This is a genomic window from Paraglaciecola psychrophila 170 (genome assembly GCF_000347635.1).
GTDB classification, from domain to species: Bacteria; Pseudomonadota; Gammaproteobacteria; order Enterobacterales; family Alteromonadaceae; genus Paraglaciecola; species Paraglaciecola psychrophila.
Map to the genome: position 1 here is coordinate 4,671,390 of NC_020514.1, position 115,343 is coordinate 4,786,732.

Here is a 115,343-nt window from a genome sequence, read left to right on the forward strand (position 1 = left end):
GTCTTTATTGGTGTTCAGATCAAACATTTAAATTGCTCATAGAGCCTGATGATTAAAAATTAGCCGCTTAGCATATCAGATATACCTAATCCTTTCTTTTAACAGAATGTTAATTATGAGAATAAAAGACACAAAAATGAATGAGGCTGGTCTATTTAAAAGTTAAGTTTGGGTGCCAACCATCACGGGTCAAGTCAGAACTCTCTGGAGCACTGTTCTAGCAGACTTAATGACCCTACAAGGATGTTGGGTTTAGGTGAAAATCATTACAGATGTGTATTTGACTGACTCAAAGATTTCACTTTTCTAGGATGCGTTTACATCGGGTAGTATCGGTGTTCTCACATTATGTCAAAAGCATGCGCTACGCTTATTTTCATCGGGTGCGCTGTCAGCTTTAACAACTAATTTTTGTTTTAAGTAGCTTTGTCACTTACCTTGATTTTATCCCTGCTTCGCAATTAATTAACAAGGGTGTCCTGCTAATTTCTCGGTGTGTCGAGGTCGAACTCACCATCTTCCGTTTTTATCCGTTTAGACGCTCTGCCGTTACGACTATTTTTGACGACTGACTCAGCATGTTTCTCGTAGCCTAAATGCTCTTCCATCTCGGCATTTAATGCAGCCTCAACGGTTATTTTCTTCAGCATTCGACTGAAATCATTTAGGTCTTCTGGGGTTTTAATGCCTTTGGCCGCTTCGTTAGCGAAAGCTTCAAGTTCTTTTCTGTTCATTTGCATCTGCCTATCCTTAACTCTCAACAGAGTAATTTATGATAGGCAGTTACACAAAATTTGTTACAGCCTCCTGTGCCACTTACTTTCGTTTTCTCCCAGCTTCGCTATTAATTAACAAGGGTGTCCTATAAATTCAAAGGCTTTGTCTTTTGACTTCCCCTTAATGTGCAGAATGAATTATGTCCTACCAAACCGCTGGATCTCAGGAGTGCCGCATAAAAGACATCACCACATGCACAAGGTATATGACTGCGAAGCGCCAACCAATTACTAGCACTGCCGTTTATGGCATTTCATCAATTGGTCGTATTGCCTTCCCCTTCACCCAACAAGGTCAGCACGCTTAAGTGTAGATTTCGCAGCTCAATACTCGGCCTATGGTTTAACCTGTCATCGCTTAGCACGACACCTTACAATGCAGGGTCTTGGCGGTGTGCTTACCTTACCAGTAGAAGACTTGCATCCGAGGCGGCTTCCACTCCAATCTTCTACCGATTAATATCGGCGCACTGAGTGTCTCTGTAATTAGATGTAATTAATATAATAGAACATGTCATAACTAATCATAAAATATATAAAAATAGGTATTTATACTAATTTCCTCGTCTTCATTTGAAACGCAGTATCTGGTATCTCTAAGCTATTATAGAAATAGCCACACGACTCCGAAAGTATGTAGATTCGTCTATACTAGAAAAAAGATTAAGCTACATTTTAAAAAGAAGTCGCAAGTGGAGATTCAACACATGAAGGACCCTTTGCTATATTAACTATACCAATAAAAGACTTTTATATGATCACCCGACCCCCTACTTTATCTATTTTTTAGAGCCACCGTTATGAGTTTGTTGGCTGTCTTTATACTTGGCTGTGGACAAAGTAATGATGCAAAAGCGCCAGTAATCGAAGAGCCTGTTGCGGTAGTGCCACCATCGGAGGCAAGTAAAGTCAGAACCGCAATTGAAGGTCTAGAATTGGTTGGGGACCCTTCTGTAGGTCGAACACTTCCAGATATAAGCGAATCCAAAGCGCAATTGGGGATGAAGTTATTCTTCACTAAGGGCTTAGGTGGGGACTTTGATTCCGCCTGCGTAACATGTCACCATCCAGTGTTAGGAGGCGGTGATGACTTATCATTGCCTATTGGGGTAGATGCCGACACCCCTGATCTACTTGGTCCTGGCCGATTTCACAGTGCAAGTGGTGATCATTTTGACGGTGGCCCTACGGTTCCAAGAAACGCCCCAACTACTTTCAACTTAGCAATGTGGGACAAGGTTTTGTTTCATGACGGCCGCGTTGAAAGCTTAGGCGGAACAGCCGAACGCTCAGGCGATGACGGTTTAGGTATAAGAACCCCTGATAGCCCGTTTGGTCAAACTGATCCGAGTGCCAGCTCAACATTGGCTAGTGCTCAAGCGAGATTCCCTGTTACATCTCCGGAAGAAATGAAGAGCTTTGGCAATTTTACGGAACTAAACAACACCGGGGTTAGAAAAAATTTAGAACAACGCATTGGCAATTATGGCACTCCACTAGGGGGCTTATTGCCAATTAATAGATGGCTAGTCGAATTTCAAAAAGGGTTTAGTGATTCAGAAGGCTCTGCAGAAGAACTCATTACCTTCTCAAACATTACCGAAGCCATAGCTGATTACGAAAACTCTCAAGTGTTTGTCGAAACGCCTTGGAAAGCATTTGTTGAGGGTGATGATGACGCACTGACACCCGAAGCCAAACGCGGTGCTCAGCTATTCTTTAATTCGGTTGATAACGGCGGGGCTAATTGTGCCTCTTGTCACTCTGGCGACTTTTTTACGGACGAAAAATTTCATGTAATTGCTATGCCACAAATTGGCAGAGGCAAGGGTAACGGTCCCTTAGGAAGTGATGATTTTGGTCGCTTTAGAGAGACAGGCTTAGGCATTGATAAATATGCCTTTAGAACACCTTCCCTGCTTAATACTGCGGCTACCGGACCTTGGAGTCACGCAGGGGCGTATACGTCTTTAATTGACGTGATTAAACATCACCTAAATCCAGAACGAGCATTAGATAACTACGACTTTTCACAAATATCTCCCAATATCCAAACTGTTAATATGCTGCAAAACACCCAACATGCTCTGGATCAATTGGCAGCTAACAGAACCGCTGAAATCTTTAGTCTGCAAGATGTGCTGTTAACGGACACACAAATTAATGATTTAGCAGAATTTTTGCAGGCATTAACCGACCCCTGTGTTGAAAATAGAGAATGCCTCAGTAAATGGATACCTGATGCAAGTGATGCTAACCCAGATGAACTGAGGATTAATGCCATAGATGAGAACGGCAAATTTTTATGAGCAAAACCTAGCTATCATTGCTCTCAATTAGCCGTATAAAACACCAATAATGAACATCATTACTGGTGTTTGGCTTATCATCTAGGATCTGTGGGGGGCACCCATAAATCAGCCGTTTTCAGAACCGTTGGAATTTGAAGGATGTATGGACGGATATATTCATCCATTAAGGTCTGCTTACGGCACAGGCTAATGGAATGGTAGCTAGTGGCACATAATTAGCCATAAATGTATTTACACCCAAGTGTTCATCTGTTCACTCCGCAAAACAAAATAACTTTTGATTAATACATGTTTTGCAGACATAAAAAAGGCCGGCATTGCCGACCTTGGAATATTATTATTACTAACTAAGCAATTATATCGAGTAATTCGACATCAAATATTAGTGTGCTGTGGGGGCCAATAGCACCGCCTGCGCCTTGTTCACCGTAAGCAAGCTCAGCTGGAACGTGAAGTTTCAACTTAGTACCCGCTTTCATAAACTGAAGTGCTTCAGTCCAGCCTTTGATCACGCCATTAACTGGGAATTCAGCTGGCTGACCACGGTCGTAAGAACTATCAAATACGCTGCCATCTAACAAAGTACCGTGATAATGAACACGTACAGTTGAATTCAAGTTCGGTACTTCTCCCTCGCCTTGACTGACTAATTCATATTGAAGGCCACTTTCTGTCACTGTAATTTCTGCACGTTTAGCATTTTCTGCTAAATATTCTTCGCCTTGAGTAATCACTTCTGCAAATTCAGCGGACTTAGCGGCTTGCATAATCTCATGAATTTCATTGAAAGCAGCACGTAAAGTATCATTGTCAACTTGAGCTGGCTGATTATTAAATGCATCGGCAAGTCCTTCTTGCACTGCTGCAATGTCTAAACCCTCGAAAGGATTAGCGCGCAATTGCTCGCCCATTTGTAGACCAATACCGTAACTTGCTTGTGTTTCTATGCTGGAAAATTTATCTGACACTTTGGCTCCTAACTTGCCAATCTCGTCTTTTAGTAAAAGAGATGTTGGCATTATTGCTTTAAAAGCGTGTAAGTATATAGAAAAACAACATCAATAAACACATTTAGGAATGATTAATAGCCCTATTTACTTAGACAAATAGTTTACATCTAAGTATCTTACGTTCAGCAAGTTATCAATTTTGGAGACGTATATGACACAGGCTTTAGATTCCCAGTTAGTAGGAACAGTGCGTAATTTAGGCGCTGTATTAGGCGACACCATACGTGATCAGTTGGGCGAGCAATGGTTAGAGAGAATTGAAGCGGTCAGAAAAGATGGGCGCAAGGCCCATCAAGGTGATGAAGAAAGCGCTAAACGTGTTAAGCAATTGTTTACTGAATTAAAAAATGATGAATTACTCACGGTAGGTCGCGCTTTCTCTCAATTTTTAAACTTAGCGAACATTGCAGAACAAGAATTTAACAGCAATAACGACCAAGTTGATCCTATGGACACTTTATTTAGTCATTTGGATCAAGCCGATATAAAGGCCGACACGTTCGAAAAAGCGCTACAGCATTTAAATATTGAACTGGTATTAACAGCGCACCCGACAGAAGTGACTCGCCGGACTTTGATCCATAAGCACAGCGAGCTTGCGAAATGCTTAAGTAAAGTACATGTCTCTGACATCAATGAAGTAGAGCGAGACAAAATTGAAACTCGTATTGCTGAACTTATCAGTCAGGCTTGGCATACCGAAGAAATTCGCACTATCCGCCCTACCCCAGTAGACGAAGCGCGTTGGGGGTTTTCGGTCATTGAAAACTCACTGTGGGAAGCGGTACCCGATTTTATTCGTGAATTGGATAAGCGTTTTGTCGACAAATTTGGCTTGTCGATCCCGTTAGATGTATCACCTGTGAAATTTGGTTCGTGGATGGGCGGCGATAGAGATGGCAACCCCTTCGTCACCTCGAAGGTAACAGAGCAAGTCTTGCTTTTAGCCCGTAAACGCGCTGCTAAATTGTTTGCAAAAGACATTGATATCTTACAAACCGAACTATCTATGAGCGATTGTGACGATGATCTAAGGGCTAAAGTAGGCGATGAACTAGAACCTTATCGTGCCATTCTAAGGCCCCTTTTAGAAAAATTAGTCAAAACACAAACAGGCATAGTTGAGAAGCTCAAAGGTATTCCTGTCGATATGACCGATTGGGTAGATAACAAAGAACAGTTGCTTGTTCCTTTGATGACTTGTTACCACTCATTACAGGCCTGTGGCATGTCTGTTATCGCCCAAGGGCACCTACAAAACACTATACGTCGGATCCACTGTTTTGGTGTGCATCTACTTAAGTTGGACGTACGTCAAGATTCAGAAAGACATGCAGATGTATTTTCTGAACTGACCCGTTACTTAGGTTTAGGTGATTACGGCCAGTGGAGTGAAGACGACAAACAAGCATTTTTACTTAAAGAACTGGGTTCAAAACGCCCATTGTTTCCGCCAGCATGGCAACCCAGTGAAGATGTTCAAGAAGTATTAGACACCTGTAAAGTGATTGCACAAAACGGCAAAGACGGCTTTGGTATTTATATCATTTCTATGGCTAGCTTGCCCTCAGACGTACTAAGTGTGAACTTATTGCTTAAAGAACTTGGTGTGACTTGGCCAATGCCAGTGGCACCTCTGTTTGAAACATTAGACGACCTAAATGCAGCTGCAAGTGTTACCAAAAAACTGTTTTCTATTGATTGGTATCGCGGTTATATCCAAGCTCATCAATATGTGATGATTGGGTATTCAGACTCGGCTAAAGATGCTGGTGCGATGGCAGCTGGTTGGGCGCAGTATGAATCTCAAGAAGCCTTGGTTGCACTCGCCGAAGAAAATGACATTGAATTAACCTTGTTCCATGGGCGAGGCGGCACCATTGGTCGTGGCGGTTTACCAGCTCACGCAGCGATACTGTCACAGCCTCCAGGTTCGTTAACTGGCGGGTTCAGAGTCACCGAACAAGGCGAAACCATTAGATATAAATTTGGGATGCCTATCCTAGCGCAGCGCAGTTTGGCACTTTATGCTAGCGCAATATTAGAAGCGCTGATTTTACCGCCACCGGCACCTAAACAAGCATGGCGCGAAGCCATGATAAAAATGGCAGCAGACGGGCGCGACAACTATCGCCAAATTGTCAGACATGACGAAAATTTTGTACCTTACTTTCGTGTGGCCACACCAGAACAAGAACTAGGAAAATTACCACTAGGCAGCCGCCCTGCCAAACGCAAACCTACAGGAGGCATTGAAAGTCTCCGTGCTATCCCGTGGATATTTGCATGGGCTCAAACCCGTATGGTATTACCTTCTTGGTTAGGGGTAATGAAATCAGTGCAAAGTTCTTTAGATGCTGGCAAAGAAGACACCATTCAAGATATGTTAGCTAACTGGCCGTTTTTCTATTCTCGTCTTTCGATGTTAGATATGGTTTTCGCTAAAGCCGACCCAAAAATCAGCCAAGAATACGATAAGAGTTTAGTGCCTAAAGAACTCAGACATTTCGGTGATGCATTGCGCACCGAGCTGCAACAAAGCATAGACTTATTACTTAAATTGCTTGATCAAAAAACGGTAATGGAAAGCGATCCAAAAGGTTCGGTTTCAATGAATATCCGAGCCAGTTATTTACAACCATTGCACTACTTACAGATCGAACTCCTTAAGAGAATAAGGCAACTAGATGATAAAGAGCATGATGCTACTTTAGAGCGCGCTATGATGGTTACAATAGCAGGTATCGCCGTGGGGATGAGAAACACCGGTTAAATATATTCTGACATTATAATACTCGCCAAGGATGGCAAGATTGAATCCATTTGAAGTGCTAATATCGTAGCCGATATTAGCACTTCAAATTATATTCACCAACGCAGCCTTGCGGCTAAAAAAGGCACATGACTTGTGCCTGATCACATCCAGTCGTTTAAATTATTTGACCTTGCTAAATGACCGGCAATCATCCGTGAAAAACTCAAGTCTTGGCTTTCTATTATCCGAGCGATTGGAAATAAATGTTATTTTTATAATATTAAAACAATATTCTTAATTGCTTGCCTTATTTAGGCTGGCTCTAAAAACACTCAAATGACAGAATGAGGCCGAATGTGAAATCCATTGAACAAAGTACCTGTGCATGTATCATTTTGATGATTTTAAGCGGAGGTGTCCGAGGCACTCCCGAAGCAGAACAACGCAGCCTAAATGATTTACCTACAGCTTATGCAGGCTATAAGGGTATTTATAAAGATTTCACTCTGGTTTTAGACGAGCGGTTTGATGTCTTTGATAAACAGACTTGGGAAATAGGCGATGGGGCTGTAGGCAGTGAGGCAGCTTGTCGATTTCAGCCTCAAGGAGTCCAAGTTAAGGATGGGTTACTCAATTTAATTATTCGTCAAGAGCCAATAGCCTCTGGGTGGTCTAATGATCATCAGATGGACAAATCAGCTTATCAATTCTCTTGTGGGGAATTAAGAACGGCTGAGCATAAAAAAATAAGATACGGCCGCTACGAAACCCGCATGAAAGCTCCAGATAGAGCGGGCGCATCAGGTTATATATCATCATTGTTCACTTACACAAATGAGGGGATACCTCGTGAATGGGAAGAAATAGATGTGGAGTTAGAAGGTGGAAGACCAGACAAATTTCAAGCAAATTTAATTTATGGAAAAAATACATGGCAATGGTGGGCAACAAGAGAATGGGGAGCTTGGGAACACAAAATTAATATTGCTCCTGCTGATGAATGGCGAGTTTACGCCATCGAATGGATGCCAACTGAGATCAACTGGTATGTCGATGGTGTATTAACAAAGTCTCTTAAACAAGACGATTTAGATTGTGTTCCTAGCTGCATAGCTCCACAAATCTACCCAACACCGATACCCGATAGCCTGAGTCAATTGATGATCAACTTTTGGATACCTGAAGATGAAATCCAAAATGATTTTGGTGGTAATAAAAAACGTAATATTTACCCTATGTATACACAATATGATTGGATCCGTTTTTATCAGTTAGACGCAGAACCCCTTACACAGTGGTAGAAATCATACTGTTGACATTAAAAGGATAGAGCAACATCTGACCGCTAAAACTGACAAATTCAGGACAGACATGTTTAACATTAAGGGCCTTTTAACTTATAATCACAGAAGGTTACTCTTCCTTCTGTGATATTTCCCAATGCCGACTTATTTCTCTTAACTCACTATTATCCGTTAAGGTTACAATAGCTTTGTTAATCTTGTTCAAAATTACAATATCTGAAGACTTTTTACTCAGCATGATAAAAATATTAGCGCTGTATATCTCCACAGATATGTTGCTCAAACTCATCATCCATCTGATATTTTTTTATAAAGGATTGCATCGTGTTAGGGTCAACAAGAAAGCCATCTAGATAACCTTCCATCAATAAAGTCACGTTTTTTTCAAGATCAATCACTTCATTTATATTCGCCTGAAAACCAGCAGACTTGAGTAATTCTTGGTAAGTTTGGCCATAATAATATCCACTTTCGACACCAACCATGTATTGACTACCAACTAAGTCTGACAAAGTTTTCAAATGCATATTATTGGCATTGCCCTTTTTAACAAATAATTTACTGTTTCTTGGCGGTAATGCTTTGAAAAGTAGGCAAACTCTTCCCGCTCTGTTGACCACGTTGCAGCCATGGCTAAATCCATTTTACCTGTTATTAGAAAGTGTAGTCTTGGTTAATGATGCGATCACATCTGCCACATCATGAATTTTTTGCTAACTGGCTAATATCATTTTGTGTCCCTCGGATAACATGGGCAATAGTCTCGCTACTTTTACTGATTTCATTAGAGACTGTGGCAGCGTCACTGGCATTTTTAGCCGCCACCAAAACATTCGAACTAACCTGATCTAAGGTGCGAGATATTTGTGTGGTGTTGTCAGTACTTTCTATTACGTTAATCTGCGTATCCTCAGCGTCTTTACGTAAAGTTTCGGCTACAGATCTGAGTTTATTACTACTCTGCGATATGTTGTTAAATAAGTCTTCAAGCTTTTTAATAAAATGATTATACCCATCAGCCACTTCGGCAATTTCTTTTTGTCCATCTGTTGGTAGTCGGTAAAACAAATCTGCATTTCCTTGTCCAAGATTACTGAATGCTTCTGCTAATTGATTAATTGGTTTGATAACTGTGCCAGCTACATACCATGCCGCAATGCAGGCAAGAGCAGCTATCAGAGAAGACTACTGTAGGATCTGCCAGATTGCACTATTCAAACATTTAAAATTTCATCATAAGGAATGTTTGCTACAACAAACCAATCCATACTCGGGATATGGCTAGAGGCCAAAAACACTGTTTGTCCTTCGAAATCCATTTCAATAAAATTAAAGTTAATTTATTCAACAACATAGAGACATCATTTGTGTTGTATACCGCTGACAGAGATCTGCCAATCTTCTTGTTTTCTTTGTGTATTTGTATTGTGCCCTTTGTATCAACTAGATATACAAAACCTGTCTCTTCGAGTTTGAATGTATTAAGTCGTTTAACCACGGTATCGAAAGATTTAGCCGTACCTGATAACCCTCTTCCATTAGGTTGCTGATAATCACAAACAGATCAGTTTTCCCATTGTTAGGATCACGATAAACGCTGACTACTTGGATTCAAATAATAAGTGCATAACTTGAACGGGTAGAAAAGACGGTCGGCTGAATATATGCTAATCGCTTTTTCTCCGGCAAGAGATGCAACATTGAAAACATATAAATAACTGACCTATGAACAACGATGCCAAATTTATGCTTTAAGTAAAACAGGAATGAGCCAAAATAAAATATCCAACAACTAAAGGTTAGTCAATCAAACATTAGCAGGGAGTTTTCCCGTAATACAGGCAAACGAGGCTATCGTTTTAAGCAAGCTCAAACATCGACAGACACACGCCGATTAGTCGCTTGTAAAGCCATTAAATTGACAACAGCACTCATTGCATTAATTGAGTCAAAACTTACTACGAAATGGAGTCCAGAGCAGGTGTCTGGGTGGCTTAGGGAGGACCAGAGCATCGACATTAGTTATGAAACTATTTATCAGCACATTTGGTCTGACAAAAAAAATGGTGGTTATTTATTCCAACATTTACGTAGGAAAGGTAAAGCTTATCAATCACGTAGTAAGGATAAACAAGCTGGCAGAGGGTTTATTAAGAACCGTATAAGTATCGATGAGCGTCCACACGTTGTTGATGATAAAAGTAGAATGGGTGATTGGGAAATTGACCTCGTTATTGGCAAAGGTCACAGTGGCGCACTGGTCACGATTGTAGAGCGCAAAACGAGTTTTACCGTTTCGAGACGTGTAGATGACAAGTCAGCAAAAACAGTCACAGCAGCCACCATCGCCTCGTTAGCGCCGTTTAAAAGCGCTGTACTCACGATTACAGCGGATAATGGTAAAGAGTTTGCGTACCATGAACAGATGACTGAAAGATTGAAATGTGATGTGTATCTTGCAGACCCTTATTGTTCGTGGCAACGAGGCTTGAATGAAAATACCAATGGTCTATTACGACAATATTGGCCGAAATCAACAGACTTTAAAAAGGTATCGCAATCAGCCGTTCAAGATGTAATAGTCAATCTCAATAACAGACCAAGAAAGAAACTAAATTATAAAAAGCCAGCCAAATTGATGGCTGAACACATGGTGGCTATAGCTGCTTAGAGGTTATGCACTTCAAACTTGAATCTGCCCAATATAATATTGCTTACTATGAAGCATAACAAGGTCTGTAAATAGAATTAAAATTTAAGTCATCAAGAAATTCAAGCCATGGAGGCTTTATTGCGGAACACTTTCTCATCAAAGAAAATATGCTTTTCCTGCGCTCACGGCACCCGGAGGACTCTATGGTTCAAATATTTATTTATATTTTTACTCGTTTCTAGCAACTGCTTTACTGCAGGCAATAAAAAAGGCCACCGAGGTGACCTTTCATGTATAAGTAAACGGGTTACTTATATAATTTTAGACACTACGCCAGCACCTACAGTACGGCCACCTTCACGGATTGCGAAGCGTAAACCTTCGTCCATCGCGATTGGATGAATCAAATCAACTACGAATTTCAAGTTGTCACCAGGCATTACCATTTCTACGCCTTCAGGAAGCTCTACAGCGCCTGTTACGTCAGTTGTACGGAAGTAAAACTGTGGACGATATCCTTTGAAGAATGGAGTATGACGACCACCTTCATCTTTGCTTAGTACGTATACTTCAGCTTCGAATTTAGTGTGTGGGTTGATTGAACCAGGCTTAGCCAATACTTGACCACGCTCTACGTCTTCTCGCTTAGTACCACGTAATAGGGCACCAACGTTCTCACCAGCACGACCTTCGTCAAGTAATTTACGGAACATTTCTACGCCCGTACAAACACTCTTAGTCGTATCTCTGATACCAACGATTTCTACTTCATCACCTGTCTTAACAATACCGCGCTCAACACGACCTGTCACTACCGTTCCACGCCCTGAAATTGAGAAAACATCTTCAATAGGAAGTAGGAAAGGCTTATCGATATCACGCTCTGGAAGTGGGATATAGGTGTCTAGGGCTTCAGCTAGCTCAAGGATTTTTGCTTCCCAAACTGGGTCGCCTTCGAGGGCTTTAAGGGCTGAACCTTGGATAACTGGTAAATCGTCACCTGGGAATTCGTATTCACTTAGAAGTTCACGTACTTCCATTTCTACCAATTCTAGTAATTCTTCATCGTCAACCATGTCACACTTGTTCATGAATACAACCATGAAAGGTACGCCAACCTGACGGCCTAACAAGATGTGCTCACGTGTTTGTGGCATAGGACCATCTGTTGCAGCTACCACCAAAATAGCACCATCCATTTGAGCAGCACCCGTTATCATGTTTTTAACATAATCGGCGTGACCAGGACAATCTACGTGGGCATAGTGGCGTGCAGGTGTGTCATATTCAACATGAGACGTTGATATAGTAATACCACGCTCGCGCTCTTCAGGAGCATTATCTATCATGTCGAATGCAGATGCGTTGCCACCGTAAGTTTTTGCTAATACAGTCGTTATTGCGGCTGTTAATGTTGTTTTACCATGGTCAACGTGACCGATAGTACCGACGTTTACATGCGGTTTAGTACGTTCAAACTTTGCTTTTGCCATTTTACTGGTTTCCTAAGTTAAAAATCCGACCTCAATGTTGAGTTCCGGATCAGACCTTCATTAAAATTTAAGTTCGCGCATTAGTAATGGCTTTTGTGACATTACTGGGCGCTTCTGAGTATTTAAAAAATTCCATTGAATATGATGCTCGCCCTTGAGTTGCACTGCGCAAGTCAGTAGCGTAGCCAAACATTTCTGATAACGGTACTTTGGCATGAATTATTTTAATACCTGCCACACCATCTTCCATGCCTTCAATCATACCCCTGCGCCTGTTTAGGTCGCCGACTACGTCACCCATCCAGTCTTCTGGGGTGGTAACTTCAACTTTCATTGTTGGTTCAAGTAATACAGGGTTTGCTTCAGCAGCCCCTTTCCTGAATCCCATCGAGCCTGCGATTTTAAACGCCATTTCTGAAGAGTCAACATCATGATACGAACCATCAAACAAGGTAACTTTTACATCAAGTACCGGGTATCCAGCTACTACACCATTTTGCATCTGTTCTTCGATACCTTTATCAACTGAAGGGATGAATTCTTTTGGAACTGTTCCCCCTACAATCTTATTGATAAATTCGTATCCAGCGCCCTCTTCATTAGGTTCGATAGTTAACCAAACGTGACCAAACTGGCCTCTGCCGCCTGATTGACGAACAAACTTTCCTTCAACATCAACTTTACTGCGGATAGTTTCGCGATAAGCAACTTGAGGTTTACCTACATTACACTCAACGTTGAACTCACGTTTCATTCGGTCAACAATAATATCAAGATGTAATTCACCCATTCCCGATATAATAGTTTGACCAGACTCTTCGTCAGTATGTACCTTAAAAGAAGGGTCTTCTGCAGCTAGTTTACCTAGAGCAACACCCATTTTTTCTTGGTCTGGTTGAGAGCGAGGTTCTACCGCTATTGAAATGACCGGTTCCGGAAATTCCATACGCTCTAGGGTTATAATGTGGTTAGGATCACACAATGTGTCGCCCGTAGTTACATCTTTAAGTCCTATTGCGGCAGCAATATCACCAGCACGTACTTGTTTAAGCTCTTCTCTATCCTTGGCATGCATTTGAACAATACGTCCAAATCGCTCGCGCTTAGCTTTCACTGGGTTGTAAAAAGCGTCGCCGGTATTAACTACACCAGAATAACAGCGGAAGAACGTTAACGTACCAACAAAGGGGTCAGTGGCAATTTTAAAAGCCAATGCAGCAAAGGGAGCAGCATCATCTGCTGGACGCTCTGCTTCTGTTTCATCTTTATCGTTTAGTACACCTTTTATCGCAGGTACGTCTATGGGTGCCGGTAAATACTCAACAACTGCATCGAGAACAGCCTGTACACCTTTATTTTTAAATGCGGAGCCACACGTAGCGAGTACTATTTCATTCGCTAATGTACGTTTACGTAAACCAAACTTAATTTCGTCTTCGGTAAGGTCAATGCCTTCCAAATATTTATCCATTAATTCATCGGTAGCTTCGGCAGCAGCTTCAATTAGGTCAGTGCGCAATTCTTGTGCTCTGTCCATCAAGTCAGCAGGGATATCTTCATAAGTGAAGGTCATGCCTAGATCAGAATCATTCCAATTAATGGCTTTCATCTTGATAAGGTCAATTACACCTTTAAACGTTTCTTCAGCACCGATATTTAAATGAATAGGCACACAAATGGTACCTAAACGAGTTTCTATTTGTTTAACAACGCGTTCAAAATCTGCTCCAGTTCGGTCCATCTTGTTGATAAATACAATGCGTGGAACGCGGTATTTATCAGCTTGACGCCACACTGTTTCAGATTGAGGCTCTACACCTGACGAACCACAAAACACAACGACTGCACCATCAAGCACACGCAAAGAACGCTCTACTTCAATAGTGAAGTCAACGTGCCCTGGGGTGTCGATGATATTAATTCGATGTTGGTCGAATTGTTTGTCCATACCCGACCAAAAACAGGTCGTCGCTGCCGAAGTAATGGTGATGCCGCGCTCTTGCTCTTGTTCCATCCAATCCATAGTAGCTGCGCCATCATGAACTTCACCGATCTTGTGTGACAAGCCAGTATAGAAAAGAACTCGCTCAGTGGTCGTGGTTTTACCCGCGTCCACATGGGCGACAATACCAATATTACGATAACGCTCAAGAGGCGTATTACGAGCCATAACTTTCTCTTATTACCAGCGGTAGTGAGCGAAAGCTTTGTTTGCTTCAGCCATGCGGTGAACGTCTTCACGTTTCTTAACCGCAGAACCTTTATTTTCAGCAGCATCGAGCATTTCAGCTGCAAGGCGTTGAGCCATTGATTTTTCACCACGTTTACGGGCAGCATCAACTAACCAACGCATACCTAGGGCATTTCGACGAACAGGACGAACTTCTACTGGAACCTGATAAGTAGAACCACCAACACGACGAGACTTAACCTCGACCGTAGGGCGAATGTTGTCGAGTGCGACTTCAAATATCTCTAAGTGCGTTTTGTCAGCTTTAGCAGCAACAATTTCTAGTGCACCGTAAACGATCTTTTCAGCAGTCGATTTTTTGCCGTCTAACATGACGACATTCATAAATTTAGCAAGTAACTCTGATCCGAACTTAGGATCTGGTAGGATTTTACGTTGACCTACGACTCTTCTTCTTGGCATTTCAAATTCTCCGTAGAATTTTCAGGGTATTCCCAAAACTCAATTATTACTTTAGTTTGGCCTTACTAACGGAGAACCGTTAAGACTTAGGCCTTTTTGTACCGTATTTAGAACGGCCAGCTCTTCGATCACTTACGCCTGCACAATCTAATGTACCGCGAACTGTGTGATAACGAACACCTGGTAAATCTTTAACACGGCCACCACGAATAAGAACAACACTGTGCTCCTGTAAGTTGTGACCTTCACCGCCGATGTATGAAGACACTTCAAAACCGTTGGTCAAACGAACACGACATACTTTACGTAATGCAGAGTTCGGCTTTTTTGGTGTGGTGGTATATACACGTGTACATACTCCACGGCGTTGTGGACAGGCTTGCAAAGCCGCGACGTTGCTCTTCGTCGCAGGTTGTTTGCGTGGCTTGCGCACTAACTGGTTAACTGTTGCCATTAACTAGCTCCTGATTAAGTTACGACTGATTGCCCTTTTTTGAGGGCGTAAAACGCGAAAAATCCGCGAGCCCTAATTCATTGACGATAAAGTCATCGAATTTCGGGTCGCGGAAGTCTAATGATCAATGTGTGCTCTGTCAAGTAAGACTGCTGCTAAACTGCATTTTATATGGGATCTACCACAATGGTTTAGTCAGCAATCTGTAATATTCAGATCACTTTGCGATCTTATTTTTTATTCGTCAGCAGGTGTATCACTTACTTCGGCATTAAGTGCCTCAGATAATGCCAATTCTGCTTCAGATGCAGAAACTGAAGGTTCTTCCAGTTGCTGAAGTTCTGCTAGTTTTCTAGCATTACGTTTCTGATGATGTGTAAAGCCGGTACCAGCTGGTATCAGACGTCCAACGATTACGTTTTCTTTCAATCCACGTAACTCATCTTCTTTACCTTGCACTGCTGCTTCAGTAAGAACACGGGTTGTTTCTTGGAAAGAGGCTGCTGAGATAAATGACTCAGTAGACAACGATGCTTTAGTGATACCTAGTAACTGTGGTGCGTATTGAGCAGGGATTTTTCCCTGTCTTTCCAATTCACGGTTAGCGATCTTCACATTAGACACTTCAACCTGCTCGCCTTCTAAGAACCTACTGTCACCTGAATAAGTGATCATACACTTACGCAGCATTTGACGAATAACCACTTCGATATGCTTATCATTAATTTTTACCCCTTGCAGGCGGTAAACTTCTTGTACTTCATTAACGATATAGTTAGAAACTGCACTGATCCCACGTAAACGTAGAATGTCATGTGGAGATTCAGCACCATCAGCAATAACTTCACCTTTTTCAACGTTTTCACCTTCGAACACGTTGAGGTTACGCCATTTAGGTATCATCTCTTCGTAATGATCTCCAGTTTTAGGCGTAATGGTTAAGCGTTTCTTACCTTTAGTCTCTTTACCAAAACCAATCATACCTGACACTTCAGCTAGGATGGCAGGCTCTTTAGGCTTACGAGCTTCAAACAAGTCAGCTACCCGTGGAAGACCACCGGTAATATCACGAGTTTTAGAACTTTCTTGAGGAATACGTGCCAATACATCACCAGGCTTAGCATCCATACCATCACTTGCTTCAATGGTAGTAAAACTTGGTAAACGAATTTCTTGTAAACCAAATTCTTCACTTTCAAGAATAAGCTTAGGCTCTTTAGCATTCGCTTTAGATAAATCATTAACCACGATACGCGTCAGACCAGTTAAGTCATCCTGCTGCATCTCAGTGTTACTGTCATCAACGTCAGAGAAACTGATCTTGGCAGCACGTTCCGTTACGATTGGGTGTGAATGCGGGTCCCAGTTAGCGACCACTTCACCAGAAGTAACCTTAGTATTATCATCGACTGTTAAGATTGCACCGTAAGGCACTTTATAACGCTCTTTCTCACGACCTTGATCATCAATAATAGTGATCTCAGTTGAACGAGAAACAATCACTACTTTGTCATCACTGTTGCGAACAGACTTAGCGTTATGCAATTTCAAGGTACCAGTCGTTTTTACTTGTACATTGTTTTCTGCAGACGCTCTTGATGCTGCACCACCGATGTGAAAAGTACGCATTGTAAGCTGTGTACCAGGTTCACCGATCGACTGAGCGGCAATAACACCGACAGCTTCACCATGACCAACCATGTGTCCACGAGCCAAATCACGGCCGTAACATCTAGCACATACACCAAAGTCGTTCTCACAGGTGATAACAGAACGTACTTGAATTTGGTCAATCGAATTGACCTCAAGTAGGTCTACTAAGGCTTCATCTAGAAGAACGTTACGCTCTACTAATACTTCATTAGTACCTGGTTTCATCACGTCTTCTGCAACAGTTCGACCTAGTACACGTTCACGAAGTGGTTCAACAACATCGCCACCTTCAATTAGAGGTGTCATTTTAACACCTTCAAACGTACCACAATCATCGTTGTTGATAATCAAATCTTGCGCAACATCAACCAAACGACGGGTTAGATAACCAGAGTTAGCAGTTTTCAATGCCGTATCGGCCAAACCTTTACGTGCTCCGTGAGTAGAGATGAAGTACTGAAGTACGTTCAAACCTTCGCGGAAGTTAGCAGTAATGGGTGTTTCAATGATTGAACCATCTGGCTTCGCCATTAGACCACGCATACCAGCTAGCTGACGGATTTGGGCGGGGCTACCACGAGCTCCAGATTCAGCCATCATAAATACTGAGTTGAAAGACTTCTGTACTTCCATTTCACCATCACGATTTTTAACTGTCTCTACTGACAAGTTATCCATCATGGCTTTAGCCACTTTTTCGTTAGCATTCGACCAGATATCGATAACTTTGTTGTAACGTTCACCCGCAGTCACAAGACCAGATTGAAATTGTTCCTGGATTTCACGTACTTCAGCTTCAGCATCTTCAATGATGTCTTTCTTGGCATCAGGAATAACCATGTCATCTATACCAACAGATGCACCCGCAATCATCGCGTAATGAAAACCGGTATACATGATTTGGTCAGCTGCAATAACCGTATCTTTCAGACCCAATGTACGGTAGCAAGCATTCAACAACTTAGATATTTGCTTTTTGCCCATAGCTTTATTGATGATTTCGAATGGTATACCTTTTGGCAATGCCAAAGAAAATATCGCACGACCAACAGTGGTATCAGTTAGCGTAACTTTTTCAATTTTATTACCTTCAGCATCCGTTTCGTATTCTGTCATACGTATCTTAACGCGAGCGTGTAACTCTGCAGCTTCGGTACGATAGGCTTTTTCAGCTTCATACGGACTAGCGAATACCATGCCTTCACCTTTACCATTAACACGGTCACGTGTCATATAGTACAAGCCCATTACCACATCCTGTGAAGGAACAATAATTGGCTCACCATTGGCGGGTGAAAGGATGTTATTGGTAGACATCATCAAAGCGCGAGATTCAAGCTGTGCTTCAATCGTCAACGGAATGTGAACAGCCATTTGGTCACCATCGAAATCGGCGTTGTATGCAGCACACACCAAAGGGTGCAACTGAATAGCTTTACCTTCGATTAGGATAGGTTCAAATGCTTGTATACCCAATCTGTGAAGTGTGGGTGCACGGTTAAGTAATACTGGGTGTTCACGGATTACTTCGTCTAATACATCCCATACTTCCGGATCTTCACGTTCTACTAATTTTTTAGCCGCTTTTATAGTCGTCGCTAAGCCGCGAGCTTCTAATTTTCCATAAATAAATGGCTTGAATAATTCAAGAGCCATTTTTTTAGGTAAACCACATTGGTGCAAACGCAAAGTAGGACCAACAACGATAACCGAACGACCTGAATAATCGACTCGTTTACCTAGTAAGTTCTGACGGAAACGACCCTGCTTACCTTTGATCATGTCTGCCAAAGATTTAAGAGGACGCTTATTAGAACCAGTTATAGCTCGACCACGACGTCCATTATCTAGCAGCGCATCAACAGCTTCTTGCAACATACGTTTTTCGTTACGTACGATAATATCTGGTGCGGCAAGGTCTAATAGGCGCTTTAAACGGTTGTTACGGTTAATAACACGACGATATAAATCGTTCAAATCCGACGTTGCAAAACGTCCACCGTCTAGTGGGACCAATGGACGTAAGTCTGGCGGTAACACAGGTAAAATTGTCAAAATCATCCACTCAGGTTTATTACCTGATAATTGGAAAGATTCTAATAATTTCAAACGTTTTGTGATTTTTTTACGCTTTGTTTCAGAGTTAATAGAGGGCAACTCTTCACGCATAGAGACAACATCAGCGTCAACATCTAAGGCTTTCAGCAATTCATAAACTGCTTCAGCACCCATTTTTGCTTCAAATTCGTCACCGTGCTCTTCAAGTGCATCCAAATATTCCTCTTCAGTGAGAAGTTGGCTGCGCTCAAGCGTAGTCATACCTGGTTCTGACACCACATATGATTCAAAATAAAGTACACGCTCAATATCACGTAAGGTCATGTCTAACATCAAACCGATACGAGACGGTAATGATTTTAAGAACCAAATATGCGCAACCGGGCTTGCTAAATCAATGTGGCCCATACGTTCTCGACGTACTTTAGTTAAGGTAACTTCTACCCCACATTTTTCACAAATTACACCACGGTGCTTAAGACGTTTGTACTTACCACACAAACATTCGTAATCTTTTACAGGACCAAAAATACGTGCGCAAAATAAACCGTCACGTTCTGGTTTAAAAGTACGGTAATTAATTGTTTCTGGCTTCTTAACTTCACCAAATGACCACGAACGGATCATGTCCGGTGATGCAAGACCAATCCGGATATTATCGAATTCTTCAGTCTTATGTTGTTGCTTAAGAAACTTTAATAAATCTTTCACATTTCTCTCCCAGCGGAGTCAATTGCAAAGGTGTAGCACAAGTGCTACACCATCATGTCTAATAGCTCAATGAGCAGCTTAACGCTCTTCTAGTTCGATGTTGATACCTAGCGAACGGATTTCTTTCAACAACACGTTGAAGGATTCCGGCATACCAGGTTCCATACGGTGATCACCATCCACAATGTTCTTATACATTTTGGTTCGGCCATTCACATCATCAGACTTAACAGTTAACATTTCTTGCAAGGTGTAAGCAGCACCGTAAGCTTCAAGTGCCCATACTTCCATCTCTCCGAAACGCTGACCACCGAACTGCGCTTTACCGCCCAACGGTTGCTGTGTAACCAAGCTGTATGAACCAGTAGAACGAGCATGCATTTTATCGTCTACTAAATGGTTCAGTTTCAACATGTACATATAACCTACAGTCACAGGACGCTCAAATGCGCGACCAGTACGACCATCGAACAAAGTAATTTGTCCGCTTTCAGGGATATCTGCCAAGGTCAGCATATGTTTGATTTCAGCTTCAGTTGCACCGTCGAAAACAGGCGTCCCCATAGGTACACCTTTACGAAGGTTACCGGCTAAACGTGTCACTTCATCATCAGTGAAGGTGCTTAAATCAACAGTTTGATGAGATTTACCTGCGCTATAAACTTCTTGTAAGAAGCTACGCAGCTTGGCCATCTCTTCATGCTCTTTAAGCATACGGTCAATTTTAACACCGATACCACTAGCAGCCATACCTAAGTGAGTTTCAAGTACCTGACCGATGTTCATACGAGAAGGTACGCCCAATGGGTTCAAAACGATATCAACTGGCGTGCCGTTTTCATCATAAGGCATGTCTTCAACAGGTTTGATAGTCGAGATAACACCTTTGTTACCATGACGACCCGCCATTTTATCACCAGGCTGAATATGACGTTTAACTGCAAGGTAAACCTTAACAATTTTAAGCACACCGGGTGCCAAGTCATCACCTTGAGTGATCTTACGACGTTTAACCTCAAACTTAGTATCAAAGTCTGCTTTGATCTCAACATGTTGATCAGCAATTTGGTCCAGCTCAGACTGCAAATCGTCATCGTTAAGTGTTAAGTCAAACCACTTATCACGTGGCATGTTGTCAAGCCTTGCCTGATCAACACCAGACTTAACTAACAAGTTACCTGCACGTGCAAAAATACCGTCAGCCAAAATATTAAATTCGTCAGATAAGTCTTTTTTCACTTCGCGTAATTGCATATCTTCAATTTCACGTGCGCGTTTGTCTTTCTCAACACCATCACGCGTAAAGACCTGAACGTCGATGACTGTTCCATGTACACTATTAGGTACACGTAATGAAGTATCTTTAACGTCAGATGCTTTCTCACCGAAAATAGCTCGTAGAAGTTTCTCTTCTGGGGTTAGCTGAGTTTCACCTTTAGGTGTCACCTTACCTACAAGAATATCGCCACCTTTAACTTCAGCACCGATATAAACAACACCAGACTCATCTAGTTTACCCAATGCAGATTCACCAACATTTGGAATATCGGCACTGATTTCTTCTGGACCAAGCTTAGTGTCGCGAGCAATACAGCTTAATTCTTGAATGTGGATAGAAGTAAATCTGTCTTCCATTGCTACACGCTCAGAGATCAAGATAGAATCTTCAAAGTTGTAACCGTTCCAAGGCATGAAAGCGATACGCATGTTTTGACCTAAAGCCAGTTCACCCATATCAGTAGACGGACCATCAGCCAATACATCTCCAGCTACAACCGGTTCGCCGACATTACAAGTTGGCCTTTGGTTAATACACGTGTTCTGATTAGAACGGGTATATTTAGTTAGGTTGTAAATATCAATGCCCGCCTCACCAGCAGTCATTTCAGATTCATTAACCTTAACAACAATACGACTTGCATCAACGAAGGAAACTGAACCACCACGTTTTGCGATGATAGTGACACCAGAATCCACAGCTACAATTTTTTCCATACCTGTTCCGACTAAAGGCTTCTCAGCTATTAGAGTAGGAACGGCCTGACGTTGCATGTTGGCACCCATTAGTGCTCGGTTAGCATCATCATGCTCAAGGAATGGGATAATGCTCGCAGCAACAGATACAATTTGTTGCGGTGACACATCCATGTAAGTGATATCAGAAACCGGCATTAACGTGGTTTCACCACGGAAACGACAAGGGATCAAGTCTTCTGTCAACTTACCTTTTTCATCTAGTACTACGTTTGCTTGTGCAATCGCATATTGACCTTCTTCTATCGCAGATAGATAGTCAATTTCGTCAGTCACAACACCGTCAGCTATTTTACGATACGGAGTTTCTAAGAAACCGTAGTCGTTAGTTCGGGCGTAACTTGCAAGCGAGTTTATCAAACCAATATTTGGTCCTTCAGGCGTCTCGATTGGGCAAACTCGACCATAGTGTGTCGGATGTACATCACGTACTTCAAAACCTGCACGTTCACGGGTTAAACCACCCGGACCTAAGGCTGAAATACGGCGCTTGTGTGTAACTTCAGATAAAGGATTATTCTGATCCATAAACTGAGACAATTGGCTTGAACCAAAGAACTCTTTAACTGCAGCAGATATAGGTTTGGCGTTGATTAAGTCCTGAGGCATGATTGCATCAAGGTCGCCCAAGCTCAAACGTTCTTTAACAGCACGTTCAACACGAACTAGACCAACACGGAATTGATTTTCAGCCATTTCGCCAACAGAACGTATACGTCTGTTACCCAAGTGATCGATATCATCAACTTCGTCTTTTCCGTCACGGATAGTGATAAGCTGTTTCATTACAGCAACAATATCAGCCTTGTCTAACACGCCTTTACCAGTCGATATATCTCGACCTAGACGACGATTGAACTTCATTCGTCCAACAGCAGATAAGTCATAACGGTCTTCTGAGAAGAACAAGTTATTGAACAAAGTCTCTGCTGCGTCTTTAGTCGGTGGCTCGCCAGGACGCATCATGCGATATATTTCAACTAATGCTTCAAGCTTATTGCTTGAGCCATCAATACGTAATGTATCTGAAATATAAGCACCGTGGTCAAGTTCATTGATGTAAAGCGTATCAAATGCTTTGATACCTGCTTCTGTAATCTCAACAATGTTTTCTAAAGTCAACAGGTCGTTTGCACTAACAATGACTTCACCTGTTTCTTTATTGATATAATCACGAGCAAATACACGACCTACTAAATACTCTGCCGGTACTTCAAGCTCTGTGATCTTAGCTTTTTCAAGTGCGCGTGTATGACGTGCCGAAATACGACGACCCGTTTCTACGACTACTTTGCCTTTATTATCTAAGATATCGAACTGCGCAGTTTCACCACGAAGACGATCTGGCACGATATCTGACAAATACTTTTCACCGTCGATACGTACTTGGTTTGTTTCAAAAAACAACTCAAGTATTTCTTCGGTAGGCATTTCTAATGCTCGTAGCATAATAGTTGCCGGTAATTTACGGCGTCTATCTATACGAACAAACAAATTATCTTTAGGGTCAAATTCAAAGTCTAACCACGAACCACGGTAAGGAATAACGCGCGCGTTATACAACACTTTACCTGATGAGTGAGTTTTCCCTTTGTCGTGATCGAAGAACACGCCTGGTGAACGGTGCAATTGCGACACTATGACACGCTCAGTACCATTGATAACAAATGTTCCGTTATCAGTCATGAGTGGAATTTCACCCATGTAGACTTCTTGCTCTTTAATGTCTTTTACTGTGCCCGGTGCTGCTTCTCTATCGAACAACACTAAACGCAATTTCACACGTAGTGGTGCAGAAAATGTAACACCACGAATTTGACATTCTTTCACATCAAATACTGGGGCACCTAAACGGTAACTTACATACTGCAACTCAGCGTTACCGGAGTAACTCTTTATTGGGAAAACTGATCGAAATGCTGCTTCCAGTCCATGTTGACCATCTACATCCAGGTCAATAAACTTTTTAAAAGAATCTAATTGGATTGAAAGTAGATACGGTATTTCCAATACCTGTGGACGTTTGCCAAAATCCTTACGGATACGTTTCTTTTCGCTATAAGAGTAAACCATGGGTTCCTCAGCCTGCCGATTTTTGACCCAACCTGCTTATCTAGATGTCTATACAGACATAAAGTTAAACAAACTTCCGCTATCCTTTAAGGTTGTAGAAAAACGTTTACCAAAGTCATTAAGAGGCTTACTTAACTTATTGGTTTTATTTAGTTTTACCTACAATTTGCACTTCTTTATTAGGACTAATATCAAAGGATGAAAATAGTAAATCCTACAGCGCAAAAAGGCTGGTGACTAAAAAGTCACCAGCCTATGCCATTTCAGGCTAACAATCTGTGTTTAAACAGATTATTATTTAAGCTCAACTTCAGCGCCAGCTTCTTCAAGCGTCTTCTTAAGTTCTTCAGCATCTGCTTTAGAAATACCTTCTTTCACAGGTGTTGGAGCAGCTTCAACTAATGTTTTAGCTTCTTTCAATCCAAGACCTGTAGCAGAACGTACAGCTTTGATTACTGAAACTTTATTTGGACCAAAAGATGTCATAACAACATCAAACTCAGTCTGCTCTTCTACAGCTTCAGCAGCTGCAGCAGGGCCAGCAACAGCAACAGCTGCTGCAGCAGAAACGTTGAATTTTTCTTCAGCCGCTTCAATAAGTTCCACAAGTTCCATTACTGGCATTTCAGCAATAGCGTTTAATATATCATCTTTAGTTAGAGCCATTTCTCTAAACTCCTGGGTTTAATGTTAAAAATTTATAATGCCAAAGTCGAAAATTATTTTTCGTCTTTGATCGCCGCTAATACACGCACAAATTTGCCTGGAACTTCGTTGATAGTACGAACGAATTTCTCGACAGGTGCTTTGAAGGTAGCAAGTAATCTTGACAACGCTTCGTCGCGGGTAGGAAGTGACGCTACTGCATCCAGTTTTTCTGGACCCAATAAACCACTACCAATAGAAAGTGCAGTTACGTTTAACTTACTGTTAGTTTTTGCATAGTCTTTGAAAAGACGTGCAGCACTACCAGGTGCATCTATGGAAAAACCATAGATTAACGGACCAGTTAAAGCACTGTTCATATCAGAAAACTTACTATCAGCTAAAGCGAGTTTTGCCAGTGTGTTACGAACTACTCGTAAGTAAACACCTTGTTCACGGGCTTTAACACGAAGGTCAGTTAATTCTGCTACTTCCATGCCACGGTATTCAGCGACGGCAACAGATAGAGCTCGAGACGCAACATCGTTTATCTCTGCTACGATCTCTTTTTTTGCTGCTAAGCCTAATGCCACTGAGTTCACCTCTTAAAGTCTGAAACATCATTTCTTTTTGAAATATCCGTTTCAGGATTCACAGATTGATATCATTACTCAAGCTTAAACCTGAACAAATCCACCGCTCTACGGTGTTCGTTAATCCCAGAGAGTCTGAGTCGAAACCACCGTCTGCGCAGGCTTGCATTTTAAGTAAGTTGTTTGCGACATGTGACTATAAAATCACTATCTAGGTGAATGCTCTCTTACTTCATTCACCAACTTACGCCTGCGGTCTTGGACGGGAGTCTGTCGTTTAGCTAATTTTGAAAAAAACTAAACTCAGACTCCAACCCACAACCGTTATAGAGAAACAAATAACCTATTGGCTACCTGCTAAAACCAAACTTACTTAGATTCTAAGCTAGTTTGGTCTAAAGAAACACCCGCACCCATTGTTGTACTAAGGCTAATTTTCTTAATGAAAGTGCCTTTAGCTGAAGAAGGCTTAGCTTTGTTAAGCGCTTCTAGCAATGCTGCTAAGTTTTCTTGAATATGGTTTGCTTCAAAAGCGATTTTACCAATACTTGCATGGATAATACCGTTTTTGTCGTTACGATAACGAACCTGACCTGCTTTAGCATTCTTAACTGCTGTAGCAACGTCTGGTGTAACCGTACCGGTCTTAGGGTTAGGCATTAGGCCACGTGGACCTAATATTTGACCTAACTGACCAACAACGCGCATTGCATCTGGTGATGCAACAACTACGTCAAAGTTCATTTCGCCTTTTTTAACTAGCTCAGCTAAATCTTCCATACCAACTATGTCAGCACCGGCAGCTTTAGCAGCTTCAACATTTGCACCTTGAGTAAACACTGCAACACGTACGTCTTTACCTGTACCATTTGGTAATACAGTTGCGCCACGGACGTTTTGATCAGATTTACGTGCATCTATGCCAAGGTTAACTGCAACATCAACACTTTCTGCAAATTTAGCAGTGGCTAATTCTTTTAATAAAGTCACTGCTTCATTAAATTCGTATTCTTTAGTCGCATCAACTTTTTCTAAAACTAAGCGAGCGCGTTTTGTTAATTTAGCCATGTCTTACCCCTCTACCACTAAGCCCATGCTGCGTGCAGAGCCAGCGATGGTGTTTACTGCTGCTTCTAAACTTGCTGCAGTCAGATCAGGTTCTTTAGTTTTAGCAATTTCTTCTAATTGCTCACGCGTCACTTTACCCACTTTTTCAGTGTTAGGACGACCAGAACCATTTTTTATACCAGCAGCTTTCTTAAGTAAGAAAGAAGCAGGAGGAGTTTTAGTTATGAAGGTAAAAGAACGATCTTCGTATACAGTGATTTCAACTGGTACTGGAGCGCCTTTCTCTAGAGCTTCTGTTTTTGCGTTAAACGCCTTACAGAACTCCATGATATTTACACCATGTTGACCTAGTGCAGGACCAACTGGTGGGCTAGGGTTCGCAGCACCTGCGGCAACCTGAAGCTTAATTAAGCCAGTGACTTTCTTCGCCATGATAATACTCTCTAATTTGGGTATAACGCCTTGTAAACACTGAGCATGCTCACTTTATTGGCTTCCCGTTCTAATAAAATTGGTCGCAAAGTATAGATGAACCATTGCAACAGCACAAGTATTATTGTCACAGATCTTTATTTTATGCTTCATATGGTGTGTTACAAAACCAATTTCATGTTTTATACGCGGCACTATTACAGAAATAAGATGCGCTACTTAGGACTTTCATCGTGGTTAGATGTTCTCGTTCAATTTGTTCATGGGTAACTTTATAACAGTATTATCATGGATCTGTATAGTGCCTTGACTAAGCATATTTTAAATTTAGTAGTTGTTTTCAAGGGCGAATATTAATTTGAGACATATCAAGTTTTTAAGTTAGCCAGAATATCTGGTGATAAATCCCAATCACCTTCTTACTAGTTAACCTGACTCGTGCTATGACCTGTTGCGTCCCTGGGAGTAATGACAATATCAACACCATAAATTAGTCGAATTTCACTTAAAGGACATGAGATCTGTTTAAAGAATTATACTAAGACTATCCCTGAAACAATCAGCATTAAGTTGCAGAATTACCAACCACGAACCTCGATTTTAAGTCAGCGTTATAACAATGACATAAATTAAGTGACGTTAATATTTCATTGTTTATTGCCAATAAAAAAGGATGCTAGATGCATCCTTTTTCGTCTGAATTAAATGTTAGAGCTAGCCTTTTTCTACTTGACCAAACTCTAGTTCTACTGGCGTTGAACGACCAAAAATAAGTACGGATACTTTCAAGCGACTTTTTTCGTAATCTACTTCTTCAACCACACCATTGAAATCCGCAAAAGGCCCATCGGTAACCCGTACCACTTCGCCCGGTTCGAACAATGTCTTTGGTTTTGGCTTATCAACGCCTTCTTCAAGACGATTCAATATAGCATCGGCTTCTTTCTTTGTAATAGGCGCTGGGCGGTCTGAAGTACCACCAATAAATCCTAAAACACGAGGTACACTTTTAACTAAATGCCATGAATCTTCATTCATGTCCATTTGAACCAATACGTATCCTGGAAAAAATTTACGTTCGCTTTTTCTTTGCTGTCCAGCTCGCATTTCAACAACTTCTTCTGTAGGAACTAAAATCTCACCGAAGAAGTCTTCCATTTCATTCATTTTGATGTGTTCTAATAACGTTTTTTGAACACGGCCTTCATAGCCAGAGAAAGCTTGAACCACGTACCATTTTTTATCAGACATGACTTAAATCCCTAATCCAGTTATAAATGAGACAACCTCAACGATAATCCCGTCTAGTCCCCACAGAAGAAGTGCCATTACAACTGTAGCGGCTAACACAATCATAGTAGTCGTAGTCGTTTCTTGACGAGTGGGCCATACGACTTTGCGTACTTCAATTCGAGATTCTTTTGCAAAAGTAATGAAAGTGCTACCTTTAAGTGTGGTTGAAGCTATAAAACCAGCGACACCCACAGCAGCCACAGCAATCAGGGCAATGTACAGAACTGAGAGTTCTGGGAAAAAATGGTTAACAGCTACTACGCCACCTAATAAACCAAATATTACCAACCACCTCAACATATCTAACGGATTGGAATTGTTTTCTGTATTTTCACTCATGCTAAACCCTAATTCTCACTAGTTACATCGTCACCTAAAAATGGGACATTTTTGCCAATAAAGTGGCAGGGGTGGAGGGATTCGAACCCCCAACCATCGGTTTTGGAGACCGCTGTTCTACCAATTGGAACTACACCCCTAAAACTCATAGCGACCATCGGATATCAGATTAACTATCCAACAACGCAAATTTTAGTTACATCAACCTTGAAGAAACATCGATTTTTCGGGAAAAATTCTGAATCACTATCAAGGAGGGAGCCGTATTATACTTATTGGCATCGGGGATTCAAGAAGAAAGATGAAAGAACACAATCATAGGTCGTTCGAACCTCCTGAATGTATATTTAATTTTTAACTTCGCAAGCGCTTAGATGCTAACGTTATAGTATCAAAATCAGACAATTTAGGCTGTTAATATTTTATGTATTCAGTAACCTTTGTTGATTGATTTTATCGCTATCTTTGAATCACTTAATCCCTTGTTTTGGCAAAATCTATCGGGTTAATAGCTGCCGTTAACGCTTTTTTGCACAGGAATAATCAAAAATTCAGATACTATCTGACTGCATTTACTTTTTCATGTTTGGGCTTTGGAAAACCTCTACTATGGCCCTACTCGGTAGTGCTCGTAATTATGTATCCAGCTTAACCACGAGTGTTTGGGTGATGTTGATACTTGTATTCACGGTTTGGCTAATGGCCATTCCCAATAGCACTGAATGGGTACATCTATTGCCGTTACTAGGTGCAACGCTTGGCACATGAGCGGTGTTTAAAGAACAAGTTATACGTATGCGGCTTTTCATGTCAATAGGAACACTAAGTTGGTTAAATCATAATCACTTAGTTGCTTCAATAGGCGGCGTGATCATTGAAGGTATGTTTTTAGTGGTAAATGGGCGAAAAATATTTAGGTTATTTAAAGAATAAGTAATATTAAGATAAACATTATGCCGTTCACTAGTTGACAGCAAATCATTTACTGATATAAAACCTTTTCATATTTAACACTCTTGGAGTTTTTTCTTTGAACAAAAGTATTATCACCAATGGATTAGCTATCGCCTTAGTTTTTGTGGGCTTTTTCTTAGATAACATAATCGTAAAAACCGTTGGTTTATTTGCTGTATCTGGTGCCATCACTAACTGGTTAGCGATACATATGCTGTTTGAAAAAGTTCCTGGATTATATGGATCGGGTGTCATTCCACAACGCTTTGAAGATTTTAAAAGCGGTATTCGTACGCTGGTGATGGAACAGTTTTTTAGTGAAGAAAACATTCAACGTTTTTTAGCCGACAGTAATCAACCTATGCAAGTGGATTTTGCCCCAATTATTAGAAAGGTGGATTTAGCACCGACATTTGACTCGTTGGTAGAGGTTATCAAGGCATCTTCATTTGGTCAGATGTTAGGCATGTTCGGCGGTGTTGAAGCTCTAGAGCCTATGCGACAACCCTTTGTGGAAAAAATGGGCTCCGCCTTGGCTGATATTACTCAAGATCCTAAGTTTGTATTGCTGCTACAAGAAGAGCTAACCCAGCCGGGCGTTCAGCAAGACTTACATGTCAAAATCAATCAAATTGTTGAACAGCGTTTAGATGAGCTCACACCTGACATGGTTAAAGACATTATCCAAAGCATGATCAGAGAACATTTAGGTTGGTTAGTGGTATGGGGCGGTGTGTTTGGCGGACTAATTGGACTGTTGGCTGCTTTATTCAACGTTTAAAAAAGACAAGGACTAGTGAGGGTCACGCGTTGTTGAGAATGCGGATGGTCGAAAGTAATATCAGAGGCATGCAACATTAGCCTAGAAGCCATTTTCTGGGTTACCTCCGTGCCATAAAGGTCGCAACCTAGAATTGGATGCCCAATCGCCTGACTATGAATACGCAACTGATGGGTTCTTCCAGTCAAAGGCGTAAACAACACTTTAGTAGCTACTGGCTTATCTAGCCTTGCAGTCACTTGAAAATGACTCTGGGCTGATTTTCCATCTTGATGACAAATTTTTAGCCGAGGGAAAAGTAATGTGTCTTTAGCTATGGGTAAGTCAATCAGTCCCTCACTATCCTGCACCTCTCCAGCTAAAATACTCACATAACGTTTTATGATGCTTCTAGCTTGAAACTGCTTAGTCAGGTTTGCATTAACCACTTTGTTTTTAGCTAATATCATTATTCCTGAGGTGCCTAGGTCTAAGCGGTGCGTCAACCTGATATCAGGATATTGCTGTACTAACCGGTAATGAACAGAATCTTTATTCAGTGGGTTTTTACCTGATAAACTCAATAAGCCACTGGGTTTATTGATGCCTAACAAATATTCATCTTCAAACAATATTTCTATTTGCTCGAGACAAAGTGGTGCCACAAAGTGGTCGATAATGATAGTTGTCAATTTAAGCTCATATCAATAAATTCTGATAAACAAATATAACTAAACCTGTGGCAATCCATACCATCACTAAGCCAATGACAGAATCTAAAATCATCCATGTTTACTCTTTTCAAAAAACGGAATGAGTTTTTTAGAAGCATATCCCAATCCAAAAAACCAAACGAATGAAGCAACGATTGAGCCTAGTAAAAACCAGTGTTTTTCTTCTCTACCCAATGTTCCACCTATGCCTCCATTTATCACTAATGTATCTAAATAAACATGTTGATTGAATAGCGTTATAGCTAATGTAGTTAACATTAATTTGGCAAGTGATTGCTGCTTACCCACTCCTTGTTCAATATGTAAGTGACTATTTCCTTTGCAAGCTCTTATAAAGGAATTGCATGCATACCAGTACAAAAATATAGCACCAAGTATCGATAAAAAATTAAGGAAAAATGGCGACGTTTGTAAAATGGAACATACACCTACTATACCTAGGGTAATTAATGCCGCATCACAAATAAAACATACCGCGCAAGCATAAAAGACTTTTGACCCAGTAAACCTTGTCTCAAAATATAGGCATTTTGTGCACCTATGGCGATAATCAAACCACCAGAAATCAATAGTCCTTGAATAAATATGCCTATCACAGACAAACTCTTATTTTCTAAAGAACTTTTTTAATTAGTTAAATTTTATTCTAAGCCAATAAAACCACCTGTTTGATGCTCCCACAATTTGGCATAGATCCCACCTTTGTGTATCAATTCTGTGTGGGTGCCTGATTCAACAATCTTGCCTTGGTCAAGCACCAGCAATCTATCCATCTGCGCAATAGTAGATAACCTGTGAGCGATAGCCAGTACAGTTTTGTTTTCCATAACTTTATTCAGACAATGTTGAATTGCCGCTTCTACTTCAGAATCAAGTGCAGACGTAGCTTCATCTAAAATCAAAATAGGCGCGTCTTTCAACATAACGCGAGCTATAGCGATACGCTGACGTTGACCTCCCGAGAGTTTCACTCCACGCTCACCTACGTGTGCATCGTAACCGGTGCGGCCCTGCAAATCAGACAAGGTTTGAATAAACTCATGGGACTCAGCTTGTTTGGCCGCTTTTAGCATATCCTCTTCACTGGCATCTAAACGCCCATACAGAATGTTATCGCGCACTGAGCGATGTAACAATGAAGTGTCTTGGGTCACCATGCTAATATTGGCACGCAAGGTTTCTTGTTGAACCTGACTAATATCTTGTCCATCGATAGTAATACTGCCGCTTTGGATATCATAAAAACGTAGCAGTAGATTAACCAAAGTAGACTTTCCAGCGCCTGAGCGGCCTACCAGTCCTACTTTTTCGCCTGGTTTAATTTTGATATCAAGATCTTTAAACACTGTAATAGGAATATCATTAGCGCCAGCATAACCAAAGTTCACTTTATTGAAATGAATCGCCCCTCCCTTCATTTCTAAGGCTTTTGCATTGGGTTTATCTTGCACATCAACAGGCAACGACAAACTGTTGATGCCGTCTTGCACAGTACCGATATTTTCAAACAGCGAAGATACCTCCCACATCACCCATTGCGACATACCATTAAGGCGTAGACACAAACTCACGGTAATCGCGATTTCACCAGGTGTGACCAACTCCAACATCCATAGATATATCGCCAGCGCAGTAATACTGAATACCAGTAGAGCATTGCTAAACCAAACACAACCATACAACACCGTTACCAAGCGCATCTGAGGATAGACTTTTTTCAAGAAACCCAACATGCCCTCTTTGGCGTATTCTGCTTCGCGATTGGTGTGAGCAAACAATTTGACTGTGGTGATATTGGTATAACTATCCACAATACGCCCTGTCATCATCGAACGTGCATCGGCTTGACGTTGCGACACCCTTTTCAATTTGGGAATAAGCGTACGCAAGATCACTAAATAAACTAAAAACCAGATAATAAGGGGAGCACTTAAGCGCCAATCGGCTGAGATAACCAAAAACAAGATACTGAAAAAATACACACTAACATACACTAAGATATCCAGTGTTTTCATCACGGTTTCACGCACTGACAACGCAGTTTGCATGACTTTAGTGGCTATACGTCCAGCAAACTCATTTTGAAAAAAGCCTAAGCTTTGACCAATCATATACCGGTGTGCTTGCCAACGGATTTGCATCGGGAAATTTCCCATCAGTCCCTGATGTGACAACAAAGATTGAGTCACCACTAATACTGGTAAAATAACCAATACCAGTATTGCCATCCATATAAGACTGCCTAACTCTTGCTGTAAAAATGTTTCTCTATCGCTTTCAGCCAACCAATCAACCAGTTGACCTAAAAAACCAAAGAGCGATACTTCTAGTGCAGCAATGGCGGCAGCTAAAATAGAAACACAAAAAATAACCGGCCACATACCTTGGGTATAGTAACGACAGAATGCGAAAATTGTATCAGGTGGTTGTGTTGGGTGAGCAGCAGGAAACGGATTAGTTAACCGTTCAAAAAATGAAAACATGGGGATTATTAACCTTGGAATTACGCAGCTTGCTAAAAGATAATTTTCAGCAAGCCATTTCTAAATTAGGCTAATCAGAATACCCTAATTCTTGCAGTTTCGATTCAACTTTTTTCGAATGTTGGACTTTCCAATCAGCCAAATTCATCGAAGCGTCTTTATCTGTTCGAGCTTTGGCAAGCTTATACACCTCTGTGAGTTTATCTTTTGGAATAACCGCAATGCCTTCTTCATCTGCCACAATATAATCACCGGCATTAACCGTGACACCGCCACACTTAATAGGTTGATTAAGAGGAAACATTTGTTCTTTAACACCTGGCTTGGGCATCACACCACGTGCATAAATTGGAAACTGCGCCTCACGAATTTCAGCAATATCTCGAATAAACCCATCAATAATCATAGCAACAACGCCTCTCTGCTTGGCAATAGCACAGACATTACCGCCAGTATTGGCATAATCAGGGCCTGCTTCAACGACAAGCACATCGCCTGCTTTAGCACGATAAATAGCTGCGTGCAGACTTAGGTGGTCACCTTTTCCACATTTAACAGTAAATGCAGGGCCAGCAATACGTGGCATCTGCGGCCACATTTGATGAATGACGGGATCAATAAACTGCTCTATGGGTAAACCTTCAGAATATTCGCATGGAGAGACGTCGAGTAACTGTTCAATTGTCGGTTTTGACATACTACTAAACTCCTATAAATTTTGAGGCGAATAAAACCACCCAATAAAAACAAATACCAACCTGCGCCAAGAAAAAGCGAAGCGAATCTGAACCGCCAACACACTCGTCGATATTAAGTGCGTAATAGACTGCCCTAAACGCGCTGCCAACAACAGCAAGGCTAAGTTATTGGTGATTGCTGCAGAATCAGTTGCCAAAGCCAACAACATCAAACCACCTATAAACGCAAAACTCTCAACACAGTTACTTTGTGCTCTCGTTATCCGTTCACCAAAGCCAGGTGAGTTAGAGCCGTCGGCTTTAAAATCATTTACCGCCTGCTGCTTTTTTGCCACCAATACAGTGCGATATACCGCTAGCCAAACCAATAACACTAAAATCCAAGTGATATAGCCCAAAAGTCCAATAATAGTGTCGTTCATCAAATTCTACCCCGATAAAAAGTGGGTATTACTGTATATCAAACAGGATGCGATACCAATTAGTGTTAGTTAATATCGACTATTCTTGTCTCAACGCTTTAATAGGATTGGTTCTAGCCACATTCGTCGCGTTTCCACCTGCAGTTGCCCGTGCAACCACAATTTGTTCGTCCGACAAGAAAAGACTTCAAACCAGATCAACATCCCGTAAATAAAAATCGCCCAGCAATAAGGTTGGCAATAATAACTGCCATTGAAAATGGCCATATCAATAGAACGGCAATATCTTTAAAAATTTATGTAAAAAACCATTTTAAGTTAATAGAAAATACGATTGCTGACTTTGTATCTAAAGCGTGGGAAGCACCCACTTACGTGATGCATTACAAACTAACCCACTAAGAAACATGGAGGTTTTCCATATGTTAATATGGCCGAAAGCCACAAGGTGATGTGATGTATAAAATAATCATAATAATGCACTTAGCCCTTTCTTATAATACATTTTCTAATCAATTAAATACTCATGATGAGCTAACTGATACTTTGGATGAAATCTGGATACAAAACGATATCCTAGCAATAGCAGTCGCTATATTCAGCAACGGCAAAGACGCCTATATTAAAGGTTTTGGGTATCTTGATGAAGTAAAATGAAAGCCTACTACGAAAGACTTATTATTTCTAATTGCTTCAATATCTAAGCTTTTTAGTACTCAAGCCGTTACGCAACTGGTTGAAGATAAGAAATTAAGACTCAATGATAATGTTAGCTAATATTTATCAATCTTTGAAAATACTCATATTACTATTAAATAGTTACCTACCCATTCGTATGGAGTAAGTGACTCTGTGAGACCAGTAAAATTTGATGAAAAAAGATCTGAATAGTCATACCTAGAGTTAGTCAAAAATGCAGCAGTTAATAACGTAGAAAATAAAATATTTGAGTATAGTGATACAAGTTTTAATATTTTAAGAAGTGTTGATAGCACTTGTTCTGAAGTCTAATTTGAAAATATTTTTGATGCCCGCAAGTATGTAAAGCAGTCAATATTTCGGTGGTATAAATGAAAATACTCCTGAGGCCCCACCAACTAACATTGGGAAATTAATTGATAAAAGTGAGCAACGTCCCTACGACTCATCATTTAACCTGAGTGAAGGGTTAGTTAGCAATGTTTATGATTTAAGCCTGCCCCTAAAACTAACACTCACTAATGAAATTGCTATTCTAAAACAACAAACCTACAAAAATATGTTGGAGCCGAAAATTAAAACGGTATGGGGAGAAATATACATGGGGTTGGGGTTGGCAAGAATACAAAAGCGATAATACTGAATGGCTGACTAAAAAAAATGATATCTGAAAATGTCGTTTTATTTAAAAAAATAATCCAAAAGCCGTTTCAATAATTAGCCTACTATGCTGTTATTTATTGTTGTAGATCACATACCTTCCTGCATACAATGGTCATATGCAATTTATATAAATGTTCAGGGATCACAAATGAAAATTGAAAATATTTTGGTCATTGCAGATCAACAAGACAAGCAACAAAGCGCTCTGGCACATGCTAAGTCATTGGTTAAGCATACAGGAGCCAAAATTCATATTGTGGCCTTTCATTATGAACATTTAACTACGCTAGTAACCAAATTAAACAAAGAACAGCAGCTTGATATTCAAAATAAGATTATCTCCTTAGGAGAAAAGTGGTTAAAAAGCGAAATAACTCATGTAAAACTACAAGAAAAATCAACAATGGAAGTGGTATGGGAAAAAGATATTGTTGAATGGATTAAAAAACATTGCACCTCGCAATCTTACGACTTGATCATTAAAACAGGGCACCGCAGCGAAGGGCCCTTTTACGTGCCTACAGACTGGCATCTAATACGCAATAACCTTGTGCCGACTTTACTTGTAGCAGAAAAAAAATGGCGGAAAAAACAATCCGTAATGGTATCACTTGATTTAGGTACCCACCTAACATCAAAACAAGCACTCAATCAGCAGTTGCTTGATGCAGGGATAACCTTTGCCACAAATACAAATATGCCTTTACATATTTGCTACAGTTTACCTATATCATCAGTATTAAAAGATTTGAGAATAATTGACAAGAAAGCCTTAGTGAATGACGCCAAATCGAGATACCTTCCAATCATCGAAAGCATGCTGGGAGAATATGAAATTCCATTGGCAAATATTCATTTTAAGGCCGGTCCAGCATCCAAAGTGATCCCAAGTGTCGCCTCAAAACACGCAGCTGGATTGGTCATTATGGGCAGCATCGGACGAAAAGGTTTAAAAGCGAAACTAATGGGTAATACTGCTGAAAGTGTCTTAGCATTATTAAAGACTGATATCTTAGTAATTCAGCCCTAAGTGATTCGGGTCAAAACAACGTTAATCAACCTTAACGTTGTTTTGACCTCAATAATTCTTTAATGTCCTAATACATTCTTTTCAGATTTTTTTGATTGTTTTGAGGCTTTCTTTTCCTTTGCAGTCAAAAGCGGTTTCTTTTTAGAATCTTTTTTGTTGTCTTGTCCTTTGCTCATTCTATTTACCTTTAATCATACATTTAACTACCTCAGGTCAGTTTAGGCCAACCGGTGCACATTTCTAAGAATTGATACCTATCAAAAAAGCGTTCTCAATCCATATCTATCTTAGTCTGTGTTCAATGATTTGCAACAAAATCTAGACTCGTTTATCTGTTATTTATCAAATTTACTGAGCCCAAAAGCACTAAAAGAATATGACATATTTATCATCATCGATCACGTTGCCGAGTCAGATTCTGGTTCTGGTTATGACATCGCCAATACACTGCACCGCATCGACCCCAACATTGTTAAATTTCAATGAGAGGAAGCAGGATTTACCTTGATTGAAGAAGCCTTATACCTTCGTAATACCAAAGGTGATCTAGATAAAAGCGTATTTGCAACTGATACGCGAGGAAGAACTGATAGGTTTATTTACAAATTTGCTAAGCAATAAATAAAATATTATTAATATTGTAAGCGCTTACTGCTAACAAATAGCGTTAATTAAAAGAAACAATTCATCAATAGACTGTTGAATTGTTTTCCCAGCAGTATCAAGTCTTACGATCTCTTTTTCCCAAAGTAAATACTCACGCGCTTGAACTTGTTTCCATGTGGGTAGTGTTAAGTTTTGAATACAGGATGGACGACCTTCGACTCTTCGTTGATGTTCGTTAATACTCGGCTTTATCTGAACAAATTGCTTCTATATTAACAAAATAAATGCCTAAATCAGTGGCTACTTAGTGCCATGCAGTTCTTGATTCTGAAACTGAATTACATGAGTCAGTAACCACTGACAGACCACATTTTAAGTTGTCTGTCGCTATTCTAAATGCCAGTTGATAACCTTCATCAGCTGCATCAACACGATAAATATCTCTTAGTCCTTGTTCGATGGCATCAACTCGTTGATAAGTGACTCCAATATGTTTTGCCAGAGCAGATGCCAAAGTACTTTTACCTATGCCTAGAAGGCCTGAGAAAATATATAGAACCGATGAGGCCTTATCCATAAGATTCTAACCAATAACTAAATGCTGGAAATACAATGATTAGAGCAGTCATGACGGTGCCGAACTGACTCGGTAAAATAAGCCAGCTTTTGACAAGGATTGGAAGATTTGCAGAAAACCTGGACCTCATTATCAGGATAGGTTTCAACTTTGGATAACTGATGTCTAAGTATAAACTGAATATTATGGCTAGCGATGATAATCTTAGGCGAAACACGTTTTCCACGATAGATATTGCGTTCGATTTGATAGGTGTAAAGTACCTCTGCGTGGTAGTCCTGAGCAGATATAATAATTGCAGATCCAAACTTATCTAGACCCAGATGGTTCAATTGCCCTCGAGTACTTGGCCAACTGCGGGTAATCGGCTGAAACAAAACCAAATACCCTCAGATTAAGAAAGCATAAACAGCACCCCAAAACCAGACTCCTTGCCTGTCACCACCTAAGGCTAGATTCCACACATGATGGACATAATCTAACATTCAGCTTAACCCTGAGTTAACGTTACAAAAAATAGCAACTGTTGGTAACTATTCCAAAATCGCTAGATAGTTATCTGCGTTTTAACTAGCAACTCGTCTTTTGGGGTGACCGACTCGATGCTGCTTTTAGCTTAACTTTCTAGCCTTGAATTTACGCCCTTTCAATTTACCTTCATTAAATTGTTTTAGTGCACGTTTAATGCTGCGCGTTTTAACGGCTACATATGTATGAGTTGCTGTGACATTTATCTTACCTATATCATCACCGGCTATATCTGCGTCTTTCGTTAAAGCGCCCAAAATATCCCCAGGGCGAATTTTACTTTTTTTGCCGCCATCAATACATATAGTGGAGTATTCGGGTTCAATGAGACGATTTGCATGAAAACGCAACGCTTGGATACCGGTCCATTTTATTTTAGCTTTTTGATAATCTTCAATCGCATTGGCACGAGGCATTTCTTTTTTGGTACACAAGGTTAGCGCTAAACCTTTGGCATCCGCACGACCTGTTCGGCCAATACGATGTATATGTACTTCAGGGTCTGGAGTGATTTGGTAACTAATAACTGCATTCACAGCTTTAATATCTAAACCGCGCGAAGCCACATCAGTAGCGACCAACACAGATACACTTCGATTAGAAAAGCGGGTTAACACTTCAGTTCTGTCACGCTGCTCTAAATCACCGTGCAAAGCTAATACAGACACACCTAACTTAGTCAATTCGTCTGCCACTTCTTGGCAAGCGATTTTAGTATTACAAAATACAATAGCCGATTCTGTTTGATAGTGACTTAACATTGCCGCCACTGCTTTAATACGATGCGGCTCTTCCACTTCAAAAAACAACTGTTCAATACTGGTGGCCTCATGAGTGGCCTCAACACTGACTTCAAGAGGGTCACGCTGCACGTCTCGACTTATCTGCGCAATAGAATCAGGAAAAGTGGCAGAAAATAGCAAGGTTTGCCTGTCTAGAGGCACTGCATCAATGACTTTAGCCATTTCTACTTCAAAGCCCATATCCAACATACGGTCGGCTTCGTCGAGCACTAGGGTATTTACTTCACTTAAGTCTAGTCGACCGCGAAATAAATGGTCCATGAGTCGCCCTGGGGTACCTACAATAATATGTGCGCCATGTTCGAGTGAGCCAATCTGAGGACCCAAAGGCGTGCCGCCACATAACGTTAAAACTTTAATATTATGAATACCACGGCCTAACTTACGGATTTCTAACGCCACTTGTTCAGCAAGTTCGCGGGTAGGACACATAACTAATGCTTGAACTCGAAATCGCTTCACCTTGAGGTTGTGCAATAAACCTAAACCAAAGGCAGCCGTTTTACCGCTACCGGTTTTGGCTTTGCCGACTACATCTTTGCCTGCAATAATGGCTGGTAAGCTCATGGCTTGGATGTCGGTCATTTCTTTGAAACCCATGGATTCCAAGTTATCGAGCAAGGCGTTGTTTAAACCTAGTGAAGCAAATTCTTTATTCAAAATATTCTCTTTGGTTGGTAGACCACTTAACGCCTAAAGGCTGCCATGGCGGTCTTTTTCAATACATTCGTCAAGCACTTGCAATAATTCCGCTCGTACTTTTAATTTAGTATGGTGATGGGCCTTCATATCTAGTTTTGTCATAGCCAGAGCAATCGCTTGCACCCTAGGTACAAATTCTACTTCGCTGACGACCTTATCTAAAAAATCCAGCGATGACTGCTTCTTTCGGTGAGAACATTTCAGCTAAAATCACTGAACGATTAAAAAATACTGGCGCCAATCTACCTCTGGCTAATTCTACACCACCATGGGGCATAGTCATACCTATTGCGACTTCGTTTAAACCAATCTTAAATGCCCCATCAACACCGATTCGATAATCGGCGGCTAGCAATAATGATGCGCCTTGGCAACCGCATGACCACTGCAAGCTGCTATCACAGGATAAGGAAACGACAGCATCCTCACTGCCAATGTTAAACCTTTTGGCTAAGGCCATAGCCGTATTCATGCTGCCACGCATTACTTGCAAATCAAAACCACCAGAAAACATTCCAGCTCGCCCGGTTAAAACCACGATTGCCTAAGTTTTTTCTGCTTGATCGAATGCTTGATTATGTTCGTCGACCACTTGATGTGAAATAGCGTTTACTTTGCCATTTTGGATGGTAATAGTGGCTACTTGGTTCTCAATTTGACAGCTAACAAGTTCACTCATGTTAATTCTCTTGATAGAGTAATGAAGGGGTATTTATCTTTAGTAAACAGGGTTAAAAGCAAATTATAAATTTACATCGCAGACTATCAATCAAACTTAGTCGATTTAGGATTAGGCAACAGACTAAGATGGATGTTGGTTTTAATGATTGCGGACAATTCACCTGAACGCTTTATTTCAGACAACTCTTGATTAACCTGTGCCATTTTAGTTTGCCATTTTTTATTAAAAACAAAAGTTAATTCTGTTTCTTCAAGTGGCTTAGATGAGCGCCAAACTTTACGCTCTATTCCCAAGCTATTTATCTCCCAAATTGCTCTGTGTTCATTCATATTAAGTAAATCACAGCGTTTTTTTAATAACAACGTAACCAGAGCGACTTGACTAGACACTTTCACTGCTCTTGCTACATTGTCAACAAAAAAACGATCAAGGCTAGGGTATTGGTAATCTTCTCGAAGACAGATGGTTTTATCCCTCAGCCAATCTAAAGGTTTGCCACTTTCGTTAAAAGGATTGAGGCTATATAGAAACTCTCGGTACATGAAAACGGGATCAGAAAATATTAGTTGTTCTTTATTCGTCACCCACTCTGGTGAAAGCCAAGTGACATCGGCTTTTCCATTTAAAAGCGACTGTTCTAATCCCTTTCTCGGCATGGGTAAATACTCTAGTTCAAGATTTAGCTCGCGACTTAACGCTTGTGCCAATTCTGGTATAATGCCGCGATATTCTGAATTTGATGTTGTATAGACAAAGGGCGGCTCTTCAATATAAATAACCGCCAATCGGAGCGTTTTGGCAGCTTGTCCACCTTCATCAGCCAAAAGTGAAGTAGTTACCACAACCATCCAAAATATAAATATTTTTAGGCCAGGTACAGGTATGTAGACTTGAAATAAGTTCATCCGATTATAATAGAGAGAGTTTGAAGAAAGTACATTGATTAATTATTAAACTAGTTTCCAATCAACTGTTTTTCCTGCAAAAAATGGCACCATCGCATCACCGTTTGGCAAAGTGACAAATTCAGGCACAGTCCAACTCTGTTTACGCAACGTTAGCGTGGTAGTATTACGTGGCAGACCATAAAAATCAGCACCGTGGAAACTGGTAAAACCTTCCAATTTATCTAAGGCTCCTAACTCATCGAATACTTGAGCATAAAGTTCCAGAGCGCTCCATGCACTATAACAACCTGCACAACCACAAGCATTTTCTTTGGCATGTTTGGCATGTGGTGCTGAGTCAGTGCCTAAGAAAAATTTGTTCGAACCACCAGCTACTACCTTGCGCAGAGCTTGCTGATGCGAGCTACGCTTTAATACAGGTAAACAGTAGTTGTGAGGTTGAATGCCGCCTACCAATAAATCATTACGATTTAACAATAAATGTTGTGGAGTAATAGTGGCACCTACATTACTAGCACTATTAAGAACAAAATCAGCCGCGTCACTGGTAGTTATATGCTCAAAAACTACTTTCAATTCAGGGAAGGCCTGCACAATTTTAGCCATATATTGATCGATAAATATTTTTTCACGATCAAAAATATCCACATGGCTTTCAGTGACTTCACCGTGAACTAATAGTAATAAACCTTGTATTTGCATCTCTTCAAACACCGGGTATAACGCTTCAATACCGCTTACGGCTTGTGCTGAATTGGTAGTCGCTCCAGCAGGATATAACTTGGCCGCTATGACACCTGAATTTTTGGCATCGATAATATCTTGTTTAGTCGTTTGATTCGTCAGATACAGGGTCATCAGAGGTTCAAAATGACTACCCTGTGGGCGTGCTTTTAAGATACGAGTTTTATATTCCATCGCTAATTTAGCATTTATGACTGGCGGAACTAAGTTAGGCATAACAATCGCACGGGCAAAACATCTAGCGGTAGCGGGCACTGTTTCTCCAAGTAAATCGCCATCTCTGAAATGTAAATGCCAATCGTCTGGTGTGATAATGGTAATCTGTTGCATCTTTAACCTGCTTGAATTTTCTATAAAACTGATAGTAGTTATACCGGTAGTATGCCTTAAAACTAGCTGCACACACCAAACTCTCACAACATTTGTTACCCCAACCGCATAATACGTTGTCATCAATCAATAAATTGCTGAATTCACAAGAAAATTAAAGCACTATTAGTGTCATAAATTATTCATCTTTCTCCTGGAACTGTTTTATGCCTGCAGCCATCAGCCTGCTTAATGTTGTACCTGATAATAAGAAGAACGTTTTTAGCAAACCTCTCTTCAAATTATTAGATCGTGTCCTGGCTATCAATAAGTTAGATGACTTGTATCGTGAAAATAATCTTCACGGTTTAGACAAAACAATCTTTGCAAAAAGCCTATTAGATGGGCTGAATATTCAATTACTGGGCTTGCAAGAGTTACAAGCTAAGATCCCTAAAACGGGGCCACTGGTTATCGCTAGCAACCATCCTTTCGGGGGTATAGAGGGAGTGTTTTTGGCTTGGGCAATTGAACAAGTGCGCCCCGACATAAAAGTGATGGCTAACCAAGGGCTGAAAATATTTCCAGAGCTTGAAGACTATTTCATTTTTACCAATCCGTTATCGGAAAATGACCCGAAAAACGCGCCCTCTATTCGTTATTGCCTAAAACATGTAAAAGCTGGCGGAGCATTACTTATTTTCCCCGCGGGACGCGTGAGTTATTTTCAAAAAGACACAAAACGCATCGCCGACCACCGCTGGAACAGATTGATTGCCAGCATCGCCAATCGCACGAATGCAAGTTACCTACCTATATTCGTCAGTGGCCTCAACAGCCCGTTGTTTTATCGTTTAGGGCGAATTTATTTTCGACTGAGAATGTTGATGTTACCCCGTGAGTTAGTCAACAAACGTGATGCCAAAATAACGATGACGGCTGGCGAACCTATTGCGATTAAGCATTATGCAGAAAATATCGACACTGGCACACAAACCGAATTGTTTAGAGCACAAAGTTATTTGCTTGATCCTGATTGGCAAAAATCATGGCCAGCGGATCCTGTCACCCAATTACAACCACTTGCCCCTGAAGTTAAAGGTGAGAAAATTTTGCAAGAAGTGCAGCAGCTCCCTAGTGAACAACACCTGCTCGATCACAAATATATGTCGGTGTATTTTGGTTATCAACATCAAATGCCAAACACAGTAAACGAAATTGCCCGTTTAAGAGAATTGGTTTTTCGTGAACATAACGAAGGCAGTGGTGAACCGCTTGATACCGACCACTTTGATGCCACATACACTCATCTGTTTGTCATGCAAAAGGAAACAGGACAAATAATCGGTGCATACCGAATGGGGCAAACTGACAAGTTGTTAGCCGATGGCAACTTAGAAAATCTATATTTGCATCGTATGTTTGATTTTGGTCCTGACTTTGTGAATCGGCAACAGCCTTGTCTAGAATTGGGACGATCATTTTTAATACCTGAATACCAACGCAGTTTCCTAGGCTTATTTTTGTTGTGGCGCGGTATTGGTACTTTTGTCTGTCGTCATCCACAGTACCGAACGCTTTATGGCACTGTCTCGATCAGTAAGTTATACGACATACGCAGCGCTGCTATTATTCAGCAAGCTATGGTCACGCCTACAAACAATGTTGTACCCAGAGCGCCGTTCGAACATGAGTTACACCCAGAAGTAAACGCTTTTGCTCTGCAACATGGATTAGAAGACCATGTCAGCGCTTTGCTAAAGGGCATCGAACCCGATGGCAAAGACGTACCCATCTTACTCAAACACTACAACAAACTCGGCGCGGTATTCCATTGTTTAGGCATAGATAAAAGCTTTAACGATACCCCCGGATTATTGCTCAGTGTGGACTTGCCGAACGCGCCTGAGAAATTACTCAAGCTGTATATGGGTGATAGTTGGGAGGAATATAAAAATGGGGCAAGTGCAGTAAAAATAAAAAGTGCAGTAGATAGAAATTAGTGAATAGATGCTAGTTAAAAGCAAAAGACTAAAGTTTATCACCACAGAGGGCCACAGAGCACAGAGAAAAGAAAGTTGCTGCTTGGCTGAAAGGATAGATATCTATTATTGCTGGCTAATAGACTCTAATTAAATCTGATTGACGGCAATGAGCGAAAAGCAGACAAACAAGTTAATCATCTTAAGGACAGCAATTCCGACAAAGCGGTCATTAGCACTTAGAGTTATATTGGTGCATTTTGCTGCTAAAACCCTTCAACATCAACTTCTCTATCCGTCAGCAATGCACCAATAGCGGTTATAGCGCATTATATAGAATAATCACGGTTATCGACCAACCATAAGTCATTCAACCTTAATTAACTGCACTTAGATTGATTAGGTTATGCGCTCGTTGCATGATGATATTGAGCGACATCCATTTGATTATTTCAGCTTTTCTTTCGATGCAACGAGTTACTTTATTCTTAACGAATACTCAGGGCTTACCATAAAACGCTGTCTATATTTCTTTCAAAGAGTAAAGAGTACTTAACAAACTTTAGCTGTTTTTTGAAAGGACTACCCCTTAGCTCACGGAATAATCGACTATAAAGACAGAAGAAATAACAGAAACCATCATAGGCTATACCAGCATTATTTTTAAAAACATCAATATCGGGTTGATGGGCAGTGGCCTCAACACCTTCTAAATGGTTTAAACTGCAACGACATCAAGTTCGAACACAAATACCACTAGGTATCTAAAACTTAGACCTCTGATTGATCTAGTCTAGGTGCTGTAGAGAATAAAATTCTGTAGCCGTTTGTGACCAAATTTGCATCTGTTCAATTTGGCTGGTATTGCTCAAAAATGCCTCAGTTACGTCCACCCACTGGGCGTAGTCTGTGGCTAGATTCAGCACTGGCCAATCACTGCCCCACATAAGTCGAGATGCACTGAAAACGTTCATTAGTTGGCGCATGTAAGGTACTAAACCTTCGTAATTTGGATTAAAGCCAGCTTCAGTCACCAATCCTGATAACTTGCAATATACATTTGGTTTTTCTGCCAATGCCTTAATATCTTTTACCCATTGAACAAACTCTCGTCCAACGACATCAGGTTTGGCTGCGTGGTCTATCACAATATTGAGGTCTGGGTAACGATTAACTAGCTTCAATAATTGATTCAAATGCCTAGGTTTGACTAATGCATCAAAACACAATCCCAACTGTATTAAAGATAAAAACGCTGCATCCAAAGCAGGATTAAGCATCCAATCGTCGTCCTGAATATCCTGAATCATTGGTCTGATTCCTTTGAAATACGGGTTTTTTGACAGCCTCGCAAGATGATAAGGAGCCTCCGCGTCTTGCATATCAACCCAACCAACCACACCAACAATAAAATCGATGCTTGCAGCTATTGACAACATATATTTAGTTTCAGATATATCAGGCGCAGCTTGTATCAAAACAGTTTTATCTATACTTAATTTTTTTTGCCGACTACGTAAACCTTCCAATGAAAAATCTGAGGTTATTGCCCCCATATCTTCGGTCAACCAATTGTAATAGCCTAGTTTGCGATTACAAAAATGATGATGACTATCGATGCGCATGAGGGTTTGTGTTGTCTGTATATTCATTTTTTCCGCTGCCCTTTATTGCTCCACTGGTTCAGATGATTATTCATACAAAAACCACTGTTTTTTAACATGTAGCTTAATACACGAGAATATAAAATATTTGAGCATTAAAATACTCGTTAATTATTTTGTTCAAGAGTAAAGTGATAATTTACTTGCGGTTGCCATGTTTTTATCTGCCCAATCTGATCCAACAAGCGCTGTAAATTCATCTGTCAAAGTAGTCATCACATCGCTCCTAAGTCAACGTGAGTTATATATTCCAGTGCTCTTCGAAGGAAACATGGATGTCTATGCAGATAGGACGCCCTTAGCATTCATTTGTGAGCAAAGGTACTCTTCATAACTTAAGCAAAGCGGAAATCATTGAAATGATGATGGCACGATAGTCGCGTATGACGAGCACATAACCGGAACAATCTAAGGATAAATATTCAAGATTGAATGGCTATATCAGGCACAGGCTGACTAGCGAAGTTGAGCCAATAGTGGGCATTCGAATAAAATAAATATGATGTCCTTTTTACCCTTTCTAGACACTATTTCTATGAATCACACACATAATGTATTTTTTAGTTATTCTTGAGATACTGCTTATATTTCAACCATAGTAGGAACTCTTGATAATCTGCAGTAAATTCAGTCTTCGAATGACTCCATAACTTAAATAATTCAAACTCATTTTCAACTCCTGAAACATCTGTTTCTTGAGGTTTCTCTTCGCCATTGATGCTCGATTTAGGCGATTCTGTTTTTTTTGACGCCGTTAATTGACTAAGGGAAAACTCTCCTTTTTTACCAGTAAATACGCCAGGACCATCTGACAATTCGTCGTTCGCGTAGGTTTTACTGCACACTAACATTAGACTCAATGTGAAGATCAATAACGCTCGTTGCCTTAAAATTAAATAACACATTATCAGTTGTTCTCAATAAGATTCATGAATACCAAATAGACTGGGTGTAAATTTGCACCCAGTCAACATAGATTAGAATTTCACCATTCCACCAAGGGCAAAGGCATTAAAAGAATTTTGTCCTTCTGTATCCCCTTCCGTAGCCTGTACCCAGACTCTTACCCCACCTACAGGAACAAAGTGATAAGCGAGCGTTGTCCTGTTGTGTTCTGGCCCAGAAACGCCTGATGCGTCTTCAGAATTATAGTTACCCATGCTGACGCTTACAGCATGTTTACCTTGTGTGTAGCCTAATTTCCAATTTAAAAAATCTCGTTCACTGCCATTTAGTTGGTCAGCTTGTCCGTATGTGCCAGTGAAATTTACGCCAGAAGAATGTTTATAACCAGCAAGTACTCCGCGGCCGCTCTCAGCTCCAAAAAAACCCAAACTACCGTTACCATCGATATTGGCTTGAGGATCTGCATCATTGTCGGCATCTCCATAGTCTACCGTCCAGGCGTTGACTCGCCAGCCATTGGCCAAATATTTGATAGCAAATTCGTAGCCGCTGTCTTCATTGAGCTGAGCGTAGAATTTTGCGCCGTCTAAAAAGCTTGGTGATTCGTAACTAATTCGTTCATTAAAAATAGATTGCGTCTGCACAAAAGGCGTTTGGCTTTGAGCACCCGGTCCTCGTCTTGTTGAACCAAAACGTTGGCTCATTCCCAAAGGATCTGACCACCATGTGCCTGATTGATCCACATCAGATACTACCCAGGTAATCGCTGCGCCAGTACCCACTTTAAGCTTACCAAATTTGCCTGCCACCCATATTTCCTGAATACGGTTGCGAGCATTACTATCATTTTGCAGTAAGTTGGACACGCCCTCGTCCAGGCCAATTTCAACTTGGGCACCAATGGTTAGCCCTTCATAGTCGTAAGAGCCTTTGATACCAATCGTTGATTCAGCAAATTCGTGCCGGCCAAAATAGAGATCGTCAGAGGTATCGTCGCTGACAATGTTATATATGACACGACCATATGCGGTCACCTCAGCAGAGGCTGTTGGCACAACTAACAAAGACGATAATGTAGCGATGGCTATAAGTGTTTTTTTCATGTGTTTCTCCGTTTTTTTATATTATTAAGTTAGAATTAAATGATTTGGAAACAGAATAACCAGTATCAATACGGCCAACTGCATAAATATGAAAGGCACAACCCCTTTATAGATAGTTGTTGTTTTCATGGATTTTGGTGCCACGCCTTTGAGGTAAAACAAACTAAATCCAAAGGGAGGGGTTAAAAATGAGGTTTGTAGATTCATGGATATGAGCACTGCAAACCAGATGAGGTCAATGTCTAGAGCAATCGCCACAGGCGTCAGAATTGGCACCACAAGAAAAGCAATTTCAATAAAATCGATAAAAAATCCGAGTATTAAAATGGTTAACATAGCAATCAATATGAAAGTCCATTTTTCGCCCGGTAATTCCATAAATATCTCTTCAACAAGATACTCACTACCTGAATAACTAAACACCATCGAAAAAGCTGTGGCGCCAATTAATACAGCAAATATCATAGAGGTTACTTTGACTGTCTCTTTGGAAACTTCATTAAGTTTGGGTAGCGAAAAACCGCCATATATAATGGATAAAATAACCGCACCCACAGCACCAATGGCCGAAGATTCAGTCGGTGTTGCTACACCTGTAAAAATGGAACCAAGCACAGTCACAATAAGGATAATCGGTGGGAAAATATCTTTTGCAGCTTGGATCAACAACTCACGTTTACCCTCAGTTACAACCATAGGGGGGCAAAATTCTGGCTTTATTTTTCCTAACACCAAGATGTAAATTGTATAAACTATGATCAGTAACATCCCTGGGATCACTGCCGCTCTAAACAGATCCCCTACTGGTACGCCCATTACATCACCCAAAATAATCAAAATGATGGAAGGCGGTATAATTTGCCCCAACGTACCGGCTGCGCAAATCACCCCAGCAGCAGTAGGTTGGTGATAGTTGTTTTTAAGCATAACCGGCAATGATATAACCCCCATTGCCACCACACTTGCTCCTACTACACCGGTAGATGCCGCTAACAGTGATCCCACAATAATAGTCGAAACAGCAACACCTCCCGCAATACTGCCAAACAACTTAGCAGACGATTCCAACAAACGTTCAGCCAAACCTGTTTTCTGCAGCACTATGCCCATATACACAAACATCGGGATAGCCATCAGTGTGGTATTTTCCATGATGCTCATAATGCGATAAGGCATAAAAGCAAAGAGTTCAGGACCTAAAACAATCACCCCGACTAAAACAGATACTCCAGCAAAAGTAAAAGCCACCGAGTAGCCCATAAATAAGCATAAAAATGCGATAGCAAACAGTATAATACCAGTCATTGCTGTGCCTCCTTACGTTCAGGGGACAGCAGATTTTCGACTTCATTTAACACGATATATATGATGCTAAGCGTTAAAAACACTGAAGAAATAGGGATAACTGAGCGGATAATCCAACGATATGGAAGACCACCAGGGTCGGCACTACCTTCACCCATTTCATAGGCTTGGTAGGTATAGTCAATGCTGAAATAAAGTATTAATAAAGTAATCGGTAACGCAAAAACAATGGATCCAAAAATGTTGACGAATGCCTGGGAGCGTATCGACATTTGATCGTAAAAAACGTCTACTCTTACGTGGCCGTCTTCTTTAAATGTATAACCAATCCCAAACATAAACATAGCGCCAAACAAGTGCCATTCAAGCTCTTGCATCCCAATACTCACGTCATTGAAAAAGTAGCGCATAATCACGTCATAGAAAACGTTAAGTACCATTAACAACATCAGCAGACTGCATAGATGACCTACACTATCAATGATCTTTCTAAGTATGTTTAAGACTAAATGCATAATGTTTCTCGATTTTCTGGCACATCTATACAAGCCTGTACCAGACAGTTTTACGTGGGTTAAATATTATTGTGCGTCGAAGTTGTCAAGATAAGCTCGATCAGAGAAGTTAGTCCAAGCTCGGATTTGCTCCTGATAATCTGTTATGGCATTTAGGATTTTCTTGGTTTGTGGATCTTTTTTGGCAAAGTCATGCAGAAGATCTGCATTTGCCATACGGATAGCAAACATCACGTCTTTAGGGAAAGAGCGAATTTTTACGTTAGGATATTCATCCTGTAGCTTGGCTAAATTCACACCACTTTCATGCATAGACTGAGCATACATATCATATGCAGCGGCTTTCATAGCTATAGTGAGAATTTGTTGTAGGTCGGCTGGTAATGTATCGTATGCTTTTTGATTCACCATAAACTGTAATTCAGTCGCTGGTTCATGCCATCCAGTGTAGTAATATGGAGCAATTTTATGGAAGCCCATACGTAAATCTAATGACGGACCTACCCACTCAAGGGCGTCAATAGTGTTGCGTTCTAAAGCTGTATACAACTCGCCCGAGGGAATATTAGTGGGTTTTGCTCCAAGCTTTGCCAGTACTTCGCCAGCAAATCCTGGAATGCGCATTTTCAAACCTTTTAGGTCTTCAACACTGTTAATCTCTTTACGAAACCAACCGCCCATCTGGTTTCCCGTATTGCCACCAGGAAAGGACATAATGCCATATTTGTCATAAGTCTCTTTCATTAATTCCATGCCGCCACCGTAGTAGAACCATGCGTATTGTTCGGGTGCTGTCATGCCAAAGGGTACGGTAGTAAAAAACATCGTATTAAAATCTTTACCCTTCCAATAATATGAAGCAGAGTGACCCATTTGATATTGGCCGCTTTTAACAAAGTCAAAAATACCTAGTGCAGCTTTATGTTTGTTGGATGAATCGATGCGGATGGTCAGTCGGCCGTTAGACATTTCATTTACCATTTTAGCCATGTTTTTGGTGGCATCACCAAAAATTGGAAAATTTGCTCCCCATGTTTCGGCTAGTCGCCAAGTATACTTTTTGCCGTCATCAGCATTTGCCCAGCCTGATAAACCAATACTTATAATTAGAAATACCTTTAACACATGTATATTTTTCATTTTTTTCCTCTTAACTTTAATGTCAGGCAACACGAGTTGCCGTTTTGTAAATATTAATGTTGCAGGAATGTTAAAGGGTTTTTCGTGCCAGACTATTCGTATAAACGCCCATTTTGACTAGGTGTCATTGCTTAGGTATAAATCTCTAGGTAGTTATACTTAGGTATAAACGGGGTGATTATTTATGTCAAAAGCGGCATAATGTTAATTTTATGTAACGTAAAATATTGGACTTGCTGAATATGATTTTGTCTATCAGATTACTTTTTATAGCTGTTTTGCAAGTTGTCATTACATCAATTATTACCTATTGGCTGGTTGCTGATGAATACATAGAACTCTCGGAGCAAAGTTTAGAAACCCTAGAAAGTTTTATGATTGAACAAAAGCAACAACAGTTAAAAAACTACACATCTATTGCTATATCTGCTGTAGAACACCTCTATAAACCTTCAGACCAAGACAACACTGTGGTTAAGTCACTGGTAGCAGATATCTTTGACAGCATGTTATACAGTGGCGATGACGGCTATTTTTTGTTTACGATGGTAAAGGCGTAAGCATCGCTCACCCGAAAGAACCCTTTAGAATTGGTAAAAAATTTTTGGGAGTTGGAAAATTCAAAGGGTGAAAAAACAATCCAAATATTATTAGAAAATGCCAAAGCTGGTGGTGGATTTTATCGCTATCCTTGGTTAAAGCCTTCTTTACAAAAAGTGTCTGAAAAAATGGGTTATTCGGTTTACTTAGCGAATTGGGATTGGATGGTAGGCACAGGCGTATACTTAGATGATGTAAATAGTCAGCTAAGTATTTTGCAAGATGAAATAGACCAACATATTAATAAAACAAAACAGATCATATTACTGGTTGCCATATCGTCCATCTTTATTATTTTTCTATTTGGACTGATTGTTAATCTCAATCAAAAGAAAAGAACCGACCTGAAAATTAGTGAGCTAGGCCAGAAAATAATTAATCTTCAAGAAGAAGAGCGGCGATATTTTTCACGAGAGCTGCATGATGGTATTGTACAAATATTGGTATCCATTAAGTATTCACTAGAAGCCACGTCAATATTTCTTAAAAAAGCTGAACAAACCAAACCGGCACCACTGGAACATGCAGAAACCAATTTAGTCACTGCAATTCAGGAAATTAGACGAATTTCCCACCACTTACATCCGCGGATCCTAGACGAGCTTGGCTTATCAGCCGCTATGGATTCACTATCTAAAGAGTTTTCGCAGCGCACAGGTGTATTTGTGAATGTCACTAAACCAGCCGTCAGAAAATTATTGCCCGACCATATCAACACAACCTTATATCGTGTTGTACAAGAGTCACTTAATAATATAGAAAAACATGCCAATGCCAGTTACGTCGCCATCCATTTAAGTATACAAAACAATTGGTTAACCTTGTTAGTCAAAGATGATGGCTCAGGTTTCGATACAAGCCCAGAAGCAGATACATCGGGTTTTGGTATTGGTTTGCGTAACCTAGCTGAACGTGTGGAGTATCATTCAGGAAAATTCGATATATCGTCAAGTAAAAAAGGCACAACAATACGGGCTGAAATTCCCACGGCGAGTTTCGTCAATTACTTTAATCAATCTAATATAGAGGCTGCATGATGAATAGTGATGAATTAGATGTTAAAAAAATCACTGTGATGTTGGTTGATGATCACCCAATGGTGCAAGGTGGACTTAGGGCTTGTCTGTCATTTTATGAAGACATTAAAATAGTAGGATCGACCACCGAGGGCAAGGAAGCATTGAACAAAGCGCTCGAGCTTAAGCCAGATGTTATTTTGATGGATATCAGCATGCCATTTATGAACGGTATCGATGCAACAGAAATTATTACAGAACAATTAGATGATACTAAGGTGCTTATTTTCAGTATGCATGATAGTGCAGAATTTGTTACCAGTTCCATCCAAGCGGGTGCCTCAGGTTATATCCTTAAAGACACAACCTCAGAAGAAGTTTATTATGCCATAAAAGCAGTCTCCAATGGTAAAACCCATTTCAGTAGTTCTATTGCAAAAGTGTTAGTAGAGAGCCCTGTGCGGGCTGGAAACGAGAAGTTAACCACCAGAGAGCAAGTAATTTTGTCCTATATTGCCCAGGGTAATTCTAGCAAGGAAATTGCCAGAAAACTTAACATAAGTTTCAGAACAGTAGAAGCACATAGGCGTAACATAAAAGCCAAATTAAATATTGATTCGTTAGCCGAACTAGTTCGCTATGCTGTGAATCATGGATTAGTCGAAAGCTGAATTATTAAAAATTCTTACTAAACTAAACAGAACTAATTTATTAACTCAATAACACCCTTGTTGTCCATTGGTTTTATATCCGGTGTATAAAAAAATCAGGAACAGTCTCTGTAATCTTCCCCGAGTTTGTGGACATTCAGCTTGCCAATAAATATGTATTTTCATATTTATTGTTGGAAAATGCTTAGTCCGCTATAGGTCGATTTAAGCCTTTTCTAGACTAGAACCTTATGTCTGCAATTGGCACATTATAACCAGACATAACTAGCCCCTGTACCCAACAACAATGCACATTTTACCTGCTTTACCTCTGTGCTCTCTGCGTCCTCTGTGGTTCAAATTCTTTTGTTTTTAACTTCTCCCGTAAATCTGACTTTCCCATAGGGCGGATTAGCTTTGTTCGGTTTTACTCTCCTACACTTTGTTACAAACGCTGCATCTTGATACGTATTTTGTGTTTGGTTAAAAATATACTGCATGGGTATTCAATTAACTAGGAAGTAAACATGCAGTCTTCACACATAAAAAAACTATCATTTGTTGCGATATTGTCAGTCGCGTTTTCATCATTGACTCACTCTGCAGATATTGCTCGGGAATTACGCAGCAATGCGGATAAAAATAGCGCGCCAGAAAATTTCCTCGAAATAGGCGTCAATGCAAGAGCGGGTATTGGCTCATCTTTGACTGAAGAGGATGGCAAAGAAACTGGCTTTGGCATTCACGTGAGTGGCAGTTACAACTGGAACAATTTTTTCATCGATGTAGGGATGGAAACATCCGAACCATTGAGCATAGGATATAACGCTTACAAAAGTGAAAACTGGTCTTTTGACTTAATGCTAGGCGCCACAGGTGGTGGCATATCAAAAGACACCGACGATCGATTTATCGGTATCACAAAAAGACAAAGCAGCACTATGTTAGGCGGACGCTTAACGGGGTATTTTGGACAAAACATTTTGCAAGTGTCAATTAAGCATGATGCCAGGGGCCGAAGTAAAGGTACTGTTGCATCGGCCTTGTTAGGGCGCAATTGGCAAGTTAATGACTGGAATTTTCATGGCCTAGCAGGGCTAACTCTGGCGGATGCAAAATTTAACGATTATTACTTAGGTGTATCAGACGCAGAAGCAGCCATAACTGACTTTGAAGCATACGATGGCAAAGCTTCAGTAAGCTTTAATTCATCAGTAGGAGTCACTTACCCTATTTCAGAAAGTTGGGAGTTTCGGGCAACCGCTCATGCAGGCTCAAACTTTGGATATAACGACAGCCCTTTATTTAGCAAAAAGAGAGACTTTTATACGGGTATTAGTTCCAGTATTAGCTACGAATTTTAAGAATATAAGCAAAAATTGACTCTTGTTCATCTTTATCACTTAAGACTTTGCTGAACAATACCTCGAATAACTTGTGGCTGCTTGGAAAACAAACAGCCACTTAAACATAAAAGAATATACCCATGAAACCCTCAGCATTTTCGAAATTACCCTTTATCTGCTGCATCACAATGAGTTTGTGCCTAAGTGCTTGTAACAATGATAAAGAACAAGCCGATATTACAATTAATAACATCGAACCATTAGTTGGCATTTGGCAGGCACCCGCGTATGGCTATGCGCTGGATATGCAGGCCGATACTCATCAGTTATATCAGTTTACTTCAGAGTCTTGCCAAAAAATTGAATTTGATTTCGATCATGATGAGTTAAAAAGCAGTATGCAGCTCAGTGATGACAATAACTCTATTGTTAACACTTTTACTGGTGCCAAAAATCCTGGCATCGTGATGAACAAAGGGAGTAGCTTACCCGATCTTTGTCTGAACGACTTAGTAGCCAATAAAGGTGATGCTAATTATCAATTTGATGCTCAGCGAGATTTTGAAATATTTTGGCAAACCTTTAGTCAATATTATGCGTTTTTTCATATTGAAGATGTAGATTGGGTTGAGGTGTTCCAATTAGCAAATGGCCAAATTAGCCCCCAGACCACTGAAGCTGTATTAGTTGAAATATTAACTGAAATGGTTGCCCCCCTAAAAGACTTCCACGTGCAGATCGGCAACGAGGACTTAGATATCGCCTTTTCGGTGCAACGAAAGGCCTCATTATACGCAATAGCGCTATTAGACTTTATCTCAACCCAGCAAGTAGAATTACCCTTTTGGCAAGAACAAGAAGAGGCCTTTGAAATTTACTTTAAAAATGCAGAACAACAGTCTATTGACGCCATTTTGAGCCATGTTGTGATGGACTCAGAAATTGAAATGAATGATAACGAAACAATGTTTTGGGCAACATTTGAAAATAATATTGGTTATCTCAATGTGACCACCATGGACATAAGTGAATTCGGTGATAGCGATAATAATGTCGCACAAAATAAAGTAATATTGACCGAGACCTTGAATGAAGTTATGCAGTACTTTGCTGATGTAGATGGCGTTATTATTGATGTGCGAAATAATGATGGCGGAGATGATTTTGTGAGTAGGATGATCACTAGCCGCTTTATCGATCAATCTTTACATGCGTATAGTAAACAGGCGAGATTAAGTGATAGTCGCACCCCACTGCAACAAGTTTTTATTGAGCCACAAGGTGATACTCAGTTTCTTGGACCGTTAGCAGTGATGACCAGTACATCCACCTATAGTGCAGCTGAAATCTTTGCAATGAGCATGCGTCAGCGAGCAAATACCGTTTTAGTCGGCGAAGCAACCGCAGGTGGCTTTTCTGATGGTCTCAATAAATCACTACCTCATGGCACAATATTTAGTTTGTCGAACGAATTTTACCTCACACCTGATAATGAAGAGTTTGAAGGGGTCGGGGTGCCTGTGGATATTGAACAAGCATTTTTTACCCTAGAACAACGAGAGCAAGGTATTGATTTGGGTTTGGAAAAAGCGCAAGCGTGGATTATTCAGCAGTAATGAAGGAGTACGTTTCAGCAACACGTGAACGCTAAGTGCCCTTCAAGTGTTGCGATCAATCGTTGCTTTTAAACATTTCATTCTTCGATTAGAATAACTTTTTTTGATGAGTTTGAACATCGCCACATCAAACGATGCTTCACCTGCACAGTCAAAGTATATTGGCTCAAAAACAATGCTGTTGATAATGCCAAGTGGGCTAGGCCCTTAAAAGTGGCATTTGAAGGTTAGATCTAATGAAGGTTAAGCAGCTGCCGCTTGCTTTGAATGATAAATTGCTACATTTTGTTACAAAAGCTGCATCTTGATACGTATTTTATATTGAGTTAAAAATATACTGTATGGGTGTGCATAATTATGGAAGTAAACATGTGGTATTCCCCCATAAAAAAACTATCGCTGATAGCGATATTATTAGTCGCATTTTCATCATTTGCTTATGCAGCGGATATCGCCCGCACATTACGAACCAATACTCAGGATAATAATGATCCAGATAATTTTATAGAGATAGGTTTGGGTGCAGGCGCATTTGTTGGTTCGTCATTAACAGATTCAGATGGGATATTTGCTAGCCCAATCATTAACCTGAGTGCCAGTTACAACTGGAATGGATTTTTTATCGATGTATTGGCTGAAACAGCCGAACCTATAGTCATAGGGTATAACGCTTACAACAGTGATAACTGGTCTTTTGACTTAGTGTTAGGCACAACTGATGGTGGCGTATCTGAAGACACCGACGATCGTTTCATCGGTATCATAAAAAGACAAAGCAGCACTATGCTGGGCGGACGAATAACTGGTTATTTTGGAAAAAACATTCTGCAAATGTCTCTCAAATATGATGCAAGAGGACGTAGCAAAGGTACCGTAGCGTCTGCCCTGTTGGGACGCAATTGGCAATACAGAAATTGGAACTTCCACGGCTTAGTTGGCCTGTATTTAGCCGATGCAAAATTTAATAATTATTATTATGGCGTGACAGAAGAAGAATCGGCAGTAACAGGGATACAAACCTTCGATGGTGAAGCTGCTATCACCTTTAACTCATCTATGGGTGTCACTTACCCCATAAGTGAAAACTGGATATATCGTGCCACTGTAGGTTTTGGTTCAAATTTCGGACAAAATGATAGCCCTCTATATGAGAAAAAAAGAAATTTCCATATCGGTATTAGTTCCAGTATTAGTTACGTTTTTTAAGTGAATATCCAGACTATGGTTATCACTTATCAGAATCACTTACTTTCATTAGTTTTGGGTTTTACTGTAATGGCCTGCCTATGGGCCAGCAATACGTACGCTAAAGATAGTCGCCTCAAAGAAAATGAACTTGTCGTTACACCTAAACGTTGTGTCGCTTTACGCCAAGGGCAAGTTTGCTATCAACAAGTCACTTTTAGATGGTATCAGCCAGATGTTGGAAACTATTGCCTAGTCGAGCTATCGACCTCTGAAAATATAAAATGTTGGTCAAACGTCAAAACTGGCGAAGTTGACTTTGATTTTCAGTCTGATGGAAGTTTGACTTATGGAATACGGAAAATAGATGAACGGACTACTCTCTCCTCTACATATATCACAGTGTCGTGGGTGTTTAAATCGTCTAAACGCCCTAAAGCAAGTTGGAAATTATTTTGATTGAAGAGCCTGACCTACTCCATATTATGTTGGTCGAAGATGATATGTCACTAGCCGAATGGTTCAGCGACTATCTGACTGAACACGGCTATCTAGTCACCTTAGTAAACCGTGGCGATGTCGCAGTTGAATTAATCAAAACAGATAACCCAGACCTAGTAGTGTTAGACATTATGCTACCCGTCAAAGACGGCTTTGATGTATGCAGAGAAGTGCGTGGCTTTTATCATGGTCCTATCTTGATGATGACCGCCAGAGACCAGGAAATGGATGAGGTCTTAGGGTTAGAGCTTGGAGCAGATGACTATGTTACCAAACCGATAAAACCGAGGGCCATGCTGTCTAGAGTAAAAGCGCTTTTAAGACGCGTCAATAACCAAGAACAAACTTCGCTCGAGAGCGAAAACTGTATTCAATTTGGGCAGTTTCATCTAGACGCCAACTCACGTACCACTTTGCTAAATGGTTATAAAGTCCCTATTTCTAGCAACGAATTTGATGTGCTTTGGTATTTAGCTCAGTCAGCTGGGCAAGTGGTTAATCGCAACGAGTTAGTCAAAGCCATACGGGGGATAGATTATGACGGTTTTGACCGCAGTATGGATATCATTGTATCTCGTCTCCGTAAAAAATTAGGTGATGACGCCAACAACCCCTTCAGGATAAAAACAATCTGGGGCCAAGGTTATTTGTTCGTAACCGACGCTTGGGATTAGGTTTGATGGGTATGTATAGACCACTAGCAACTTGGCAGGCACAATAATGAAGAAGCTCGTACTGTCTTTAGTCATTGTTATGTTCACCGCCATCATATTTTTAGGTTGGTCGCTTGATACCTTATTTAATAACTATCAAGTACAACAGCATTCCGATGAGTTCAGCGCCTATCGAAAAATTGTTGCTTCATTGGCCACCACCCTAGATTCAGTAGATGACGCCCACGCTTTTGTTAAGGCTTGGCAACGGGCCAATCCACAACAACTAAACCTTATTCCAATGTCAGAATTCCCTCTGCCAGCCGAATTAAAACAGGGTTTCAATCAAGGTCTGTCCTTGGTGCTGGAATCAGCCGAACGGATCACGGTGAACCACATCATGCCGTCACAACAACAAGTATTAGTGATGTCGATTCCACAGCAAGGCTTACAACAAGACAACCTAAGCTTACAAATGCTACTCACTACAGCGTTTTATTTGGGAATTTTATTATTTGTTGGTATCTGGCTTTATCCGCTGATCAAACGGTTACGGCTATTAAGCACAGCCGCCAAAACCTTTGGTGCTGGCGACTTTACTTGGCGTATTCCGGTTTCTGGGACTTCTTATGTGGCTGATATTGAAAATGAATTTAATCGTATGGCACAGAAGATAGAAACCCTCATTCAAGATAACAAATTATTAGGTAACGCCGTTTCCCACGATTTACGCACTCCTTTAGCCAGATTACGTTTTGGCATCGAAGCCTTAAGTGAAACCAACAAACCCGAGAAACAACACAAATACATTCAACATCTAAGTCAAGATATCTCCGAGATGGAAAGGCTGGTTGAAGTATTGCTCAATTATGCTCGACTAGAGCAGAGCTTGATAAAAGTAGATAAAGTACCAGTCGATTTCAATCAGTTAATGGATGAATGTGTATATGGCATAGATGGCGACGACGGCAAACAAATCAAATGGCAGCCAATGGGTAAAATCACTATTGATGGCGAACAAAATTTTCTCGCCATGTTGATCAACAATCTACTCAGCAACGCCCAGCAATATGCATCACACGTTATTCAAGTGAGTATTGTCCAAACAACACAATATATAGAGTTAGTAGTAGAGGACGATGGCCTAGGTATCGCCCAAGACAAACAACTAGAATTATTGCAACCTTTTACCCGTGGTCACAACGACTCACAAAAACCCGGTTTTGGTATGGGGTTAGCGATTGTCGCTAGAATAGCTGATTGGCATCACGCACAAGTTGCTATCAGTCACTCTGAAGAGTTAGGTGGCGCAAAATTTACCGTGACATTTTCTCGCCTAAACAGTTAATCATGCTCTCTCACCGGCCGACTTGAAGTTTCATTACTGAGAAGGCTTTGCAACCACAATCGTGCCTCAGCGTCTGTTGCAAAAAAGACATAATTCACACCTAAATCTTGATAGATATCTTTCCAAAAACTTTCAACTATTTCAGCAAACTCCACATCAATAAGCACTATAGCTGTGGCACGTAAGTGCATCACCTTTGCTTGTTTTATGGTCTGCATTAACGCTAATTTAGCTTCAAGTGACATTAAAGGTGTACCACTTAACAACACTAAACTTGCCCATGGGGCATGCATAATCTGTTCACGAAAACCGATGACTTGACGCTGATATTCTTGCACCATTTCCAAATTAGCAGGGCCAGAACCTTTAATAATAAGAAGCGGTCCTTCAACTGAAAGTTTTAAATTACCATGTGCGGGGAAAGCTTTTTTACTCACTGCTGTTCCTTTGGAAAGTTGATATCCTTGTGGCGGTTAAAAAGCATAATAGATATATATAGACTGTTGTGCCTGACATTTTGTCACTACCGTTACACTTAATCATTCTGTGGATAATAGCGTCTATACTTTCTTTACAAATTCTGACTTGAGCTTCATCGCACCAATGCCGTCGATTTTACAATCGATGTCGTGATCGCCATCAACCAAACGAATATTCTTCACTTTCGTGCCTACTTTCACAACCAAAGAAGACCCTTTTACTTTGAGATCTTTGATAACAGTAATAGTATCGCCATCAGTTAGTACATTACCGTTTGAGTCTTTGATTATTTTTTCGTCTTCATTAACTTCACCAGATTGTGGCCATTCATGAGCACATTCTGGACACACATACATATCTCTATCTTCATAGGTGAAAGTTGAGTCGCATCGTGGGCATTGGGGTAGATCGCTCATGTAAAAATCCTTATAACAAACACTTGGGGAAATAATTAAAGATAATTATCCGCGCTTTGTTAGGCAATTACCAGCCGCATACTCTGCCCTTTTAAGCGCCTAAGAATTATCAGAGTCAATATTTGATTGGATGAACGACTTAAAATGATTTGGGGTTTATGTTTGTGCGACTAAGCTTGTTGACGCACATAGGTAGCAGTGCTGGGTGCGATCCCAAAGTTGATTTCATCTTTGTTACCTAGTAAAGAATTGATGACGGCTAACAAAGAAAAGTGATGGACTGCGTGACTAGAAACAAAGACTAACTCACGAGCTAAAGTCGATTTGGTTTGAGTATTTTGCGTTTTATTGACGGAGGCCTCACATACTACTATAAGGGGCGTATCAGCATCTAATAGACTAACTTCTATTAACCATTTTTCGACTTCTTGCCACTGTAACAAAGCCGTCTGCGGACAAGATTCAACATTCGAATAACGATTGCGTTTATTGTAATTAATGAATCCTGGGGTTAACCCATCTTTTAATGCTAAATAATGATCCAATATATGCCGCATATGCGCGCCAGCACTGCTAGCAAAATGGGGTTTAATCACCACTTGATAATTTTCAGCTGATAAACCTAGCAGAAAGTCTTTGGCCTGTTGAACAGTTTCTAATTGGCCTTCAAGTGCTATGACATTATTAAACATGTGCTTCCAGTATTATTATTATTATTATTATTATTATTATTATTGATTTGATTTCATTACATACACTTAAGACCATGGGAAATACAAAAACATTTCATCATTAACATGTCATATTTAGCATATCAATCATTCATGCACCATTTTAGGTGAAACTTAATTTACTACACCAATGTTACAGACATATTATCTTCTGAATCATTGCCTTATTATTTATTTAATATTAAGAAAACTCAACTATCATAACGATGTCACTACATTTCATGTTACTAAACTAGCCTGATATAGATAATACTTTGACAGCTAAAAATGAATTTGTATCACAAATTGTTCACATTAATAGCCAAGATCAAATCATAATTGCAGATATCCAGCTTTGCTTTACAAAAACTGCACAGCGTCGCGTTTATATTGGTTTGGCGTTTGTCCAAAATGTTTCTTAAACACAGCGTTTAAATACTGAATGGATGGGTAACCACAGCAGCTGGCTATTTCACCTAATCCTGTGTCTGTTTCAGTTAGCATTTTGCATGCTCGATTTAGCTTTTCATTGTGAATTTCAGTATGAATACTATGACCACATTCTTGGACAAAACGCTGTTCCAGATTTGAACGAGAGATACCCACATAATCAATCACCTGTTCGACTTTGATACCTCGGCAGGCATGCTGACGAACATAGTGCATAGCTTGTATCACATAAGGATCTTGCAGTGCTTTGAAATCGGTAGATTGGCGCTGGATGATCCCCATAGGAGGCACAAGCACCCTCGCCACAAATTTTGCTGCTTGCTGGTCAGGTGATTTTTCTGCAACCTGACGATTTAATTGCCGATGTAATAGCTTGGCTGCTTGAAAGCCCATATTAAAGCAGCCCTGACTGACTGAACTTAAACTCACCCGACTGAGGTTACGGGCAATATCATCATCATCGATAACCACAATTGACACTTGCTCAGGCACTAAGCGATTGGTCTTATCACAGGCTTGAAGTAAATGTCTGGCGCGAGCATCGGTGACGGCAATAACACCAACCGGAAAAGGTAAACTTTCAATCCAGTCTGCGAGCCTATTCATACTGTAATGCCAAGTTTCAAGTTGAGTTTTGTAGCCGCGATAAACCGAGCAACTGAATCCATCTTTTTGACATAAAGCGATGATAGCTCTTTCTCGTTCCAAGGCCCAACGATATTCTTTATCCGGTGGAAAACCATAAAAAGCAAAACGTTGTAAACCTTTTTGCTTCAGATGTTGATAGGCACAATTGACTACCGCCTCATTGTCGGTGGCGACATAGGGCACATCAGGATAATCGTCTGCAGATTGGTATGAGCCTCCTACCCCATGACTGGAATATCTAAGTCACTTAATGCAGATTGCATAACTGGGTCGTCAAAATAGGCAATAATCCCATCAACTTCCCAATTATCGAGATTATTTAAACGTGCTAAACAGTCTTCTTCAAGGTACACATCCCAGTCCGCTGTGGTTGATTGTAGATAATGACCTATGCCTTCTATCACTTGACGGTCATAAACTTTATTAGCATTGAACAACAAACTAGTACTGTATTGCCTATCTTCTTGTCTATTCAGTTTGCTGTATTTCACTGTTTAATGTCTCTGCCGCTTGGCTTTATAGTCGCAAAAAAAGATTAACAATAAAACAACAAATTACGGAATTTAATTATGTAATTTCGTAATTGAGCGTTTTTTAAGTATCAGTCAATATGCTATCAACAAGACTAACGGGGAAATGCTATGTATTTAGGTGTTGATTTAAGCACATTAGGGATCAGGGTGATTATTACCAATCCTCATGGACATATCATTGATTCAGAATCAACAGAATTGGCGGTGTCTCGCCCACAAGCATTATGGTCTGAACAAAACCCAACAGATTGGTGGGTAACATTTTGTCAAGTAATGGATGAATTAGCCAGTCGCCCCTATCTGTCACAAGTCAAGGCAATAGGGTTATCGGGGCAAATGCATGGTGCCACTTTACTTGACAAAAACGCCGAAGTAATTCGTCCAGCAATACTCTGGAACGACGGCCGCAGCAAAGCGGAATGTGTAGCACTTGAACAAGCCGTGCCTAATAGCCGCGAAACTACTGGCAATATTATGATGCCAGGTTTTACCGCACCTAAACTGCTGTGGGTCAAACATCACGAAGCCGATAATTTTGCTCGAATAGACAAAGTATTATTACCCAAAGATTACTTGAGATTCTTATTAACCGGCGACTTCGCTTCAGATATGTCAGATTCGGCGGGTACACTTTGGCTCAATACACAAAAACGAGACTGGAATATAAATTTACTCGCGGCATGTGGTCTGACTTCAAATCATATGCCAAGGCTGTTTGAAGGCAATCAAATCACAGGAGTATTACAAGCAGATTTAGCCAGTCGTTGGGGGTTAACCGAAGTACCGGTAATCGCAGGGGCCGGTGATAATGCGGCAGGTGCTATTGGAGTAGGCTTAGTTGAGCCCGGTCAAGGCATGATCTCCCTTGGCACATCAGGTGTGTATTTTGTAGTGACCGACCAATTTAGCCAACAAGCCGAATTGGCAGTACACAGTTTTTGTCATGCCTTACCTCATCGCTGGCATTTAATGTCGGTTATGTTAAGTGCCGCAAGCTGCTTAGAGTGGTTTGCTAAACAAGTAGTAAAGGAAGATATTGGGCAATTACTTGAGCAACTTGAAAGCTATCCAGTCAACCTTAAAACAACGCCTTATTTTTTGCCTTATTTAAGTGGCGAACGTACCCCACACAATGATCCCCTCGCCCAAGGCGCTTTTATTGGTTTAACCCACGACACCAGCAAACTCGACATGTTACATGGGGTGCTTGAAGGTGTGTGTTTTGCCTTTGCTGACGGTGTCGATGCGCTACATCAATCAGGTACTAAAGCAACTGAGATAACCATTATTGGCGGCGGAGCACAAAGTGCCTATTGGCGACAGTTGATGGCGGATGTGCTAAAGACTAAAATCACCTTTAGGAAAGGGGGCGAAGTAGGCCCGGCACTTGGTGCTGCCCGCCTGGCCCAGTTGGCTATGGAACCACATTTATCTACCGAACAGATTTGCCCACAACCAGAAACTTTACAAATCCATACTCCAAATTCTGCATCTCAACAAATTTTTGAGCAACGACTTGCTGTTTATAGGCAATCCTACTCTCAATTACGCACTATTTTTAACGAGGAAATTTTATGACTACTTATTTTGATGCAATCCCCAATATTCAATTTGAAGGCGCTGAATCTGATAGCCCATTAGCCTTTCATCATTACAATGCAAATGAAGTAGTACTAGGTAAGACGATGTCTGAACACTTAAGATTTGCAGCCTGTTACTGGCACAATTTTTGTTGGGACGGTGCAGACGTTTTTGGTCAGGGTACATTTAATAGACCTTGGCTAAAACCATGCGATCCTATGCAAATGGCCATACAAAAGGCCGATGTAGCCTTTGAGTTTTTTAGTAAACTGAATATCCCTTATTACTGCTTTCACGATATTGATGTGGCCCCTGAAGGCGACAGTATTCATGACTACGTTAACAATTTTTCAACCATGGTCGATGTGCTGGAGCAAAAACAATCTGAAACGGGTTTAAGACTGCTTTGGGGTACAGCTAATTTATTCAGCAACCCAAGATTCGCCGCTGGCGGCGCATCCAATCCTAACCCAGACGTATTTAGTTATGGTGCAACACAAGTGTTCCATGCGATGAATGCAACCAAACGATTGGGCGGTGAAAACTACGTGTTATGGGGTGGACGAGAAGGTTACGAAAGTTTACTCAACACCGACCTACGCCAAGAGCGTGAACAGCTAGGTCGTTTCTTCACTATGGTCGCTGAACACAAACATAAGATTGGCTTTAAAGGCGCATTATTAATTGAGCCCAAACCCCAGGAGCCTACCAAACACCAATACGATTACGATACGGCTAGTGTTTATGGCTTTCTTAAACAGTATGGTTTAGAGCAAGAATTCAAAGTTAACATTGAAGCTAATCACGCCACATTGGCAGGCCATTCATTTCATCATGAAATTGCCACGGCTATCTCATTAGGCATATTCGGCAGTATTGACGCTAATCGCGGCGATCCACAAAATGGTTGGGATACGGATCAATTTCCTACCGCTGTGGATGAATTAAGTTTAGTGATGTACGAAATTCTCAAATCGGGCGGTTTTACCACTGGCGGTTTGAACTTTGATTGTAAATTGCGCCGTCAAAGTAGTGACCCTGCTGATTTATTTCACGGACATATTGGTGGTATGGATCATATGGCACTAGCACTTAAAAAAGCCGCGGCAATTTTAGAAAATGACTTTATTGCAGACAAGCTTTCACAGCGTTACGAAGGATGGGGACAACATTTTGGACAATCGATTTTGAATGGTCAGCAAAACCTTGAATCACTGGCAAGTCATACCCTGAGTAATAGTTTGCAACCCAAGCATGTTAGCGGTCAGCAAGAAATGATGGAAAACAAAGTTAATCGAGTATTGTTCGGTTAACAATTAAAAAGTAAAAAGTAAAAAGTCAGCTCAACGTGAACTGGCTTTTGACTCAGTCACACAAACAATCGAATATTGAGTGTGTGCCTAAAAGATGATTGTGGGGATTTAATAGTGGAATATCATGCTTAGGCGACAGCAAACACGCAAACCATTCTAGGTTGTCAAAACCCTTAGTATTTCGAAATGACTTTGTCTATAAAACCCTGCCAAATTTCATTTGGTACCCAGATTGCCAACATATCCTGCTTGGCACTTTCTTCAGATTCCTTCAATTGAGTCACACGATATAAATATGTAAAGACGGCACCGCGCCAATTTAAGCGGCAATGGGTTAGTGTTATGCCCTCACTCTTGTTAAATTGTTTCATCGTTAAAATATATTCGTGGAAATTTTTAAGGGTCGGATTTTCCCACTCAACTTGAATATTATAATAGGTAAGATTCAGCTCCTTCATTAAGCTTGATTCTTCTTTCCTATCTCCAGGTATTAAATCAATAACCTTATTGACACCCATGGCCTTAAGAGTTTCAAAATGCCCTTGATTTGGCATGCCGGAGCTCACCATATTGGGTGTGTCTACGTGATAATTTTTCAAGTCTGATAACGGGGCATTTAGAGATTTTTCTGATGCGTTTGAATATGGCGCAAAAATAGCGGATAAAAGTACAACGACTAGCGTAAAAATAATTGTTTTCATATTCTGCCTTCCTAGCTCAATAACAAAAAGGGATGTAGGTGGTTCTTACCAGAAAGCAGTATAAACCTGGTCATACCCACATTCAAAATTTGCCAATACTTTAAAAGTTTACGTATCGATTACTGACATTAACAATACACTCATTACAAGTGTATTGTTAATCACCGAAGAGTTAATCTGGTAATTCAGACGTTCTGTTACAATAATGGTATTAACTAAATAGCTAAAAGAGAATTTCATGAAAAAAGGATTAGGTATATTTACTTTGGTAGTGCTGCTGATTGCAGGTGGTGCTTGGTATATGTTGAGCGGAGCTGGTGATTTTATTCGTGCGCAAATAGAACAACAGGGGAGTCAGTATCTTGCCACAACTGTATCAGTCTTCAAAGTAGACTTGGCATTGACTGAGGGGCGAATGACCATCAGCGACCTAGATATAAAAAATCCTAAAGGCTTCAGCAATGAAGACGCATTCAGTGTCGATACGATCACTCTAGATTTAGGCAACGTTACCGGTGAGCCCTATGTGATTCAGACGATGATTATTGATGCGCCAGAAATCCTATATGAAGTAGACGCCAGTGGTAAAGGCAACTTAATCGTAATAAAAAATAACCTAACTTCGAATCTGCCAAAAACTGAAAATAAAAATGGAAGTGAGCCGGTATCACAAGAAGTAGCTAATCCTTTGGTGATAATTGAAAGCATAACGGTAAGTAACGTTCGTCTTAAGTTTAATTTCGAACAACTGTCAACAGGCGATCTAAAGTTAGATAAAAAGGTTTATGAGGTTACTTTACCCACATTTAATGCAGGTCCGATTGGCCAACCTAATGGCATGCCAACAGATCAAGTAGGCATAACTGTGGTCAATACTATGTTAGATAACGTAATTGCTGCAGCTAAAACTGAAGCAAGAAAACGTATAGAAGAAGGAGCTAAGAAAAAAGCGGAAAAGGAATTCGCAAAGCAAAAAGATATGTTGTTGGAAAAAGCGAATGATAAACTCAAGAATTTATTTAATTAAAGTTAAAACTTATCTCGGCAGATGATCATGATTTATGAATCTGTAGTCGGTGTTTTGCACTACACAAGTCACTGAATAAATTGACTTGTGTAGACATATTTTGAATCCAGGTAACTGTCAAAAAATGCATAACTATACTCCTTAATCAGGCTGAAACTGTTAATTAATAATGTTAAGTTATTCATTAACATCACTATTAAGTATTTTGGAGTTATCACTTCGCTTGAAAACTAAAAACAAATAAGCATAGCCACATATAGGGGATTGACACGTCTGACACCAACATTAAACATTGCAACTTATAAGGATCACTTGGGCCGTGTTAATCACAAAAACGAATGTATATGTACATACTGATCTTCCCCTAAATTTGTAGACACTTTTTACTTAGAAACCGAAGTAAGGTAAAAAGTGTTATGAATAAAAAATATCCCGATGAATTTAAACAAGAAGCCGTTCGCCAAGTGGTTGAAAAAGGCTATTCCGTACCTGATGTTTCTAAGCGTTTAGGTATATCCGATAAGTCTCTCTATTACTGGATGAGTAAGGCGAAAGTACCTGCTAGTCAATCCGCAGAGCAAGCAGAAATACGCCAGCTTAAGGCAGAGGTCAAACGCCTGACAGAAGAGCGTAACATCCTAAAGGAGGCCGCCATGTACTTTCCAAGCGAGTCAAAGAAAAGTACACGTTCATAAAATCACGACTCCATGTTTACCGCGTTAACACCATGTGCAAGGTGTTAAATGTCCACCGCAGCGGTTTTTACGCTTGGTTGAAAGAGCCTCAATCTAATACAAAAAAGACAATGTACGATTGCTTGAACAGATTAAAGTCAGTTATGTACAAAGTGGCGTGTGTATGGCTGTCCACGCATCACACATGAGCTGCGCCGTTCGGGTGAAACATGCGATGAAAACCGCGTTGCTAAGTTGATGAAGCAAGCCAAGCTCAGAGCTAATATTGGCTATAAACGGCGCTACTTTGAGCCTTCTACGCCTCATATTGCAGCAGATAACCATCTACAGCAGCAATTTGTTGTGTGCGAGCCTGATACCGCTTGGGTTGGAGATATTACTTACATCAAGACTTATGAGGGATGGTTGTATCTGGCTGTCGTATTGGACTTGTTCTCACGCAAAGTGATTGGTTGGTCAATGCAGCCGACTATGACATCGGATATTGTGATTAAAGCGCTGCTCATGGCAGTATGGCAACGGCCCAAAGCAACACAGGTGATTGTTCACAGCGATCAAGGAAGCCAATATGCTAGCGGTGATTATCGAGACTTCCTGAAAGCGCATAATCTGACTCCGAGTATGAGCAGACGAGGACATTGTCTGGATAATGCTGTTGCAGAAAGTTTTTTCCACTCGCTCAAGACTGAACGTGTAAAGCGAAAAGTGTACGCAACCCGAAGTGAAGCCAAAGCAGATTTGTTTGATTACATAGAAGTGTTTTACAATCGAACGCGACTGCATAGCCATCTTGGCCATGTGTCTCCAGATGAATATGAAATCATGTATTCACAGGCAAGCTAAGTGTCTACAAAACTGGCGGAAGATCAGACACTTAACAGATTGCTGCCACCACAAATACCTAACCACATTGCCCTATTCATATTCTTTCGTCTAACATGACATCAAAACTGGATTCTTTTGAAAATTCACGCTATTACGAACTTGGTGTGTTTTTGATTAAATACCACATTAATAACATCCCATCTTAATGTTTTTGAGTACTCACAATGTTCTTCACTTTTGAGGCTTATAGCTTCATAGGAGGTTTGAACCATTCAAATCCTCATAAAGCCATGAATTAACGTCTAAGCGGCGCTTTTTGACATATTTCATTTTACTTTTCCAACCTAATATCGACGATAACCAATAAATACTGAGTAAGTAAAACTAAGATCAGCTATCTGCAAATATCTGGGGCATAACAACGTTAAATCGCGTTTACGTCATCCACGTTTTTCGCCTAAAAGAAAGGTCTAAAATATCTTCATATCAGTGTGAACTATTAGCCTAATTCCAATGTTTAAAACCTTGATAAGACACTAACGAAATAAACATTAGACATTCATGAATCCTTGAACATAATTTTAAATTTTGAGGCATTGTATTTTTTACTTAGCAGATTTTAGTCTATTCAGATTTAGGGAGTAATTGAGCTGTTACCAACTATTCTGCTATTTCTTTGTTATTTCGTTACATCGAACAGATGCCTTCACACATAGATATATCTTAAATATGAATTGACCTTACCTATGAAACAACATAAACTTTCAGTAGTTATTGAAACTTCAGAATATTTAAATTATGAAAATGACATCTATGATTGAAACCTTCGTTATGCACTTTGGTGAAATGGGCAGTCGTTGGGGGTTTAATCGCACGGTTGGCCAAATGTATGCGTTGCTGGTGATCACCAAAGAGCCTATTAGCGCGAATCAAATTGCTGAAGCCCTAAGTATTTCTCGCGGCAATGTGAGCATGGGGTTAAAAGAATTGCAGTCTTGGCAGTTGATACAACTTCATCATAAACCTGCTGACAGAAAAGACTACTTTCAAACTAATGGCAGTATTTGGGATATGGCGAATCGTGTGTTTGAAGAGCGTCGTAAGCGGGAAATGGATCCTACCTTATCTTTGTTAAGAGATATTCTTCTCGATACACCAGCCAATGAGCAAGAGCAACACGCCCAAAATAAACTCAAAGAGGTGCATGACTTACTTGAAGGTATCACCAAGTGGTCAAGCGAGTTACAGCGTTTGAGTCCAGAAAAACTTGATACCTTAATGAAGTTAGGCTCTGGTGTGGGCAGAGTATTAGATATGAAAGATAAATTGCTTAAACGAACTAACGAATAGCCACTCCGTAGACTACAAGCTATCCAGTAGCTAATAACAAGTAACAAAATTTACACATTTTAAATAGAGGTGTCCCATGGCTGACGTCTTCCTGTTGTCTCGCTTACAATTTGCGACCAACATCAGCTTTCATATTTTGTTTCCCAGCATCACCATCGCGTTAGGCTGGTTCTTATTCTATTTTAAGGTACGTTTTAATATCAGCGGGCATCCTGTGTGGATGCGTATATATCGATTCTGGGTCAAAGTGTTTGCGCTTAGTTTTGCTCTAGGTGTGGTGAGTGGTATTACCATGTCATTCCAATTTGGTACTAATTGGCCAGGTTATATGGAAACAGTAGGTAATATTGCGGGGCCACTTTTAGGTTATGAAGTACTCACTGCTTTCTTTTTAGAAGCCACGTTTTTAGGCGTCATGTTATTTGGTATTCGCCGCGTACCAAGCTGGTTGCATACAGTTGCTACGTTATTAGTGGCGGTGGGCACAACCATTTCAGCTTTTTGGATTATTGCTCTCAACTCTTGGATGCAAACCCCAGCGGGATTTGAAATGCGTGACGGTGTGGCACATGCATTAGATTGGTGGGCTATTATTTTTAACCCTTCTTTTCCTTTCCGCTTATCCCATGTGTTACTAGCGTCTGGTCTAACGGCATCATTTTTAATCGCAGGTATTTCTGCCTTCCGTATACTCAGGGGAGACAACAAAAAAGCACCACGCTTGGCACTTAAAACAGCGGTTTTTGTTGCAGCCTTACTGATGCCTTTGCAAATATTTGTAGGTGACTTACATGGCTTAAATACCCTCGAACACCAACCACAAAAAGTGGCTGCGATGGAAGGTATATGGGATACCCAAAAAGGAGTACCTCTTTTATTATTTGCAGTGCCCGATGAGAAAAATCGCACCAACCATTTTGAGATAGCCATTCCAAATATCACTAGCATCATTTTAACCCACGACCCAGATGGCGAGGTTCAAGGTCTCAATGATTTTATTGGCGAACATCCGCCTGTTGCGCCGGTGTTTTATGGATTTCGTATTATGGTGGGTATTGGCATGTTAATGCTTGTCATTGCTTGGTTCACCAGCTTCAAATTGATCCGCAACAAACCTTTAAGCAAAGGTGTGTTGTATAGCCTGATGGGTATGAGTTTTTCCGGTTGGATCGCCACACTTGCAGGCTGGTATGTCACCGAAATTGGACGCCAACCTTATTTAGTGTCTGGCCTTCTAAAAACATCAGAAGCCGTTACCGACATTGCTCCAGAAAACGTGATGTTTACCTTTATATTGTATTTAACTGTGTATGTTGGTTTATTGATTGCCTATTTACATACCCTATTCTTAATGGCTCGAAGAGCGGTTGAGATAGAAGAAATCCAACCTGAAGAAAGACTACAACAAAAACACTTTCCCAAAACACTTAACATCACAGCCGGAGAATTATCATGATTGCAGACGCTAACTTACCTGTTATTTTCGCCGGACTGATGGCGTTATCTGTGATTGTGTACGCCATTTTAGACGGTTATGACCTAGGTGTTGGCATATTACTTCCCCTTAACAATGATCAACAAGCAGATCAAATGGTCGCCTCCATTGGCCCCTTTTGGGATGCCAATGAAACCTGGTTAGTCTTGGCTGTAGGCCTATTACTTATCGCTTTCCCCAGTGCCCATAACGTGATTTTAAAGGCGCTTTACATACCCTCTGCCATTATGTTGGTTGGTTTGATATTACGTGGTGTGGCCTTTGACTTTCGAGCCAAGGTGGCACAAGTCAACAAACACCGTTGGAATCAGATTTTCAAATTAGGCTCTTGCATTGCCTCCGCCAGTCAGGGGTATATGTTGGGTAGCTTTGTGATGGGCTTTGAAGATTCGTTTATGGCTTATTCATTTGCCGCATTAAGCGCGTTAGGCGTTACTTGTGCCTACGCATTAATTGGCAGTACATGGTTGATTTTAAAAACGTCTGATGACTTACAATTACGGGCTATAAAATGGGCCAAGTTAACCGGGAAAATCAGTTTTGTGGGTATATTGGCGGTGTGTATTATGAACCCATTGATCAATCAATTTGTATTCGAGCGCTGGACCACCCCACCTTTCGCCTACTTTATGGCAATTGTGCCTTTTGTTTGTTTTACCTTGTTATTTATTGGTAATTTAGTATTAAAGCAATTACCACTAAAAGATGACAGTGGTTGCTGGCTACCCTTTCTTATCACTGTGGTGGTTTTCATATTTTGTTTTTGTGGACTCGCTTTTAGCTTTTACCCTTACGTGGTACCCGGTGAGTTAACTATTTGGGATGCTGCTAGTGCGCCTGAATCGCTGCGCTTTATTTTATATGGGGCGTTAATAGTCATCCCGTGTATTTTGGCTTACACCGTGTTTTCGTATCGTGTATTTTGGGGCAAAGTAGAAGACTTGCGTTACTATTAGCCTAGTTCGATAGCCCAGTTCGCACATTAATGTAATCCATAGCCGAGATAATCATAAATATTACTCGGTTCACACATTTTTATACATGAGGAGAATATATCCTATACGCTTATTTAGCGGAGGTAATATTCTCGATATTATTCGGCACCGATGGGTTTACTATCCCCCAATATTTGCCTAGCACATCACCACTATTACCTAGTTTGACTTAACGGCTAAGTAATATTTTGAGAATATCCCCATTATAAGTTTAATATAGCGTTGCAGACTAAAGAGCGAAGTTTCACCATCTATTTACGATAACTTGCTATAAAAACGCCCCCTCCCCTAGATTTGTCTAGGTGTTTAGATAGATGATAGTCACTAAGGAAATTATCATCTAAGGTAAATGTGAATAATGGAAAATATTACTACTTGGTTCTTCAGAGTAACGAACATTCGATTGATAATAGGTATGTGTGTCGTCTATTTAATATTCCCGCTGTTTCTTTTACCTAATATTATTAACACTGGCAGTGTTGGACCACTCGACTTACTCCTTTGGTATAACCAAGACACGCTGTATCAAATGTTGACAAGTTATGGAGAAACCATTCGTGCCAGATACATAATTGGTTTATTCACCGTAGATTTCGCCTACCCCATTTTTTATGGCACGTTATTGACCATGATTCTGACCTTAATCATAAAAAACTTTTCTATCTCATTTCTTAAAAAAATAATTTTTATGCCTTACGTTGTCGTACTTTTTGACTTAATTGAAAACTCTATGTTGATTTTTCTGCTCAGTACTTATCCGACAAGACATTCTGTAATTGCAAATATGGCTGGTTTTGTTACAGCGACAAAGTGGAGTGGCTTTGCAATTATAACTATGATTTTAATCTATTTAGTTGTTTACGGTATTCGTAGCAGACAAAGTAAAACAACTAATAACGCCCCTTAAGGTGCCATCATGAACGTTATAAATTTAAGATTAGTAACAACCTTTTTCGCTGTTTTGATCAGCATCGTCATTTCCTAGCAAGCATCAGGGGAGCCAGTAGAATATTTCTCTCCCCAGCGAGATATTGATAACAATTACCCTTTTTTGAATGCGGTGCGCGTGGGAAATTTGTTATTTTTCAGGCGAATTATGCACTCTACCGAATACCAGTAAACTGATTGCAGGTGGGATTAAAAACGGAACTCAACAAACTATGGATAATATTCAAGCAAGTTTGGCGAAACATAGTTTAACTATGAACGACTTAGTGAAATGCACAGTGATGTTGGCAGACATAAAAGATTGGCCCGCTTTTAATGAAGTTTATACGGGGTATTTTGCAAAAAACTTTCCTGCTCACAGAGCCTTTGCTACAAACGGGTTAGCCCTTAGTACACGGGTTGAGTTAGAGTGTATAGGGGTACTTAGTCGTTAATGAGAACTGGCCACACCCATCGACAATTCGCCAAAAATGGACTTGTAAAACTAGACACGTCTATAGCACCTTTTGCCCTGTCAAAGGTTAAGCAAGTAGTGGACGTTTCCCACCACGCTTAGTGTACTGATAATTTTGATTTTTATGAAACGAGCGCAATTAACAGTTTAGGCTTAACGTCTTGGCAATATTTGACTGAAGCGCAACGATTAGCTTTATTTTCGTTGATCAGTGATATGCGCTTATTAGAAGCCGTGAACCAAGTCATACAGTCACACGTGTTTATGAGTACTCAGTTATTTTTCGACCCTTTCAATACCAAACAACACAACTATTAGCATCGTGATCCACAATACCATTTGACAGTGGAAGAGCAAAAATTGGCACTGACTGGACCAGAAGTCTTACATGTCAAAATTCCTCTGACTGCGGATGTTGGTTTGAGGTGATCCCCGGTTCCCATATAAACCGAGGATACTGATGAGGCATTGCAAGTCAGGCTGGAGCAAAATGGCCATAAGCATTCTAAAAGCTTATCAAACGGCGTTCCAATACCTTTGATGGTAAGAGATGTACTGCTATTCTCTGCAAATATGATCCACAGAGGCTTACATAGAAATAATAGGCTTGCCCTAGATATATTATATTGTGAGCACGTCCCACAACTAACAACTGAATTGATACAACTAAAACATCAACCTTCCGCACAAATGTTACCTGACTTTGATAAAGCTTATTTCAATGTCATAAAGCTGTCATGTCTCTATCACATTACTGTCATCGTACTTTCATATGCTGCTTGTAATCAAAATAGCATATAAAGGAAAAAGTGATGCAAGTAGTTAAATGTTCTAAGTATTCAGCCCTTGCCTTGGCAATGAGCTTATCGTTAACGGGTTGTTTCTTAGAAGGTGATGATGGTGAACCCGGTGCGATTGGCACTCAGGGTGAATTCGGTAACTCTGGAACAGATGGTAGTGATGGCATTAATGGTCAAGACGCAAATGCCAGTATTAGACTGAGTTTGGTTGGGCGCATCCAACTCAATCCCAGTGATCCTGAAGGCGCTGCAGAAATTGTGCAATTTCACCCTGCCTCCAACACTATCTATGCCATCAATAGTGCAGCTAATGAACCAACCATTGAAATCATTGATGCTTCATCTTTGACATCAGATGCTTTGTCTAATCCTCTATCGAGTGAGAATCTAACATCCACGGCACTCATGCTACCGACTGAGCAAAGCGGAATAGTTTTATCTGGCCCTACCAGTGTTGCAGTTTCAGGAGACTGGATGGCTGTGGCCGTACCCGCTGAAGATAAAGCAACAAATGGTTTTGTATTGTTTTATAACGGTCTAGATACGTCTTCGCCAACGTTTGTAAAAGCAGTAGAAGTCGGCAACTTACCCGATATGGTCACCTTCACACCGGATGCCAGTAAAGTATTAACGGCTAATGAAGGTGAACCAAGTGGTGATTACACTATTGATCCAGAAGGTTCGATATCAGTCATCACCATTGCAGATGGTTCGCCCAGCGACATCTCAACCACTATCAGCTTCTCTGACTATAACGGCAAACAAGCTGATCTCGAAGCTAAAGGCATGCACTTCCCTAATCCATCCGGTCGCACAATTAATGGCACGTTGATCACCACAACGGTGGCGCAAGATTTAGAGCCAGAATACATCACCACTACTAATGAAGTTGCTTACGTTACACTTCAAGAAAATAACGGTTTAGCCATTGTTGATTTGAGCGACAACAGTGTGAAAGTGATAGGGCTTGGCTTTAAGGATTGGAGTGAGTTTCAGATAGATGGCATGGAAGATGGCACTGTGAGTTTTGGTCAATATGACGGCCTGTACGGTATGTATATGCCTGATACTATCGCCTCATATCAATGGAAAGACGCAAACTTTTTGTTGACCGCAAACGAAGGTGATGCACGAGAGTATTACTTCGATACGTTAAATGCTGACGGCTTGCAAGATGAAGACTTATGCACCGCCGCAGGTGGCCAAGACTTTGACGAGGATGATGGTTGTTTGTCTTATACCGAAGAAACTCAAGCACGACGTCTTGCTTTTGCGCCGGGATCAAACCTAGACACCATAGCCGGTGATGATCCAAGAGATTTTGACTTCACTGCCTACCCACTAGGACGCTTAAATGTGACCAAAGCATTGGGTGACAGTGACAATGATGGTGAATATGAAGCGCTTTACGCCTACGGTGCTCGTTCATTCACTATCTGGGACAGTAATGGCCTAGTGGTATTTGATTCAGGTGATGATTTTGAGCGCATTAGCGCTTCTATTCATGGCAATGCATTCAATAACAACAACGATGAAAATGAAGGAGACTCTCGCTCTGCCAACAAAGGCCCAGAGCCCGAAGCATTAACGGTTGGTCAAGTAGGTGATAAAACCTATGCCTTTATTGGTATGGAGCGTTTAGGTGGCATTTTTGTTTACGATGTGACTAACCCATACGACGCTAAGTTTGTTGATTATGTGATTAATCGCGACCTTACTGAAGGGGGTGACTTAATGGGTGATAGCGGCCCAGAAGGCATGGCGTTTGTTAATTCAACCGATAGCCCAACAGGTAATGCTTTAGTCATTATTGGTAACGAAGTCAGCGGTACAGTATCGGTATGGCAGATTACTGAGGAATAAAAGATAATGAACCACAGAGATCACAGAGGGAAGAAGAATTGCCTAATATTCACTTCTATCTCTGAGTTCGCTGTGGCGTTTATTTAGTTTTGGATGCGAGTTAAACCAAGTATTTTCAGGTTGAGTTTTTCTTTAAGCTCGTAACTCGCGTTAACTTTTAAAGTGCGTATTTATCTTTCATCAAATACGCATAAGCAGTATTAAAAGCGACTTCTTGAAACATCTTTAAGCCGGTGTCGGGCATAGGTACAAGCACAGGATTGCGCTTTAATGATTCTTTGATAGCGGTGGGAGACAACACTATTACTTCAACATCGTCTAATAATTCTAACGCAGCTTCCATTTTAAAGCCTATTGCACCACCAGCAAATTTACCTTTCATCGGTCGTTGGCGAATAACTATTTGGTCTATTTTGTAATCTTGTACTAATTGCGCAAAGGTTTTATGAAAATAGCATAAATCTTTAGCGATTGCGTTTTTAGGCAATGATAATTTGCGCGTATGGCAATCAGGAATTTGGAAAACCTCTTCAGCCAAAGATAACAAACAAATATTTGCATCATTACCACTTAATTCAACACCGATTACTCGCATAACTAATTACCTTACGTTTAATATTAACTTCAATTGTGAGGATTATAACTTAAATCCTAAAAATGAGTGATACCAATACATCAATAAAACGATGTTGAGTGAAATGCTACTTTATATCAACATACCCCAGCGCTAAATTACCAATTCAAAGGTTCAAAAATGTTAACTCTGTATGGTTTCGACGTCAGTAACTACTTTAATATGATTAAACTAGCCTTGGCCGTTAAAGGTGTTGATTATAAAACAGTCACTCTTTACCCCAATCAGTCAGCTGAATATCTCAGCAAAAGTCCAATGGGTAAAGTACCGGCTTTAGAGACTGAGCAAGGTGTGTTAACTGAAACCAATGTCATTCTTGAATATCTTGACGACACCTATCCAGATAATCCTTTATATCCCGGTAATACGTTTGAAAAAGCTAAGATTAGAGAATTAGTTAAAATGACAGAGTTGTATCTGGAGTTACCCGCTAGGCGTTGCCACCCTGAAGTATTTTTTGGACAACAGGTCGATGAACTAACTAAAAAAGAAGCCAAACGTGCTTTATGTAAGGGAATCGAAGGCTTGGCCCGCTGTGCTCAATTCAGTCCTTATTTGGCAGGTGAGCAACTAACTGCAGCAGACATAGTATTTCTGTATAGTGCTGATTTGGCTTCAGTGGTGGCTGATAAGTTATTTGGTCTTGATTTACTCAACATGGCACCGGGTGCGAAACAACTTATGGCTTCATTAAATCAGCGAGAAGATGTGATGAAAATCGCCGAAGACAGAAAGCTTGGCAATATAAAATTCAAAAAATATATTGCGAGTGTCACTTAAATATTGCAATAAGTGATCGATTAATTAATCATCAGTGTATTAGGGTTAAACTATTCTAAGATTTTTTAGGGAAGAAAAAATGAATCTGATCGCAAACGCTGAATTTAGTTGCCCTTATTGTATGGCTACAAATAATATCCAAATTGATGAAGATAACGATTTAAATCAGCAACAAATTGTTGATTGCCAAATTTGTTGTTCACCTATCGAGGTCGTTGTTACAACTGGTATTCACGACAAATTTAATATTGTCGCAACTACTGACAACGAATAAATAACCAATAGGTCTCTATATGATAGATGTTTTTAACGCCACTCCAACATTACTCGCAAAAATCCAACAAGCAGCAAATGAGAGAGCTTTGCTGCAGTTGGTTACTGAACACATTCAAAGTTATGAATTTTCTACTAAGGTAGATATTGATGAAATTGACTTAGCATTTGCTGCATCTGGTGGTATGACTCGCTGGGTTAATGTCGACAATCTAAAAATCAAATGCGATCCGCTGCCAGATAGACATACCACCTTTGGTGACATTTTGATTGAACAACCTCAAGGATATGTCAACTTAGCGACCCCGGCAGGGTTTATTCCATTAGTTGACGTTGTCTACTCACTGGGTCAACTTAGTTTGAAAAAAATTAACTAACCTATGTGTAAATAAGATAACACCGATAAATTGCAGTTTATGTTAAGTTGGTGTTGGCCTAATCATGTTTATGTGCATTGAGTAAAAATCATCCTATGATCAGGGTATCTCGCAATCCTATCCGATGGCTTGTCATAATAGCGTTTATAAGTGTCCATTTGCCTATCTTTGCACAGCAGTTATCCTTTAATAAATCTAAACAAAATAATGAGATGTTTTTCAATTACACTTGGTCCAACCATCAAGAACAAACAACCGACATCACGTTCGCGTTACCGTTGCGCCAAGTCAATAAGCAAACACACAAGAAATTCATTCCTGACTTAGCCCAGCAATATGTCTATATTGAAATACATAAAGCCGCTCGCAAAATCGAGCCAAGAGAGGCCCGCGTTCAGATTCATCGTAGAGGTCAAGACATTCAAATTCAAGTCACCAGTAGATCAAACAATCTTCTAGCTAAGTGGCAGCGTTCCATGAACCAAAGCAAAGAAAAGGCCCTCAACCAATATCTGCGAGATAATTATTATAGTCACTTTCGCTCACATTTAGGTCAGAAAACAATAAAACCTGATCATCTGCGCTATATTTCTGAAAACACAGCGGCTCTGCTGCCTTTAGCCCAAGCCGTATATGACAAATTACCCACCAATAGTGAAACACGTGCTTATGTCAATTTAGTGCTTAGCTGGGTACAAAGCATCCCCTACAATGAATTAAAAAATCGCTTAGCGTCTAACGGTGCAGGCTATTTACCGCCACTATCTGTGGTAGCCAATAATCAAGGAGACTGTGATAGCAAAACAGTCTTGATGGCAAGCTTAGTGCGTTCGTTATTACCAGATGTAAAAATGACCATGGTGTTCCTTCCCAACCATGCATTATTAGGTATCGTTCTCCCATTTAGAACCGACGAGCAAACCTTAGATATAGATGGCTTGAACTATTTACTAATGGAACCAACAGGCCCAGCAAAAATCCCCCTAGGCGAGGTTGCCAATCGCAGTGCCCGATATATAGCCGGCAATATGTATAGCCTTGAAGAAGTGCTTTAGCCTAAGCACTTTGCGTAGAGTAAATTATAGAACAGCCTTCGAACATTTATTGCCATCAATCATGCTAATTTCTGTAGTTATTCCATGCTCTGTTCGAGTGAAAAGGTCATTGATAAGGTTATATCAATTCTGCTTTTTACTGCCAATAACAAAACCCAAATGATCCAATCTTTATATACTCGTCTATTTATTTATGCCTTGATATTTATTGTTTAGACCGTTTATTACCCCCTGCATATCGTTGACAATATTGCATACAATATATATTGTTATTGCAAAAAATTTAAAAACAATCCGTTGTCTGGTCATAGGTTTTAGCAATAAAACAGTCTCGATAATAGACACACTCACCATTATATTGGAAAACTGAATGAAGCATTGGACCGTATATTTATCTGGCGAAATCCATACCGACTGGAGAGAGCTTATTATTCAAGGCTGCGAAGATCTTGGATTAGACATATCATTCACATCTCCGGTTACTGATCACGACTCTAGCGATGCAGCAGGTGATTTTTTGGGGCATGAAAACATTCAATTTTGGCGTGACCATAAATCTTCAAAAGTGAACGCCATTCGTACTCAGGCGTTACTCAAAGCCAGCGATATTGCTATTATTCGATTTGGTGACAAATATAAACAATGGAATGCGGCATTTGATGCAGGTTACTGTGCTGCACTTGGCAAAACTTATATCACCTTGCACAACGAGAACATCATTCATCCGTTAAAAGAAGTGGATGCTGCAGCTATGGCTTGGGCTCAAACCCCTGAGGATGTAGTTACATTACTCCATTACGTTATTGCATCATAAGGCAACGACTCTCAGGTTCATTTTTAGCCTCTTTGGGCATTCGATACTTGAAAATGGGTAACACACATAGAGGAACAAAACATGTCGACTCAAAACACCTATTACGCACCTAAAGGCGGCCTACCGCCGCAAACACAGCTGCTTTCAGACCGTGCAATATTTACTGAATCTTACGCCATCATCCCGAAGCGCGTCCTTACCGACATTGTAATTAGTTACTTACCATTCTGGGAAGGCATGCGGATGTGGGTTATCGCTCGCCCTTTATCAGGCTTTTCTGAGACATTCTCTCAATACATCGTTGATGTTGCACCAAAAGGTGGTTCAGACAAACCAGAACTCGACAGCGCCGCTGAAGCGGTTCTGTTTATCGTTGAAGGTGAGATGGATTTGGTTATTGAAGGAGAAACCCATCACTTAATTGAAGGCGGTTACGCATACTTACCGCCAGGCTGTAATTGGACCTTAAAGAACAATGGCAACAATCAATTAAAGTTTCATTGGATACGAAAGGCTTACCAATTTGTAGAGGGTATTGATGCCCCAGAAGCATTTGTCACCAATGATAATGAAGTTGACGCGATTGCAATGCCAAACACTGGCGATGTATGGAAAACAACACGTTTCACCGAACAAAATGACATGCGTCACGACATGCACGTTAACATTGTCACCTTTGAGCCTGGCGGCGTGATCCCATTTGACGAAACCCATGTTATGGAGCATGGTCTTTATGTGCTAGAAGGTAAGGCCGTTTATCACCTAAATGGCGAATGGGTTGAAGTAGAAGCAGGTGACTTTATGTGGCTGCGAGCCTTCTGCCCACAATCTTGTTATGCAGGCGGTCCAGGACCATTTCGTTATTTATTATACAAAGACGTAAACCGTCATATGCCATTTATTCGTCCAACGAATTAAAGAAAAAACAGAGAGCGTTAAATAAAAAAGAGCACATCGGTGCTCTTTTTTTACACGTCAGTATTAGGTAATTAAACCCTATCCTATGTTAACCAAAATAAGTACACACTAATTTGAATCCTGCCCACCTATTCATCCTCTGGTGTATATCAGCTGATAAATAATAGATTTTAACTAATAAGTGCTTTTTGAATAAACGGGTAACCTCATGGCTTTCTTCACTATTTTTCAAAAAAATAGTGTTTATTGCTGACTATCGTTTGCGAAATATATCTTCTAAGTCCGAAACAACTTCACGTTCGTCTAACTTAGGTCTGTCCTCAATACCTTGAATGTGTTTTGCCATCAGGCTAGATGCTTTTGCAACATCACCATTTTGCATAACGTCGATTAGTTCAAAATGTTTAAAATGAGAACACTTGGGCTGATCAGGTCGTTCATACAAAACGATGACTAATGATGTTTGAGGAACAAGGGTTGTGGCAATCCATTCCAATGTTACATTACCCGATATTTTAGCCAGTAATAAGTGAAAATCTCCGGATAAGCGGATACCTTTGGATATTTCTTTGTGTTCAATTTTGTCTTGTTCTGACGTTACAATTTCTCTTAATAATTTATAATCTTTTGGAGTGGCATTTTTAATCACATCTTCAACAATGGCAACTTCAATTAGCTTTCTAGCACTGAGGATATCTTTGGCCTGTTGCACACTTGGACTCGCGATATACGCGCCTTTATGTGGTTCAATCTGAAGAATATGATCATGAGCACGTCAAAGCAAAGCACTGCGGATCGTAGTACGAACAACCCCAAAAATTTTAGACAAATTATCTTCAGTGAGCTTCGTACCAGGTTTTAATCGAAACGACAGGATCGCCTCAAAAATTTCTAAGTAGACATCCTTATCGTTTGCTCTTTTTTCTTACTTATACCACCTTCTTGCACTTTCATTGGTTCCCGGTCTTTATATTATAAAATTCCAATTGAATAACCTGTTCTTAAAAAGAACCAAGCATTTCGGTACTTAATACGCTGTTAATTCAGACGAAGTAAGTATTTTTAAGTAAACCCAGCTTAAAAGGCAGTGTCAAATAGAGATATTTAAAAGTGTTAAGGCTTGGTACAGACACCTCACATTATTCTTATAAATCTTGAATGCATTAACAGGCAATAATTTATTTTGTATTAGATTTTGCCCCATGACTTAATATTTTAAGGATTAGATAACCATTGTGCCAAATTAGAAAGCTATACTTGTCGTCGTGACAACTGATAAATAAGAACTAATACTTCCAAACTCTATGAGTGTTAGTAAAACAAGGGGGTTTTAAGCACATTATATAAATCCTGATGGCAACCTGTTAAATATAGAGTGTGTATGATAAAACGCCTATTGCTCAAATATTAAAGTCTAAATTGCTTTAAGCAGTTACCAATATTTAGTCAAAGGGTCGGTTACATGTTGATAATGTTTCATTTCGAAGCGCTGTTGGGGTTTTATTAGACCAACGTTTAAAAGATCTACGAAAGTTTGCTGCATCACTGAAACCTAATAGGGCCGCTATTTCATTTATGGTTAGCTGTGTACCCGTTAAATACTCATGTGCCAGTTTATTTCTAACTTGATCGAGTAATTGTTGGAATTTATACCCCTCTTTGGCCAATCGACGTTGCAGAGTGCTTTCGCTCATGTGCAATTGATTTGCAACACGCATACTGGTTGGGAACTCTGTCCCTGCCTGTAATAGAACTTCTTGTACTCGCTCACTCACCATGCCTCTATGAGTATCTCTGGATAATAGTCTATCGCATTCTCTTCGAAAAATATCTCTAGCAACGGGGTTAGCAGTTACAATACCCAAGTTTAAACCTGCTTCATCAAAACTTAGCACACTTCTATTGCTGTTAAATTTTACTTTTGAACCAAATAATCTTTGATAAGGGCCTTTATCGTATGCTGCATCATAATCAAACTCTACATGCACTGATGTTCTGCCTTTTGGGATCAGAGTATTTCCGCTTTGTATGATCGCAGCATAAAGCAGTTCAATGTAGAAACGTTCCAAATCATCGGGTAAATGTGGTGCTTTTATTAATACATGAACACGACATTCCCGTGACACCACTTTTACATCTAAACTGGGTAATAAGGCTTTGTTGTAGCGTACCATCAGCTTTAGAGCATCGCCTAGAGTGGCACTGGTAATGATTGCATATCCAAAAATGCCTTGGGATGGAATATCCATGCTCGAACCAACCAATAAACCCAGCTGACGATCATTACTCACTTCAATCGCATTGGTTGAGATGGTATCAAGTTGTTGAGCAGTTAAATTTAACTCTTTTTCGAGATCAACTTCATTGATGCCAGAATTTTTGAAGAGATAACTTACGTCTAATTGACGTGCGTCCAAAACTCTCATTAATGTTTTTATATAATATGAATGCATTTTTGATAAATACTATTAATTGCAGGTTGAAGGTATTTGACACCATGATTGATGGTATTTAACCCCTTACTTTCAGATTGGTCAACTATAATCTCCTTCGATATTTTGTAAGCTAACGAACACAGTAGGGTAAATAGTATGCCAGTATATAAAGCACCTTTAAGAGATATTAAATTCTTAATGAGAGATGTATTAGATTATTTCCCTCATTATAAATCGTTAGCAAATGGAGCAGACGCTACCCCTGACACGGTCGACGCTATTTTAGAAGGTATCGCCACCCTAAGTGAAGACGTCTTGGCACCATTGAGTTTATCTGGTGACAAAGAAGGCTGTCATTTTAATGCAGGCGAGGTGACTACCCCAAAAGGTTTTAAAGAAGCTTATAAATATTATGTGGCAGGGGGTTGGCAAGGTTTATCTTTCCCTGAAGAGTATGGCGGTCAAAATCTCCCTACATCAATCAACCTCATTAAGGCAGAAATAACCGGTAGCGCAAACTGGTCTTTTTCGATGTACCCGGGGCTAAGCATGGGTTGCATCAATACCGTATTAGAATACGGCTCTGACCTCCAGAAAAAACAATTCATGTCGCCGTTAGTCAGTGGCCAGTGGAGTGGCACCATGTGTTTGACTGAACCACAATGTGGAACTGATCTCGCACAAGTCAAAACAAAAGCCGAACTCAACCAAGAAGATGGAAGTTACCGATTAACGGGCACCAAAATATTTATTTCGGCTGGTGAACATGATTTAACAGAAAATATTATCCACATCGTTTTAGCTCGTATCCCTGGCGCGCCCGAAGGAACCAGAGGAATTTCATTATTCATCGTACCCAAGGTGAATATTGACAGTGATGGTAAGTTAACAGACAGAAATTCTGTAAATTGCGGTTCAATAGAGCACAAGATGGGCATTCGTGCTTCATCAACCGCGGTGTTAAATTTTGATGCCGCAACTGGTTACTTGATAGGTAAGGAGAATGAAGGATTACAAGCGATGTTCACCTTTATGAATACCGCAAGAATTGGTACTGCGCTGCAGGGTATTTGTCATGCTGAAGCAGCATTTCAAGGTTCACTCGCTTATGCCAAAGAACGTCTATCTATGCGTGCTTTATCGGGTAAAAAACAGCCTGAGTCAGTTGCTGATGCAATAATATGGCACCCCGACGTTCGTAAGATGTTATTAACCCAACGTGCCATTGCTGAAGGTGGCAGAGCGATGATTTTTCATGCCGCAAAAATTGCTGACAAAATGTTTAATGCGACCGTTGCCGGTGATACTAAAAAACAGCAAGCTTATGACGATGAATTAGGGTTTTATACTCCCATCCTAAAAGGTTTTATCACCGAACTAGGATTAGAATCGGCTAACTTAGGCATGCAAGTGTTTGGTGGACATGGCTATATTCATGAACATGGAATGGAACAAATTGCTCGTGACGCTAGAATAGCGACGCTCTACGAGGGCACAACAGGTATCCAAAGCTTAGATTTATTAGGGCGTAAAGTGTTGATGTCAAACAAAGGACAATCTATTCGTGACTTTAGTAAAGTAATTTTTTCATTCGCTAAGCCGCACTTATTGTCTCGTGGCCCTGTTGGTAGTATGGCTCGCAAGTTATGCAAACGTGCAGTTGAGTGGAACATCATGACACTGCGAATTATGCTTGGCGCGGCGAAAGACCGTGAGTTGGTCGGGTCTGCCTCAGTGGATTATCTGATGTACTCTGGTTATGTGATGATGGGTTATTTTTGGGCTTTACAAGCTGAAAAATCAGCTGCATTAATTGAAAGTGGCACAGGCGAAGAATCGAATGATTTCTACACATCAAAAATTCAAACGGCAGAGTTTTATTTCGACCGTTTACTGCCCCGTGCATCCGCTCATAAACAATCTGCTGTGTCTTCAACAAAGTCGTTGATGCAAATGGACAACGAGCATTTTAACTTTCTATAGCACTACGTTTTATGGTTTACACAGCACTTAACGTTTTTAACATCATAGGGAGCTAAATTGGGACACATCAGCCATGTAATATAAACATCATGGCTGATTAAAATAAACGCGATTGGCCCGGATGCAGTGTAAGTTGACGCCTTTTAAATTATTATGCCAAAGATTGAAAAGCGCATACTGGCACATACATCTCTCAAATGATTAGCCATTCTAAAACTTCCATAATCCAAAAAGTCGGCGCTCAGGGTCGACTTTTCTTTGACCGCCAAGGACTATATTTTTACTGTGACTACCAATCATGTTTATTCAACTCACCACAGTCTGGGTTGATTATATTTTGGCCTACGTTAGTGATTGCTGCATTAACAATGACTGTTCAAATATTTAGTCTTATTGGATAAATCAAACCCGTTGCCAAGAAGTCCCTTAATAATCATATTTTGGCTATAAGTAACGGTTTTGCTAACAGACCGCCCATATCCCTCGACTGGGTATTTAGTATATTGACGTTGAGGTAAAAACCAAGCAATTTGCCAGCATACTTCGAAATACATGATTCTATAAATGCATTAATGGGCAGTTGGGTTATTAATTTTTTACCACTATACAAGTTAAGAATAAAAAAGAGAAAGTAAACGGAAGCCACAGCCAAATAAAGTGATTCGCTTGTGGCTTCTAACCTAGTTTATTTATCTACAATTGCTCTTCCGCAAATTCTGCCAACCTGCTGCGCACAACACCGTCTAAATTAATTGTGGCACTGCCAGAAAAATTCTTAAACTTCTCAACTATATAGGTTAATCCCGATGTGACTGCCGATAGGTAGTTACTATCTATCTGAGCCAAATTACCACTGCATATCAACTTGGTGCCTTCGCCACAACGGGTGATGATGGTTTTTAATTGAGAAGCGGTAAGATTTTGTGATTCATCTAAAATCACAATGGCATTTTGAATACTCCGACCACGCATGAAATTCACTGATTTAAACTGAATATTCGCTTTTTCCATGATGTAGTTCATCGAGCCTTTCACGTTTTCATCATTTTTATGCAGCACTTCTAAACTGTCTGTAATGGCAGCAAGCCAAGGCGCCATTTTTTCTTCTTCAGTACCAGGCAGAAAACCAATGGATTCAGCAATTTCAGGAGTACTTCTGGTCACTATGATTTTGTCGTACATATTTTTCTCTACCACCATTTCAAGTGCTGCCGCCAGAGCTAGAAGAGTCTTACCACTGCCCGCTGGACCAGTGAGGATCACTAAATCAATATGTGGATCAAGTAAGGCATGTAAACTCATCGCTTGACCAATATTTTTTGGTGCTACACCCCAAGCACTGCGTCCCATGAGCCGCTCATACCCTAAATCTAAAACCTCCAAATGTTCGTCATTAACAGACTCGATTAAACCAGCGAAGTGCTGGCTATCGTCTAGTAAAAACTCATTCACATATGCTTCTGGCAATACTTTACGTTCAATTGTGTGAATAGTGTCTCGGCCTTCTATACGGCTGTCAACTGACTTGACCTCATCCCAAAAATTACCCGAGAACTGATGATACCCCTTCGATAAATATTTAATGTCGGTGACCATTTGATCGGTTCGGTAATCCTCGACATGAGCCAAGCCCGCCCCCTTGGCCTTTAAACGCATGTTAATATCTTTGGTAACCAATACCACTTGTTTAGTATTTTGAGATTTTTGTAAATACAGTGCACTATTAATAATACGATTATCATTTTCGTTACTAGTAAATACTTGTTGTGACACAGGCATACCGTGATCAACAAAAATTGACAGGCTACCCGAAGGCGCTGACTCTCCAGCACCCATACCTTGCATTGATACACCCTGCATCAAATCTTCAGGCGTAGCGTCATGCAGTAAATTTTCCATGGCTCGAATAGACACACGAGCGTCTCTGGCCACATCTTTTTTACTGTCCTTAATATAATCCAGCTCTTCAAGTACAGTCATAGGCACAACCACGTCGTTTTCTTTGAAGGATAAAAAGGCTAGGGGTTCATGCAGCAGAATATTAGTGTCTAATACGTAAATTTTTGAACTTAGTGCTTTTTCTCTGGACATCCGGCGCTCCTGTAGGACTTGGATAGAGTACCTGCCAGTTAAACCATGTTTTTTGATTTACGTATGTGTAACTAGTAAACAGTTGCGCTTAAAACATACTTAACTACAGGCTTTCCTAGTCACAATAAAACACTTTTTCTAGACAATCATCTACTTTTAAACAGTAGATGATTAATTTTTTGTTACAATGCGCGCCACGCCCAACTCTATTCTCTTGGCGCCAATTCATAGTAGTAATTCCATAGGTGAGGACACAACAATGGCTAAGCAACAATATTTTGCCTTAGGGCAACGCTGGCTCAGTGATACAGAGACTGATTTAGGTCTAGGAACCATTGTACTGATTGAGTCACGTACGCTCACAATGCTATTTCCAGCCACAGGAGAAAGCAGGGTCTATGCTGCTCAAACGGCTCCTTTGACTCGAATCGAATTTGCGATTGGCGATAGTGTAAAAAGTCATGAAGGCTGGGAGTTGCTAGTAGAACAGGTTCAGGAAAAAGATAACCAGCTTACCTATATTGGGCATCGAATTGATACCAATGAAGCGGCTATTCTAAAAGAAACCTTTATCGACCATCATTTTCAGCTTAATCAGCCAGAACAGCGATTATTAAATGGTCAGTACGACGACCCTAAGTGGTTTGATTTACGCCAACAATGCCTGTCCCATCAATTCGAGCATAGCACCTCACCGTTACTTGGTTTTGTAGGAGCGAGGGTCGATCTTATTCCCCATCAATTACACATTGCATCTGAAGTAGGTAGTCGTCATGCCCCTAGAGTATTACTAGCTGACGAAGTAGGTCTGGGCAAAACCATTGAAGCTGCATTAATCATCCACCAGCAATTGTTAACAGCTAGAGCACAAAGAGTGTTGATTGTTGTGCCTTCTAGTTTGGTACACCAATGGTTAGTGGAAATGTTACGTAGAGTCAATTTAGCCTTTTCAGTGTTTGATGAAGAACGCTGTGAAGCGATGTCAGAAGACGCCGGCAATCCATTTGAAGCAGAACAATTGATCATATGTAGCCTCGACTTTTTAACCCACAACAGCCGTTACTACCAACAAGCGATGGAAGCTGAGTGGGACTTGATGGTGGTGGATGAAGCGCATCATTTAATTTGGTCACAAGGTCAGCCTTCGCAGCAATATCAAGTGATAGAAGGCCTAGCCAATGTCACTAAAGGTGTATTGCTACTTACAGCTACGCCCGACCAACTTGGCCACGAAAGTCACTTTGCTAGACTCAGATTACTCGACCCAGCGCGTTTTCATGACTATCACAGCTTTGTGAATGAGGAAAAACAGTATAGTCAATTGGCGACCGCCATTGGCCCATTACTCAGCGGTGCTAAGCTTAGCGATCACAACATTCAGGCTATCAGCCAATTTGCTGCCCCTGATATGTTAAAAGATATCAATGCATCTGACTCACACACTAAAACCAAATTACTTCACACTTTATTAGACCAACATGGCACAGGTCGATTGTTGTTTAGAAACAGTCGGGCTGGGGTGAGTGGATTTCCAAAAAGAAAATTGTATGTCTACTCATTAATTCAACCAATCGAATACTCTTTGTTACAGTCAGAAGACCCAAATAACTTACAGGTACAGTTGACCCCAGAAAGACATCCAGACGTGGTGAATACTTGGTTTAATTTCGACCCTAGGGTCGAGTGGTTTATCACGCAATTAAAATCTTTAAAGGGCGAAAAAGTCCTGACTATTTGTGCGAATGCAAGTACTGCACTGCAATTATCAGAAGCATTGCGGGTTAAAGCAGGTACTCGTTCAACGGTATTTCATGAAGGCATGGATATTGTTGAACGCGACAGGGCTGCTAATTATTTTGCTCAATCGGAAGATGGCGCTCAAGTGCTAATTTGCAGCGAGATAGGCAGTGAAGGGCGTAACTTCCAATTTGCACACCACCTGATTTTATTTGATTTACCTTTAGTACCTGACCTTCTAGAGCAACGAATTGGCCGTCTTGATCGAATTGGACAAAATCACGATGTATGTATACACGTGCCTTATTTTGATATGAGTGCACAACAGGTGTTACTCGATTGGTATCACCAAGGGTTAGGCGCATTCGAACATACCTGCCCCACTGGTATGACGGTGTATGAAGAAACCCAAGAAATGTTGCATGAATGCATTCAGGATCCCAGAAATATCCCTAAGTCAGAACAATTGATCAATCAAACCGCTAGCCTACACCGCGAGCTCAAGTTAAAACTTGAACAGGGTAGAGATAAATTGCTAGAGCTCAATTCATCTGGTCAAGGTCGCATCGATGTATTTTTAGAACAAATATTGCACGCCGAACAGTCGCCTCAGCTTGAGCTTTTTATGACTCGACTGTTTGATGCTATTGGTTTGCTTCAAGAAGATCATGATGAAAGCTGTTATTTATTACGGCCTACCGAAACCATGATCAGTCCTCTTCCAGGTTTGGACGAAGAAGGTATGACCATTACCTATGAACGCACCACTGCAACGTTATTGGAGCATGTCACTTTTTTAAGTTGGGATCACCCCATGATCCAGCATGCTATGGATATGTTGACCACTGACGTGATAGGTAAAAGCTCGATCGCGTTTTGTCGAGATAAAAGCAAGCCTGCCGGTGCGTATTGGTTAGAATGTTTATTTGTGCTGTCAGCTAAAGCGGCACATGGTTTACAACTGTCACGATTTTTACCGCCAACACCGGTTAAAATCTGTATTGATAGCAACTCACAATCGATTGACAAACACTTTATTCAACTAGAGCCAGTGCTACCCAAAATGGGTAATCAGCTCATTAATGCGCTGAAGACTCAAATAGAAAAGTGCTTGCATAATGCCCATCAAGAAGCTGAGCAAAAAGCCGAGTTGGTGAAAAATAAGCGAATAAGTCAGATGCAAGCATTGTTAGGGGGGGAATTAGCTAGGTTACAAAGCTTACAAAAGGTAAACCCTGCCATTCGTGATGAAGAAATTGAACATGTAGCTAATCAGATCAATAGCCTTAAAACAATCATGGGCGAAGCAAGACTTAACCTTGAGGCCGTTAGGCTGATTGTGAATAACCCGCAGTAGAGAATGATATATGGAAATTCTTAACTACTGCCCTCCAATGGAACCGTACTTAGAAATTGTTTCTCAGGATGATGATATTTTAGTGCTCAACAAACCTAGTGGTTTGTTGAGTGTTCCAGGTAAAGAGCATGCCGATTGTTTACAAGCTCGAGTACAAAGAGTATTTCCGACGGCGACAGTGGTGCACCGATTAGATATGTCAACGTCAGGCTTGATGGTGATGGCTTTAAACAAACCTGCCCATAGGCATATATCTAAACAATTTGAACTACGCGAAACAGCTAAAACCTATCAAGCTATTGTGTTTGATAGGGTGCAACAAGACTCTGGCGAGATCAACCTACCACTTATTTGTGACTGGCCAAACCGCCCAAAACAAATGGTTGACCATGAACAGGGTAAAAAAGCGCTGACCCACTGGCGAGTACTAGAGCGAAATACCCATAGTACAAGGTTGGAACTGAAACCTGTTACGGGGCGCTCCCACCAACTGAGAGTGCATATGTTGAGCATGCAGCACCCTATTTTAGGTGACAGCCTGTACGCCCACGATCAAGCCTTAGCGATGTCAAATAGACTGAACTTACATGCTATGTTTCTCAGCTTTAGGCATCCAGTCAGCGAACAAACGTTATGTTTTGATTCTGAAGTGCCTTTTTAAACTGATATTAATTAGTCAAGTTTTATTACTTTTTAAGTTGTTCAGTGCGCAATACTGCAAACATGTTCATGTCATGGAAATCGTTATTCCAGTAACACTTACCGCGCAAGGTTCCCTCAAGACGAAAACCTAAACTTTTCACTAATTTTTCTGAAGGCTTATTGCTGGGTAAGATGAGAGCTTCGACACGATGCACATAAAAATGAAAACTTTCATCAAAGATAAAATTGAGAATAGTCGCCACAGCCTCTGTTGCATACCCTTTACCCCAATAATCCTTAGACAATTCATAACCAACAACCGCACTATGATCAAATTCGTTCCAATTTGTGAAACCACAGGTACCTAAGAACTCACCCGACGACTTATCTCGAATAGCCCAACGTATGCCCGTGTTACTGTCAAATCTAGCGTCAAAATACTCTATCAGACGGTCTGCTTCAGCAATCGATTTGAAACGTTCAACATCATAATGCTCGATAATTTTGGGATCAGAAAATATGGCGTATAGCGGTTCACGGTCAAGCTTTGTTAACCTATTAAGTAACAATCGTTGAGTTTCAATAATTGGGAATGCTAGATTTGGCATGAAGTCTCTGATAAAAATGTGAGTTAATCCATTATTAACGAAATAATGACTGCTGCAAAATTAAAGAACTAACGAATACTTTCCGATAACATATTTGAGATATTTTTTCAGAGTCATTATCGTTATTAAATTACTGTTTTTATTTGTACTCGCTTTTGTCTGCAATCGCAGCTTAGCCGCACCTGATAACCAATTGCTAAGAAAATTAGATATTCAGCGTGGACTATTTTCTGACGCCTACCAAACTTTTGAAATTGACGAACAGCCCATTATTTATGTGTTGCAAGAAAACACCACAGCCATTACTCGTGGTGTCGCAGTTTTAATTGCTGATAGCGGCATCCCCATAGTAGGCCAAGAAGGCTTTGCAGCTTTAGCCAATGAGCTGAACAAAATTGGCTGGGTTACTATTTTACTACCCGCCCCAGATATAGGTTTTATGCCTACTATCGAGCAACAAGCTGCTGTAGAAGATGAAGAAACAACAACCCCTGACATAGAGCCGCCAGTCCCATCCGTTGAGGCAGTAACTAGCCCCAGTGCACCAATATTAAATTTAGATATCAGTAAGTCTGCGGTAACCACTATACAAGACCAGGCATTTATAAAACATGAACAACAGCTAGTCTCACTTTTACAGGCCGCATTCGAAAAATATCAAGAATACCCAGGCTTCTTTTTAGTCATCAGCAAAGGCACAAGTGCCGCTTGGTTAAGTAAAATTTATGCTGAGAAAACATTTGACACCCCCGACGCGTTTGTAATAGTCAGCCCTTATTGGCCAGATAGAAAATATAATCAACAGCTACCACAATGGGTAGCCAACACGTCAATGCCAGTATTAGATTTATTTAGTAGTTGGGATAATGCATGGGCACAACAGACTGTTACTCCCCGTGAAATAGCCACAATCAAAGCACTAAAACTGCAATACCGGCAACGAGAATTGCTTGGGTATAATATGCATCAACAACATAGCGCCTACATTGCCAAAGAGATTTATGGCTGGATAAGCCACATGGGATGGTAAGTAACTTAAGTGTTGCAGCCTTACGGTAGCTACATATCAATAATTCTTATTCCGAAAAAAACTCTATTAGCTGTAAAAATAAAAATTCTAGCTATACTTGAGCACATGTACCACAACAAATTAGACGGTCGTAGTGTCCACTGTTAGTCATTTCGTTCAGAGTAAATCCACACAGCTGGCATATTATGTCCGTTTCTTTTTGCAACGCAAAATTCCTTATTCAGAACTAGATTTGTTTTTTTGGGATACCATGGAAGAATGGGCACAAGTCAAAAAAGGTAAACATCTGCCTTACGAAAGCACCGAGCAAGTGTTTTGGCATGTATTACACCAAATACATTACTGGCCGCAGCGAACGCTGATTGAAGATCCCTACTTAAGAGGCGAATTAGAAACGTGCCTAGATTGTCTTGAAAGTAAAGGGATGTATCCATTGCCATTGGACTGCATTGGAATAAGACCCTAGACTTCTTTAATTTCCTGTATTAATGCAACATCTTGAGGATATTATAAATTTTCAGGTACAAGGTATTCACCTTTTTCCAAGACGATGTATATCAAAGCGTTTATTGGCCAACACAATCAATACTAATACAGGGATCCCCATCAATGCAGTGCTTAAGAAAAAGTGTTGGTAACCTATTGATTCAACAATTGTGCCTGAATAGCCACCTAATATTTTTGGTAGTAAAGTCATTAATGAGCTGAAAATAGCATATTGCACGGCAGTAAATGAAATATTGGTCAGACTAGATAAAAAAGCAATAAAGGCAGCACTAGCTAAACCTGCAGATAAATTATCTGCAGAAATAACCACATACAACAAAGTCATATCATTGCCGACTTGAGTAAGTAACATAAATAATAGATTGGTTATCGCCGACAATAATGCACCTAAAAACAAAATTTTCAATACACCAAAGCGCACACTCAATAAGCCGCCTAAAAACCCACCTATAATGGTCATTATTAAACCAAAGGTTTTCACAACACTGGCAATTTCAGGTTTGGTAAAACCTAAATCGAGGTAAAACACATTAGCTATTACGCCCATCACAATATCGGAGATTCGGTACAAACCAATCAAGGCTAATAATAACCACGCCAATGACCAGCCATATCTTTGGAAAAAATCGTTCACCGGTTCCACATAAGTGGCAAGGATTGCTTTTTGTTGCACTAGGCCGCTAGCAATTACTATTTTAGCAATAAGACCAGCAACTATTAAGGCTAAGGCTAAGCGAACAAGCTCAACCAGTGCACCGGCTAAATAACTATTAGTAATCAGCGTACTTAATGCTGCTTTTACCGATACTGCATCAGATGCCGTCAAATAAAAACTAGCCACAAAGCCACTGACGGCAAATATAAACAACAAGAAAAAACCTAATTGGTGGTGCTTATCTTGTGCTTGAGTGAGATGATTTGATTGCGGCTCGCTGACCACTAAGGTGGTTATCACTCCGATCGACATCATCGCAGCCATAATTAGATAGGTTGTTTGCCACGCCAGATAATCATATTCACCCATGCTCGAGCCAAAATAACTGGCTAACACCAAGGAGCCAGCTCCGGCGATCAGCATACCGATTCTGTAACCGGCAATGTAGCTAGATGACATTAATGCTTGCAGCTGAGTATCGGCAGACTCAATTCGATAGGCATCAATCACTATATCTTGGGTCGCCGATGAAAAGCCTAATAACATCGCTGCCCATGCAATAACTACTAAGGTTTGCGTGGCTGGGTCAACAAAGGCCATAGCGACAATTGCTAGCATAATCATCACTTGTGAAAATAACATCCAAGCTCGGCGGCGGCCCAAAAACGAGTTAAAATTGGAAGCGGTAAGCTGTCTACCAAAGGTGCCCAAACAAATTTAAAAGAATAACCTAAGGCAGCCCAACTAAAATAAGTGACTGCTGCACGATCTATTCCCGCCTCACGTAACCACAAGCTTAAAGATGAAAATAACAATAACAAAGGTAATCCAGCTGAAATGCCAAAAAACAACATTGTGATAACCCGAGGATGTTTAAACGACTTTAGGGTATCTAACCAAGTTGCTTGCGAAGTATTAGGGATATCATTCATTAACAGGTTATTTCGTAATCGTAATTAAGGTAACAGTCTTGGCTTGGTATTGGCAGTATCCCATCACTAGGGCACAACTTGTGGTCAAGTCTACTCAGCAAGTATAACTCGATTTTTGCCCGCAGCTTTTGCTTGATATAATGATTTATCAGCCATATCTAACCATTGTGTACTATCCTTATAAGTATGTTTAAAACCTGCAATGCCGATACTGACAGTGAATGAAATATTCATCTCATCATGAACCACAACACATTTCTCAACTAAACGGCGAACACGCTCGGCTACAAACTCTACGTTAGCAACAGGTGTATCGGGCAGTATGACAGCAAACTCTTCACCCCCGTAACGACCAGCAAGATCCGTTTCTCGGGTAGCTTTTTTGATAATACCAGCCAAAGTTTTAATGACCTCATCACCGGCAGGATGGCCATAAGTATCATTCACTTTCTTGAAATTGTCGATATCCAACATTATAAGCGCTGAAGGGCTTTCACTGCGCTTATCTCTCTTGTACTCCATCACAAACTGCTCTTCCCAGAAACGTCTATTGTAAAGTCCTGTCAAACCGTCGACGCGGCTAACTTTTTCCAACTGGCTATTGAGCGATTGCATACCCAAGCGGCTTACTGCCTCATCTGTCACATCGTATATCACCAAACACACCTGCTCTACTTTACCCGTCAAAGATGCTAACGGAAAAATCGTGATGTTTTGGTACATATGATTAGCTTGGGAAGTGATGGGACGATTGCAGTCAAAATGAAATAAGTACGGACGCTGCTCCCAAATAATAAATACCGGGCTCTTTAATGAAAATGCTGGAGCCGCTTTGCGAGTAAACCACTCTTCATCTATTTCAGGAAAAAACTCAAATAAGTTTTTGTTTTGAATCATCCCCGGCACAATACTGCTGTGGTTTTCCATAAATTGGTTCCACACCTGCACATTAAAGTCTTTATCTAACACCACAATCCCTACCTCAATAGAACCGAGAAGGTCGTGTTTCCAATGCATTTCCGCCAAACTACTATCAACTGCCATAAAATCAGACCTTAATAATGGGATGTGACAAGTTTATCGAATACTAAGTCGATAGATTTGTTCGGGAATAAGAGTAACAAGTCAAAGTTTATATTTTGGCTTTTAATAGAGTAGGCAATTTCGATTGCCAACATATCTTCTTTTCTATGTGTCGTCGTTTTGAGGATATCGTCTAGATCGCAGTGTCGGCCCAAAATAATCGGATGATTATGGCTAAATACACAGTGAAGCTGTTCTGAGAGTGCTCTTAAACAAGCTCCAATCAAAATATTGGACACGTCCATCAAGGCTTCAAGCTCCAATGAATGGCTACTTTTATCATCGCTATATTTAAGAAGCTTGACCATATTACCAAAGTTAGAGTCATTAAAAATAACTAACGCTTCTCCATTAATACCAGCGCTAATGAAACCTTGTGATACTGCTGACACACTTTCGTTACGCTGAATATCGGCTATAGCCATGTGTAATTCAGTATTAGTAATCAAGTTAACATTTGGAATAGGCAGGTCAATAAATTCACCCAAAAGTGTAGCTAAACTTTCACCGGCCTTCCCCATCGCCACGTTAGCCATTTCACGATAAACATCTAATTTTTCTGTATGGGAATCTTTAGCAGTAGGTTCAACGTCTTCAGCACGTTTACTGGCTGATGCTTCACCCGAATACAATCCAAATTGAACCAGAATTTCTATTAGTTTAGCATTATCGGTTGGCTTGCGAATAAACTCTAATGCCCCCAATGCCAGCATGCGTGCGCGAGCCTCCGGCTGCACATCACCAGACACCACAATAACCATGGTAGGCAAGTCCTCATCCTTGATGATTTGCATGGTCTCGTAGCCGTCCATGATAGGCATATTTAAATCTAGAAACATCACATCCGCTTTACCAGCTCTGATCATTTCTAATGCTTCCTGTCCATGCTCAGCGAAGCTTATATCAACATCCCATCCATCTGGAATAGATCTTTGCATTTGTTTACGAGCAAAACTCGAATCATCACAAATAAGTACAGGAGTAGTCATATGGACTTTATCACCTAATTCTGATCTGTCTAATGAACAATTTAAATAGCCACCAGTGCTTTGATGTGGTCATGTGCCTGATAGTCTTTTAATTCGAAATCATTGATTCCAAACGCAAATATATCGTGAATACTAGGGTTAATTATCATTTTTGGCAAGGGGTAAGGTTCACGAGTTAATTGTAAACTTGCTTGTTCTAGGTGATTTACATATAAATGAGCATCGCCCAGGGTATGAATAAAATCTCCCAGTTGTAAATTACAGACTTGTGCTAACATCATGGTTAACAGCGCATAACTAGCAATGTTAAAAGGCACACCCAGAAAGATATCGCCACTGCGTTGGTATAACTGACAAGATAACTTGCCTTCTAATACATAGAACTGAAACATCGTATGACAGGGTGGTAATGCCTGCTTGCCCTGTTCAGCATTTTCTTTAGGCGAAAAAGAAGTATCTGGTAATACAGCGGGATTCCAGGCGCTAACAATTAACCGTCTTGAGTCTGGATTGGTTTTGATTTGTTGAACTAGCTCACTGATTTGATCAATAACTTGTCCATCTACCCCTTCCCAACTGCGCCATTGCTTTCCGTAAACAGGTCCTAATTCACCGTCATCGGTAGCCCATCCGTCCCAAATCTTGACATTATTTTCAGACAAATAAGCGATATTCGTTTCGCCTTTTAAAAACCATAAAAGTTCGTGAATAATAGATCTCATGTGACACTTTTTAGTCGTGACCAAAGGAAACCCTGCATTCAAATCAAAACGCATCTGGTAACCGAACACACTGAGAGTACCTGTACCGGTTCGATCTTCTTTTTTAACGCCTGTGTCTAATACGTGACGCATTAGTTGTAAATACTGTTGCATGTTTACTCGTCTCTCTTTACTTCATTTACTTCATTGCACTTAAAGATTTAATTTATCTTAAATTCCAGCACGAACCAAGCCACCTAAACCAATTGATTCGAGATAATTATTTATTTCTTCACGCACATCTTGTGGATTATTTAAGGTCAACACTTTGGCTAGCAATTGTTCTGCACTACCAAGATGAATATTGCGTATTATCCATTTCACTTTGAGTAGGTTATGGTTATTCATGCTGAGCTTTCGATACCCCATTGCAAGTAGTAATACAACACCACCGGGTTCTCCCGCTAACTCACCGCAAACAGTCACCGGCACTTGAAATAATTCAGAATGTTTAGCAATGGTATGCAAAGCGCTTAATACCGCAGGGTGATAACTATCGTATAGTTCAGCCACGCGTGAGTTGTTGCGGTCTACCGCTAATAAATATTGGGTTAAATCGTTACTTCCAACTGAGAAAAAGTCAACAATTTTAGATAGCTGAGGTAGCTGATAAAGAACCGCTGGTACTTCAAGCATCACCCCAATTTTAGGCATCTGTAGGCTTTCACCATGCTCTTGCGCCTCTTCTTCAACCTCATAAAAAGCTTGCCTAATAAGACGTTTAGCTTCGCTAACTTCACTGACCGAGGTTATCATCGGCAACATAATACTTAAATTATCCAAACCAATACTGGCTCGTAGCATCGCCCTAATTTGCACTAAAAAGATTTCAGGGTGATCGAGTGTCAGGCGAATCCCTCGCCAACCTAAAAATGGGTTTTCTTCAGAGATAGGAAAATAAGGTAAAGGTTTGTCTCCCCCCACATCTAAAGTACGCATAGTGAATGGCTTGTTAGGCTCAGCTTCAAGTAGAGTTCTGTATAACTCTACTTGCTCTTGTTCAGTGGGGAATCGTTCACGCATCATAAAAGGTATTTCAGTGCGAAACAGCCCTACGCCATCAGAAAATGGATTATCATTTTTTTCTGCTTCAAGTGACAAACCGGCATTGGTAAAGAGTCGTATTTCACAGTTGTCAGTAGTGATGGCCGGCAAAGTATCTTCAGAACGAATCCGCTCAGATAACAATTGCTCTTCAAGCACTAGCTGGTCAAACTCACGCCTAATCGTGGCATTTGGCGAAACAATTACGTCACCCGTGTAGCCGTCGAGTAAAATTTCTTTTTCGTTCAGCAAAGCAATAGGTATATTACTCAGCCCCATCACAGCAGGCACACCCATGGCTCTGGCCATAATAGCTGCATGGGAGTTATTTGAACCACGCATCGACACTATGCCCATGAGCTTTTCACTAGGAAATTCCGCTAACATTACGGCAGTAACTTCTTCAGCAACAAGAATCGAATGTTCCGGTGGTTCTCGTTTCACCAGATTTTTAGCACTAATGCCCATTATATTGGCTAATACCCGATTCCCCATATCCTCAACATCTACAGCACGTTCGCGCATATAAGGGTCATTCATGGCTTGGAATTGACGGATATAATTCTCTACAACCATTTTTAAAGAGGTAGGCGCATCCCATCCCAATTTAATTTCTTTTTCAACATCTCGACCTAGACTGTTTGCATCAAGCAAGTGGTAATAAAGCTGAAAAATGGCACGCACATCATCAGGTACTTCACCCTGAATTCGCTCAGATAAAATGGCCATATCGGCTTGGGTTTGTTTCACTGCCTGACGGTAATTTTGAACTTGTGTTTGCTTATTTTTACTGCGCTTAGGAACATGATTACGAATACTGACCATCATGTTTTGTAAATAGCCTACACCACTGGCTAGTCCGGAAGAGCCTGGCACACCCTTTAACGATTTTTGCCAATCTTTGGGAATATTTTCTTGTAAAAGATTAATCGAGCCCCGCGCTTTAGCATTAGCAATTTCAACTGCCAATTGCATCGCCAGTGTCACCAAAAACGCTTCTTCGTCTTCACTAAAGCGTCTTTTATGTTGCTGCTGAAGTGTTAACACGCCTAATACTTTGCGTTGATGGATTATCGGCGCACCCAAAAAAGCGTGGTAATTATCTTCTTGTACTTCTGGATAATGTTTAAAGCGAGGATGCCTTTGAGCATCGCTAATATTGAGTGGCTCTTCACGTTGGCCGATTAAGCCGACTAAACCTTCAGAAAAACCAATAGAAACTTGGCCCACAGCACTTTTTGCTAAGCCTTCAGTCGCGACCAACATAAAATGCTGATGTTCGTAGTCAGCTAAATAAATACTACATGAGTCAACTTTTAAAGCTTCTATCAACCTGTTTGCCAAACAGCTTAAAGCATCGTCAAATACAGGGATTTGATTCACTTCTTGAACGATGCGTTTAAGCGTGGTTAACATTAGAAGTATTTATCTCTCATGTCTGAAGGTGAAGGGCGTATTGATTTTTCGTATATCACCGAGACTCAGGTCATTTATTTAGATACCTAGGCGTTCACTTTTCGTTTAGTCATTATAAACGAAAAGTGAACGACGAATTTAGGCTAATAAATTGCCCATTACTCGGATACCGACCCGAATGGTTTTCCTCAAAATACCCTCTCTCAGCTTTAAAAATCCGTTTATTTGGATGACCAAACATCACTGATTTTGACTTGATTGAGCGCATCTTGAGGAGAACCTCGGCGCAATACTAAAAGTCAATACGCCATTTTAATTAGGCCTTTCTACGACGCTTTGATTTTTGATAGCCACCCTGATTTTGCCCTATAATATCAGGCATAGCAGTAGGTGAAAACTCCTTCATCACACGGCGATACACATCCCGTTTGAAGGAAACCACATTGCGCACCGGGTACCAAAAACTCACCCAGCGCCAGTCGTCAAATTCAGGATGGCCTGATTGTAATAAGTCCACATCCTCTTCTTTACAGACAAGTTGCAGTAAAAACCACTTCTGCTTTTGTCCGATACAAACAGGACTGCTTCCCTGCCTAACCAATCGCTTAGGCAGTTTGTAACGCAACCAATTCTTGGTAACAGCCATAACTTTTACATGTTCTGGCTTTAAACCTACTTCTTCATGGAGTTCGCGATACATCGTTTGTTCGGCAGTTTCACCTTCATCGATTCCGCCTTGCGGAAACTGCCAAGAATGCTGCCCATAGCGCCTTGCCCAAAAAACCTGGCCTAACTCATTGCAAATCACTATGCCAACATTGGCGCGGAATCCTTCGGCATCAATCACTTAGACTCCCGAGAACTCAATTCTTTTAATATGCTGCATTCTTCCATAAACTACTGCGCATTCAAAGTAATAAAAAAAGTATATATAAGCTAACGGGCCCAAATGAAAATATTTAGTATGCCAAAGACCGAACCTAAATCTATCCAAGAGCTAATGCAAAGAGCAGAAATGTTAGCAGGACTTACCCTAGGTGAAGTCGCCGAAGTTGCGCGTATCAAAGTGCCCGTAAATTTCAAGCGAGAAAAAGGCTGGACCGGTCAACTCATTGAACTGTGCCTCGGAGCCAGCGCAGGCTCTAAGACCCAACAAGATTTTGCCCAATTAGGCATTGAGTTAAAAACCATTCCTATAGACGAACATGGCAAGCCTTTAGAAACCACCTATGTATGTTATGCACCGTTAACCAATATAGCCGGTATAGAATGGCAGACCAGCAGCGTCAAAAATAAAATTCAACAAGTACTTTGGGTGCCAATCGATGGTAGAAGAGAAGTCCCCCCACAAGATAGATGTATCGCGACCCCTTTTTTATGGTCGCCCAATGCATTTCAAAATAATCAATTAAATACTGATTGGGAAGAGTTGATGGAAATGATAGCCCTTGGCCATATCGAAAGTATTACCGCAAGGCACGGTCAATATCTACAATTACGTCCCAAAGCTGCCAATGGCAGTGCATTAACTGAAGCTATTGGTAAAAATGGTCAGGTCATTAACACCAGACCAAGAGGCTTTTATTTAAAAAAGAATTTACCCGACAAATCTTAGATACTTTACTTTAAAAATGAAGGACGTTAACGACAAGCCTGAGCTTTGCACTCAAGCTTATCGCTACATAAATGCTTGGCATCAAATGTTAACTTGGGGTCCTTAGCACCATCAACCTAATCTCAGTCATATCTTCCATAGCAAAGGTAATGCCTTCGCGGCCTAAGCCTGACTCTTTCACGCCGCCATAAGGCATGTTGTCTACTCGCCAGCTTGGTACGTCTCCGATGACCACGCCACCTACATCCAACTCGTTCCAAGCTTGATGGGCTTTGTAGATATCCCTAGTGAATACCCCTGCTTGCAGGCCAAATTGACTGTTATTCACTTCTTTCAGCGCTTCATCAAAATCACTAAATGAGCTGATAATAGAAACTGGGCCAAAAGCTTCTTCGGTATTGATGGCCGCATCATTTGGCACGTTCTCCAATAAGGTGGCTTGCAACATGTTTCCCTCGCGTTTACCGCCACATAATAAACTAGCACCCGCTCCAACAGCATCTTGTATCCAGGTATCTAATCGTGAAGCTTCTGATTCTGAAATCATCGGCCCAATAAAGGTATCTTCATTTAATGGGTCACCATGGACTAAGTTTGCGACTTTATCGGTATATCGTTGTTTGAATTCAGCGTAGATTGACTCATGCACAATGACTCGTTGAACACTGATACAACTTTGGCCGGACTGGTAATAAGCACCGAATACAATACGTTCGATTGCATCGTTTAAATCCGTGTCAGCATCAACCACACAAGCCGCGTTACCGCCTAACTCTAGGATCACCGGTTTCTTACCGGCTTTGGCTTTTAGCTCCCAACCAACTTGCGGCGAACCTGTAAAGCTTAGTAACTTGAACCTTTCATCTGTGGTGAACAAATCTGCACCGTCACGGCTACATGGAAGAATCGAAAATGCACCTTTAGGAAGGTCAGTCTCAGCTAATACTTCGCCAATAATCAAAGCACCTAGCGGCGTTCTGCTGGCCGGCTTAAGTACAAAAGCACAACCTGTGGCGATAGCTGGTGCCACCTTGTGAGCGGCTAAATTTAATGGGAAGTTAAAAGGCGAGATAAACGAACATGGACCAATTGGCACGCGTTTGTACATACCAGTGTAACCTTTAGCACGAGGCGTAATCTCAAGGTTTATGACTTCGCCATGCATACGCACCGATTCTTCAGCAGCAATTCTGAAGGTATCAATTAAGCGAGTCACTTCACCGCGAGAATCTTTAATGGGTTTACCTGCTTCAATGCATAAAGCATGGGCCAATTCGTCAAATCTTTCTTCAAAACGCTTTACACAGTGATTAAGAATGTTCTGACGCTCGTAGGGGGCCATTTTATTTAATAAAGGCTGACTTGCTGCTGCCGCTGCAATTGCTTGGTCAATAACCTTAGCATCAGCAAGAGCAGTGTGAGTCGCTACTTCATTAGTGTATTTATTGGTTACTGCCAAATCTTGATTGGCAAATACGGCTTCATTAGCCAGATAATAAGGGTAAGCTTTTGCTAACATAAATTCTCCTAAGTAATATCTGGGTTAAATAGATGCACTACGAATGCGCAGTGTTTGATTCAGGGTTTTATCGTTTAACGAATAATCCACAGGCACGTCAATTAAATGTACACCTGGCTCAGCTAAACATTTTTGCACTTGGGGTAGCAACTCATCAGCTGCAGCAATACGCCAGCCTTTGCCACCATAACTTTCTACATATTTAACGAAGTCGGGATTGCCATAATCCAAACCGTAGTTTTCAAACTCCATGTTAGCTTGTTTCCATTTGATCATGCCATAAGCATCATCACGCAGAATGATCACCACTATATGTAACTTAAGACGCACAGCAGTTTCTAACTCTTGGCTGTTCATCATAAATCCACCGTCACCACATACTGAAATCACGGGTCTATCTGGATATACCAATTTAGCTGCCATGGCTGAGGGTAAACCAGCGCCCATAGTTGCTAAGGCATTGTCTAGCAATAATGTGTTAGGCAAAGCTGCAGGGTAATTACGTGCAAACCAAATTTTATATACCCCATTGTCGAGAGTGACTATGCCTTCATCAGGCATCGCCCTGCGAATATCTCTGACGAAACGTTCCGGTAAAATGGGGAAACGATCATCGTTTTCACTTTCAGCTTTATGTGTAAGGTAAGCGTTATGGGCTTTAAAAAAGAAACTAAAGTCCCAGTTGGCTGAAGCAACAATCTGCTCTTTCATCTGCCAAATAGTATTGGCTATATCGCCAATTACTTCTAGTTGGGGAAAATACACAGGGTCGACCGCTGCTGGTTCAAAGTTTATGTGTATAACTTGCTGACCATCATTGTTCATAAAGAAAGGCGGTTTTTCTACCACATCATGACCAACATTGATGATTAAATCGGCGCGGTCAATGACACGGTGCACAAAGTCACCCGCTGACAAGGCGGTGTTGCCCATAAATAAATCATCTCTTTCGTCGAGTACACCTTTACCCATTTGCGTGGTGACGTAAGGAATGCCGGTTTTACTTACTAACTCTTTAAGCATTTTAGAGGTTAATTTTCGGTTAGCTGCAGCTCCGATAAGCAGTAATGGTGACTTAGCCGTTTCAATCATCTCTACAGCTCTGTTTATTGCTTTATATTCAGCAATAGGGCGTCTACTCACGCTAGGTGTTAATAAATAAGCACTAGTGTCTTCAGCCGCAATATCCTCTGGTAATTCAATATGCGTCGCACCAGGACGTTCATCATGGGCAAGTCTAAACGCTTCGCGCACTGCAGAAGGAATACGATCGCCACTCACAAGTTGGGTGGTGTATTTAGTGATAGGACGCATCATATCGACCACATCTATTACCTGAAAACGCCCTTGTTTGCTGGTTTTAACCGGCTTTTGCCCAGTAATCATTAACATGGGCATTGCGCCTAATTGCGCATATGCAGCAGGCGTAACTAGATTCGTTGCACCTGGGCCAAGCGTCGATAAACATACGCCAACTTTACCGGTTAATCGACCATAGGTAGCAGCCATAAATCCTGCGCCTTGCTCATGACGAGTCAATATTAGTTTGATTGGTGACTCTCGCAAAGATTCCAATAAGTCGAGATTTTCTTCACCTGGAATACCAAAAATGTATTCCACACCTTCTGCTTCCAGGGCTTTTACAAATAAATCAGACGCTTTCATGGGCGCTCCTATAGTTTTTGTAGGGTTAACAATCAATAAGGTTGTAGCCTTAACTTGTTTTCTATCTATATAGTCTGTTTGTTACTCGTGTGGGTAAAGTGTAAAAAAACGATTAGATAAATCTTTTTTTTACATACAACCAAACTTCATAAATAATTAGCCTTTAGAAATAAGTCGTATAAAGGACTTCCACTGAGTTGATTGCAGATATAATTAAATATCAGTAGACCAAGGTTGTTCCACTAAGCACTGCACGATGTCTAATTGCAACTGGGTTGTCTGCGCTTTTACCAGTAAGTTATATAGAGAATCTTTATCGGTTTGTTGTGTAACCAAAGACCAATTAGCGTTCAAATCCTTCAGTCTCATGTGTACGCTGTCTAATGGTGGACACGGGAAATGATGATTAAATTCGTCAAAATTATCGACTAAAGCAATTAATGTCAGTTGGATCGTCGTTGCTAATTCCGCACTATAATGACGTCTTATTTCAGCTGAAAACATTTGAAATTCTTGCAGCAGTGTTGTTAACAATCTGACATATGCTGCAGCGTCATGTTGTATATTTTTAGGCAGATTATGTTGATACGACTCGAACTTTTTGACTGACAAACCATCACGTAAATTGTATCCCAGTGCAGCCTTACTATCGTTGCCAATAGTGGTAGGCAGCAGGCTAACAATAAGTTTTGCTAATTTGAAAAGTGCTGCTGTAGAGCCTTTTTTTAGTTCAATTTCAATTTCGCAAATCGGTACACTTTTACTTCCCGATGTAACCTCACCTAGATCCCACACCAACTCTACAATTTCGCCATCTGAGAATTTAAGTAAATAGATTTGGCGCTCAAAGTGGGTGCTAAAAAGTGTTTCGACTTTAGCTTGCAAAGCATCAACATCAACCGTTTTGGGCCATGCTGACTTTGGAAACAATCTCAACTCAGGCACACTAACATTTTGCTTTTTTGACTCATCGAGTTGTACATTATACTCAGAGCGTTGATGTAACCCTCCCACAGAGTTTCCTGCGGTTTTTAAGGTTTGCTCAAACTTTCGGTTGTTTCCTCGAATTCTCAAGCCAATTTTGTGCTGTTTTAGGATTCTATCTGGTGTATCAAAATAATGGTTAGTAAGTACTTGAGTTTCTTGAATTACGCTAGCATTTAGTTGTGGCAATAACTTTGTTTCAATAATATCACCAGCGTATTGATTGGTGAGTAATTTAAGTTCAATTTCGTATTCCATAAAACCTTTTGGCTGATAAAGTGGGTTTCGATAAATTTATTGCACCTTAGCCTTTCAAATTCAACTATTCAATCAAGAACTGTCGCAAAAGCGCATCAGTACTGCAACCCAATCGACTTTAACGCAAATAGGCCCTTGCCTTTCTTTTAGCCAAGCCATACCATTTGCAGTTATATTTTTGGAGTAAGTTTTTTTGATTATGCGCAAGCAAATAGTTTTAGTTTTTTTATGCATCGCTAGCAGTCTTTTAAGTCTTCAGGCGGTGGCCCAAGAACCGAATGATAGTGAAGGTGAAGTTCGTTATATTTCTGATGATTTATTTACTTATTTACATGCTGGTCCTGGACGCAACTTCCGAATTTTAGGCACTGTTGTAGCTGGCACTCGTGTCACTTTGCTGCAAGAAGACGCAGAAAAAAACTTTGTGGAAATAATTGATGATAAACAACGAACAGGTTGGATCGATGCAGAGTTTATTAGTGTTAGTAGCAGTGTCAGAGCATTGGTTCCTGGTCTACAACAACAAGTAGAAGATACTGAACAAACGATCCAACAACAAAGGGAGAGTAATGATTTACTCAACCAACAAATAGCTGACCTTACTTCCCAGAATACGAACTTAAAAACGAAATTGAGTGATGCTGAAAAAGAAAACGTACAAATCACTCAAACTCTTGCTGATTACGATCAAACAGCACAAATGGAATGGTTTACCCGCGGCGGAATTGTTGCAGTCATTAGTTTACTCTTAGGGATTATCCTTACCTACTTGCCTAAGAAAAGGCGTAGAAACGATAATTGGATGTAACAAAATATTGTCTGACAGAATCTAAATTAACCACATTTTTTAACCAAAAAACGGCCTAATTCATGAGTTAAATAGTTTTCTTTGGCTAAGGAACAACATCTGGTTTTGATACCACTAGCCCTACCCTCAAAACCTCTGCATAATAAGCCAATGGCGACGAATTGGAGACAAAAATTATGAAATGGGTGGTGGCAGTTTTGTTCACACTATTTTGTCTGCTCCAATATCGTTTATGGTTTGGTAAAAATAGCGTACCTGATTTTATGATTATGAAAAAAGAAGTGGCGCTACAAGTCACCCATAATGCCAATTTAAGACAGCGCAATAGTTTGCTAAAAGCCGATATCCATGATTTGAAAATAGGCTTGGAAGCAGCTGAGGAACGCGCTAGAAATGAACTAGGATTGATAAAACAAGGCGAGACGTTTTATCGTATTTTGCCTTCTGACGATTAGTATTCATGCCTTCACTTTCTCAATATTCTGTTGTTGTACCTGCCGCCGGTATTGGCAAACGCATGAAAACAGATTGCCCTAAGCAATATCTGCATATTGCCGGTAAAACGATTATTGAACATACCCTCACTAATTTACTTGAACACAGCCAGGTACAACGCGTGATTCTAGTACTCAATCCAAACGATACATTATTCGCTCAATTACCCATTGCTAGCCATCCGCGAATTGAGGTGGTTGAGGGTGGCCAAGAACGTTGCGATTCAGTGTTAGCAGGGCTGAATTATCTATCAGATAATGAAGAGTGGGTGTTAGTACATGATGCAGCACGCCCTTGTTTTGCTGCAACAGATTTAAGCACCCTGCTGCAATTAGCTGAACAAGGCAGTATCGGTGGGATATTGGCAACACCCGTCCGAGATACCATGAAAAGAGCCTTTGATGTCAACGTAAACCGGCAAAACATCGTTAAACACACTGAGTCTAGAGAACACTTGTGGCACGCCTTAACACCACAGTTTTTTAAGCTGGCTGCGTTAAAAAAAGCTTTAAATACAGCCGCAGAGCAAAAGATAAACATCACTGATGAAGCATCTGCCATCGAACTATTAGGCGAAAAAGTATTGTTAGTAGAGGGAAGCGCCTCAAATATCAAAATCACCCAACCTGAAGATTTGTTGTTAGCCGAATTTTATCTAACACAAAACAAGCTGAACAATTAATGGAGATTTGACTGAGGTATGAGTATTAGAATTGGCCATGGCTATGACGTGCATAAATTTGGCGGCAGCGGCCCTATTGTAATTGCCGGAGTGAAAATCGAGCATGATATGGGTTTGATTGCCCACTCCGATGGCGATGTAGTGTTACATGCATTATGTGACGCATTATTAGGTGCTTTGGCATTGGGAGATATTGGTAAACATTTTCCAGATACTGACCCAACACTGGCAGGAGTGGACAGCCGCGAGTTACTTCGCCACGTCTATAAACTTATTACAGATCAGCAATATCAACTCGGGAACTTAGATCTGACTATTGTTGCTCAAGCCCCAAAAATGGCACCTCATATTGAATTAATGCGTAAAAATATTGCTGAAGACTTAAGTGCCGATATTGCACAAGTGAATGTAAAAGCCACAACTACCGAAAAATTAGGCTTTGCCGGCCGTAAGGAAGGTATGGCCGCTTACGCGGTGGTTCTGCTGACTCAACAATTAGATACTGCCCAATGAAAATAGATCACTGGCTATATCAATATCCTAAGCTAAATATTTCCGGGCAATTTAAGTCTTCTGCTGAAGACTTTCAGGTCACCGAAATATTAGGCTACGAGCCTATTGGCGAAGGTGAACATATCTACTTGTGGGTACGTAAAACCGGGTTAAATACCGCTTACTTAGCCGAGCAAATTGCTAAATTTACTCGGCTGCCATTAAGAGCAGTAACTTATGCTGGCCGCAAAGACAAACATGCGCAAACTGAACAATGGTTTAGTGTGCATCTGCCGGGCAAAGGTGAGTTTGATTGGACCCAATTCAATGAGCCAGGGGCGCAAATACTCAAATCAATACGCCACAATAAAAAACTAAGGACTGGGGTATTAAAAGGCAATCGATTTAATATTACTCTCAGACAACTCAACTCGACATCCGGCATTGATGAGCGACTGCAACAGATAAAACTGAGCGGTGTCCCAAATTATTATGGCTCACAACGGTTTGGCAGCACTAAGCATGACCCTCGAGGCGGAAATTTAGTCTTGGCTGAAAAAATGATGAGCGGTGAATCTATCCGTAACCGAAACAAACGTTCAATGGCTATTTCAGCTCTACGTTCTTGGCTCTTCAATGAAATGCTAAACAGCAGATTGCAGAATGATTGTCTAAATAAACCTTTGCTTGGTGATGTTATGCAATTATCAGGCAGTAATAGCTACTTTTGTGCAGAGCTTATAGATAACAACATTATTCAGCGCATAGCACAGCGGGATATATATTTGTCTGCTCCTTTGTGGGGAAAAGGTCTCTTAGCCAGCCAATCTGAGGCATTACAGTTCGAGCAAGATTCGGCTCAACAACATATTACAGTCACCCAAACCCTTGAAGATTTAGGCTTAAATCAAGAAAGAAGGGCAATAAACTTATTTCCAAATGATCTTGAATGGACATGGGCAGATGATACCTTAAATCTAATTTTCACACTTCCAGCAGGCACCTTTGCTACCTCAGTATTACGGGAATTGCTAGATGTACAAGATAACAACTTAGCTAAGGTTTAAAACCCTAAAGCATACAAATTTACAGCAAATAAGAATAAAAATAGGCATGACATGAGATTAACATCACGTAAAGGTGAAAGCCTTGCTCAACTTCTTCATAAAGAAGGTATCAGCAGCGCCAAAGTACTGACCGCTATAGCTAAAACGCCTAGAGAGCTTTTTTTGCCTGATGCGTTAAAACACAAAGCCTATCAAAATACTGCTTTGCCTATTGGTCAAGGACAAACCATATCCCAGCCCTACATTGTCGCTCGTATGACAGAGTTATTATTAGAGTCTGACAATCAAGTTCAAACCGTGTTAGAAATAGGTACAGGCTCAGGCTACCAAACCGCAATACTGGCGCAATTGTTCACTAATGTTTATTCAGTTGAAAGAATAAAAACCCTACAGTTTCAAGCTAAGCGACGCATGAATCAACTGGACTTACATAATGTGAAAATGAAACATGGTGACGGCTGGTTAGGTTGGAGTAGTAAGGGTCCATACGATGCGATCATCGTTACCGCAGCAGCAAAGTCAATGCCAAAAGAGTTATATCAGCAACTGAATGATGGCGGCCGTTTAATTATTCCTGTTGGGGAAGAAAATCAACAGTTACATTGTATTACCAAACGCGGTGATGAATTTGAAACAAAGATCATCGAAGCTGTTAGGTTTGTGCCTTTAGTGGCAGGAGATATTATTTGAAAACGTCAAGAACAAAGTCTGGCTATGTAAGCGTAGCCGCTAAAGGCATATTGATGGGTGCCGCAGATGCGGTACCTGGAGTATCAGGCGGCACAATTGCCTTTATGACTGGCATATATGAAGAACTATTATTTTCCCTTAGGCAGTGCAGCACTAGTGCTGTGAGAGTATTGTTTCAAAGCGGCATTAAAGCCACTTGGCAACACATTAACGGTGGATTTCTACTGGCATTATTCAGTGGCATTATTCTGAGTATTTTAACCCTATCTAGAGTGGTGTTATATCTTCTGGATAATCATCCGATATTACTTTGGTCTTTCTTTTTTGGACTCATATTGGCTGCCGTGTGGTCGGTTATTCGGCATATCGAGAAATGGGAAATAGGCGTTATCGCTACCTTTTTAATTGGTACTGTTGGGGCATTTTTTATTACCACTATTAGCCCTACCACAATTGAAACCTCACCTTTAATCGTATTTTTATCTGGCATGATTGCTATATGTGCCATGATTTTACCTGGCATCTCTGGCAGTTTTATATTGCTGCTACTAGGTATGTATGCACCGATGTTATTAGCGGTAAAAGAATTACAATTTACGACTTTATGCATATTTGCCGGTGGCTGTATAGTGGGTTTATTGAGTTTTTCTCATGTACTAACTTGGATGTTTAAACATTATAAAACAATGACTTTGGCGTTATTAGGTGGATTTATGCTGGGCTCGTTAAATAAAGTTTGGCCCTGGAAACAAACCATTGAGTCAGTGATCGATCGTCATGGTAAAGAGGTGCCCCTATTACAAAACAACATACTGCCCCACACATTTGAAACACTACACACCCAACCTGCCTATATGTGGTACGCAATTATATTAATGATATTTGGCATCATAATGGTTATTGCACTCGAAAAAATAGGTACTAAACCAGCTGATCATTAATGAAAGTATTTAATCAAAAAATAGTATTGTCTAAAAATATATCAATTTACTTTGGCATGCTATTTTGCTGTTTAATCAATATGAGCTGCTCAAACCGCAGTCAACCTGCTCCAGTATCTGAGCTTTATCAAGGTAAAACATTTCGAGATTTTGAACAACAGGGCTATTCAGCTAAGACATATCCAGTTAAAGCTGGTGATACCTTATATTCTATTGCTTGGTATTCGGGTAATGATTACAGGGACTTAGCGAGAATAAATAAGATTTCGTCTCCTTATCAGATACAGCCAGGGCAAATCTTGACGCTGGTCAAGTTAGCAAAGTCAAAACCACCAAAGCTGAAGAAGAGCACTGGTCACACCTCAAAAGTAATTATAAATCAATCTGTTGACCGCTCTAAAAAGCAGGCGTATGGTGAAAGCGAACAAATTTTAAACACGGATCCAATTGGATCATCTACCGGTCAATTTCCTGATCGAGTTAAGAGTTGGCATTGGCCCACAAATGAAACTGTTTCAAGAGGTTTTTCGGCCAAAGAACAAGGCAACAAAGGCTTGGATTTTTCAGGGACACTTGGGTTACCAATTTTGGCAGCCGCCGATGGGAAAGTAGTATACGCGGGCGACGCATTACGTGGATTTGGAAAATTAGTCATTATCAAACATTCCGACGCTTATTTAACGGCCTATGCACATAATGACAATATAGTAGTGAAAGAAAAGCAGTGGCTAAACGCAGGCCAACAAATTGCCACAATGGGTAGAAGTGGAACCGATAAGGTTAAGCTTCATTTTGAAGTGAGATACAAAGGAAAATCCGTTAATCCTTTGCGCTATCTACCTAACAGATAATAACAATAAATAATAAAAACATATCAGGAGAATTTGTAGAAACACTACCTTTAAGGAGTCATGATTATGGGTCAAGAAAAAACAGTTGTATTGGAAGTTAATGCTTTCAGCGATATTGAAGATGCAGTAGAGCGAGAACTTGTCAAGGCCGATAAAAAAGCCGAAGAACAGTTAGAAGATATTCTAGCTAATAAAGAAGATAAACCCAAAAACCTCGATGTAACTCAGTTGTATTTAGGCGAAATAGGGTTCTCCCCCTTATTATCCGCAGAAGAAGAGGTGTATTTTTCACGCCGCGCCTTAAAAGGTGATGAAGCATCTCGAAAACGAATGATTGTCAGTAATTTGCGTTTAGTAGTCAAAATCGCGAGGCGTTACAACAATCGTGGTTTGGCATTACTTGATTTAATCGAAGAAGGAAATTTAGGTCTTATTCGTGCTGTCGAAAAATTTGATCCTGAGCGAGGTTTCAGATTCTCTACTTATGCCACTTGGTGGATTAGACAAACCATTGAACGTGCAATTATGAACCAAACCCGCACGATTCGTTTACCTATTCATGTAGTAAAAGAACTCAATGTTTATCTGCGTGCAGCTAGAGAACTTTCTCAAATGCTCGATCATGAACCTACCCCGCAAGAAATTGCTGAATCGTTAGATAAACCTGTTCGCGACGTCATCAAAATGTTGCGTTTAAACGAAAGAATAACCTCTGTTGATACCCCTATAGGTGGTGAGAACGACAAGGTTTTACTGGATGTTATAGCTGATAACAAGGGCCATGGCCCTGAAGAAGATTTACAAGACTCAGACATCAAACTAAATATCATAAAATGGTTGGAAGATCTTAACCCTAAGCAACGTGAAGTGTTAGCAAGACGCTTTGGGCTGTTAGGTCACGAACCTTCCACCCTTGAGGATGTTGGGTTAGAAATTGGGCTTACCCGTGAAAGAGTTCGTCAAATTCAAGTGGAGGCTTTGCGACGCTTGAGAGACATGTTGGGCCACAAAGGTTTAGATTTAGAAGCTTTATTCAATAAACTTACTTAGTGTTTACACACCTCACAAAATCAAAAAAGCCTCACATGAGGCTTTTTTTAGTAACAAACTTGAGTGTTTTGACTTTTATAGAACAGCTGTAGCTGCTGCATAATCAGGCTCATCAGTAGTTTCAGCGACTTGTTCAGTGTAAACAACATTGCCTTGTTCATCGATCACCACTACGCTTCGAGACAATAAACCAGTCAGAGGACCATCACTAAAACTCACACCATAATCAGTGCCAAAACTTCCTCTAAAACTTGAGCCTGTGACTACATTTTTAATGCCCTCTACTCCACAGAATCTTGCTGCAGCGAAAGGTAGGTCAGCTGATACGCATACCACTTTAGTATTTCTTAATTCACTGGCCTTTTGATTAAAAGTACGGATTGAGGTAGCACACACACCCGTATCCACTGAAGGAAAAATATTTAAGATCAGTTTTGATCCTTTGTAATCTGCTAATGTTGTTTCCGATAAGTCAGTTTCTACTAAAATGAAGTTAGGCGCCTTAGACCCTACTTTTGGTAAATCACCGCATGTATTAAACGCGTTTCCTTGCAATGTCACTGTGGCCATATTGATATTCCTAATGAGTTTCTTAAAGGTCTATTGTAGTTCAAATAATTTGCATAATCAGATAACTGTCGCTAGATAGTATTTTAGACAGTACTATGGACTTATGATAT

The 115,343-nt window shown here is 40.5% G+C and carries 102 protein-coding genes, 1 tRNA gene and 8 pseudogenes (1 of these 111 only partly in view); 52 read left to right on the plus strand and 59 right to left on the minus strand.

What is annotated here, in order from left to right:
* A pseudogene (locus tag C427_RS27905) lies at positions 1-27 on the minus strand (SulP family inorganic anion transporter) (its annotated part extends 426 nt beyond the left edge of the window); the annotation flags it as partial.
* Positions 28-485: 458 nt separating this feature from the next.
* Positions 486-734, minus strand: a pseudogene (locus C427_RS20455) (transposase); the annotation flags it as partial.
* A gap of 842 nt (positions 735-1,576) precedes the next feature.
* On the opposite strand from C427_RS20455, the gene C427_RS20460 reads away from it, so the two are divergent.
* Positions 1,577-3,085: a cytochrome-c peroxidase gene (locus tag C427_RS20460; RefSeq protein ID WP_015431271.1), complete on the plus strand. Its 1,509-nt coding sequence runs from the start codon at positions 1,577-1,579 to the stop codon at positions 3,083-3,085.
* 350 nt (positions 3,086-3,435) lie between these two features.
* Here the strand turns inward: C427_RS20460 and C427_RS20465 are convergent, their stop codons facing one another.
* Positions 3,436-4,056 (minus strand): FKBP-type peptidyl-prolyl cis-trans isomerase, encoded by a 621-nt coding sequence (locus C427_RS20465; RefSeq protein WP_034900219.1) that lies wholly within the window; start codon positions 4,054-4,056, stop codon positions 3,436-3,438.
* A gap of 193 nt (positions 4,057-4,249) precedes the next feature.
* Here C427_RS20465 and ppc point away from each other — a divergent pair, with 193 nt between their 5' ends.
* Both ppc and C427_RS20475 read left to right on the plus strand, forming a co-directional pair.
* Positions 4,250-6,871 carry a phosphoenolpyruvate carboxylase gene (ppc, locus tag C427_RS20470; protein ID WP_007642619.1) on the plus strand — a complete coding sequence of 874 codons (2,622 nt, stop codon included), beginning with the start codon at positions 4,250-4,252 and terminating at the stop codon, positions 6,869-6,871.
* Between the two features lie 338 nt (positions 6,872-7,209).
* On the plus strand, positions 7,210-8,154 hold the full coding sequence (locus C427_RS20475) for a glycoside hydrolase family 16 protein (RefSeq protein WP_007642620.1): 945 nt from the start codon (positions 7,210-7,212) through the stop codon (positions 8,152-8,154).
* Between the two features lie 251 nt (positions 8,155-8,405).
* Here the strand turns inward: C427_RS20475 and C427_RS20480 are convergent, their stop codons facing one another.
* Both C427_RS20480 and C427_RS20485 read right to left on the minus strand, forming a co-directional pair.
* Entirely contained in the window at positions 8,406-8,684 is a 279-nt protein-coding gene (locus C427_RS20480; RefSeq protein WP_007642622.1) for a type 2 periplasmic-binding domain-containing protein, read from the minus strand.
* A gap of 172 nt (positions 8,685-8,856) precedes the next feature.
* Positions 8,857-9,336: a HAMP domain-containing protein gene (locus C427_RS20485; protein ID WP_307532203.1), complete on the minus strand. Its 480-nt coding sequence runs from the start codon at positions 9,334-9,336 to the stop codon at positions 8,857-8,859.
* 539 nt (positions 9,337-9,875) lie between these two features.
* On the opposite strand from C427_RS20485, the pseudogene C427_RS20495 reads away from it, so the two are divergent.
* Positions 9,876-10,828: pseudogene (locus tag C427_RS20495) on the plus strand (IS30 family transposase).
* A gap of 293 nt (positions 10,829-11,121) precedes the next feature.
* Here C427_RS20495 and tuf read toward each other — a convergent pair.
* The 13 genes from tuf to C427_RS20565 all read right to left on the minus strand — a co-directional run bounded on the left by tuf (position 11,122) and on the right by C427_RS20565 (position 28,449).
* Complete coding sequence (gene tuf / locus C427_RS20500; RefSeq protein WP_015431273.1) at positions 11,122-12,303, minus strand: elongation factor Tu; 1,182 nt, start codon at positions 12,301-12,303, stop codon at positions 11,122-11,124.
* Between the two features lie 67 nt (positions 12,304-12,370).
* On the minus strand, positions 12,371-14,473 hold the full coding sequence (gene fusA / locus C427_RS20505) for an elongation factor G (RefSeq protein ID WP_007643205.1): 2,103 nt from the start codon (positions 14,471-14,473) through the stop codon (positions 12,371-12,373).
* Between the two features lie 12 nt (positions 14,474-14,485).
* The gene (gene rpsG, locus C427_RS20510; protein ID WP_034900295.1) at positions 14,486-14,956 is read right to left on the minus strand and encodes a 30S ribosomal protein S7; all 471 of its coding nucleotides are present in this window, start codon (positions 14,954-14,956) and stop codon (positions 14,486-14,488) included.
* A 79-nt stretch (positions 14,957-15,035) separates the two neighbouring features.
* Positions 15,036-15,410 carry a 30S ribosomal protein S12 gene (gene rpsL / locus C427_RS20515; protein WP_007643204.1) on the minus strand — a complete coding sequence of 125 codons (375 nt, stop codon included), beginning with the start codon at positions 15,408-15,410 and terminating at the stop codon, positions 15,036-15,038.
* Between the two features lie 237 nt (positions 15,411-15,647).
* Positions 15,648-19,832 carry a DNA-directed RNA polymerase subunit beta' gene (gene rpoC / locus C427_RS20520; protein WP_007643203.1) on the minus strand — a complete coding sequence of 1,395 codons (4,185 nt, stop codon included), beginning with the start codon at positions 19,830-19,832 and terminating at the stop codon, positions 15,648-15,650.
* A gap of 78 nt (positions 19,833-19,910) precedes the next feature.
* Positions 19,911-23,939 (minus strand): DNA-directed RNA polymerase subunit beta, encoded by a 4,029-nt coding sequence (gene rpoB, locus C427_RS20525; RefSeq protein ID WP_007643202.1) that lies wholly within the window; start codon positions 23,937-23,939, stop codon positions 19,911-19,913.
* Between the two features lie 294 nt (positions 23,940-24,233).
* Complete coding sequence (gene rplL / locus C427_RS20535; RefSeq protein WP_007643199.1) at positions 24,234-24,605, minus strand: 50S ribosomal protein L7/L12; 372 nt, start codon at positions 24,603-24,605, stop codon at positions 24,234-24,236.
* A gap of 53 nt (positions 24,606-24,658) precedes the next feature.
* On the minus strand, positions 24,659-25,177 hold the full coding sequence (rplJ, locus tag C427_RS20540) for a 50S ribosomal protein L10 (protein WP_007643197.1): 519 nt from the start codon (positions 25,175-25,177) through the stop codon (positions 24,659-24,661).
* Between the two features lie 369 nt (positions 25,178-25,546).
* On the minus strand, positions 25,547-26,245 hold the full coding sequence (gene rplA / locus C427_RS20545) for a 50S ribosomal protein L1 (RefSeq protein ID WP_007643192.1): 699 nt from the start codon (positions 26,243-26,245) through the stop codon (positions 25,547-25,549).
* A gap of 3 nt (positions 26,246-26,248) precedes the next feature.
* Entirely contained in the window at positions 26,249-26,677 is a 429-nt protein-coding gene (gene rplK, locus C427_RS20550; protein WP_007643190.1) for a 50S ribosomal protein L11, read from the minus strand.
* Positions 26,678-27,391: 714 nt separating this feature from the next.
* Positions 27,392-27,928, minus strand: coding sequence for a transcription termination/antitermination protein NusG (gene nusG / locus C427_RS20555; RefSeq protein ID WP_007643188.1), 537 nt, complete (start codon positions 27,926-27,928; stop codon positions 27,392-27,394).
* Positions 27,929-27,931: 3 nt separating this feature from the next.
* Positions 27,932-28,309, minus strand: coding sequence for a preprotein translocase subunit SecE (gene secE, locus C427_RS20560; RefSeq protein WP_007643186.1), 378 nt, complete (start codon positions 28,307-28,309; stop codon positions 27,932-27,934).
* A 63-nt stretch (positions 28,310-28,372) separates the two neighbouring features.
* Positions 28,373-28,449, minus strand: a tRNA-Trp gene (locus C427_RS20565).
* Between the two features lie 430 nt (positions 28,450-28,879).
* Here C427_RS20565 and C427_RS27910 point away from each other — a divergent pair.
* Together C427_RS27910 and C427_RS20570 are read left to right on the plus strand one after the other, a co-directional pair.
* Positions 28,880-29,242, plus strand: a pseudogene (locus C427_RS27910) (YgjV family protein).
* A 97-nt stretch (positions 29,243-29,339) separates the two neighbouring features.
* Entirely contained in the window at positions 29,340-30,044 is a 705-nt protein-coding gene (locus tag C427_RS20570; protein ID WP_007643182.1) for a DUF445 family protein, read from the plus strand.
* On the opposite strand, the gene C427_RS20575 is transcribed toward C427_RS20570, so the two are convergent.
* The 6 genes from C427_RS20575 to C427_RS20595 form a co-directional block, all read right to left on the minus strand.
* Entirely contained in the window at positions 30,041-30,715 is a 675-nt protein-coding gene (locus C427_RS20575; protein ID WP_007643181.1) for an RluA family pseudouridine synthase, read from the minus strand. The genes C427_RS20570 and C427_RS20575 overlap by 4 nt on opposite strands.
* A gap of 90 nt (positions 30,716-30,805) precedes the next feature.
* Positions 30,806-31,222, minus strand: coding sequence for a LysE/ArgO family amino acid transporter (locus tag C427_RS25260; protein ID WP_081589088.1), 417 nt, complete (start codon positions 31,220-31,222; stop codon positions 30,806-30,808).
* Positions 31,204-31,353 (minus strand): hypothetical protein, encoded by a 150-nt coding sequence (locus C427_RS26815; RefSeq protein WP_007643179.1) that lies wholly within the window; start codon positions 31,351-31,353, stop codon positions 31,204-31,206. Before C427_RS26815 ends, C427_RS25260 begins: the two co-directional genes overlap by 19 nt.
* Positions 31,354-31,398: 45 nt before the next feature.
* Positions 31,399-33,240: an ABC transporter ATP-binding protein gene (locus C427_RS20585; protein WP_007643178.1), complete on the minus strand. Its 1,842-nt coding sequence runs from the start codon at positions 33,238-33,240 to the stop codon at positions 31,399-31,401.
* 70 nt (positions 33,241-33,310) lie between these two features.
* A complete protein-coding gene (locus tag C427_RS20590; protein ID WP_007643177.1) occupies positions 33,311-33,937 on the minus strand; it encodes an RraA family protein in 627 nt (208 codons plus the stop codon).
* Between the two features lie 12 nt (positions 33,938-33,949).
* Positions 33,950-34,360 carry an MAPEG family protein gene (locus C427_RS20595; RefSeq protein ID WP_015431275.1) on the minus strand — a complete coding sequence of 137 codons (411 nt, stop codon included), beginning with the start codon at positions 34,358-34,360 and terminating at the stop codon, positions 33,950-33,952.
* A gap of 150 nt (positions 34,361-34,510) precedes the next feature.
* Between C427_RS20595 and C427_RS20600 the strand changes: the two genes are divergently transcribed.
* The 4 genes and pseudogenes from C427_RS20600 (at position 34,511) to C427_RS20610 (ending at position 36,752) form a co-directional block, all read left to right on the plus strand.
* Entirely contained in the window at positions 34,511-34,762 is a 252-nt protein-coding gene (locus tag C427_RS20600; protein ID WP_034900290.1) for a hypothetical protein, read from the plus strand.
* Between the two features lie 54 nt (positions 34,763-34,816).
* Positions 34,817-35,017: a hypothetical protein gene (locus C427_RS20605; protein WP_007643170.1), complete on the plus strand. Its 201-nt coding sequence runs from the start codon at positions 34,817-34,819 to the stop codon at positions 35,015-35,017.
* Positions 35,018-35,032: 15 nt separating this feature from the next.
* A pseudogene (locus tag C427_RS28910) lies at positions 35,033-35,137 on the plus strand (serine hydrolase); the annotation flags it as partial.
* Between the two features lie 733 nt (positions 35,138-35,870).
* Positions 35,871-36,752, plus strand: a complete 882-nt coding sequence (locus C427_RS20610; RefSeq protein WP_007643168.1) for a universal stress protein — start codon at positions 35,871-35,873, stop codon at positions 36,750-36,752.
* 910 nt (positions 36,753-37,662) lie between these two features.
* Here the strand turns inward: C427_RS20610 and C427_RS20620 are convergent.
* From C427_RS20620 to pyrC, 7 genes are all read right to left on the minus strand, one after another.
* On the minus strand, positions 37,663-37,935 hold the full coding sequence (locus C427_RS20620; RefSeq protein WP_007643160.1) for an AAA family ATPase: 273 nt from the start codon (positions 37,933-37,935) through the stop codon (positions 37,663-37,665).
* Positions 37,936-37,952: 17 nt separating this feature from the next.
* Complete coding sequence (locus C427_RS25265; RefSeq protein ID WP_007643158.1) at positions 37,953-38,312, minus strand: hypothetical protein; 360 nt, start codon at positions 38,310-38,312, stop codon at positions 37,953-37,955.
* A 234-nt stretch (positions 38,313-38,546) separates the two neighbouring features.
* Positions 38,547-39,926 carry an ATP-dependent RNA helicase DbpA gene (gene dbpA, locus C427_RS20625; RefSeq protein WP_007643156.1) on the minus strand — a complete coding sequence of 460 codons (1,380 nt, stop codon included), beginning with the start codon at positions 39,924-39,926 and terminating at the stop codon, positions 38,547-38,549.
* Positions 39,927-40,122: 196 nt separating this feature from the next.
* Positions 40,123-40,482, minus strand: coding sequence for a Clp protease/crotonase-like domain-containing protein (locus C427_RS20630; RefSeq protein WP_015431277.1), 360 nt, complete (start codon positions 40,480-40,482; stop codon positions 40,123-40,125).
* A 30-nt stretch (positions 40,483-40,512) separates the two neighbouring features.
* Entirely contained in the window at positions 40,513-40,647 is a 135-nt protein-coding gene (locus tag C427_RS28335; protein WP_007643152.1) for a hypothetical protein, read from the minus strand.
* A gap of 86 nt (positions 40,648-40,733) precedes the next feature.
* Positions 40,734-41,555: a substrate-binding periplasmic protein gene (locus C427_RS20635; RefSeq protein WP_007643150.1), complete on the minus strand. Its 822-nt coding sequence runs from the start codon at positions 41,553-41,555 to the stop codon at positions 40,734-40,736.
* Positions 41,556-41,600: 45 nt separating this feature from the next.
* Positions 41,601-42,632 carry a dihydroorotase gene (pyrC, locus tag C427_RS20640; protein ID WP_007643148.1) on the minus strand — a complete coding sequence of 344 codons (1,032 nt, stop codon included), beginning with the start codon at positions 42,630-42,632 and terminating at the stop codon, positions 41,601-41,603.
* Positions 42,633-42,838: 206 nt separating this feature from the next.
* Between pyrC and C427_RS20645 the strand changes: the two genes are divergently transcribed.
* Positions 42,839-44,614: a lysophospholipid acyltransferase family protein gene (locus C427_RS20645; RefSeq protein ID WP_007643147.1), complete on the plus strand. Its 1,776-nt coding sequence runs from the start codon at positions 42,839-42,841 to the stop codon at positions 44,612-44,614.
* Between the two features lie 767 nt (positions 44,615-45,381).
* Here C427_RS20645 and C427_RS20650 read toward each other — a convergent pair.
* From C427_RS20650 to C427_RS20675, 6 genes are all read right to left on the minus strand, one after another.
* Positions 45,382-46,245, minus strand: coding sequence for an amidohydrolase family protein (locus C427_RS20650; RefSeq protein WP_007643146.1), 864 nt, complete (start codon positions 46,243-46,245; stop codon positions 45,382-45,384).
* Positions 46,246-46,817: 572 nt separating this feature from the next.
* Complete coding sequence (locus C427_RS20655) at positions 46,818-47,162, minus strand: hypothetical protein (RefSeq protein WP_148285934.1); 345 nt, start codon at positions 47,160-47,162, stop codon at positions 46,818-46,820.
* A 72-nt stretch (positions 47,163-47,234) separates the two neighbouring features.
* Positions 47,235-48,266, minus strand: coding sequence for a porin family protein (locus tag C427_RS20660; protein WP_007643138.1), 1,032 nt, complete (start codon positions 48,264-48,266; stop codon positions 47,235-47,237).
* 24 nt (positions 48,267-48,290) lie between these two features.
* Positions 48,291-49,571 (minus strand): TRAP transporter large permease, encoded by a 1,281-nt coding sequence (locus tag C427_RS20665; RefSeq protein ID WP_007643136.1) that lies wholly within the window; start codon positions 49,569-49,571, stop codon positions 48,291-48,293.
* Positions 49,568-50,086: a TRAP transporter small permease subunit gene (locus C427_RS20670; RefSeq protein WP_187292368.1), complete on the minus strand. Its 519-nt coding sequence runs from the start codon at positions 50,084-50,086 to the stop codon at positions 49,568-49,570. The genes C427_RS20665 and C427_RS20670 overlap by 4 nt, the downstream gene beginning before the upstream one ends.
* A 66-nt stretch (positions 50,087-50,152) precedes the next feature.
* Positions 50,153-51,226 (minus strand): TRAP transporter substrate-binding protein, encoded by a 1,074-nt coding sequence (locus C427_RS20675; protein ID WP_007643132.1) that lies wholly within the window; start codon positions 51,224-51,226, stop codon positions 50,153-50,155.
* A gap of 242 nt (positions 51,227-51,468) precedes the next feature.
* On the opposite strand from C427_RS20675, the gene C427_RS27915 reads away from it, so the two are divergent.
* The 9 genes from C427_RS27915 to C427_RS20715 all read left to right on the plus strand — a co-directional run bounded on the left by C427_RS27915 (position 51,469) and on the right by C427_RS20715 (position 60,141).
* Positions 51,469-51,786: a sensor histidine kinase gene (locus C427_RS27915; RefSeq protein ID WP_015431280.1), complete on the plus strand. Its 318-nt coding sequence runs from the start codon at positions 51,469-51,471 to the stop codon at positions 51,784-51,786.
* A gap of 30 nt (positions 51,787-51,816) precedes the next feature.
* Positions 51,817-52,863, plus strand: a complete 1,047-nt coding sequence (locus C427_RS20680) for a cache domain-containing protein (RefSeq protein WP_015431281.1) — start codon at positions 51,817-51,819, stop codon at positions 52,861-52,863.
* Positions 52,863-53,513, plus strand: coding sequence for a response regulator (locus C427_RS20685; RefSeq protein ID WP_007643129.1), 651 nt, complete (start codon positions 52,863-52,865; stop codon positions 53,511-53,513). Before C427_RS20680 ends, C427_RS20685 begins: the two co-directional genes overlap by 1 nt.
* Before the next feature lie 506 nt (positions 53,514-54,019).
* A complete protein-coding gene (locus tag C427_RS20690; protein ID WP_007643127.1) occupies positions 54,020-54,856 on the plus strand; it encodes a MipA/OmpV family protein in 837 nt (278 codons plus the stop codon).
* A gap of 122 nt (positions 54,857-54,978) precedes the next feature.
* Positions 54,979-56,454, plus strand: coding sequence for a S41 family peptidase (locus tag C427_RS20695; protein WP_007643124.1), 1,476 nt, complete (start codon positions 54,979-54,981; stop codon positions 56,452-56,454).
* Positions 56,455-56,823: 369 nt separating this feature from the next.
* Complete coding sequence (locus C427_RS20700) at positions 56,824-57,660, plus strand: MipA/OmpV family protein (RefSeq protein WP_236613718.1); 837 nt, start codon at positions 56,824-56,826, stop codon at positions 57,658-57,660.
* 69 nt (positions 57,661-57,729) lie between these two features.
* Complete coding sequence (locus C427_RS20705; protein ID WP_007643119.1) at positions 57,730-58,098, plus strand: DUF3019 domain-containing protein; 369 nt, start codon at positions 57,730-57,732, stop codon at positions 58,096-58,098.
* 26 nt (positions 58,099-58,124) lie between these two features.
* Entirely contained in the window at positions 58,125-58,814 is a 690-nt protein-coding gene (locus C427_RS20710; protein WP_201765525.1) for a response regulator, read from the plus strand.
* A gap of 46 nt (positions 58,815-58,860) precedes the next feature.
* On the plus strand, positions 58,861-60,141 hold the full coding sequence (locus C427_RS20715; protein ID WP_007643116.1) for an ATP-binding protein: 1,281 nt from the start codon (positions 58,861-58,863) through the stop codon (positions 60,139-60,141).
* Here C427_RS20715 and C427_RS20720 read toward each other — a convergent pair.
* The 4 genes and pseudogenes from C427_RS20720 to C427_RS20735 all read right to left on the minus strand — a co-directional run bounded on the left by C427_RS20720 (position 60,138) and on the right by C427_RS20735 (position 63,336).
* Positions 60,138-60,578 carry a hypothetical protein gene (locus C427_RS20720; RefSeq protein WP_007643114.1) on the minus strand — a complete coding sequence of 147 codons (441 nt, stop codon included), beginning with the start codon at positions 60,576-60,578 and terminating at the stop codon, positions 60,138-60,140. The genes C427_RS20715 and C427_RS20720 overlap by 4 nt on opposite strands.
* A 123-nt stretch (positions 60,579-60,701) precedes the next feature.
* Positions 60,702-61,037 (minus strand): zinc ribbon domain-containing protein YjdM, encoded by a 336-nt coding sequence (locus C427_RS20725; protein WP_007643113.1) that lies wholly within the window; start codon positions 61,035-61,037, stop codon positions 60,702-60,704.
* A 170-nt stretch (positions 61,038-61,207) separates the two neighbouring features.
* Complete coding sequence (locus C427_RS20730) at positions 61,208-61,729, minus strand: hypothetical protein (RefSeq protein ID WP_007643111.1); 522 nt, start codon at positions 61,727-61,729, stop codon at positions 61,208-61,210.
* A gap of 378 nt (positions 61,730-62,107) precedes the next feature.
* A pseudogene (locus C427_RS20735) lies at positions 62,108-63,336 on the minus strand (XylR family transcriptional regulator).
* Between the two features lie 150 nt (positions 63,337-63,486).
* Here C427_RS20735 and xylB point away from each other — a divergent pair.
* Positions 63,487-64,956: a xylulokinase gene (xylB, locus tag C427_RS20740; protein ID WP_007643109.1), complete on the plus strand. Its 1,470-nt coding sequence runs from the start codon at positions 63,487-63,489 to the stop codon at positions 64,954-64,956.
* On the plus strand, positions 64,953-66,272 hold the full coding sequence (xylA, locus tag C427_RS20745) for a xylose isomerase (protein WP_007643107.1): 1,320 nt from the start codon (positions 64,953-64,955) through the stop codon (positions 66,270-66,272). The genes xylB and xylA overlap by 4 nt, the downstream gene beginning before the upstream one ends.
* A gap of 173 nt (positions 66,273-66,445) precedes the next feature.
* On the opposite strand, the gene C427_RS20750 is transcribed toward xylA, so the two are convergent.
* Positions 66,446-66,973, minus strand: a complete 528-nt coding sequence (locus C427_RS20750) for a protein-tyrosine phosphatase family protein (RefSeq protein WP_007643105.1) — start codon at positions 66,971-66,973, stop codon at positions 66,446-66,448.
* A gap of 238 nt (positions 66,974-67,211) precedes the next feature.
* On the opposite strand from C427_RS20750, the gene C427_RS20755 reads away from it, so the two are divergent.
* The 9 genes and pseudogenes from C427_RS20755 to C427_RS20795 all read left to right on the plus strand — a co-directional run bounded on the left by C427_RS20755 (position 67,212) and on the right by C427_RS20795 (position 77,425).
* Positions 67,212-68,000, plus strand: a complete 789-nt coding sequence (locus C427_RS20755; RefSeq protein ID WP_007643101.1) for an AsmA family protein — start codon at positions 67,212-67,214, stop codon at positions 67,998-68,000.
* A gap of 416 nt (positions 68,001-68,416) precedes the next feature.
* The gene (locus tag C427_RS28340) at positions 68,417-68,695 is read left to right on the plus strand and encodes a transposase (RefSeq protein WP_007643100.1); all 279 of its coding nucleotides are present in this window, start codon (positions 68,417-68,419) and stop codon (positions 68,693-68,695) included.
* Positions 68,696-68,848: 153 nt separating this feature from the next.
* Positions 68,849-69,538: pseudogene (locus C427_RS28345) on the plus strand (IS3 family transposase); the annotation flags it as partial.
* A gap of 780 nt (positions 69,539-70,318) precedes the next feature.
* Positions 70,319-70,870, plus strand: a complete 552-nt coding sequence (locus tag C427_RS20770; protein WP_015431285.1) for a GbsR/MarR family transcriptional regulator — start codon at positions 70,319-70,321, stop codon at positions 70,868-70,870.
* A gap of 76 nt (positions 70,871-70,946) precedes the next feature.
* The gene (locus C427_RS20775; RefSeq protein WP_007643096.1) at positions 70,947-72,326 is read left to right on the plus strand and encodes a cytochrome ubiquinol oxidase subunit I; all 1,380 of its coding nucleotides are present in this window, start codon (positions 70,947-70,949) and stop codon (positions 72,324-72,326) included.
* Positions 72,323-73,321 (plus strand): cytochrome d ubiquinol oxidase subunit II, encoded by a 999-nt coding sequence (gene cydB, locus C427_RS20780; RefSeq protein ID WP_007643094.1) that lies wholly within the window; start codon positions 72,323-72,325, stop codon positions 73,319-73,321. The genes C427_RS20775 and cydB overlap by 4 nt, the downstream gene beginning before the upstream one ends.
* Before the next feature lie 397 nt (positions 73,322-73,718).
* Positions 73,719-74,267 carry a hypothetical protein gene (locus tag C427_RS20785; protein ID WP_007643092.1) on the plus strand — a complete coding sequence of 183 codons (549 nt, stop codon included), beginning with the start codon at positions 73,719-73,721 and terminating at the stop codon, positions 74,265-74,267.
* 148 nt (positions 74,268-74,415) lie between these two features.
* Positions 74,416-74,742, plus strand: coding sequence for a Rid family hydrolase (locus tag C427_RS20790; RefSeq protein ID WP_226991290.1), 327 nt, complete (start codon positions 74,416-74,418; stop codon positions 74,740-74,742).
* Between the two features lie 832 nt (positions 74,743-75,574).
* Positions 75,575-77,425 (plus strand): choice-of-anchor I family protein, encoded by a 1,851-nt coding sequence (locus C427_RS20795; protein ID WP_007643085.1) that lies wholly within the window; start codon positions 75,575-75,577, stop codon positions 77,423-77,425.
* 157 nt (positions 77,426-77,582) lie between these two features.
* On the opposite strand, the gene C427_RS20800 is transcribed toward C427_RS20795, so the two are convergent.
* Entirely contained in the window at positions 77,583-78,020 is a 438-nt protein-coding gene (locus C427_RS20800) for a DUF3010 family protein (RefSeq protein WP_007643083.1), read from the minus strand.
* Between the two features lie 159 nt (positions 78,021-78,179).
* On the opposite strand from C427_RS20800, the gene C427_RS20805 reads away from it, so the two are divergent.
* The 6 genes from C427_RS20805 (at position 78,180) to C427_RS20830 (ending at position 82,276) form a co-directional block, all read left to right on the plus strand.
* Positions 78,180-78,839 (plus strand): glutathione S-transferase family protein, encoded by a 660-nt coding sequence (locus C427_RS20805; RefSeq protein ID WP_007643081.1) that lies wholly within the window; start codon positions 78,180-78,182, stop codon positions 78,837-78,839.
* 79 nt (positions 78,840-78,918) lie between these two features.
* A complete protein-coding gene (locus C427_RS20810; protein WP_007643079.1) occupies positions 78,919-79,113 on the plus strand; it encodes a CPXCG motif-containing cysteine-rich protein in 195 nt (64 codons plus the stop codon).
* A gap of 19 nt (positions 79,114-79,132) precedes the next feature.
* Positions 79,133-79,489 (plus strand): hypothetical protein, encoded by a 357-nt coding sequence (locus C427_RS20815; RefSeq protein WP_007643077.1) that lies wholly within the window; start codon positions 79,133-79,135, stop codon positions 79,487-79,489.
* Positions 79,490-79,647: 158 nt separating this feature from the next.
* Complete coding sequence (locus C427_RS20820) at positions 79,648-80,544, plus strand: hypothetical protein (RefSeq protein WP_007643075.1); 897 nt, start codon at positions 79,648-79,650, stop codon at positions 80,542-80,544.
* A 370-nt stretch (positions 80,545-80,914) separates the two neighbouring features.
* Positions 80,915-81,358 (plus strand): YtoQ family protein, encoded by a 444-nt coding sequence (locus C427_RS20825; RefSeq protein WP_007643070.1) that lies wholly within the window; start codon positions 80,915-80,917, stop codon positions 81,356-81,358.
* Positions 81,359-81,439: 81 nt separating this feature from the next.
* On the plus strand, positions 81,440-82,276 hold the full coding sequence (locus tag C427_RS20830; RefSeq protein WP_007643068.1) for a bifunctional allantoicase/(S)-ureidoglycine aminohydrolase: 837 nt from the start codon (positions 81,440-81,442) through the stop codon (positions 82,274-82,276).
* A 253-nt stretch (positions 82,277-82,529) separates the two neighbouring features.
* Here the strand turns inward: C427_RS20830 and C427_RS20835 are convergent, their stop codons facing one another.
* The 3 genes and pseudogenes from C427_RS20835 to C427_RS20840 all read right to left on the minus strand — a co-directional run bounded on the left by C427_RS20835 (position 82,530) and on the right by C427_RS20840 (position 84,702).
* Entirely contained in the window at positions 82,530-82,988 is a 459-nt protein-coding gene (locus tag C427_RS20835) for a GntR family transcriptional regulator (RefSeq protein WP_007643066.1), read from the minus strand.
* Positions 82,989-83,051: 63 nt separating this feature from the next.
* A pseudogene (locus C427_RS28915) lies at positions 83,052-83,171 on the minus strand (GntR family transcriptional regulator); the annotation flags it as partial.
* Positions 83,172-83,718: 547 nt separating this feature from the next.
* On the minus strand, positions 83,719-84,702 hold the full coding sequence (locus C427_RS20840; protein ID WP_015431286.1) for an AraC family transcriptional regulator: 984 nt from the start codon (positions 84,700-84,702) through the stop codon (positions 83,719-83,721).
* A gap of 165 nt (positions 84,703-84,867) precedes the next feature.
* On the opposite strand from C427_RS20840, the gene C427_RS20845 reads away from it, so the two are divergent.
* Positions 84,868-86,694, plus strand: coding sequence for an acyl-CoA dehydrogenase C-terminal domain-containing protein (locus tag C427_RS20845; RefSeq protein WP_007643058.1), 1,827 nt, complete (start codon positions 84,868-84,870; stop codon positions 86,692-86,694).
* 693 nt (positions 86,695-87,387) lie between these two features.
* Here C427_RS20845 and C427_RS20855 read toward each other — a convergent pair.
* Positions 87,388-88,785 carry a PhoH family protein gene (locus C427_RS20855; protein WP_007643056.1) on the minus strand — a complete coding sequence of 466 codons (1,398 nt, stop codon included), beginning with the start codon at positions 88,783-88,785 and terminating at the stop codon, positions 87,388-87,390.
* 259 nt (positions 88,786-89,044) lie between these two features.
* Here C427_RS20855 and rapA point away from each other — a divergent pair, with 259 nt between their 5' ends.
* Positions 89,045-91,879, plus strand: coding sequence for an RNA polymerase-associated protein RapA (gene rapA, locus C427_RS20860; protein WP_007643051.1), 2,835 nt, complete (start codon positions 89,045-89,047; stop codon positions 91,877-91,879).
* A 10-nt stretch (positions 91,880-91,889) separates the two neighbouring features.
* The gene (locus C427_RS20865) at positions 91,890-92,540 is read left to right on the plus strand and encodes a pseudouridine synthase (protein WP_007643049.1); all 651 of its coding nucleotides are present in this window, start codon (positions 91,890-91,892) and stop codon (positions 92,538-92,540) included.
* 25 nt (positions 92,541-92,565) lie between these two features.
* Here the strand turns inward: C427_RS20865 and C427_RS20870 are convergent, their stop codons facing one another.
* The gene (locus tag C427_RS20870) at positions 92,566-93,129 is read right to left on the minus strand and encodes a GNAT family N-acetyltransferase (RefSeq protein ID WP_007643048.1); all 564 of its coding nucleotides are present in this window, start codon (positions 93,127-93,129) and stop codon (positions 92,566-92,568) included.
* Positions 93,130-93,223: 94 nt separating this feature from the next.
* Between C427_RS20870 and C427_RS20875 the strand changes: the two genes are divergently transcribed.
* Both C427_RS20875 and C427_RS20880 read left to right on the plus strand, forming a co-directional pair.
* Positions 93,224-94,159: a DUF3530 family protein gene (locus C427_RS20875; protein WP_007643047.1), complete on the plus strand. Its 936-nt coding sequence runs from the start codon at positions 93,224-93,226 to the stop codon at positions 94,157-94,159.
* 199 nt (positions 94,160-94,358) lie between these two features.
* Positions 94,359-94,625, plus strand: a complete 267-nt coding sequence (locus C427_RS20880) for a hypothetical protein (protein WP_226991289.1) — start codon at positions 94,359-94,361, stop codon at positions 94,623-94,625.
* Between the two features lie 66 nt (positions 94,626-94,691).
* Here C427_RS20880 and C427_RS20885 read toward each other — a convergent pair whose 3' ends face one another.
* The 7 genes from C427_RS20885 to rppH form a co-directional block, all read right to left on the minus strand.
* A complete protein-coding gene (locus tag C427_RS20885) occupies positions 94,692-95,963 on the minus strand; it encodes an AmpG family muropeptide MFS transporter (protein WP_201765503.1) in 1,272 nt (423 codons plus the stop codon).
* The gene (locus C427_RS26820; RefSeq protein ID WP_015431288.1) at positions 95,945-96,253 is read right to left on the minus strand and encodes a putative transporter; all 309 of its coding nucleotides are present in this window, start codon (positions 96,251-96,253) and stop codon (positions 95,945-95,947) included. The genes C427_RS20885 and C427_RS26820 overlap by 19 nt, the downstream gene beginning before the upstream one ends.
* Positions 96,254-96,343: 90 nt before the next feature.
* A complete protein-coding gene (locus C427_RS20890) occupies positions 96,344-97,297 on the minus strand; it encodes a sensor domain-containing diguanylate cyclase (protein WP_007643038.1) in 954 nt (317 codons plus the stop codon).
* An 11-nt stretch (positions 97,298-97,308) separates the two neighbouring features.
* The gene (locus C427_RS20895) at positions 97,309-98,325 is read right to left on the minus strand and encodes a response regulator (protein ID WP_007643036.1); all 1,017 of its coding nucleotides are present in this window, start codon (positions 98,323-98,325) and stop codon (positions 97,309-97,311) included.
* Between the two features lie 41 nt (positions 98,326-98,366).
* Positions 98,367-99,200, minus strand: coding sequence for a thymidylate synthase (locus C427_RS20900; RefSeq protein ID WP_007643034.1), 834 nt, complete (start codon positions 99,198-99,200; stop codon positions 98,367-98,369).
* 57 nt (positions 99,201-99,257) lie between these two features.
* Positions 99,258-101,546: a phosphoenolpyruvate--protein phosphotransferase gene (ptsP, locus tag C427_RS20905; protein ID WP_007643032.1), complete on the minus strand. Its 2,289-nt coding sequence runs from the start codon at positions 101,544-101,546 to the stop codon at positions 99,258-99,260.
* Positions 101,547-101,862: 316 nt separating this feature from the next.
* A complete protein-coding gene (gene rppH, locus C427_RS20910) occupies positions 101,863-102,393 on the minus strand; it encodes an RNA pyrophosphohydrolase (RefSeq protein ID WP_007643031.1) in 531 nt (176 codons plus the stop codon).
* A 102-nt stretch (positions 102,394-102,495) separates the two neighbouring features.
* On the opposite strand from rppH, the gene mutH reads away from it, so the two are divergent.
* On the plus strand, positions 102,496-103,161 hold the full coding sequence (gene mutH, locus C427_RS20915; RefSeq protein WP_015431289.1) for a DNA mismatch repair endonuclease MutH: 666 nt from the start codon (positions 102,496-102,498) through the stop codon (positions 103,159-103,161).
* Between the two features lie 88 nt (positions 103,162-103,249).
* On the opposite strand, the gene C427_RS20920 is transcribed toward mutH, so the two are convergent.
* From C427_RS20920 to C427_RS20930, 3 genes are all read right to left on the minus strand, one after another.
* Positions 103,250-104,680 carry an aldehyde dehydrogenase family protein gene (locus C427_RS20920; RefSeq protein ID WP_007643027.1) on the minus strand — a complete coding sequence of 477 codons (1,431 nt, stop codon included), beginning with the start codon at positions 104,678-104,680 and terminating at the stop codon, positions 103,250-103,252.
* A gap of 24 nt (positions 104,681-104,704) precedes the next feature.
* Entirely contained in the window at positions 104,705-106,345 is a 1,641-nt protein-coding gene (locus C427_RS20925; RefSeq protein ID WP_007643025.1) for an acetolactate synthase large subunit, read from the minus strand.
* 213 nt (positions 106,346-106,558) lie between these two features.
* On the minus strand, positions 106,559-107,587 hold the full coding sequence (locus C427_RS20930) for a CYTH domain-containing protein (protein WP_007643023.1): 1,029 nt from the start codon (positions 107,585-107,587) through the stop codon (positions 106,559-106,561).
* A 199-nt stretch (positions 107,588-107,786) separates the two neighbouring features.
* On the opposite strand from C427_RS20930, the gene C427_RS20935 reads away from it, so the two are divergent.
* The 9 genes from C427_RS20935 to rpoS all read left to right on the plus strand — a co-directional run bounded on the left by C427_RS20935 (position 107,787) and on the right by rpoS (position 114,663).
* Positions 107,787-108,395 (plus strand): TIGR04211 family SH3 domain-containing protein, encoded by a 609-nt coding sequence (locus tag C427_RS20935; protein WP_034900281.1) that lies wholly within the window; start codon positions 107,787-107,789, stop codon positions 108,393-108,395.
* A gap of 176 nt (positions 108,396-108,571) precedes the next feature.
* Positions 108,572-108,850 carry a cell division protein FtsB gene (gene ftsB / locus C427_RS20940; protein ID WP_007643015.1) on the plus strand — a complete coding sequence of 93 codons (279 nt, stop codon included), beginning with the start codon at positions 108,572-108,574 and terminating at the stop codon, positions 108,848-108,850.
* A gap of 5 nt (positions 108,851-108,855) precedes the next feature.
* Positions 108,856-109,572, plus strand: coding sequence for a 2-C-methyl-D-erythritol 4-phosphate cytidylyltransferase (gene ispD, locus C427_RS20945; protein ID WP_007643013.1), 717 nt, complete (start codon positions 108,856-108,858; stop codon positions 109,570-109,572).
* Between the two features lie 18 nt (positions 109,573-109,590).
* Complete coding sequence (ispF, locus tag C427_RS20950; protein WP_007643011.1) at positions 109,591-110,085, plus strand: 2-C-methyl-D-erythritol 2,4-cyclodiphosphate synthase; 495 nt, start codon at positions 109,591-109,593, stop codon at positions 110,083-110,085.
* Entirely contained in the window at positions 110,082-111,131 is a 1,050-nt protein-coding gene (gene truD, locus C427_RS20955) for a tRNA pseudouridine(13) synthase TruD (protein WP_007643009.1), read from the plus strand. The genes ispF and truD overlap by 4 nt, the downstream gene beginning before the upstream one ends.
* 51 nt (positions 111,132-111,182) lie before the next feature.
* The gene (locus C427_RS20960) at positions 111,183-111,821 is read left to right on the plus strand and encodes a protein-L-isoaspartate(D-aspartate) O-methyltransferase (protein WP_007643007.1); all 639 of its coding nucleotides are present in this window, start codon (positions 111,183-111,185) and stop codon (positions 111,819-111,821) included.
* On the plus strand, positions 111,818-112,762 hold the full coding sequence (locus C427_RS20965; RefSeq protein WP_007643006.1) for a polyprenyl-phosphate transporter: 945 nt from the start codon (positions 111,818-111,820) through the stop codon (positions 112,760-112,762). The genes C427_RS20960 and C427_RS20965 overlap by 4 nt, the downstream gene beginning before the upstream one ends.
* Positions 112,762-113,613, plus strand: a complete 852-nt coding sequence (locus tag C427_RS20970; RefSeq protein WP_007643004.1) for a peptidoglycan DD-metalloendopeptidase family protein — start codon at positions 112,762-112,764, stop codon at positions 113,611-113,613. Before C427_RS20965 ends, C427_RS20970 begins: the two co-directional genes overlap by 1 nt.
* Before the next feature lie 66 nt (positions 113,614-113,679).
* Positions 113,680-114,663: an RNA polymerase sigma factor RpoS gene (rpoS, locus tag C427_RS20975; RefSeq protein ID WP_007643002.1), complete on the plus strand. Its 984-nt coding sequence runs from the start codon at positions 113,680-113,682 to the stop codon at positions 114,661-114,663.
* A 75-nt stretch (positions 114,664-114,738) separates the two neighbouring features.
* Here rpoS and tpx read toward each other — a convergent pair whose 3' ends face one another.
* Positions 114,739-115,233 (minus strand): thiol peroxidase, encoded by a 495-nt coding sequence (gene tpx / locus C427_RS20980; RefSeq protein WP_007642990.1) that lies wholly within the window; start codon positions 115,231-115,233, stop codon positions 114,739-114,741.
* Positions 115,234-115,343: the final 110 nt, after the last annotated feature.

What these genes read in the sequence shown, in the direction of transcription:
- ftsB (WP_007643015.1), top strand. Translation starts at nt 108,572, where the DNA reads ATGAAATGGGTGGTGGCAGTTTTGTTCACACTATTTTGTCTGCTCCAA.
- C427_RS20605 (WP_007643170.1), top strand. Translation starts at nt 34,817, where the DNA reads ATGTATAAAATAATCATAATAATGCACTTAGCCCTTTCTTATAATACA.
- C427_RS27915 (WP_015431280.1), top strand. Translation starts at nt 51,469, where the DNA reads ATGATTTTGTCTATCAGATTACTTTTTATAGCTGTTTTGCAAGTTGTC.
- C427_RS20825 (WP_007643070.1), top strand. Translation starts at nt 80,915, where the DNA reads ATGAAGCATTGGACCGTATATTTATCTGGCGAAATCCATACCGACTGG.
- C427_RS20730 (WP_007643111.1), bottom strand. Translation starts at nt 61,729, where the DNA reads ATGTTTAATAATGTCATAGCACTTGAAGGCCAATTAGAAACTGTTCAA.
- C427_RS20725 (WP_007643113.1), bottom strand. Translation starts at nt 61,037, where the DNA reads ATGAGCGATCTACCCCAATGCCCACGATGCGACTCAACTTTCACCTAT.
- xylA (WP_007643107.1), top strand. Translation starts at nt 64,953, where the DNA reads ATGACTACTTATTTTGATGCAATCCCCAATATTCAATTTGAAGGCGCT.
- C427_RS20665 (WP_007643136.1), bottom strand. Translation starts at nt 49,571, where the DNA reads ATGACTGGTATTATACTGTTTGCTATCGCATTTTTATGCTTATTTATG.
- mutH (WP_015431289.1), top strand. Translation starts at nt 102,496, where the DNA reads ATGAAAATATTTAGTATGCCAAAGACCGAACCTAAATCTATCCAAGAG.
- C427_RS20885 (WP_201765503.1), bottom strand. Translation starts at nt 95,963, where the DNA reads ATGTTATTTTCACAAGTGATGATTATGCTAGCAATTGTCGCTATGGCC.
- C427_RS20920 (WP_007643027.1), bottom strand. Translation starts at nt 104,680, where the DNA reads ATGTTAGCAAAAGCTTACCCTTATTATCTGGCTAATGAAGCCGTATTT.
- C427_RS20645 (WP_007643147.1), top strand. Translation starts at nt 42,839, where the DNA reads ATGCCTGCAGCCATCAGCCTGCTTAATGTTGTACCTGATAATAAGAAG.
- C427_RS20870 (WP_007643048.1), bottom strand. Translation starts at nt 93,129, where the DNA reads ATGCCAAATCTAGCATTCCCAATTATTGAAACTCAACGATTGTTACTT.
- C427_RS20755 (WP_007643101.1), top strand. Translation starts at nt 67,212, where the DNA reads ATGAAAAAAGGATTAGGTATATTTACTTTGGTAGTGCTGCTGATTGCA.
- C427_RS20695 (WP_007643124.1), top strand. Translation starts at nt 54,979, where the DNA reads ATGAAACCCTCAGCATTTTCGAAATTACCCTTTATCTGCTGCATCACA.
- rapA (WP_007643051.1), top strand. Translation starts at nt 89,045, where the DNA reads ATGGCTAAGCAACAATATTTTGCCTTAGGGCAACGCTGGCTCAGTGAT.
- C427_RS20970 (WP_007643004.1), top strand. Translation starts at nt 112,762, where the DNA reads ATGAAAGTATTTAATCAAAAAATAGTATTGTCTAAAAATATATCAATT.
- C427_RS20935 (WP_034900281.1), top strand. Translation starts at nt 107,787, where the DNA reads ATGCGCAAGCAAATAGTTTTAGTTTTTTTATGCATCGCTAGCAGTCTT.
- C427_RS20830 (WP_007643068.1), top strand. Translation starts at nt 81,440, where the DNA reads ATGTCGACTCAAAACACCTATTACGCACCTAAAGGCGGCCTACCGCCG.
- C427_RS20670 (WP_187292368.1), bottom strand. Translation starts at nt 50,086, where the DNA reads ATGCATTTAGTCTTAAACATACTTAGAAAGATCATTGATAGTGTAGGT.
- C427_RS20590 (WP_007643177.1), bottom strand. Translation starts at nt 33,937, where the DNA reads ATGTCAAAACCGACAATTGAACAGTTACTCGACGTCTCTCCATGCGAA.
- C427_RS20660 (WP_007643138.1), bottom strand. Translation starts at nt 48,266, where the DNA reads ATGAAAAAAACACTTATAGCCATCGCTACATTATCGTCTTTGTTAGTT.
- ppc (WP_007642619.1), top strand. Translation starts at nt 4,250, where the DNA reads ATGACACAGGCTTTAGATTCCCAGTTAGTAGGAACAGTGCGTAATTTA.
- C427_RS20630 (WP_015431277.1), bottom strand. Translation starts at nt 40,482, where the DNA reads ATGTTTTCTGGTGGTTTTGATTTGCAAGTAATGCGTGGCAGCATGAAT.
- C427_RS20480 (WP_007642622.1), bottom strand. Translation starts at nt 8,684, where the DNA reads ATGCATTTGAAAACTTTGTCAGACTTAGTTGGTAGTCAATACATGGTT.
- C427_RS20685 (WP_007643129.1), top strand. Translation starts at nt 52,863, where the DNA reads ATGAATAGTGATGAATTAGATGTTAAAAAAATCACTGTGATGTTGGTT.
- C427_RS20650 (WP_007643146.1), bottom strand. Translation starts at nt 46,245, where the DNA reads ATGAATATACAGACAACACAAACCCTCATGCGCATCGATAGTCATCAT.
- C427_RS20795 (WP_007643085.1), top strand. Translation starts at nt 75,575, where the DNA reads ATGCAAGTAGTTAAATGTTCTAAGTATTCAGCCCTTGCCTTGGCAATG.
- fusA (WP_007643205.1), bottom strand. Translation starts at nt 14,473, where the DNA reads ATGGCTCGTAATACGCCTCTTGAGCGTTATCGTAATATTGGTATTGTC.
- C427_RS20620 (WP_007643160.1), bottom strand. Translation starts at nt 37,935, where the DNA reads ATGGATAAGGCCTCATCGGTTCTATATATTTTCTCAGGCCTTCTAGGC.
- C427_RS20840 (WP_015431286.1), bottom strand. Translation starts at nt 84,702, where the DNA reads ATGAGAGTTTTGGACGCACGTCAATTAGACGTAAGTTATCTCTTCAAA.
- ptsP (WP_007643032.1), bottom strand. Translation starts at nt 101,546, where the DNA reads ATGTTAACCACGCTTAAACGCATCGTTCAAGAAGTGAATCAAATCCCT.
- C427_RS20785 (WP_007643092.1), top strand. Translation starts at nt 73,719, where the DNA reads ATGGAAAATATTACTACTTGGTTCTTCAGAGTAACGAACATTCGATTG.
- rpsG (WP_034900295.1), bottom strand. Translation starts at nt 14,956, where the DNA reads ATGCCAAGAAGAAGAGTCGTAGGTCAACGTAAAATCCTACCAGATCCT.
- C427_RS20700 (WP_236613718.1), top strand. Translation starts at nt 56,824, where the DNA reads ATGTGGTATTCCCCCATAAAAAAACTATCGCTGATAGCGATATTATTA.
- secE (WP_007643186.1), bottom strand. Translation starts at nt 28,309, where the DNA reads ATGAGTGAAAATACAGAAAACAATTCCAATCCGTTAGATATGTTGAGG.
- ispD (WP_007643013.1), top strand. Translation starts at nt 108,856, where the DNA reads ATGCCTTCACTTTCTCAATATTCTGTTGTTGTACCTGCCGCCGGTATT.
- ispF (WP_007643011.1), top strand. Translation starts at nt 109,591, where the DNA reads ATGAGTATTAGAATTGGCCATGGCTATGACGTGCATAAATTTGGCGGC.
- C427_RS20705 (WP_007643119.1), top strand. Translation starts at nt 57,730, where the DNA reads ATGGCCTGCCTATGGGCCAGCAATACGTACGCTAAAGATAGTCGCCTC.
- rplK (WP_007643190.1), bottom strand. Translation starts at nt 26,677, where the DNA reads ATGGCGAAGAAAGTCACTGGCTTAATTAAGCTTCAGGTTGCCGCAGGT.
- C427_RS20460 (WP_015431271.1), top strand. Translation starts at nt 1,577, where the DNA reads ATGAGTTTGTTGGCTGTCTTTATACTTGGCTGTGGACAAAGTAATGAT.
- C427_RS20865 (WP_007643049.1), top strand. Translation starts at nt 91,890, where the DNA reads ATGGAAATTCTTAACTACTGCCCTCCAATGGAACCGTACTTAGAAATT.
- nusG (WP_007643188.1), bottom strand. Translation starts at nt 27,928, where the DNA reads ATGTCTGATAAAAAATGGTACGTGGTTCAAGCTTTCTCTGGCTATGAA.
- rplL (WP_007643199.1), bottom strand. Translation starts at nt 24,605, where the DNA reads ATGGCTCTAACTAAAGATGATATATTAAACGCTATTGCTGAAATGCCA.
- C427_RS20770 (WP_015431285.1), top strand. Translation starts at nt 70,319, where the DNA reads ATGAAAATGACATCTATGATTGAAACCTTCGTTATGCACTTTGGTGAA.
- C427_RS20890 (WP_007643038.1), bottom strand. Translation starts at nt 97,297, where the DNA reads ATGGCAGTTGATAGTAGTTTGGCGGAAATGCATTGGAAACACGACCTT.
- C427_RS20810 (WP_007643079.1), top strand. Translation starts at nt 78,919, where the DNA reads ATGAATCTGATCGCAAACGCTGAATTTAGTTGCCCTTATTGTATGGCT.
- rpoB (WP_007643202.1), bottom strand. Translation starts at nt 23,939, where the DNA reads ATGGTTTACTCTTATAGCGAAAAGAAACGTATCCGTAAGGATTTTGGC.
- C427_RS20775 (WP_007643096.1), top strand. Translation starts at nt 70,947, where the DNA reads ATGGCTGACGTCTTCCTGTTGTCTCGCTTACAATTTGCGACCAACATC.
- xylB (WP_007643109.1), top strand. Translation starts at nt 63,487, where the DNA reads ATGTATTTAGGTGTTGATTTAAGCACATTAGGGATCAGGGTGATTATT.
- tpx (WP_007642990.1), bottom strand. Translation starts at nt 115,233, where the DNA reads ATGGCCACAGTGACATTGCAAGGAAACGCGTTTAATACATGCGGTGAT.
- C427_RS20750 (WP_007643105.1), bottom strand. Translation starts at nt 66,973, where the DNA reads ATGAAAACAATTATTTTTACGCTAGTCGTTGTACTTTTATCCGCTATT.
- C427_RS20925 (WP_007643025.1), bottom strand. Translation starts at nt 106,345, where the DNA reads ATGAAAGCGTCTGATTTATTTGTAAAAGCCCTGGAAGCAGAAGGTGTG.
- C427_RS20675 (WP_007643132.1), bottom strand. Translation starts at nt 51,226, where the DNA reads ATGAAAAATATACATGTGTTAAAGGTATTTCTAATTATAAGTATTGGT.
- C427_RS20930 (WP_007643023.1), bottom strand. Translation starts at nt 107,587, where the DNA reads ATGGAATACGAAATTGAACTTAAATTACTCACCAATCAATACGCTGGT.
- rplA (WP_007643192.1), bottom strand. Translation starts at nt 26,245, where the DNA reads ATGGCTAAATTAACAAAACGCGCTCGCTTAGTTTTAGAAAAAGTTGAT.
- C427_RS20895 (WP_007643036.1), bottom strand. Translation starts at nt 98,325, where the DNA reads ATGACTACTCCTGTACTTATTTGTGATGATTCGAGTTTTGCTCGTAAA.
- C427_RS20710 (WP_201765525.1), top strand. Translation starts at nt 58,125, where the DNA reads ATGTTGGTCGAAGATGATATGTCACTAGCCGAATGGTTCAGCGACTAT.
- C427_RS20855 (WP_007643056.1), bottom strand. Translation starts at nt 88,785, where the DNA reads ATGTCCAGAGAAAAAGCACTAAGTTCAAAAATTTACGTATTAGACACT.
- C427_RS20815 (WP_007643077.1), top strand. Translation starts at nt 79,133, where the DNA reads ATGATAGATGTTTTTAACGCCACTCCAACATTACTCGCAAAAATCCAA.
- C427_RS20595 (WP_015431275.1), bottom strand. Translation starts at nt 34,360, where the DNA reads ATGAACGACACTATTATTGGACTTTTGGGCTATATCACTTGGATTTTA.
- tuf (WP_015431273.1), bottom strand. Translation starts at nt 12,303, where the DNA reads ATGGCAAAAGCAAAGTTTGAACGTACTAAACCGCATGTAAACGTCGGT.
- C427_RS20610 (WP_007643168.1), top strand. Translation starts at nt 35,871, where the DNA reads ATGAAAATTGAAAATATTTTGGTCATTGCAGATCAACAAGACAAGCAA.
- C427_RS20900 (WP_007643034.1), bottom strand. Translation starts at nt 99,200, where the DNA reads ATGCAACAGTATTTACAACTAATGCGTCACGTATTAGACACAGGCGTT.
- rpoS (WP_007643002.1), top strand. Translation starts at nt 113,680, where the DNA reads ATGGGTCAAGAAAAAACAGTTGTATTGGAAGTTAATGCTTTCAGCGAT.
- C427_RS20635 (WP_007643150.1), bottom strand. Translation starts at nt 41,555, where the DNA reads ATGAACTTATTTCAAGTCTACATACCTGTACCTGGCCTAAAAATATTT.
- C427_RS20960 (WP_007643007.1), top strand. Translation starts at nt 111,183, where the DNA reads ATGAGATTAACATCACGTAAAGGTGAAAGCCTTGCTCAACTTCTTCAT.
- truD (WP_007643009.1), top strand. Translation starts at nt 110,082, where the DNA reads ATGAAAATAGATCACTGGCTATATCAATATCCTAAGCTAAATATTTCC.
- cydB (WP_007643094.1), top strand. Translation starts at nt 72,323, where the DNA reads ATGATTGCAGACGCTAACTTACCTGTTATTTTCGCCGGACTGATGGCG.
- pyrC (WP_007643148.1), bottom strand. Translation starts at nt 42,632, where the DNA reads ATGCAACAGATTACCATTATCACACCAGACGATTGGCATTTACATTTC.
- C427_RS20690 (WP_007643127.1), top strand. Translation starts at nt 54,020, where the DNA reads ATGCAGTCTTCACACATAAAAAAACTATCATTTGTTGCGATATTGTCA.
- C427_RS20845 (WP_007643058.1), top strand. Translation starts at nt 84,868, where the DNA reads ATGCCAGTATATAAAGCACCTTTAAGAGATATTAAATTCTTAATGAGA.
- C427_RS28335 (WP_007643152.1), bottom strand. Translation starts at nt 40,647, where the DNA reads ATGAGTGAACTTGTTAGCTGTCAAATTGAGAACCAAGTAGCCACTATT.
- C427_RS28340 (WP_007643100.1), top strand. Translation starts at nt 68,417, where the DNA reads ATGAATAAAAAATATCCCGATGAATTTAAACAAGAAGCCGTTCGCCAA.
- C427_RS26820 (WP_015431288.1), bottom strand. Translation starts at nt 96,253, where the DNA reads ATGAATGATATCCCTAATACTTCGCAAGCAACTTGGTTAGATACCCTA.
- C427_RS20790 (WP_226991290.1), top strand. Translation starts at nt 74,416, where the DNA reads ATGCGGTGCGCGTGGGAAATTTGTTATTTTTCAGGCGAATTATGCACT.
- C427_RS20805 (WP_007643081.1), top strand. Translation starts at nt 78,180, where the DNA reads ATGTTAACTCTGTATGGTTTCGACGTCAGTAACTACTTTAATATGATT.
- C427_RS20655 (WP_148285934.1), bottom strand. Translation starts at nt 47,162, where the DNA reads ATGTGTTATTTAATTTTAAGGCAACGAGCGTTATTGATCTTCACATTG.
- C427_RS20715 (WP_007643116.1), top strand. Translation starts at nt 58,861, where the DNA reads ATGAAGAAGCTCGTACTGTCTTTAGTCATTGTTATGTTCACCGCCATC.
- rpsL (WP_007643204.1), bottom strand. Translation starts at nt 15,410, where the DNA reads ATGGCAACAGTTAACCAGTTAGTGCGCAAGCCACGCAAACAACCTGCG.
- C427_RS20800 (WP_007643083.1), bottom strand. Translation starts at nt 78,020, where the DNA reads ATGCGAGTAATCGGTGTTGAATTAAGTGGTAATGATGCAAATATTTGT.
- C427_RS20585 (WP_007643178.1), bottom strand. Translation starts at nt 33,240, where the DNA reads ATGTTTTCATTTTTTGAACGGTTAACTAATCCGTTTCCTGCTGCTCAC.